The 115,343-nt window shown below is 34.2% G+C and carries 73 protein-coding genes, 3 tRNA genes and 6 pseudogenes (2 of these 82 cut by a window edge); 42 read left to right on the forward strand and 40 right to left on the reverse strand.

What is annotated here, in order from left to right; all coding sequences use genetic code 11:
- From RGRSB_RS06785 to RGRSB_RS09885, 3 genes are all read right to left on the reverse strand, one after another.
- Window positions 1-1,178 carry the 5' portion of a homocysteine biosynthesis protein gene (locus tag RGRSB_RS06785; protein ID WP_119260394.1) on the reverse strand. 37 nt of this gene lie to the left of the window's left edge, so the window shows 1,178 of its 1,215 coding nt (coding positions 1-1,178); the start codon lies at window positions 1,176-1,178; its stop codon lies off the left edge, out of view.
- Between the two features lie 919 nt (window positions 1,179-2,097).
- Window positions 2,098-2,805, reverse strand: coding sequence for a tRNA (guanosine(37)-N1)-methyltransferase TrmD (trmD, locus tag RGRSB_RS06790; RefSeq protein WP_119260395.1), 708 nt, complete (start codon window positions 2,803-2,805; stop codon window positions 2,098-2,100).
- A 183-nt stretch (window positions 2,806-2,988) separates the two neighbouring features.
- Complete coding sequence (locus RGRSB_RS09885; RefSeq protein ID WP_145961888.1) at window positions 2,989-3,189, reverse strand: hypothetical protein; 201 nt, start codon at window positions 3,187-3,189, stop codon at window positions 2,989-2,991.
- Window positions 3,190-3,497: 308 nt separating this feature from the next.
- On the opposite strand from RGRSB_RS09885, the gene ribBA reads away from it, so the two are divergent.
- Window positions 3,498-5,165 (forward strand): bifunctional 3,4-dihydroxy-2-butanone-4-phosphate synthase/GTP cyclohydrolase II, encoded by a 1,668-nt coding sequence (gene ribBA, locus RGRSB_RS06795; protein WP_119260396.1) that lies wholly within the window; start codon window positions 3,498-3,500, stop codon window positions 5,163-5,165.
- A 1,207-nt stretch (window positions 5,166-6,372) separates the two neighbouring features.
- On the opposite strand, the gene RGRSB_RS06800 is transcribed toward ribBA, so the two are convergent.
- Together RGRSB_RS06800 and RGRSB_RS06805 are read right to left on the reverse strand one after the other, a co-directional pair.
- Window positions 6,373-7,179 (reverse strand): TrmH family RNA methyltransferase, encoded by an 807-nt coding sequence (locus RGRSB_RS06800; RefSeq protein WP_119260397.1) that lies wholly within the window; start codon window positions 7,177-7,179, stop codon window positions 6,373-6,375.
- Between the two features lie 38 nt (window positions 7,180-7,217).
- A tRNA-Leu gene (locus tag RGRSB_RS06805) sits at window positions 7,218-7,301 on the reverse strand.
- Between the two features lie 239 nt (window positions 7,302-7,540).
- On the opposite strand from RGRSB_RS06805, the gene murA reads away from it, so the two are divergent.
- Window positions 7,541-8,872 (forward strand): UDP-N-acetylglucosamine 1-carboxyvinyltransferase, encoded by a 1,332-nt coding sequence (gene murA / locus RGRSB_RS06810; RefSeq protein WP_119260398.1) that lies wholly within the window; start codon window positions 7,541-7,543, stop codon window positions 8,870-8,872.
- A 1,063-nt stretch (window positions 8,873-9,935) separates the two neighbouring features.
- Here the strand turns inward: murA and RGRSB_RS06815 are convergent.
- Window positions 9,936-10,007, reverse strand: a tRNA-Cys gene (locus RGRSB_RS06815).
- A gap of 189 nt (window positions 10,008-10,196) precedes the next feature.
- Between RGRSB_RS06815 and RGRSB_RS06820 the strand changes: the two genes are divergently transcribed.
- The 4 genes from RGRSB_RS06820 to RGRSB_RS06835 all read left to right on the forward strand — a co-directional run bounded on the left by RGRSB_RS06820 (window position 10,197) and on the right by RGRSB_RS06835 (window position 16,582).
- The gene (locus RGRSB_RS06820; RefSeq protein WP_119260399.1) at window positions 10,197-10,544 is read left to right on the forward strand and encodes a hypothetical protein; all 348 of its coding nucleotides are present in this window, start codon (window positions 10,197-10,199) and stop codon (window positions 10,542-10,544) included.
- A 64-nt stretch (window positions 10,545-10,608) separates the two neighbouring features.
- On the forward strand, window positions 10,609-13,251 hold the full coding sequence (locus RGRSB_RS06825; protein ID WP_119260400.1) for an efflux RND transporter permease subunit: 2,643 nt from the start codon (window positions 10,609-10,611) through the stop codon (window positions 13,249-13,251).
- 447 nt (window positions 13,252-13,698) lie between these two features.
- Window positions 13,699-15,042 (forward strand): 30S ribosomal protein S12 methylthiotransferase RimO, encoded by a 1,344-nt coding sequence (gene rimO / locus RGRSB_RS06830; protein WP_119260401.1) that lies wholly within the window; start codon window positions 13,699-13,701, stop codon window positions 15,040-15,042.
- A gap of 97 nt (window positions 15,043-15,139) precedes the next feature.
- Complete coding sequence (locus tag RGRSB_RS06835) at window positions 15,140-16,582, forward strand: DEAD/DEAH box helicase (RefSeq protein ID WP_119260402.1); 1,443 nt, start codon at window positions 15,140-15,142, stop codon at window positions 16,580-16,582.
- A 1,972-nt stretch (window positions 16,583-18,554) separates the two neighbouring features.
- Here the strand turns inward: RGRSB_RS06835 and RGRSB_RS06840 are convergent.
- On the reverse strand, window positions 18,555-19,187 hold the full coding sequence (locus tag RGRSB_RS06840) for a response regulator (protein WP_119260997.1): 633 nt from the start codon (window positions 19,185-19,187) through the stop codon (window positions 18,555-18,557).
- Window positions 19,188-19,421: 234 nt separating this feature from the next.
- Here RGRSB_RS06840 and RGRSB_RS06845 point away from each other — a divergent pair, with 234 nt between their 5' ends.
- Window positions 19,422-21,662, forward strand: coding sequence for a sensor histidine kinase (locus RGRSB_RS06845; RefSeq protein WP_119260403.1), 2,241 nt, complete (start codon window positions 19,422-19,424; stop codon window positions 21,660-21,662).
- A gap of 1,561 nt (window positions 21,663-23,223) precedes the next feature.
- Here the strand turns inward: RGRSB_RS06845 and RGRSB_RS06850 are convergent.
- Window positions 23,224-23,640 carry a cytochrome gene (locus RGRSB_RS06850; protein WP_338063327.1) on the reverse strand — a complete coding sequence of 139 codons (417 nt, stop codon included), beginning with the start codon at window positions 23,638-23,640 and terminating at the stop codon, window positions 23,224-23,226.
- 936 nt (window positions 23,641-24,576) lie between these two features.
- Between RGRSB_RS06850 and RGRSB_RS06855 the strand changes: the two genes are divergently transcribed.
- The gene (locus tag RGRSB_RS06855; RefSeq protein WP_119260998.1) at window positions 24,577-25,503 is read left to right on the forward strand and encodes a bifunctional riboflavin kinase/FAD synthetase; all 927 of its coding nucleotides are present in this window, start codon (window positions 24,577-24,579) and stop codon (window positions 25,501-25,503) included.
- 1,851 nt (window positions 25,504-27,354) lie between these two features.
- On the opposite strand, the gene RGRSB_RS06860 is transcribed toward RGRSB_RS06855, so the two are convergent.
- The 6 genes from RGRSB_RS06860 to RGRSB_RS06890 form a co-directional block, all read right to left on the reverse strand.
- On the reverse strand, window positions 27,355-28,494 hold the full coding sequence (locus RGRSB_RS06860; RefSeq protein ID WP_119260405.1) for an AZOBR_p60025 family cell surface glycopolymer formation protein: 1,140 nt from the start codon (window positions 28,492-28,494) through the stop codon (window positions 27,355-27,357).
- Between the two features lie 1,393 nt (window positions 28,495-29,887).
- Window positions 29,888-30,193 carry a ssl2009 family thylakoid membrane protein gene (locus tag RGRSB_RS06870; RefSeq protein WP_119260407.1) on the reverse strand — a complete coding sequence of 102 codons (306 nt, stop codon included), beginning with the start codon at window positions 30,191-30,193 and terminating at the stop codon, window positions 29,888-29,890.
- A 63-nt stretch (window positions 30,194-30,256) separates the two neighbouring features.
- Window positions 30,257-30,907: a uracil phosphoribosyltransferase gene (gene upp, locus RGRSB_RS06875; RefSeq protein ID WP_119260408.1), complete on the reverse strand. Its 651-nt coding sequence runs from the start codon at window positions 30,905-30,907 to the stop codon at window positions 30,257-30,259.
- Between the two features lie 84 nt (window positions 30,908-30,991).
- The gene (locus RGRSB_RS06880; RefSeq protein WP_119260409.1) at window positions 30,992-32,149 is read right to left on the reverse strand and encodes a tetratricopeptide repeat protein; all 1,158 of its coding nucleotides are present in this window, start codon (window positions 32,147-32,149) and stop codon (window positions 30,992-30,994) included.
- 66 nt (window positions 32,150-32,215) lie between these two features.
- Window positions 32,216-32,989 (reverse strand): precorrin-4 C(11)-methyltransferase, encoded by a 774-nt coding sequence (gene cobM / locus RGRSB_RS06885; protein WP_119260410.1) that lies wholly within the window; start codon window positions 32,987-32,989, stop codon window positions 32,216-32,218.
- Between the two features lie 1,402 nt (window positions 32,990-34,391).
- Window positions 34,392-34,601 carry a histidine kinase dimerization/phospho-acceptor domain-containing protein gene (locus RGRSB_RS06890; RefSeq protein WP_119260411.1) on the reverse strand — a complete coding sequence of 70 codons (210 nt, stop codon included), beginning with the start codon at window positions 34,599-34,601 and terminating at the stop codon, window positions 34,392-34,394.
- Window positions 34,602-35,223: 622 nt separating this feature from the next.
- Between RGRSB_RS06890 and RGRSB_RS06895 the strand changes: the two genes are divergently transcribed.
- Entirely contained in the window at window positions 35,224-35,607 is a 384-nt protein-coding gene (locus RGRSB_RS06895; RefSeq protein WP_119260412.1) for a hypothetical protein, read from the forward strand.
- Window positions 35,608-36,690: 1,083 nt separating this feature from the next.
- Here RGRSB_RS06895 and RGRSB_RS06900 read toward each other — a convergent pair.
- Window positions 36,691-37,683 carry a ribonuclease III domain-containing protein gene (locus RGRSB_RS06900; RefSeq protein WP_119260413.1) on the reverse strand — a complete coding sequence of 331 codons (993 nt, stop codon included), beginning with the start codon at window positions 37,681-37,683 and terminating at the stop codon, window positions 36,691-36,693.
- A gap of 200 nt (window positions 37,684-37,883) precedes the next feature.
- Between RGRSB_RS06900 and RGRSB_RS06905 the strand changes: the two genes are divergently transcribed.
- Window positions 37,884-38,873, forward strand: coding sequence for a GntR family transcriptional regulator (locus tag RGRSB_RS06905; protein ID WP_119260414.1), 990 nt, complete (start codon window positions 37,884-37,886; stop codon window positions 38,871-38,873).
- Between the two features lie 703 nt (window positions 38,874-39,576).
- Here RGRSB_RS06905 and RGRSB_RS06910 read toward each other — a convergent pair.
- The 7 genes and pseudogenes from RGRSB_RS06910 to RGRSB_RS06940 form a co-directional block, all read right to left on the reverse strand.
- Window positions 39,577-40,149 (reverse strand): hypothetical protein, encoded by a 573-nt coding sequence (locus RGRSB_RS06910; RefSeq protein WP_119260415.1) that lies wholly within the window; start codon window positions 40,147-40,149, stop codon window positions 39,577-39,579.
- Between the two features lie 206 nt (window positions 40,150-40,355).
- Window positions 40,356-41,144, reverse strand: coding sequence for an ABC transporter permease (locus RGRSB_RS06915; RefSeq protein WP_119260416.1), 789 nt, complete (start codon window positions 41,142-41,144; stop codon window positions 40,356-40,358).
- A gap of 133 nt (window positions 41,145-41,277) precedes the next feature.
- A pseudogene (locus tag RGRSB_RS06920) lies at window positions 41,278-41,633 on the reverse strand (ribulose bisphosphate carboxylase small subunit).
- Window positions 41,634-42,163: 530 nt separating this feature from the next.
- Window positions 42,164-42,789: pseudogene (locus RGRSB_RS06925) on the reverse strand (RuBisCO large subunit C-terminal-like domain-containing protein); the annotation flags it as partial.
- Between the two features lie 19 nt (window positions 42,790-42,808).
- A pseudogene (locus RGRSB_RS10590) lies at window positions 42,809-43,280 on the reverse strand (LbetaH domain-containing protein); the annotation flags it as partial.
- Between the two features lie 111 nt (window positions 43,281-43,391).
- Window positions 43,392-43,694 (reverse strand): annotated as a pseudogene (locus RGRSB_RS06935) (EutN/CcmL family microcompartment protein).
- A gap of 12 nt (window positions 43,695-43,706) precedes the next feature.
- A pseudogene (locus tag RGRSB_RS06940) lies at window positions 43,707-44,054 on the reverse strand (BMC domain-containing protein).
- An 801-nt stretch (window positions 44,055-44,855) separates the two neighbouring features.
- On the opposite strand from RGRSB_RS06940, the gene RGRSB_RS06945 reads away from it, so the two are divergent.
- The 3 genes from RGRSB_RS06945 (at window position 44,856) to nadB (ending at window position 52,619) form a co-directional block, all read left to right on the forward strand.
- A complete protein-coding gene (locus tag RGRSB_RS06945; RefSeq protein ID WP_119260417.1) occupies window positions 44,856-46,748 on the forward strand; it encodes an NAD(P)H-quinone oxidoreductase subunit F in 1,893 nt (630 codons plus the stop codon).
- Between the two features lie 49 nt (window positions 46,749-46,797).
- Window positions 46,798-48,300: an NADH-quinone oxidoreductase subunit M gene (locus tag RGRSB_RS06950; protein WP_119260999.1), complete on the forward strand. Its 1,503-nt coding sequence runs from the start codon at window positions 46,798-46,800 to the stop codon at window positions 48,298-48,300.
- 2,624 nt (window positions 48,301-50,924) lie between these two features.
- Window positions 50,925-52,619, forward strand: coding sequence for an L-aspartate oxidase (gene nadB / locus RGRSB_RS06955; protein ID WP_119260418.1), 1,695 nt, complete (start codon window positions 50,925-50,927; stop codon window positions 52,617-52,619).
- 5 nt (window positions 52,620-52,624) lie between these two features.
- Here the strand turns inward: nadB and RGRSB_RS06960 are convergent, their stop codons facing one another.
- Window positions 52,625-53,083: a hypothetical protein gene (locus tag RGRSB_RS06960; RefSeq protein WP_119260419.1), complete on the reverse strand. Its 459-nt coding sequence runs from the start codon at window positions 53,081-53,083 to the stop codon at window positions 52,625-52,627.
- A gap of 1,236 nt (window positions 53,084-54,319) precedes the next feature.
- Between RGRSB_RS06960 and cobS the strand changes: the two genes are divergently transcribed.
- Complete coding sequence (gene cobS, locus RGRSB_RS06965) at window positions 54,320-55,105, forward strand: adenosylcobinamide-GDP ribazoletransferase (protein WP_119260420.1); 786 nt, start codon at window positions 54,320-54,322, stop codon at window positions 55,103-55,105.
- Here cobS and RGRSB_RS06970 read toward each other — a convergent pair.
- Window positions 55,082-55,561: a PPC domain-containing protein gene (locus RGRSB_RS06970; protein ID WP_119260421.1), complete on the reverse strand. Its 480-nt coding sequence runs from the start codon at window positions 55,559-55,561 to the stop codon at window positions 55,082-55,084. The genes cobS and RGRSB_RS06970 overlap by 24 nt on opposite strands.
- A 206-nt stretch (window positions 55,562-55,767) precedes the next feature.
- Here RGRSB_RS06970 and RGRSB_RS06975 point away from each other — a divergent pair, with 206 nt between their 5' ends.
- Both RGRSB_RS06975 and RGRSB_RS06980 read left to right on the forward strand, forming a co-directional pair.
- Window positions 55,768-56,259 carry a hypothetical protein gene (locus tag RGRSB_RS06975; protein ID WP_119260422.1) on the forward strand — a complete coding sequence of 164 codons (492 nt, stop codon included), beginning with the start codon at window positions 55,768-55,770 and terminating at the stop codon, window positions 56,257-56,259.
- 288 nt (window positions 56,260-56,547) lie between these two features.
- Window positions 56,548-58,380 carry a peptidoglycan D,D-transpeptidase FtsI family protein gene (locus RGRSB_RS06980; protein ID WP_119260423.1) on the forward strand — a complete coding sequence of 611 codons (1,833 nt, stop codon included), beginning with the start codon at window positions 56,548-56,550 and terminating at the stop codon, window positions 58,378-58,380.
- A 970-nt stretch (window positions 58,381-59,350) separates the two neighbouring features.
- Here the strand turns inward: RGRSB_RS06980 and RGRSB_RS11140 are convergent.
- Window positions 59,351-59,425, reverse strand: a complete 75-nt coding sequence (locus RGRSB_RS11140) for a hypothetical protein (RefSeq protein WP_119261000.1) — start codon at window positions 59,423-59,425, stop codon at window positions 59,351-59,353.
- Between the two features lie 550 nt (window positions 59,426-59,975).
- On the opposite strand from RGRSB_RS11140, the gene coxB reads away from it, so the two are divergent.
- The 3 genes from coxB (at window position 59,976) to RGRSB_RS07000 (ending at window position 63,432) form a co-directional block, all read left to right on the forward strand.
- On the forward strand, window positions 59,976-60,911 hold the full coding sequence (gene coxB, locus RGRSB_RS06990; RefSeq protein WP_119260424.1) for a cytochrome c oxidase subunit II: 936 nt from the start codon (window positions 59,976-59,978) through the stop codon (window positions 60,909-60,911).
- A 144-nt stretch (window positions 60,912-61,055) separates the two neighbouring features.
- On the forward strand, window positions 61,056-62,723 hold the full coding sequence (gene ctaD / locus RGRSB_RS06995) for a cytochrome c oxidase subunit I (RefSeq protein WP_119260425.1): 1,668 nt from the start codon (window positions 61,056-61,058) through the stop codon (window positions 62,721-62,723).
- 112 nt (window positions 62,724-62,835) lie between these two features.
- Window positions 62,836-63,432, forward strand: coding sequence for a cytochrome c oxidase subunit 3 (locus RGRSB_RS07000; RefSeq protein ID WP_119260426.1), 597 nt, complete (start codon window positions 62,836-62,838; stop codon window positions 63,430-63,432).
- 1,370 nt (window positions 63,433-64,802) lie between these two features.
- Here RGRSB_RS07000 and RGRSB_RS07005 read toward each other — a convergent pair.
- Window positions 64,803-65,978, reverse strand: coding sequence for a TRC40/GET3/ArsA family transport-energizing ATPase (locus tag RGRSB_RS07005; RefSeq protein WP_119260427.1), 1,176 nt, complete (start codon window positions 65,976-65,978; stop codon window positions 64,803-64,805).
- 491 nt (window positions 65,979-66,469) lie between these two features.
- On the opposite strand from RGRSB_RS07005, the gene RGRSB_RS07015 reads away from it, so the two are divergent.
- A complete protein-coding gene (locus RGRSB_RS07015) occupies window positions 66,470-66,724 on the forward strand; it encodes a winged helix-turn-helix domain-containing protein (RefSeq protein WP_119260428.1) in 255 nt (84 codons plus the stop codon).
- 669 nt (window positions 66,725-67,393) lie between these two features.
- Here the strand turns inward: RGRSB_RS07015 and ilvD are convergent.
- The 4 genes from ilvD to petM form a co-directional block, all read right to left on the reverse strand.
- Window positions 67,394-69,079 (reverse strand): dihydroxy-acid dehydratase, encoded by a 1,686-nt coding sequence (gene ilvD / locus RGRSB_RS07020; RefSeq protein WP_119260429.1) that lies wholly within the window; start codon window positions 69,077-69,079, stop codon window positions 67,394-67,396.
- Between the two features lie 1,498 nt (window positions 69,080-70,577).
- A complete protein-coding gene (locus RGRSB_RS07025) occupies window positions 70,578-71,372 on the reverse strand; it encodes a pantothenate kinase (protein ID WP_119260430.1) in 795 nt (264 codons plus the stop codon).
- A gap of 261 nt (window positions 71,373-71,633) precedes the next feature.
- Window positions 71,634-72,551, reverse strand: coding sequence for a thylakoid membrane protein ThyD (thyD, locus tag RGRSB_RS07030; RefSeq protein ID WP_119260431.1), 918 nt, complete (start codon window positions 72,549-72,551; stop codon window positions 71,634-71,636).
- 493 nt (window positions 72,552-73,044) lie between these two features.
- Window positions 73,045-73,158, reverse strand: a complete 114-nt coding sequence (gene petM / locus RGRSB_RS07035) for a cytochrome b6-f complex subunit PetM (RefSeq protein ID WP_119260432.1) — start codon at window positions 73,156-73,158, stop codon at window positions 73,045-73,047.
- A gap of 259 nt (window positions 73,159-73,417) precedes the next feature.
- Between petM and pdxA the strand changes: the two genes are divergently transcribed.
- Window positions 73,418-74,470 (forward strand): 4-hydroxythreonine-4-phosphate dehydrogenase PdxA, encoded by a 1,053-nt coding sequence (gene pdxA, locus RGRSB_RS07040; protein WP_232014612.1) that lies wholly within the window; start codon window positions 73,418-73,420, stop codon window positions 74,468-74,470.
- 955 nt (window positions 74,471-75,425) lie between these two features.
- On the opposite strand, the gene groL is transcribed toward pdxA, so the two are convergent.
- The 3 genes from groL to RGRSB_RS07055 all read right to left on the reverse strand — a co-directional run bounded on the left by groL (window position 75,426) and on the right by RGRSB_RS07055 (window position 79,888).
- Window positions 75,426-77,048: a chaperonin GroEL gene (gene groL / locus RGRSB_RS07045; RefSeq protein ID WP_119260434.1), complete on the reverse strand. Its 1,623-nt coding sequence runs from the start codon at window positions 77,046-77,048 to the stop codon at window positions 75,426-75,428.
- Between the two features lie 148 nt (window positions 77,049-77,196).
- On the reverse strand, window positions 77,197-77,508 hold the full coding sequence (groES, locus tag RGRSB_RS07050) for a co-chaperone GroES (RefSeq protein ID WP_119260435.1): 312 nt from the start codon (window positions 77,506-77,508) through the stop codon (window positions 77,197-77,199).
- Between the two features lie 1,762 nt (window positions 77,509-79,270).
- Window positions 79,271-79,888, reverse strand: coding sequence for an alpha/beta hydrolase (locus RGRSB_RS07055; RefSeq protein WP_119260436.1), 618 nt, complete (start codon window positions 79,886-79,888; stop codon window positions 79,271-79,273).
- 122 nt (window positions 79,889-80,010) lie between these two features.
- Between RGRSB_RS07055 and ndk the strand changes: the two genes are divergently transcribed.
- The 3 genes from ndk (at window position 80,011) to rpmA (ending at window position 82,149) form a co-directional block, all read left to right on the forward strand.
- Window positions 80,011-80,460 carry a nucleoside-diphosphate kinase gene (ndk, locus tag RGRSB_RS07060; RefSeq protein ID WP_119261001.1) on the forward strand — a complete coding sequence of 150 codons (450 nt, stop codon included), beginning with the start codon at window positions 80,011-80,013 and terminating at the stop codon, window positions 80,458-80,460.
- A 974-nt stretch (window positions 80,461-81,434) separates the two neighbouring features.
- Window positions 81,435-81,842, forward strand: coding sequence for a 50S ribosomal protein L21 (gene rplU, locus RGRSB_RS07065; protein WP_119261002.1), 408 nt, complete (start codon window positions 81,435-81,437; stop codon window positions 81,840-81,842).
- Between the two features lie 43 nt (window positions 81,843-81,885).
- A complete protein-coding gene (gene rpmA, locus RGRSB_RS07070; RefSeq protein WP_119260437.1) occupies window positions 81,886-82,149 on the forward strand; it encodes a 50S ribosomal protein L27 in 264 nt (87 codons plus the stop codon).
- Window positions 82,150-82,275: 126 nt separating this feature from the next.
- Here the strand turns inward: rpmA and aroA are convergent, their stop codons facing one another.
- From aroA to RGRSB_RS07085, 3 genes are all read right to left on the reverse strand, one after another.
- Window positions 82,276-83,622, reverse strand: a complete 1,347-nt coding sequence (aroA, locus tag RGRSB_RS07075) for a 3-phosphoshikimate 1-carboxyvinyltransferase (protein WP_119260438.1) — start codon at window positions 83,620-83,622, stop codon at window positions 82,276-82,278.
- Between the two features lie 103 nt (window positions 83,623-83,725).
- Window positions 83,726-85,525, reverse strand: coding sequence for an SLC13 family permease (locus RGRSB_RS07080; protein WP_119260439.1), 1,800 nt, complete (start codon window positions 85,523-85,525; stop codon window positions 83,726-83,728).
- A 2,657-nt stretch (window positions 85,526-88,182) separates the two neighbouring features.
- Complete coding sequence (locus RGRSB_RS07085; RefSeq protein WP_119260440.1) at window positions 88,183-89,982, reverse strand: aspartate kinase; 1,800 nt, start codon at window positions 89,980-89,982, stop codon at window positions 88,183-88,185.
- A gap of 463 nt (window positions 89,983-90,445) precedes the next feature.
- Between RGRSB_RS07085 and gpmI the strand changes: the two genes are divergently transcribed.
- The 3 genes from gpmI (at window position 90,446) to RGRSB_RS07100 (ending at window position 93,202) form a co-directional block, all read left to right on the forward strand.
- Complete coding sequence (gene gpmI / locus RGRSB_RS07090; RefSeq protein ID WP_119260441.1) at window positions 90,446-92,044, forward strand: 2,3-bisphosphoglycerate-independent phosphoglycerate mutase; 1,599 nt, start codon at window positions 90,446-90,448, stop codon at window positions 92,042-92,044.
- A gap of 24 nt (window positions 92,045-92,068) precedes the next feature.
- Window positions 92,069-92,308, forward strand: coding sequence for a preprotein translocase subunit SecG (gene secG / locus RGRSB_RS07095; protein ID WP_119260442.1), 240 nt, complete (start codon window positions 92,069-92,071; stop codon window positions 92,306-92,308).
- 90 nt (window positions 92,309-92,398) lie between these two features.
- Window positions 92,399-93,202: a peptidase gene (locus RGRSB_RS07100; RefSeq protein WP_119260443.1), complete on the forward strand. Its 804-nt coding sequence runs from the start codon at window positions 92,399-92,401 to the stop codon at window positions 93,200-93,202.
- A 438-nt stretch (window positions 93,203-93,640) separates the two neighbouring features.
- Here the strand turns inward: RGRSB_RS07100 and ndhM are convergent, their stop codons facing one another.
- Window positions 93,641-93,997 carry an NAD(P)H-quinone oxidoreductase subunit M gene (gene ndhM, locus RGRSB_RS07105; RefSeq protein WP_119260444.1) on the reverse strand — a complete coding sequence of 119 codons (357 nt, stop codon included), beginning with the start codon at window positions 93,995-93,997 and terminating at the stop codon, window positions 93,641-93,643.
- Between the two features lie 2,042 nt (window positions 93,998-96,039).
- On the reverse strand, window positions 96,040-96,552 hold the full coding sequence (locus tag RGRSB_RS07110) for an inorganic diphosphatase (RefSeq protein WP_119260445.1): 513 nt from the start codon (window positions 96,550-96,552) through the stop codon (window positions 96,040-96,042).
- Window positions 96,553-97,210: 658 nt separating this feature from the next.
- Between RGRSB_RS07110 and RGRSB_RS07115 the strand changes: the two genes are divergently transcribed.
- The 10 genes and pseudogenes from RGRSB_RS07115 (at window position 97,211) to RGRSB_RS07155 (ending at window position 107,498) form a co-directional block, all read left to right on the forward strand.
- Window positions 97,211-97,708 carry a 2TM domain-containing protein gene (locus tag RGRSB_RS07115; RefSeq protein ID WP_119260446.1) on the forward strand — a complete coding sequence of 166 codons (498 nt, stop codon included), beginning with the start codon at window positions 97,211-97,213 and terminating at the stop codon, window positions 97,706-97,708.
- 79 nt (window positions 97,709-97,787) lie between these two features.
- Window positions 97,788-99,182: a YcjF family protein gene (locus RGRSB_RS07120; RefSeq protein WP_119260447.1), complete on the forward strand. Its 1,395-nt coding sequence runs from the start codon at window positions 97,788-97,790 to the stop codon at window positions 99,180-99,182.
- Window positions 99,183-99,933: 751 nt separating this feature from the next.
- On the forward strand, window positions 99,934-100,077 hold the full coding sequence (locus RGRSB_RS10175) for a hypothetical protein (protein ID WP_172582066.1): 144 nt from the start codon (window positions 99,934-99,936) through the stop codon (window positions 100,075-100,077).
- Window positions 100,078-100,372: 295 nt separating this feature from the next.
- Window positions 100,373-101,146: a nickel pincer cofactor biosynthesis protein LarB gene (gene larB / locus RGRSB_RS07125; protein ID WP_119260448.1), complete on the forward strand. Its 774-nt coding sequence runs from the start codon at window positions 100,373-100,375 to the stop codon at window positions 101,144-101,146.
- A 167-nt stretch (window positions 101,147-101,313) separates the two neighbouring features.
- Window positions 101,314-101,967, forward strand: a complete 654-nt coding sequence (gene ruvA / locus RGRSB_RS07130; RefSeq protein ID WP_119260449.1) for a Holliday junction branch migration protein RuvA — start codon at window positions 101,314-101,316, stop codon at window positions 101,965-101,967.
- Window positions 101,968-103,085: 1,118 nt separating this feature from the next.
- Window positions 103,086-103,337, forward strand: a complete 252-nt coding sequence (locus RGRSB_RS09890) for a hypothetical protein (RefSeq protein ID WP_145961889.1) — start codon at window positions 103,086-103,088, stop codon at window positions 103,335-103,337.
- Window positions 103,338-104,483: 1,146 nt separating this feature from the next.
- Window positions 104,484-105,125 (forward strand): annotated as a pseudogene (locus RGRSB_RS07140) (hypothetical protein).
- Window positions 105,126-105,161: 36 nt separating this feature from the next.
- Window positions 105,162-105,839, forward strand: coding sequence for an ABC transporter ATP-binding protein (locus tag RGRSB_RS07145; RefSeq protein WP_119260451.1), 678 nt, complete (start codon window positions 105,162-105,164; stop codon window positions 105,837-105,839).
- A 780-nt stretch (window positions 105,840-106,619) separates the two neighbouring features.
- Window positions 106,620-107,297: a uracil-DNA glycosylase family protein gene (locus RGRSB_RS07150; RefSeq protein ID WP_119260452.1), complete on the forward strand. Its 678-nt coding sequence runs from the start codon at window positions 106,620-106,622 to the stop codon at window positions 107,295-107,297.
- A 128-nt stretch (window positions 107,298-107,425) separates the two neighbouring features.
- A tRNA-Arg gene (locus RGRSB_RS07155) sits at window positions 107,426-107,498 on the forward strand.
- Between the two features lie 796 nt (window positions 107,499-108,294).
- Here the strand turns inward: RGRSB_RS07155 and RGRSB_RS07160 are convergent.
- Complete coding sequence (locus RGRSB_RS07160) at window positions 108,295-109,134, reverse strand: mechanosensitive ion channel family protein (RefSeq protein ID WP_119260453.1); 840 nt, start codon at window positions 109,132-109,134, stop codon at window positions 108,295-108,297.
- A 425-nt stretch (window positions 109,135-109,559) separates the two neighbouring features.
- Here RGRSB_RS07160 and RGRSB_RS11145 point away from each other — a divergent pair, with 425 nt between their 5' ends.
- Both RGRSB_RS11145 and RGRSB_RS09895 read left to right on the forward strand, forming a co-directional pair.
- Window positions 109,560-109,712, forward strand: coding sequence for a hypothetical protein (locus RGRSB_RS11145; RefSeq protein ID WP_172582067.1), 153 nt, complete (start codon window positions 109,560-109,562; stop codon window positions 109,710-109,712).
- Window positions 109,713-111,184: 1,472 nt separating this feature from the next.
- On the forward strand, window positions 111,185-111,430 hold the full coding sequence (locus tag RGRSB_RS09895) for a hypothetical protein (RefSeq protein ID WP_145961890.1): 246 nt from the start codon (window positions 111,185-111,187) through the stop codon (window positions 111,428-111,430).
- A gap of 1,235 nt (window positions 111,431-112,665) precedes the next feature.
- On the opposite strand, the gene RGRSB_RS07170 is transcribed toward RGRSB_RS09895, so the two are convergent.
- Entirely contained in the window at window positions 112,666-113,112 is a 447-nt protein-coding gene (locus RGRSB_RS07170; RefSeq protein ID WP_119260455.1) for a pentapeptide repeat-containing protein, read from the reverse strand.
- A 263-nt stretch (window positions 113,113-113,375) separates the two neighbouring features.
- On the opposite strand from RGRSB_RS07170, the gene RGRSB_RS07175 reads away from it, so the two are divergent.
- The 3 genes from RGRSB_RS07175 to petD form a co-directional block, all read left to right on the forward strand.
- Window positions 113,376-113,636: a hypothetical protein gene (locus RGRSB_RS07175; RefSeq protein ID WP_119260456.1), complete on the forward strand. Its 261-nt coding sequence runs from the start codon at window positions 113,376-113,378 to the stop codon at window positions 113,634-113,636.
- A gap of 725 nt (window positions 113,637-114,361) precedes the next feature.
- Entirely contained in the window at window positions 114,362-115,030 is a 669-nt protein-coding gene (gene petB / locus RGRSB_RS07180) for a cytochrome b6 (RefSeq protein ID WP_119260457.1), read from the forward strand.
- 126 nt (window positions 115,031-115,156) lie between these two features.
- Window positions 115,157-115,343 carry the 5' end (the start) of a cytochrome b6-f complex subunit IV gene (gene petD / locus RGRSB_RS07185; RefSeq protein WP_119260458.1) on the forward strand. It continues 296 nt past the right edge of the window, so 187 of the gene's 483 nt are visible here — the first part of the coding sequence; it begins with the start codon at window positions 115,157-115,159; its stop codon lies off the right edge, out of view.

Here is a 115,343-nt window from a genome sequence, read left to right on the forward strand (position 1 = left end):
GGAATAAAGGCTCGGTTTTTGGGTAAAGAAACCACGGATTCGGTTAAGGTGAATTCTCCTGCTTTAATCCATTGCTTGAGTTCTTGGGCAACTTGTCGAGAACGAGAAATACTGGCCAAAGGAGCGACTCGGACTGTTTTCCCCTCAATGTTTATTTTTCCACTTTTGAGTTGAGCATAACTGACTAAGCCAAAAGTGGGACGAACCCGACGGGGAATAGCAAAATCTACCACAGGAGCGACAATGTCCTGATCGTTAACTGCACAATGTTTAATTACGTCGGGAGAAAGAACCGGTAAGGGAATTCCAACTCCCAACATTAAGGAAGGTCCATAATTGTGGAAATAGCACCCTCGAACCCATTTGGATGACATTTCTTTAGCATCTCCGATCAAAGCTAAAGTGGCTGCCGGTCCAATAGGAGTTTTGTTAGGTAAGCGTTTTTGTAAAGGAAAATGTTGAGTCCCTTCCCAAGCAATATAACCAACACCACCACCAAGGAAAATACGGGTTCCGATGCCAATCACTTCTAAGTTAGGATCATTAATTAGCGGTCCAATCGCTCCTGGATTAGAATAAACAGCGTTGCCTAATCCAGGTTGTAAAGGGCCAAGATAAGTATAGAGGGAATAATCACCTCCGTTAACTCCTACAATAAAGTTCTGATATAGGTTGCGCGGATTATACAAATAGAATTGATTGATAGTCTCACGGGTAATGGTGGTCTCAAAAGAAGTTCTAGGATAACAATCAGTCACCTGTCCAACTGCCCGTAAAGAAACAGGTTGACCGGCAATTAAATCTTCAATAACATGACCACCCCCTCGTTCTGATATAGCTGTTCCCTGACGATTATCTCCATCAGCTCCTTCTCCAGTAACAGGATAATCAATCATCGCCGTTGCGCCTAAGTATAAATCCACCGCTCCAAATCCTGCATAGGCTGGAATTCCCTCGATCCAACATTGACGAATTTTAATAGGAGGATCGGTATGTCCTAGATTAATAATTGCTCCGGAAGATTCCATCGGTTCAAAAGTCCCAGTACAAATAACATCTACTTCCTCAAATGCTTGTTCTACACTACTATTTTGTACTCGTGTTTTCAGTTCTTCGACAGTCCACACCACCACTTGTTGGCGAAGGATTTTGTCATTAATTTCTCGGATAGTACGCATGGCCAATTATCTATGGGAATGGGAGGTCTGTTGAAATATTTTAGCTTTGCTCCCAACAATCTCAACAAAATGACTCTAATTTATAACCTTAATAGTCAAGATATAAGCAACACTTGAGATTTTGCGCCACCTTATTAAATAAGGATGAAATAAAACGGTCATAGTACGAGTGAGAAAAGTTTTTTTTGTTGATCCAAAAAAATGAACAGAGATCGGCTTCTAACTTGATAGGTTATACTCTTGCCTAAGAACTGTATATACAAGGTTTTATTGAAAATTTATAACGGCTGGTTTTTGACTGTTAACTGAGCAGTTAGATAATAACCTGCACAACCGAGCAACTTGTTTAGATTCTTGAGCTCTTGATAATGAACTAAACGCTACTTAAAAAGAAGAAAGAATTCTATTATCTTTTGGTAATCACCTAGAAGATTGAGTAATCTTTAAAACTTTTAACTTGCAAAAACTTTACTGAATTTTTACTAGTTGAGGGTTTTGTGGACAAATACAAAACTCTCAATGAGAATACAGTGCTTTAGAATTAATTCTATTTGTTTGCTTTTATCGGAGTCATTTACTCTCCCATTCTGAACTCTAGAATAAATTAATTGTAGTTCCTGAGGATAAGCAGACAGTGATGACCGCTAAAGAACTAGTGTTAACTTTTTGATAGAAAATGACTTAGGGGACAAATTTCTGGTTATTTACCCACCACTCTTGTCATATTTTAACTGGTTCTATAGAAAAGTTTGTCCAGGAGGTAGAATTGGCTAAAAGTGATGCAGCGCGAACGGAACTTCTTTAGCCTTTTCTTAAGGAAATCTTCGAGAATATCAATATCAATAGGCTAACTCTGATTCAGATTGTTATCCTAATTAATAGGGCAGTTGATCAGCCAAATTCAATTAAAGTCTGAATCTTAGATTGACTTATTGTTTTGAGAAGACTTCAACCATTTTTTCCACAAATCAGATCGGCGTTCTTGAGTTCTTTTAAGTTGTTGTTGATACCGCCATTTTTCAATTGCTTGATGATTTCCTGACCTTAACACTTCAGGAACTTCCCAACCCCGAAAAATAGAAGGACGAGTGTATTGGGGATAATCGAGTAGCCCAGTTTCAAAACTTTCAGATTTAAGAGATTCAATCTTGCCAATTGTTCCAGGTAAAAGACGAACCACTCCATTAATTAAAGCTAATGCGGGAATTTCTCCACAGGTTAGAACAAAATCTCCCAAAGAAATTTCTTGATCAACTAAGTGGCGAATACGGTCATCTACTCCCTCATAATGGCCACAAATGAGAATCAATTGATCATACTCAGTGGCCAATTTTCGTAATAAAGGTTGGTTAAGAGGTTCTCCTTGAGGAGTCAGTAAAATAATATTGGGTTTAGACAATACCGATAAAGACTCTACTGCTGAAAAAATAGGTTCAGGTTTTAGAAGCATTCCCACTCCTCCCCCGTAGGGCTCATCATCTACGCGGTGGTGCTTATCAAAAGCAAATCTACGAGGATTAACGAGATTAACTCTGGCAATTTCTTTAATCAAAGCTCTTCCCAAGAGTCCCTCTTGAAGAGGAGAAGTAAAAAAATCAGGGAATAAGGTTATAACATCAATTTGCACAAGAATAATTCTGTATATTCAAAAAATGTTGTCTGATAGTCGTCTACTTACGTCGAGATAAAACCAGCAGAAGAAAATTCTATCATAAGATTACGTCGTAATTTAATGAGATTTTTATGAAAAATAGTGTACTAATAATACTAGTTGTTGTACGATGAACACAGTCTGGTTCAACATCTAACTTCAGGTTAGACTGTTTATCTGTAGCGTACAAAGAGCTGCCGTCTGCACGTTTTCCTCAATTGAGGGTTGTCCACTAACTAATGTTGCAGTGTCCATATTGGGTGTGTTGTTTCTCCCCGGAATCCCTAGGAGAAAATTGCTATTTAAGTGTTTGACCGCACTCTTCTTAGAGAAGATAATTGTGAGTGCGGATGTAATCACGGAAAAGTTGTCGATTTAATTATCAAAGAAATTTGACGTAAAAATTCTGAAACTCAAAATAAAGCGATTGTTGGATGAAGTTGTGGATGTTGAAATAGGATTGGGTCGCATGGATAAGAAGGAATTGGTGGTCATCTTCTCTGAGAGAATCACTCAGGTGATTTTTTCTGTTAAAAACCGTGAGCTAATTGCAGACGAAGATCTCTAAAGTTTTTAGAGCCTATCAAGCAACAAATTTAAATAGTTCACTGATGAAAATGTCAAAATAGAACTATTAACTAAAAACTCTATCAATACCTCAATTGCCTGTGGACGCTTCACCAAACTCAATTACCAAATTTGATTCTATCGATGCTGCTTTAGCCGATATTAAAGCTGGTCGCTCCGTTGTGGTAGTAGATGACGAAAATCGGGAAAATGAAGGAGATCTAATCTGTGCTGCCCAATTTGCCACTCCAAATATGATCAATTTTATGGCAGTAGAGGCGCGGGGGTTAATTTGTTTAGCCATGATGGGGGAACGCCTCGACTCCCTAGATTTACCTCTGATGGTTACAAAAAATACTGATAGTAATCAAACTGCTTTTACTGTCAGTATCGATGCTGCACCTCATTTAGGGGTAACGACGGGCATTTCTGCCGATGATCGCGCCCGCACTATCCAAGTAGCAATTAACCCCCATACTCACCCTGACGACTTAACCCGTCCAGGGCATATTTTTCCAATCCGAGCCAAAGAAGGAGGGGTTCTTAAACGTGCTGGACATACGGAATCAGCCGTTGATTTATCGAGGTTAGCAGGACTATATCCAGCTGGAGTAATTTGCGAAATCCAAAACTCTGATGGTTCTATGGCACGACTCCCTCAATTGTTCGAATATGCCCAAAAACACCATTTAAAACTAATTAACATTGCTGATTTAATCAGCTATCGCCTTCAACATGATCGCTTCGTCTATCGTGAAACAGTCTGTCAATTTCCCAGTCAATTTGGGACATTTCAGGTTTATGCCTATCGTAATGTTCTCGATGGAACTGAACACATAGCAATTGTTAAGGGAGATCCTGCACAGTTTATGGATCAACCGGTCATGGTGCGAATGCACTCAGAATGCTTAACAGGAGATGCTTTGGGATCACTGCGTTGTGACTGTCGTATGCAACTGCAAACCGCCTTGAAAATGATTGAGGAGGCTGGGTTAGGAGTCGTCGTTTATTTACGCCAAGAAGGGCGAGGTATTGGCTTAGTTAATAAATTAAAAGCTTATTCCCTACAAGATATGGGACTCGATACGGTGGAAGCTAATGAAAAATTGGGGTTTCCGGCTGATTTACGCGATTATGGTATGGGAGCACAAATGTTAAATGATTTGGGTATTAAACAAATTCGTTTGATTACTAACAATCCCCGAAAAATTGCTGGTTTAAAAGGATATGGTTTAGAAGTAGTAGATAGAGTTCCTTTATTAATTGAATCCAATAATTATAATTCCAGTTATTTGGCGACAAAAGCTGAAAAACTAGGGCATTTATTATTAAATACTTATTTAATTACAGTTGCTATTGATTGGGAAGTAAAGGAGATATCAGCTAAAGAACGTTATGCTAATTTAGAGAAATTACGAAAGTTAGGTCGTTCAGCTCAATTACTTTTACAGGAAGAAGTTAGACCCGTCGCAATCGCTTTGTTTGGTAGTCCTTCACTAATTTTTCATCTAGGGTTTGAACAAGGAAAAATGGTTAATCCCCACTGGTATCGAAACTCAAAACATCCTTATTTAAAGGCGATCGCTGAGATCCTTGATGAACTTTCTGGTTGGAAGAGTATTCAACGTCTAGAATTTCTCATTTCATCAGGGGATGATCCCATGTTAGGGTTGCAAGTTCAATTAGATCGTCATACTTTTCCTGTGACTCAAAAACCCTCTCAATATTTGACCAACCTAGAGATGCAAACTATATACAGTTTTTATTAGAAAAGGTATCCTTGAGAGGCTCTGTAAAAATCCTATTTAAAACTTTAACAGTCCTCTTATCTTCTAAGATGTGGGTAAATATGATTTTTGTTCAAGGATTTCTTCCAATATTTTTATTAAAAGTGAGGATTGAGACATGGACTAAAACAGCAGGAGCTGTTGGACATAAATTAGAACAGAGAAAAATTATTACAATTTTAGACAGTATTAGTCCATCTGTTAGTTCGACAGTTTATTAAAAGTTTATATAGAGTAGCCTTTATTCTCAACACCTCGATTAACTATTAATAAATCTTCTCCCATTCTTGCTTGACTACAGAGCAAACTCTTTAGATAAAAAATGTTGTTTCTTTCGATAGCTCTTTCTCGAATTTATCTCAATATATGGAATTTTTATAGTCTAAATTAGAAGAATAGCAAATCTTCTATTTGGTTATAAGAGACCAAAGCAGTATCAAAATCCAAAAAAGTAGGTTTGCAGTTTATTTACGGAAATATTTGGAAGAGAAGCGTATTATCACTGTTTTAAATGTAGATCATGCTGAGGATTTTGATAAAATCACCTTTACTGTGTAAATTATGAAGGCAATGAAGTAGCACATAACTATTAAGGTCATACCTTTGTGTCGTTATAAAAACTTTGCTTGTAATCTTAACAGATTATTAAAAAAATCTTCATCATTATGAAACCGGATTGACTAGAATCATCTTATAAGAGAGGGTTTAATGCTATTAAACCCATAAAAAAGCCAGTTTTATAGAAAATTTATCACAAATTTTCTATAAAAAGAAGATTTAAATTAACCAACTCAATGGTATGATAGCCAGTCCAGTTAGTTTTGATTAAACTACATCATTGATTAACCATAAATTTATATCAATTAAGTGAACTGGTATTTAGTATTTGTCCGTCCGAGTAAATACAATGTTTTCTTAAAGTATTTAAAGTTTAAAACTAACAACAATCAGCTAGAATAACCATTTGTAGATAAAATTTATCCTACTAATCTAGTATGTTGAGATATGGTGTTAGTTAAAATTAATAATTTTCAATATAATCCAATCTAAATGAGGAGCAATTAAAAATTTTTAATGTATAGAACCAAAGGCGTTAACTAAAAAGAAACTAGGAAAATTCTAAAGAAAAAATATTGAAATACACTCAGAATAAGAATTTTAATAGTTATTAGCTACTGACTTAGTAGACTTAGTTCAGCATAGAAGATCTTCTATTGTTAACTCGTTGTCGTTTTCTTTCGTACAAAAGTACGGCACAGGCTATAGCCACATTTAATGACTCGACTCTTTTTCCTAAAGGGATGCTAACAATTTCATCAGCTAAAGTCACCAATTTTTTGGATAACCCTGCCCCTTCATTTCCCAATAAAATTAAAGTAGGTTGAGTCAAATCTATCTCCCAATAAGGTTGGGTTGCGGTTGGTAAAGTTGCAATAACTTGTACACCTGTCTGTTGATACTGTTTAATAACAGTAGACAGATCAAAACTCACTATCATAGGAACTTGAAACCAAGCACCCGCAGAACTTCTTAATACTTTTGGATTATCAACTTCAACACTGTCATCGGTCAGCCAGATTCCATTAACTTCAGTAGCCACGGCAGTCCGAATAATTGTTCCTAAATTCCCTGGATCTTGTAGTTTTTCTAGGATTAAACCCAACTGGAAATCAGCGATCACTGATTCTGGCTGTTTAAGGGAAACCATTGTTGCAACCACGCCATCAGGCTTAACAGTAGTTGTCATTGACTGCAGCACTTCTGTTGTAACAAGTTCGATGCGTTGCGCCTTTTGCGATGCAATTGTCCATAATTGAGGATAGCGAACTTGCCATTGTTCCGTAAAACATAATGTCACCAGGGAACAATTAGACTCGCAAGCCGTCTGTAACAAGTGAGTCCCTTCCAAAAGCAATAGGTTCTGTTCACGCCGTCCCTTAGTACGATGTAACTTTCTAATCTGCTTAACAAGAGGGTTCTTAATACTAGTAATCATTGGGGATCTTTTAAGTACTCACCTTGATCCTAATCTGATGCGGAACTCGGGACTTGAACCCGAAAGTCCTTGCGGACACTAGAATCTGAGTCTAGCGCGTCTACCAATTCCGCCAGCCCCGCAATTTGACAAAGTCGCTTCCTGATGGTAGCTAATTTAGCTAATTAAGTCAAGAATTAAAATCCATAATCGTCGATACTCTTTTTTTGCCTCTTTTGCCAAGTTTAAGCGAATATATAAGAGTTAACCTAGACTTTTTTAGTTATTTAGGGTTAAATTGTAGACAAATTTTAATTAAAAACTATAATCTCTTATAGTTTTTGAAAAAACAATCATAAAGATTAACTATATCTTAATGTCTATGCCCTCTCATCTTGAAAAACAGCAACCGGTTTTAGAAATTCAGGGTCAAACTCCCCTTAAAGGAGAAGTCGTCATTAGTGGAGCTAAAAACTCTGCTCTTGCCCTGATGGCAGGTTCTCTTTTGTGTTCTGAAGACTGTCGCTTAAGGAATCTTCCCTCTCTAGTTGATGTCAACCGCATGACCCAAGTTTTGGCGTCTTTAGGAGTTAAGCTTCAAAGAAACGGTGACATTTTAGATATCAATGCTCAAAGTATTGGCAAATCCCAAGCTCCTTATGAATTGGTATCCCAACTGCGGGCAAGTTTCTTTGTTATAGGTCCATTGTTAGCCCGTTTAGGCATGACTCGTGTACCATTACCGGGGGGCTGTGCTATTGGAGCTAGACCGGTGGATCTTCACGTCCGAGGATTACAAGCCATGGGCGCTGACGTTCGTATCGAACATGGAGAAGTCCATGCTTCTGTTAAAGGGAGTCATAATCGCTTAACCGGAGCAAAAATTTATTTGGACTATCCGAGCGTTGGTGCTACAGAAACGATTATGATGGCAGCAACTCTAGCTGATGGGGAAACTATCATCGAAAATGCAGCCCAAGAACCAGAAATTATCGATTTAGCAAGTTTTTGCTGTTCCATGGGAGCTAAAATTCAAGGAGCAGGAACTAATAAGATTATTATTTCTGGGGTTGAGTGTTTACATAGTACAGACTACTGTGTTGTCCCTGATCGCATTGAAGCAGGAACCTTTTTGGTTGCTGGAGCTATTACCCAGTCAGAAATAAGTCTATTTCCTGTAATTCCTGAGCATATAGCTTCAGCTATTGCTAAATTGAGAGCTATCGGACCTCAGGTCATCATCGAGGAGCCTAATCGCTTACGTTTAATTCCTGCACCGTTACGAGCAACTGACATTGAAACCTTACCCTTTCCTGGGTTTCCTACTGATATGCAAGCCCAATTTATGGCCTTATTAACCCTAAGTGAAGGCAACAGTGTTGTCACCGAAACTGTATTTGAAAACCGTCTGCGCCACGTGGCAGAGTTCCAACGAATGGGAGCAGATATCCGCGTTAAAGGTAACATTGCTTTGGTACGGGGGGTTCCTTTCCTTTCAGGTGCACCAGTCATGGCAACAGATTTACGGGCTTCCGCTGCCTTAGTATTATTAGGCTTAGCAGCTCAAGGAAAGACGTTAGTACAGGGGTTACATCATTTAGATCGTGGCTATGATAATTTAGAGGGAAAATTACGCCAATTAGGGGCTAATCTCCGTAGAATTAATCTTGCTTCTGAAGAAGAATTAACCTCATACTCAACAGTAACTAATTAGTAGTCAAAAGTAGGAATATAACTAATGTAGGGTGAATAGTTTTCACCCTTAATTATTTTGTTTTGTTAAAAGTCATAAATTGGACTTTAAATTAATTTTATTTAAAATAGAAAAAAGTATACCAAGAATCCAAACTTAGATGCTGATTTTCCTATCAGCTAGATTTTTAAAAGTCGCTGTAAAAATTAAGTTTATAAAATCACTCAAGAGAACAAAATAATTTATTTTAAAGTGAAATACGAAATATCAATTTCAACTGAATTTTGGTGTGAAACTTAAAAAGTTTATATTAATTTGTAGTTAATACATCTATTTATAATTAATAAGTAGTTAAACTCAATCTAAAGAATAACCTAGCTAAAAAGCAGATAGGTTTACTTTTTGAAGATCGAGTGGCTTGTTTATGATTACTGTGTTGAAGTCATCTATCATTATCGCTTCACTTTTTTGTTATTTGCTTATATTATCTTGTGTTTAAAAAAGTGATAATTACCCTCTAAAGTTTCAAGATTGGAGTTTTCTATTTTGCTGGAGATTATCTAAAACAAAGTAAGTTAGTTAGCTTTTATTGACTGTAGCTATTAATAGCTCTATTGAATTTTACTTAAATACTATAAAACCCAGAATAGCACCGTACACTTTTTGGACCTGATGCTATTTAACTAACAAAGTCTTTTATCTATTGATAGAGTTTCATGGACTACATTGCATTAACAGCAACAATTTTATTGTTGCTGTTAATGCAATGTCAATATTTTGATAATTTGTTGATGTCATTCGGATTATTTTGTTTATGCTGCTTTATCTTTAATAGTGTGGAGGAATAAAAAACTTTAATAGTTTGTCTATAAGCAATCTTTGAGAGCTTTTTATTTTTAAATATTTTTGATTTTTAAGCTAAAATATCCAGAATTTTCTCGTATATGTCCACCATTCGTTAATTATAACATTCTTGTCCATAGCACGGAATAATTTCTCTAGTAAACCAGCAAAACGACTAGAGGTCACTCCACAAAAACATAATAGTTGGAGCAAAACTGACTGAACCAAGTTTGATCCTTAAAGGCGGCACCCAGATTCGAACTGGGGGATAAAGGTTTTGCAGACCTCTGCCTTACCACTTGGCTATGCCGCCATTTCTATAGACCCTGCCATTGTATCAAAGATCATGGAGTTTATGCAATTCTTAAAACTGTCATAGTGAAAGCTATTTTTTAACCTCAGGCAAGTGTACACTCAGGGCGGAGGGTAGGACTATTTGTTTGTTAGTTCACTTCTATTTGTTTGTTAGTTTACTTGCTCGTCTAGAGTCGACTCTAAATTTATGATTAAAAATACTCGTTATCTATTTGCCTTATTAACTTTATTGGTCGTAGGATCGGGGTCAGTTGTCCCTATTTCCAAAAACGTAAACGCTGCACCAGATCCCTTTACAGATTTCTATCAAAAAAATTGTGTCCCGGAAGCACAAGCATCCGGTCTGACCAAGGAGGAATCCAGAAAGTTATGTAACTGCACTGTTAATATACTGAAAAGTAAACACACATTCAATGACTTTCAAAATTTATTAACTAGATATCGTAATAGAGATCCTAAGGCTAAAGAAATTTTGACCTCTTATGGAACGGCTTGTTTTGATGAGGTTCTCGGAGATCTCTTATTTGAAGATTAAGAAATCGTCATTCAAAAAGACGACTTGGTATAACCAAAGGAAATGACAGTTAAGTAGTAACTTGATGAAACAAGCCCTTCGAAAGAGTCTAAACATTTCTCGTCTTGCTATTAAATATGCACGACTGACCCTATGTTTCTGGGTTATTGTAACAGTTTCTGGTATTTTTGCCTTTAGTTCTTTGAAATACGCCTTGTTTCCTGATGTTTCCTTTCCAATAGTCGTCATACAGGCTACTATGCCTTTTAATACTGCAGAGGAAACAGAATTAAGATTAACCAATCCTCTTGAAGAATCTTTGCAATCACTTAACAATGCTGAGTTATTTTCTTCTAGCTATCCTGGACAAAGTATTATTAATGTAGCATTTGATGCACGATTAAAATTAGATAAGTCTACTAAGATCGTGAAATCTGCTCTTAAACAAGCTAATTTGCCCTCTAATGCTAGTGTAAAGGTTAGGACTCTCAGTATTAATGAATCAGCAGCTATCAGCTATGCAATTCAAAGTGAGACTCAACCCCTGGAGACATTAGCAGATATTGCTCGACAGGAAATTATCCCCCCATTAGAAAAATTACCAGGGGTAAGTCGGGTGGAATTATTGGGAGATGGCAATTTTAGGGAAGTCAAGAACACTAAATCTGATGAGACAAATCCTCCAACACTGGTACGCTTTAATGGAAAAGATGTCTTGTCAGTACGAATAGTGAAGCATGCTGATGCTAACACCCTTAATGTAGTAAATCTCACAAAAAAAGCAATAGACGAGTTACAAACTACTTTACCTGATGTACAGTTAATTTTGGCAGAAACTCAAGCTGATTACATAGAAGAAGCTACTCAATCAACTATTCAGGGGCTAATTGGAGCAATTGTTTTAGCTATATTAGTTATCTTTCCATTTTTACAAAATTTTCAGGCAACTTTAATTACTGCTTTGACCATTCCTATCTCCTTATTAGGAACTGCTATTGTGATGATGATCGCAGGGTTTAATCTTGAAACCCTTACTTTATTAGCATTGGCGTTAGTTATTGGCATTATTGTTGACGATGCCATTGTGGATATAGAAAATATTACTCGTCACATTGACCGTGGAGAAAATCCTAAGAAAGCAGCTATCAAAGGAACTGATGAAATTGGACTGACAGTAACAGCTTCAACTATTACTATTGCAGCTGTTTTTATTCCTATTGCTTTTATTGGAGGTAATCTTGAGCACTTTTTTAAACCTTTTGGGCTAACGGTTTCTGCCGCAGTTTTTATTTCTTTAATGGTTGCTCGAACTTTATCTCCTGTTTTAGCTATGTATTGGATGAAACCCAGGACAAAAGAAGCCAAAAAAAAGAGAGTTTTTTTCTTAGTTCATCCTTATCGTAATTTATTAAATTGGTCTTTGGTAAATCGCAAGACTGTGATAAGTATTGCTCTAATCAGTTTAATTTTAGGGCTTTCTTTAATTCCATTAATTCCTAGAGGATTTGTCCCTAAATTAGACCGGGGAGAGTTCAACATTATTTATACTTTACCAGTTCCCAAAATTCCTCAACGATTACGTACCAGTTTTAATAGTGACGCTTCTTCATGGATTTCTGATTTAGCTCAATCACCCGAACAATTTTTATTACGAATCAATAGTCGTGTGGGAAAAAAGTTTGAACGGCTAATTTTAGATGATTTTAATGTGAAATCTGCCTATACTATTGCTGGAGTACACGGTGATCCCCTGAAGGGAAAAATATACATAAAATTAAACAGTGATCGCCAATTTAGTACTAGTGAAGTTCAAGAACGTATTAGAAATATTTTACCTAAATTGCGAGGAGTAACCACTAGCATTGAAGATATTTTATTTGTAGAAACAGGTGATGACAGTACTTTAAAAGTTGCTTTGTTAGGAAATAACTTTAAATCTCTACGACAAACAGCAGAGAAATTAAAATCTCACATTAAAGGAGTTCCTGGATTAGTTGACGTCAAAATGTCTGGGGAGGATGAACAAACTCTTGTAATTGAACATTTTCAAAGACAACGAGTTATTTACATAACAGCTAATTTAACAGAAAAAGTCGGATTAGGGGATGTTACTAATAAGGTAATTTCTATTACTCAGTCGAATTTGCCTCATGATATGAGTTTTGATATTCAAGGAGCATCGGCACAAGTTCGTAAGATTTTTAGTGAATTTGCCATTGCCTTAATCTTAGCAGTTGTCTGTATGATAGCCGTTTTGTATATTTCGTTTGGACGATGGTTAGAGCCATTAGTGGTGGTTTTGTCTTTACCATTGACCCTTATTGGCGCAATGTTAGCTTTATTAATTACCCAGAATGATTTCGGAATGATTTCTTTAATTGGGTTAATTTTCTTATTAGGATTGTTAGATAAAAATGCTGTCTTATTAATGGACTATATTAGTCAATTAAGACAACAGGGAATAAATCGTCATCAGGCTATTTTGGAGACAGGAGAAGTACGCCTCAGACCAATTATCATGACGACCACCTCTACAATTTTAGGAATGTTGCCTATTGCATTGGGACTGGGAGCAGGTTCAGAATTAAGACAACCTATGGCTGTGGCTATTATTGGAGGATTAATCACTTCGTCTTTATTAAGTTTAATTATAGTTCCAGTCCTTTATACTTTATTAGAAGATGGATGGATAAAAATAGTGGGTAAAATCTCTAATCCTTTAAAGTAATTTCATTACTTCATAAAAAAACTAGACTAAGTGATCTACATTTAAAATAAATATAAAAATACTTTTTTTATCCAATTATTAAGATATTACTTTTCACTTATAAAAGTGGATGGCTAACGATAAAAACTAGGTAAAACTCTAACGGTTTTGATGTAATTATCATTTATTCCTTAAAATTGAAGTTATTTTTAAATTTAAAGAAAAATCATACAATAAAACCAAATTATCTCTATTTATAAAAACTTTGAACAAATAAGAGTCAAGCGCTCCTCACAATTTTCTCCAAACTACTTTCTTTATTGGATAAAATCTGTTAAAATAACTTAACAGATAAATGGGGGCGAATCCACACCTGAACCCTAGACTATAGCCATCAGGCTACACGGAAGGATTAGCGTGGTTTATAGCCCAAGTGTACAACAATGGGATGTGACCGAACAGTAATTCATGGGCAGTAAGCCAACTATTGCGATTTCTCACCTAGGCTGCGAAAAGAACCGTATTGACTCTGAACATATGCTAGGCTTGCTGGCGCAGGCGGGCTATCAAATAGATAGTAGTGAAGAATTAGCAGACTACGTAATTGTTAATACTTGTAGTTTCATACAGGAGGCTCGCCAAGAGTCAGTTCGTACATTGGTAGAATTAGCCGAAGCCAAGAAAAAAATTATTATCTCTGGCTGTATGGCACAACACTTTCAAGTAGAACTTCTTGATGAGATTCCTGAGGCCGTCGCTGTGATAGGAACGGGAGACTATCAAAAAATTGTTGATGTTATCCGACAGGTGGAAACAGGAAAAAAAGTTAAAGAAGTCTCAGTTAATCCTACTTTTATCGCGGACGAAACAGTTCCTCGCTACCGTACAACCACTGAAGGGGTGGCTTATTTGCGGATAGCAGAAGGGTGTGATTACCGTTGCGCATTTTGTATCATTCCTCACTTGAGAGGAAATCAGCGATCACGTTCTATTGAATCGATTGTCGCCGAAGCACAACAATTAGCTGAGCAAAGAGTACAAGAATTAATATTGATTTCCCAAATCACCACAAATTATGGATTGGATTTGTATGGAGAACCCAGACTAGACCAATTATTGAGGGCTTTGGGAACAGTAGACATACCCTGGATTCGGATTTATTATGCTTATCCTACAGGACTCACCAATAAGGTGATTAACGCAATTAGAGACACCCAAAACGTTTTACCCTATTTCGATTTTCCTTTGCAACATTCCCACCCGGCTATCTTAAAAGCGATGAATCGTCCTTGGCAGGAACAGGTCAATAATGGCATCATTGAACAGCTCAGAAGGTCTATTCCTGAAGCCGTATTGAGAACAACTTTTATTGTGGGTTTTCCCGGAGAAACAGAGGAATATTTTAACCATTTAGTTAATTTTGTCGAATGTAATGAATTTGATCACGTTGGAGTATTTACTTTTTCTCCAGAAGAAAGAACTCCTGCTTATCAGATGCCCTATCAGGTTCCGTCAGAAATAGCCCAACAAAGACGAGAAATCTTGATGCAGGTGCAACAGCCAATTTCTCTCAAAAAAAATCAAGATTATGTTGGAGAAATCGTTGACGTTTTAATTGAACAAGAAAGGCCTCAAACTAGGGAGAAAATAGGGCGTTTTTGGCGATTTGCGCCGGAAGTAGACGGTCTTGTTTATATTCAAGGAGAAGCTCCCTTAAACGAAATTGTGTCTGTTAAAATCACCTATGCTGATACCTACGACTTATATGGAAAGATTGTGCAACAACACAATGTTCTAGAAATAGATTCTTGATCGAAAACACGCCATAAGTTTTCCCTCAGCAGGAAAAGCTTACTAACCGCTTTGTATTAAATTAATCTCGCAGTTAAGTTACTAACTAACATTTCTTATGACCATTTCTTTTAATAGCTTAGGACTCTCTGATGACCGTGTTAATAAACTAGAAACCCTAGGTTTTACGAGTCCAACAGAGATTCAATCTAAAGCAATTCCTTTAATTTTGGAAGGACATGACATTCTAGGACAATCTCAGACAGGAACAGGGAAGACGGCAGCTTACTCCTTGCCCATTATGGAGCAGATTGATACAAACGATTCCAACATACAGGCACTTGTTCTAACTCCAACCCGTGAACTTGCTCAACAGGTTGCCCTTGCCCTTAAGGACTTTTCCACTGAACGCCGACTGTACATTTTGACTGTTTATGGAGGTCAATCGATTGACAGGCAAATTCGGAGTTTACAACGAGGTGTCCAAATTGTTGTTGGAACTCCAGGAAGGGTTATCGACCTATTAGAGCGCAAAAAGTTGGTTCTAGATAATTTAAAATGGGCCGTTCTCGATGAAGCTGATGAAATGCTCAGTATGGGTTTTATCGACGATGTGAAGAAAATTCTAAAGCAAACCCCTGACCAACGCAACACTGCTTGTTTCTCAGCAACTATGCCCCGTGAAATCCGAGAATTAGTTAACCAGTTCCTCAAATCACCTGTTACAGTGACTATAGACCAGCCTCAAGCTGCACCTGATAAAATTGAACAACATCTTTATGGTGTTCCTCGCGGTTGGTCAAAACTCAAGGCGTTACAACCAATTTTAGAAATTGAAACCCCTGAAACAGCCATTGTTTTTGTTCGGACTAAACAGACGGCTTCTGAACTTACCAGCAAGTTACAAGAAGCCGGGCAAAGTGTTGATGAATACCATGGCAATCTAAGTCAGTCCCAACGAGAACGGTTAGTCCATCGATTTCGAGATGGTAAAATTAGGATTGTTGTGGCCACAGATATTGCGGCAAGAGGGTTAGACGTTGAGAACTTAAGCCACGTCATTAACTACGATTTGCCGGATAATGCAGAAACTTATATTCATCGGATCGGACGAACAGGCCGGGCAGGAAAAAAAGGGACAGCAATATCTTTAGTGGAACCAATTGACCGCCGCATGGTACGTCAGATTGAACGACGAATTCGACAGAGAATAGAATTGTGTAGTATTCCTAATCGCTCTCAAGTGGAAGCTAAGCGACTGGAAAAACTACAAAAGCAAATTCAAGATTCCTTGGCAGGAGAACGGATGGCTTCGTTTTTACCTATTGTGCGGGAACTTAGCGACGAATATGATCCCCAAGCAATAGCTGCTGCGGCTTTACAGATGGTTTATGATCAAGATTGCCCCAATTGGATGAAGACTGATTGGGAAGTCCCTGAAGCAGGAATATCTAAACCAATTATTCAGGGTAAAAATCGCAAAGATAATTCCAAACCCCGTCGTAATAACTCAGGAAAAAAATTAGATCGTAAGACAGTCAGTCATCATAGAGGGCGTTAGAATACGATAAAAACTGAAATAGAGCAGTGTCAAGGATATCTTATAAAAAGTAGGATTAGGATGAATTTGGCACTGTTTTATTTGTCTATTTTTTAAGGTTTGTAATGAAATACAATAACACAAAAATATTAAGGTAATTTTTTTTAAAAAAAAGAAGTAATTGAATGATTGAGTTAGCACTATTAATTATGCTGGTATATGATAGCTGTGACTTATGATAAAAATGATTGTGATAGTATAAAAGAGATATTAAAGTTTGGATTCTATTGTTTATTTTGAATTTATTCAAATACTTTATATTTGTGATTAAAAGAGCAAAATTAAGAGGTAATTTTAAACAAAAAATAAAATAGAATAAGCATTATTAGGAATAAGGCCGGAAGAGATGTCTAAAAACAGAGAACGCTTCATATGGTTATAGTCCTAGCATAGAAGAATGCTAGATTCTGAAATCTAAAAAAAAGGGAAGGGGCTAGTTGGATTAGTGCTTTAAAAGAGGAAAGAACTTTCTGCCCCTCTAACTGTTGGGAGGGGTTTCGATAGAGATTTACCTGAAGCTTAGTCATCCTAAAATTTAATTCTTTAAATCGGGACTAGGAGACATGATTAATTTTTGAGTACTATACTTTTCATCTGTAAAGAAATAATCAAGTAAATGGCAGAATAATTTGGATGTGAACTATGGTCCATTCCACCAGACTTTTCAGATTTAAACAAAATTGAGAATTAGCGGTTTGTCGTAAAAACGATAATGAGGGGGTCTTTGCCCAACCACTCATGCGAATTTATGATCAATTATCCCTCAATAAAGATAGCAACCCTAAGTTAATTTTAAATCCGTATCACAAATACCTACTTGAGGAACCTTAATTAATTTCTTTCCTGAAAATAGTTCAGGAGTAAGTAAATTTGTGTATATTACTGGTTGATCATTTTCCAGCTAGAGTCCTCTCATGATTTTAGAAGTTATTTGGATTGGTGTAGAGACTTATATATAAATAAAAATACGCTTTAAAGTTAAATTTTTGTTGAATTCTATCTAACCTTAAACCCATAGAAATATTATAGTGCTTAGTCAGTTTTCTAATGCACTATAATATTTTTTTGTGGTGGAGTTCTCTGGTCAGTATCTTACAATATCCCAATTTTGACTGGTACTGTAATTGAACTCGATAGAGATATCAAATTCATGTTATTGATTGATATATTCTTGTACTAATTCAATAGTCTCTTTGAACTCGAAATAGATAATAGCGCATTTAGTGTATTTAAAAATACAAGCTAATCTAGTATTTTTCTAGTATGTTTAAAGTAAAATTAAAACTCGTTAATAACGATATTTGCTAGTGTCTCCTTAACTAGGATATCCAATAGTGAAACCTATAATATCATTTATAGTAAAAAAAGGTAGAATTTAATTGTTTTTATAAACTAAATAAACTAAGGTTTAAATAATGAGTGGAGGTCTGTTAAGAGTTCCTTTTTTAAGAGTGTTAACAGAAGAATAGTCAGGTAAATCGGTATTACTAATGTTATAATACTCTTAAAAATTAATTTAACTTAATTATACTGAAACCAATTAATCGATTTGTATTGGAAAATAATTAGAGGTAATTAAGTAAAAGATTCATTTTTTATCTGATCTTTTTTTTGTTTAAATTCTACCCTATTTTTGATAACAAATTTTTATATCAACATTATCGATATAGTAATTGCTCTACATTAGTAGTATATAAAACTACTAAGTGAACAGTATCAAGTATGACAGAGTAGTATTTTGGGGTTCTTTAATTTCTTTGAGAAGAGGTAGGCATTTTTTTGCAGGCTTAAGTATCAAACAAGTTTGAGTATTAAAAATATTTTTAAGTGACTTTTATTTGATTTTTAACTTAACATTTAAATCAAGGTATAGGTTGTTATTTTATTGGCAAAAGTTTTTAGATTAATAAATTATAGAAATCTTTAAATAATTTTAAACTAATCCGGAACGTAAAGCAACGACAGCGGCCTGGACTCGATCATCAACTGCTAACTTATTCATAATTCCCCGTACATGGGTTTTAATTGTATTGGCACTAAGATAGAGGTCTTCAGCAATTTCATTATTACTTTTTCCTTCAACAATTAACTTTAAAACTTCTAATTCTCTCTCAGACAGTAAAGCAATATTTTGGTTTAATTCTGGAGTAGGTGGTTTTAAATTATCTAATACTAATCGAGCAATTTGGGGATCTAAATAAGTTGCACCATCCTTAGCTGCTTCAATAGCAGCTAATAATCGTTCTAAACTCGCCCCTTTAATACAATAGGCATCAGCTCCACTTGATAAAGCGGCAATAACTTCAGTTTGTAGTGTATGAGACGTAAGGATTACTACATGAATTTGCGGTGATTTCTCCTTAATTTGTTTCGTCGCAGCAATTCCATCCAAACGAGGCAGTCCAATGTCCATAACAACTAAATCAGGCTGTAGATCTAAAGCTTGTTGAACTCCAACATAACCATCATCAGCTTGCCCAATAATCTCAAAATCAGGATATTCACTGAGAGCTTGTTCTAAGCCCAATTGCATTAGAGGATCATCTTCTACAATTAAAATTCTCATTTTAGGTTCATACGACATGATATGTAAAATTGATGTAACTTGGTTTGTCAATCAAGATATAAATTATACTAAAAAAATTCAGAAGATACTTTAGGGTGCTTTTTCCCTGTTTTCTTGGTTTTACTGGGAGTTCACCCAGGTGGAGGAAGTAAAAAGAAGATTAAATTAGGCACCCTTTAGATAGCTTGTATTATAGACAGATTAAGCTGTTTTAACAAGGAAAATTAAGTCCCTATGACTTTATCCCAGACCGCTTTTCGCTCAAATTTAGTAAAACTTGCTTTAGTTGCGATCGCTTACTGGAGTGGGGGATGGATATGTTTACGATGGATGGGGATAGCAGCGGAAGCTTCTCCTCTATGGCTTCCAGCAGGAATTGCTATAACGGCACTGTTAGTTTATGGAGAGGGGGTGTGGTTTGGCATTTTTCTAGGAGATGCTATCTTAATGGTATTCTCTGGGGAAAATTATGGAGTGGCTTTGGGTTCAGCTCTCGGTAGTACCTTGTCGGGGGTTGTTGCCGTTAGATTGCTACGATGCGGAAAATTTTCTTCCAAACTCTCAAGGATTCAAGATGTAACGGAATTAATCTTTCTGGGGGCAATTATTTCTCCCTTGCTAAATACCTCAATTGATACCTTGGTTCAACTGGTCGCTGGAAACCTTTCGTCGGCTAACTTTAGTCAACGTTGGTGGTTGTTGTGGTTAGGAGATTGTAGTGGGATTTTGGTGACAACTCCCTTATTATTACGATTCAAATTTCATGGAAGTCGACTTTTAAATCGTCAAAAACACTTCCGTCTTATTGAATTGTTTATTTGTGGCGGATTGTTATTGGTGTTAAGTTGGCTAGTATTTATTTGTCAAGGTAGTTCTTCTAGTGTGCAAGGGGGAGGATTAACTACCGCTCAATATTTAGAGTATTTACCTTTTCCCGTAGTGGTCTGGGCTGCTCTTCGTTTTCAGACTTGGGGAGCGGTGTTGTCCAATATTTTTGTGGCTATTCTAGCGATTGCGGGGACTATTGAAGGAATTGGTCCGTTTGTAATTCAAACCCATAACTTGTCCCAAGCGGTTTTATCACTACAAATTTTTATTATCATTGTCAGTGCCACAGCGTTACTCTTATCAGTAGCTGTCACGGAACGCCAACGAGTTGAAAAACAATTACGAGATGCGGTAGAACGAGATCATCTGCTGGCAGAGGTTGCCTTGCGAATTCGTCGTTCTTTGGATATGGAACAGATTTTTAAGACAACTGTCGCTGAAATTCGCGGATTAATCCATGCTGATCGAGTATTTATTGCGACTCTATACAATGACGGACGACTTGATGTGGTCGCAGAGTCAGTTATACCTCGTTATTCAAGTATTTTAGGAGGGAGTGCGAAGGATGATTTACTGACGGATATTCAATCTCTGTTTGCCCGAGGTCAAACTTTCATAGTTTCTGATATCGACTCTGTTAATCTATCAGAATCTATGGCACAATACACCCAACGTTACGATATTAAAGCTGCTTTAGTGGTTCCCCTTCATGTAGATGGTCAACCTTTAGGGTTATTAGTAGCTCATCAATGTTCTCAAAGGCGTTACTGGCAAAAAGAAGAGGTTCGACTGTTAGAACAATTAGCCGATCAAATGATGATTGCGATGGGTCAAGCAAAACTATATCAGAAAGTACAAAAACTTAATAATAATTTAGAAAAACAAGTGCAAGAACATACTCACCAATTGCAAGATAAAATTCAGGAGGTGCAGCAGTTATATGATATGAAAGCAGTTTTTTTGCAAGCAGTCTCTCACGATTTAAGAACTTCAATTATGGGCATGTTGATGTTATTAAAAAATCTCCAAAATCGTCAAGGGGAAAATCTTAGTATTTCTCATGGGATTCTTGATCGAATGATTAAAAGTAGTGATCGCCAATTAACTTTGATTAACGCCCTCTCTAAGGATCATTTTTCTGAAGAATTTTCTTTAAATATGAATATGAATTTGCAAGCAATTTCTCTAAAAGAGATTGTTGTAAATTTAACTCAAAGTTGGCAATCTTGCTTAATTCAAAATAAAGCTACTTTAATTTTAGAAATTTCTGATAATTTACCTTTTGTATTTGCTGATTCTGATCAATTAAATCAAGTATTTGAACACCTTTTAAGTAATGCTCTCAAACATAATACTCCCGGAATTAATTTAGTTTTAAAAGCAGTATTTAATAACGGAATGATTCATTGTTGCTTAATAGATAATGGGGTAGGAATGGAAGAGAAACAATGTAACCAAATGTTTAGATTATACCTCCGTAGTTTACACGATAGACGTAGGACAGGAATTGGATTAGGTTCTTATCAATGTCGTCAAATTATTGAAGCTCACGGAGGAAAAATTGGCGTTAATAGTACCCCAGGAAAAGGATGTCAAGTTTGGTTTACTTTACCCATTGCTAAAAGTCAACCGTCTGCTGTTAGTTAACAAATCAGAAATAAACAGGATTAAGAGTAGTTTTAAGAAATTGCAATGGAATAGATGAAAGATATATAAATGATAGTTTCAAAATTGAGAGCAACCAAAATAAGTATGTAACCCCGAAGAAATGTCAAAAGAGCAAATTACTTTGTATCTCTATACTTTACATTGATTTTTTTATGAAAACTTCTTTGGGCAAGACTTTGTTTAACTGCTTAAACTAAATCATATTCATCCTCAAATATTCTTCTAGTCGTTTCACGAACTTTTATTCGATACCATTCTTATTTGATTATATTTATTGCTTCTTGTTATTTAAATTTGACTTTAACTAAATCACTTATATACACTAAGTCATTATTGAGAATAATTATCGTATCTATTCCTTTACAACTACAGTATATTTGAGTCCTGTCTGCCTTTTTATCTAAAAAATGTTAAACTTTACCTTTTAAAGTACTTTTTGATAAAGCATAATCAAAACTTATATTCAATTTGAATGTTTATCTTAAATTTAGTCGGTTTCTTTTTTTTTAACCATATGAAATCACTTTATATGGTTCTTTATTTTCTACTTCTCGGAGAAGCTCATAATTATTCTCTTTCTTGAAGAATATGTTTAGAAATTATTTCTAAATTGTATTTTTTTATAGTTTTACCTAATCCATATTCTCTTCAACTCTCTGTTCTCTTGTATTCAAACATAATATTTCTGTTCTTGGTTTAGTTCTGGAGAAAATTTCTGGGCTCAAGTCAACTTTGATAATCTTTGCTTTTCTAATTCAATCTCATCTACTTATTCAAAGATATACTATTATTTTTCAATAAATATTTCAAGCTTATTGAATTGACTATATGAGATAATCTCCATACAATCAAGACAATAAGCGTAGATTAATCTAACTAAAAATTATCGGTAGGTAAGTTATTTATTGAGTTCTAATTCTTGTTTAAAGATAGAAATGTTTTAGATAAGGAATCTTTTCAAAAGAACACTATTATTACCACATGGGTAGGGTGCTCACTAACGAGCTTTTAAATAACTACAAATTAGTATCTCTAGAATCAGACCTTAATGTTTATGAATATTCATGGTGTTTAGAAAATTCAACCAATTGTTGCAAAAACTCCTAGTCTATTAATTATTATTAATAATAAGCCTTAATACGAGAGAAATTTTTAAGCTAGGCAAGATATTTAAATAAACCTTAAAGTTTTTAATGCCTCTTGAACTATTTTAAAGATTATGGAGAGAAAAGTGTTTTGTAATGTAGATAATCTCTATCCAATATGTGGACAGTATAGTCTCTTGGTAGTCTTGAGTGTTTGCGACTACCATATTAAATAATTGTCAACTTCGTTTTATGTAGTTTAGATATCGAGAATAATAACAGTATCTTTAAATCTAATCAGACTCACGTTATTTTAACTTGGCATTATTTGAAAAATGTTTCATTAAATATTTCTTGTTTGTTTATAGTGAAAAATTTTTTAATGATCGTGTTATGGAAAATATTGTATTAGGTGTTACGGTTGAAGTATTGACAAAATCGAAGGGTCTTGCTGTCTAAGGTGAGTTTTCCCACTCTGGGGTTAATGTCCGAAAATCGAAATTTTCTACTCCTGGATGACAAATTATACAACTCCTATGGGTGACAGTTTCCTTAAACTTAACTCGAGGATGAAGGAGCTTAAAATAACGTGATTGCTCCACATAAAAAGGAATTGGTTCGTCCTTAGCGGATAGAGTACGAGAAAACGTTTGCAGATAGTCCCACATCAATAGTTGCCCCAGACGAATCAAATTGGGAACTGAAGTTCCATAATGGTTGTTAGGATTTTCTAATAATTTCTTCCAGGTTTCACTAGGTAAAACCTCTGGAGGTAAAGCAATATGACAAGCTGAACAGGTTTTAAGATAAAACTCCTGTCCTGCTTGGTATCGTGCATAAACACCATCATCAGGAGATGCAGCAATCGCCATAGGTGCATTTCTCGTAAATGTATGCAAAATGCAAGTAATTCCCCAACCAATACTAATAGACCAAAAGCAGATTGCCAATATAATGATGACGGAAAGCAGATTGAATCGAGAACAGATAGATGACCAGGAAGTCTTGAACATTAGTTACTCTAAGCTACAACAGATTAACCATAACTGATCTTAGCAATCTCTTTACAATTGTTTTTCTCTGAAGACCAATCTCAATAATTAGACAGTGAGATAATGTACAGGTTGCTTTAAATAAACGTTAAGAAAACTATTTTAATAGCTAGAGTCCAATATATATTATTTTAACTAATATTTTTTTGTTAGCTTTTGACAAAGATTTTGTTTAATTGCTCTAGCTCGATAATATTCATATTCAAACATCTCTTAAGTTATCTTCTTTTCTTAAAAAATTCTCAAATAGATTCTATAGTATTCCTCAGTTCACGTTTTTTTATTTCACTTCTCAGGTAATTCAAAAATTATTCTATATCCTTGAATAATTTATCTTAAAATTATTTTTCCAATTGTATTTTTTAAAAGTTTCGCCTGGACTGTAATTTATTTTGCTTTTTATACTCTTATATTTAAACACAATACTTCTCTGTTTGTTCTAGTCGCGGAGATGGTTTTTAGGTAGCGGGTCAATTTTAGTAGTTGTTACCATTTTAATTCTATTGGCTTAATTTTTAAAAAAGTTGATATCTAGCATGCTCTTTTTTAACTATTTTTATATTTTACACTTCTTTAAATTCACTTTTTAAAAGACGAGTTATAAAGAGAATCTAATTCTTAATGACTTGGGTAAGAGCTAATTAGTGAAACTGGGATAGACTATTTAGAAAGTGATCTAGACTGCGCTCCATATCGGTGCGTATTCAGAGTTCTCCTCTAGCTTAAATTTCAGCAACAATGTATACTCAATCAAGTGTGTGGGTAACTTCATCAACTGCTAATATCCTAACACCAACTGTGATCGCTCTTGGCAATTTTGATGGTCTCCACTTAGGGCACAGAAACGTTTTACAACCCATTTGTCTTTCCTCAATTGAAACAATCTCTTCTTACTCCACTGTTGTTACCTTTACCCCACATCCTCAAGAATTTTTCACTGGACAAACTCGACAACTTCTTACTCCTCTATCCGAAAAAATAAAACGGCTAGAATTTCTAGAAATACAACAATTAGTTAGATTACCCTTTGACCGAGAATTAGCTACCTTAAGTCCCCAGGAATTTGTGGCACAGATATTGGTCAAACACCTCCGAGTTCGACAGATAAGTGTTGGGGAAGACTTTCGCTTTGGACATAAACGAATGGGAACAGCTAAAGATTTAAGTAAAATTGCCGCTTCTTTTGGAATACCAGTTTATATTACTCCCTTAAAAACTTATTCAGGTTTAAAAAAGCGCATTAGCAGTTCTTTAATTCGTCGATGTCTTGCGGAAGGAGACGTAACACAAGCAAAACAAATGTTGGGCTATTCCTATTCTTTGATAGGAACAGTGGTTAAAGGACAGCAATTAGGAAGAACTATTGGCTTTCCAACAGCTAACCTCAAACTTCCCTTAGATAAGTTGTTGCCTCGACAGGGAGTATATGCAGTTCGGGTAAAAATAAACCAAAAAGAAACACTAAAAGGATTGATGAATTTTGGTTGTCGCCCCACTGTTGCAGGAGAAACTCCTATGGTAGAAGTTCATATATTAGATTGGTCAGGGGACTTATACCAACAATCTTTAACAGTCGAATTGGAGAAATTTTTACGTCCTGAACAACAATTTCTTTCCCTTGATAAACTGAAAGACCAAATAGTCCAAGACTGTTGTTTGGCCAGGGAAATTCTCTATCAATAAATGTTAAAATTACCAAAAATTTTAGGAAATCTACAAAGAAATCCTTAAGAAAATCTCTATGAGAGACACAATATACTGATGAATAACCGCAGCTTTACTTTTGTAGGGAAATATAAATCCATTAGTTTAATCATTCTCAAGTTCTTAAGTAAGGAGCACGCTTTTCTCAAAAATGTCTCTATAGTAGCTAAAAGTCTCTTGACTAAAATCTTTAGCCCGTTTGATTAAGTAGGTGAATTTAAAGAAGTGTAAAATATAAAAATAGTTAAAAAAGAGCATGCTAGATATCAACTTTTTTAAAAATTAAGCCAATAGAATTAAAATGGTAACAACTACTAAAATTGACCCGCTACCTAAAAACCATCTCCGCGACTAGAACAAACAGAGAAGTATTGTGTTTAAATATAAGAGTATAAAAAGCAAAATAAATTACAGTCCAGGCGAAACTTTTAAAAAATACAATTGGAAAAATAATTTTAAGATAAATTATTCAAGGATATAGAATAATTTTTGAATTACCTGAAAATTTTAAGTTTGAAAAAATATTATTTGCTATTAGATTTATTTTTTAATATAAAGTTTATTGTTGGCTAACAAAATAGACAAAAAAGTACTTTTTATTTATTGTTGGCAAAAAAGCTGTCTATCTCAAGATAGATCGTATTCAAATTAAACGTAGCCGATATTGAAACACATTTATGTAAGAGTTAATTCTTTCTCATAAAAGACATATACTAAAAAATTTTAAACAAGAATTATTGAAGAAGTCTTATACTTGTGATAATAATAGTATATATGGCTAAAAATAATGGAGTTAGTAGATAAGAAATAAAGATAATACTCAAATATTTAGGGCAAGTATTACAGATAAAGAATATAAGATATTGAATTTAAAGCTGTAGTTAAAAAATAAAAAAATCTTTTATTCAACAAAAGTAAATATTTTAAATTAAATCTTTTTTTAAGACAATTAAAATACTAGAAATTATAGAAATAAAACTTTTAAGTAAAGTTAAAAAAGTTTGTATATATCTTAAAAATTGCAGAAAAACATTTTAAGTAAATTAATATTATAAATCGTAGTATTGGCAGATAGATTTCTGTAATTAAATAAGTTAATACTCAATTTGATGATTAAATAAAACCTTTTAGATGAAAAGTAAAATTTCCTAAAATACTAATATAAAAAACAAGATATAATAAAATAATTAAGGTGAAGTAAAAAAGTTTAGAAATAAAAAATTAAATTGAGTATACAAGATATCATTTTTTTAAAAAAAGCCGACTTAAATAAAAATTTAGAATGTTTTTTTAAAAATTTTAATTTAAATCGCTAAAAACTGTAAAATAATTAGATATTTTTTCATAAAATTTATCATTTTTGTTAGTTTTTAACCTCAAAGTTTATTGATTTAACATTTTACTAGTCAATTATACATTGTAATTAAATACACCTTATAAATATTCCATTAATCATAAAAAACTATTTTTAAAATAAATAATTGTAATTTTAGTACCAGAAATTTTCTAGAAGTAAATAACAATAATAAGTAATTCTTTAGGAAATATTTATTAAGTAGATAAAGTTCAATAGTAAAAAAACTAAACTACTAAAAGATATATTATTAAGATAATTAAAAGTTATACAACCATGCAAAAAAATTACTGTATTTAGTTTATTGGCAGAAAAAATCTATATATTTTATATATAACTTAATAATAAATAATGATCAAAATCTATAAATTATCAATATTTATTTTTAAGTTTATTGTCTAAAATTTTTTTTAAATATTCAATAGATACTATTAAATAGTAAAAGTATAAATATATTTTTGTAAATAAATTTATAGTTAAGAATGTAAAGCTAAAAATATAAAACTTTCTAATCCTATAAATGCAAATAAAATTGATTTAATGGGAATTTTATTTGTATTAATACTCAACAATAAGAAAAAATAAATATCTATAAAAACCCGTAAATAATCTAAATAATAGCTCAATATTGTCGTGCTACTCATTACAAACATAGCACCATATAAGAGGGTGCTATATTGAATTAATTGATTATCTTTACGATGATATGAACTAATTATCAATATAGTTACAAAAACAATAAAAATCAGAACAAATGAATAAGCTTCAAATAAATTTTCTCCTTTAAATCCTCCCATTAATAGAGAAATAAATTTGTTGTAAATACCCATAAAAGGATAACCAAAGTTAGCTTTTACTCTAACCGCACCTGGTAATTCCAAAGAATTAATATAAATCGTCCATAAAAATGGAGGTATCCAAGCCCATAATAATTGTTTGCTTTGTTCTTTTTTATTTTGACTAAAACTAGTCAACAAAATAGCTAACCAAATTAATAGTAAAGTCTCTCTAGCTAAACAAGCTAAAGAAATAGCAAAAGCTGTCAAAACTGGTTTGTTATATCGATAGCAATAGAATGAAAATATTAATAATAAACTACTAAGTAAATCAGCAGTTCCTAAAGAAAGAACTATCCAAACGCCAGGAATACATAACGTTAACAACGGTTGCCATTTTTGCTCTTGATTAAATTGAAAATATAAGCTAATGATCCAAATAATACCTATAACCGATAGGTAATTGATGGCAACCATTATATGAGGAATCAAAATCCGATTACCGAAACTAAAGAGATAGCTAATTAGAGGATATAAAATTCGACGATAGCGATAAACTGGATGATCAAGAGTGGTGATAGTTTCAGGATTTTGCAAAAAAGGATCGAGAGCTAAACTGAGAAATTGCTGTCCATCATAGCCAATTTCTCCTTGATAAATTTTAGTAGTTTCAGGATTAAGAAAAGGAGAAAGTTCTAAGATTGAACCAATACGAAAAAATCCTGTTATATTCCCTTGAAATCTGATAAAATATAAATAAAGAATAACTACGGTTATAACAATAACAGTAATCAGTAAATTAATAACTTTAGGGGAAAATTTAGTTAGAAAATATTTCATGGGGAGTAAAGTTGAATTTATTGAATCAAACTTGGACTAAATTTTAGTAAAAAATTTAACATCTTCTCATTTATATTTATGGATAACATGCTGTTTATTATACAAATTTTGGGTTAGCTTATACACAATCTTTTAAAAAATTAAACATAATATCTTTATTAAAAATATAAAGTGAATAAAAAATACAAAAAATCAAAACTTAACTAATTATTAATAATGTTTAACTGATTTTTTTGATCTGGTATATAAAACTTTAACACTCATGACTCTTATTCATTGATCTGAAAAGATTAAAATTATTGATGTTGAGTACAAATCAAAATATATTCTTCCAAATTGTCTAGTATCCAATAATTAATAAGTTTATCTACTCAATCAAATACTTCTGTACACTCAGAGTTGATATCATGTAAATGATATCTTGATTTTTATCAAAACCCATTAACTAAAATAGTTTTTTTTAAAAAAATTGTTTTTCGAATACACTGATATAAACTTAAGGATATCAATGATATTCACCAAAATTATAAGAACGATTTATTAAACAAGTTTGTTTTTCTTCAGCTCTCTTTTGAGTCATACAATAATATTTTCTTCTAATCCCTGTAACTTGACTTGATCGTCGCAATCAAAACTAAAAGCAATTTTTATGTGAAGAATAACAATAGACTTTACGTAAAATTTCAGTAGCCCAAATAATAACTTCTTCTTTGAGTCGATCAACTTCTACTACATAACTAACCTCATTTCTAAAGTTTGTTAAGCAGTATATTGACAGCATAATGCTAAATTTTCTAGCTTTTTCCTGCTCTACGACGCTGGCTAAATAACTTGCTTCACTCCTCCCGTCAAAACTATGAACCTTAGATCTAGTTTTACCGAAAAGTATCATCAGCTACTCTAATTTAGAGCACAAATTAGATGTAAAACATGACCTCTACTAATGACATAATCAGCCACTAAAGCAATAACTACTTTAGACGTAGAATGAATTAAATTTTATAAGTCAAGAATATTCAAACTATAAATCCTAATATCATTGATATATCTCGCTTTTCTCCTAATACCTTGATCATTCTTTAAAGAGAATGTATATTTTCCATTTGTATAAGACTATGCTCCATATTAACAATACTGCTCTAATCTTAAGATTATCACGGGTATTACATAAAACATCATAGAGTTCAAAGACTGTTTCAAGACAAAAATGATTACACTTTTAGGGACAGTTCGGTGGCAATTCTAGCAATTTTTTAAGACTTATAGTATTAAGAAATTTTCGGGAGATACAGCCAACTCTCAGGTAATTTCCATAAGGTTTAGTGGGAGGAATTTTAGAGAATATGCAAATCATTAGTCTTAAATCCCAAAAAAGGCTCAACTTAGTTGATTATTAACCTCCTTCAGTCGATGTTTCTGATTCAAGAGTTTGTTGTTCAACTTGTCCAAATTGCTCTCGTACATCATCAATAGCTAAGTTAAGTTGAGCTATCTTATTTTCTAGGCGACGACGTGCCATTTCAATATTAGCCTCGGTGTCCAGTTTTTCATCTTTTGCTGATTTGAGTAAGGAAGAGTTGTCTTCCTTAGGGTTCTTTTCAATACGCGATCCTACTAGCGCTCCAATGATGCCACCGACCATACCACCGACAATTGTTCCTACCAAAAATCCGCCGGTAAATCCATCTCGTTGACTCATAATTTCTAACCTTGATGATGTTCAATCTCTGAAAAAACTGGGTCAAATAAACTCTTAATCACTCTAAGTTCCAAAAGCACGATTACCCGCATCTCCTAACCCTGGCACAATATATCCTTTGTCATTAATTCCTTTATCAATAATAGCGGTATAAATATTTAGATCGGGGTATTTTTGACTTAATTTTTGCAGTGCAGGTGGGGCTGCTACTACGGAAATAATCCGCATCAATTTTGGATTTGCTCCTCGTTTAGTTATTTCATCTATCGCAACGGTGATTGATCGCCCAGTAGCTAACATAGGTTCTAAGACGACGATTCGGGTTTCGGGGTGAAATTGTTGGGGTAATTTATTGAGATAACAACTAACGTCTAGGGCTTCTTCGTTTTGAACTAACCCTAGATGATAGGTTGAAGCTAGAGGCAGAAGCGCTTGTGCTCCATCCAATAAGGCTAATCCTGCCCGTAAAAGGGGAACAACAGCGATGGGTACCTGAGGATTAATCAAGGTGGCTTGAGAGTCAGTAATAGGAGTTTTTATAGTAGTTTCCAAGGTAGGCAGCCAATGGCGAGTCGCTTCGTAGGTCAACCAACGTCCTAGCTCTGTCATTGCTGTTTTGAAAAGGATATTTGGAGTATTAACATCACGAGCGACCCCTAACCAATGCTTAATCAAAGAATGATCGGGAACATAAACGCGTAGTTGGAAAGTCATGAAGGTAAACTAAACTGTTGAAATGTTCAACTTAGGTCATCATAACCTGTTCCGACAAACATTTATAGATTTAAATATCAACTATTAACTCTCTCTAGATAATTCATCAAGTCGAGACTGAGCTAACGTGAAACTGGGTTCAATTTCCAAGGCTTTACGGTAACTAGTGATCGCCTCTTCTATTTTGCCCAATTTACCCAAGGCACTGCCACGATTGTACCAACCTTGATAGCAGTTTGGCTGTAATTTTAACCCTTTATCCCAACAGGTGATTGCTTTTTCCCATTGTTCTAGTCCGTATAGGGCATTTCCCTTAGAATTCCAAGCTTCAAGATCGTCAGCATTGAGAAAAATTGCCCGATCAAAACTGTCAATCGCCTCATGTAATCGTCCTAAATTGCCCAAAGCACTGCCGCGATTATGCCATCCTTGAGAGAGTAAAGGATTAATTTCTAAAGCTTTATCCCAACTGGCAATAGCCCCTTCTAAATCCCCTTGATTAGCTTGCTGCAATCCTTTATTAAACCATTCTTGTTCTGTTTTAGGAGAGTTAATTTGTTTAGGTTGAGCAGCCTCGTTTTGAAACCGCTCAAGTAAAGTATCAACTAGTTGTTCAGGATTGCTCGATTTCATCCCCAGTTGAGGAGCGAGTTGTTGGGCTAAGGTTGTATCTTGCTGTAAACGCTCGCGCAATTCTTCTATGGTCAAGGTTTGAGTGACTTCGTCAGAGGAGTCAGTTTGGAAATGAGAACTATTATTCTGGGAACTATCTTTTGAGATAATTTGCTCATCGATATCAGGACCTTCATATTCCCAAATTCCACTTTCTGCTTCTTGGCTATAGATTTTCCGGCCAATCTCATAAGACTTTTTGCCAATCATTTCAGTTTCTCGAAAAGATTGGCCCAATTCTCCTAAACGCATCATCCTGGCAGCTAATTGTAGATTAGGGGCTGAAGATGCTATAGCTTTGTCTCCGAAGCGTTCTAACCAAGCCACCCAGAATTTCGATTTTCCTCGTATTCCTAAATCTTCAAAATATTTGAGAACCCGCCCTTCGTGCCAGCCGTGAGCAATACCTTCCAATAACTGGCTAAACAAAAACTCGTAATCCGTATCTGTCAGAGAACGATTGGACTCTTGTGAGTTGCTATCAATACTGATACTGGATGCTCGTTTTCCAAAAAGCTGCTCAAAAAATTCTTGAATCCACTGCCAGATGCGTTTGAGTAAACCCTGCATGGTAATCTTTGCTATCAACGATTATAGAGATCTTTGTTGCACCCTTCATTTTAATACTATTTTTCTCTAGATTCGTGGACGAAATAAGTGTGAATGTTGAGGATGATAAAGACGAGATCGACTTGAGAAACTAGGGTTTAATGCTGGACTGATTAAATAAAGGGTTGTTCGGATTAACTTTTCCTCCCGTGTAACTTGTGCCATTTTTTCTAGGGGAACCAACCAAATTTTCTCGTCTGGCCACCCAATACGAAAACACACTGCTATGGGGGTATTAGAGGGATAATGGTCTAGTAATTTTTCTTGGGCTGTTTCGACGTGACGAGCAGCTAAATACAAGCATAAACTGGCTTTATGGGAGGCTAAACTGGCTAATTCTTCAGCTTCAGGAACGACTGAGGCAAAACCATTAATACGGGTTAGGATAATAGTCTGTACTAAATTAGGGATAGTTAATTCTACCCCTAATTTAGCAGCTGCCGCTTGAAAGGCACTAATTCCGGGGATTAATTCGAAGGGAATGTTTTTCTCTGCTAAAATCCGCATTTGTTCATGGATAGTACTATAAATAGTTAAATCTCCAGAATGGAGACGAACGACAGCATGATTGTTCTTTACCTGTTCTTGAGTTAGGATCATAATTTCCTCTAGAGTTTTGCTGCCTGTAGAGATTAATAGAGTATCAGGGCGAACATCCTGTAGAATCTGCTTAGGGACTAGAGAATCTGCGTAAAAGATAACATCAGCTTGAGTAATGATTTTGTGTGCTTTGAGGGTTAATAAGTCTGGATCACCCGGTCCAGCGCCAATGAAGTAGACAGCAGGCTTGAGAAGGGTCATTGCAAATCAATTGTTATAGAATACTGGTTAATGGAGTCAGAACCTCAAGTCTATAGCATTACTGAATCTTTAAGAACAAGGCCAGACAACTTGGGATAAGGTATGTTATTATCGACAACATTATTTTTTAATGCAAATAAAAGCGTAACATCTCGTTTTCTTCTAGAATTATAATATCAAGTTCCTAAAAATTGTAGGGTTAATCCTGGTTGTAAAAAATAATGTTATCGATTCAAATAAATTTGATTTAGATAGTTGCTAACTCTGATCCATCTTCACTAGAGAGCGCCTCTGTTAGTGAAAGAAAATGATTGAATTTATTAAGCAACTTTCTAAAAAAAACTCTAACTGTGTCCAGACAAATGTTTAGTTCTAAATAATTATTGATCGTTAAGTAGTGAACTGTTTATCTATTATTTTTGTATTGCTATTAATATGTGAGTACTAACTAAAGTCTTAAATTAAGATGGCGAACAAGTCTTAGTCATTTCAGTCAAAAGGAGAAACAATACTTTTAAGCTTTATATAACCTCATTATCTAAAATTTTTCTGCGAGTTAATTTGACTTTTCTTTTTTTTTAAAAATCTTAGACGATTGTTAGCCATGAAAGATATATCTATAAATTGTATTGTCTGATAATTTTACCAGTCTATAATTTTCTTGAACTTCCACTTTTTTTTATTTAAACATAAATTTTATGTTTTTGTTTTTATCCCCGGAGTAATAATTTGTTCTTTAGTTAAAGTTAATAGTTCTTGATCTTATGATTGTGTTAGGTGAACTAATTATTTTAGCTTAATTTTTAAGCAGGCTGGTATCTAATGCTTGTTCTTTTTAAAACACTTTTCTCTCTTAGACTTATTAAAGTCTACTTAGTCAGAAATTTTATTTAATTGACTAATCCTAATTTTTGTTGTTCTAAGATAAACAAAATAATAGTAAAGGTGCTATTGCTACTAACTTGAGAAATTACTTCAATAGTTTATCCTATTCCTTAAACTAAAATTCTAATAATAAAGAGTCTTAGTCGAGTTCTTCTGGTGATTATACTTCTAGCTTCATCTCCCATATCAAATTGCTCAGAAATTCGAGCTTACTCTGATAGAGAAATTTTTTTACAGTGATCGCATATTTATGATTTTACATTTTTTTTAACTGATAGAGTCTAACACTAACAATATAGTTACCTCGGAGTATTTTAACAAATTATTGATTATATTGAAGATTATTTATTTAATACAATTACTGTTATTGTTAATAACAATGGAAATTGATAGAATATGAAAATAAATGGTATAGTTATTATATAAACGAGTTATTGCCACACCTCTTCAAGTTAATTATTAAAAACCATAGATTCTAAATAAAAGTACGTTTGTCCACCACCAGCTCGCGCCAAATCTAATAAATTCGGTATTGAGTCATGCGGTCAGCTTCAGAGGCGGCAGTTTCGAGAGTTTCTTTTTGGATACCGCTGAGATTATCGTGTCTTGTCACAGGTTTACTGTGTAAATACCCGGACATTACCGTTAGAGAAAATTGCAACTCATGGTAAATATTACTAACTAACCGATGTCGATGTTCCCACACATCAGGCGGACAAAGAAGCATTAGATTGAAAATATAATTTGACCATTAGTGGTATCCTAAACTACATATACTTTACCTAAGTTAGTTTCCTGAATAATTAACAATGTGATACACATAAATCAGTGACGTCTATTAGCTAATATTAAGTTTCAGTTGGAGAAGAACATTAGTTATGAAAACTAAATTAGTTTCTTTTATCCCCATTTTTAATGAGGTCAATTGGGCAATAATAATTCCTTGATGATTTTTGAACCGTAAGAGAATCTTACGGTTTTTTTATAGATCTATTTCTAGGGACACCATATAGCTGTAGATTTTCACTTCATTAGAAAAACACCCTATAATATGGGGAAATAGTGAATATTCCGTGTATGAATAATAATCGAAATCTTTTGTACTCGTAAACTAATTCGGAGGTTGGTTCAATCTTGGGTTTAAAGTAACGTATTACAGAACAAAAAAACTCGATTTATGAGGACAAAAAGATAATGTGATGGTGGGCTCGTTATTTTTTCTAAAACTAAGTTGAATACTTAATAATGGGATTATACTTTTTTGCTCAATCTGACTATAACTAATTTTCAGGAAAATCGTTAAGATTAGCAGTGAGATTTATCGCTTTCTTGGAAATTAGGAAAAAACAATGACAGAACCTTTTAGATTTAGTAATGGTCAACAGGCTAATAATGTGGAAGATTTAATTAAAATCTGTGAAGATAATCCCCAGGAGGGAATTAATTACTTAAACCGAGGAGACTTGGAAAACTGGCTAACTTATATTGGGGAAGTTAATTTTTCTCAAAAGGCTAAACAAGCTAGAGAAGCTTCTGTCTCTGATAAAGAGAAGTTAAGGCAGTTTTTAGTAACAGTTCAAAGAAAATCAGAACCGGTTCCCATCGAATCTCCCAAAAATACTTCAGTGCAGCCAACTCACGAACCTACCTCAACTTTAGAGCCGGAATCTACTTATTCCCTAGTTCAATGGTTTAAAAATCTATTTAAATGGTTTAAAAATCTATTTAAGTAGACTAGAAAAATATTAACAACCAGTTTGTAGCTGTTGAGACAAGGGAAAATGACATATTAATCCGTGCTTTTGATCCTTGTCTTTTTATTTTTGCTAAATATGACAAATATAGTTATTAATATTAACGTCTCGAAAGCACTATTTTAAAATTGTTCTTATTATAGTTTGCTTATCATTAATAATGATATTAAATTAGTCTATATTAGAGTTTGGCAGACTTTGATTATCCCGAGTTCGGTAGATTTATTTTTTTATCCTACTAAAACTTGAGTTCGACGAAAAGTTATCAAAAGAAAGGAAAGCAACAGCTATATGCTAAAATCAGTATTTGTTGAGATTTAGTGCTATGAATGTAAAATTGAGACGAGATTCTATCTAAGTATTTTGTGATTTTCATTATTTCTATCAAAGATTTCGATTTAAACAGTACTGTCATTCTGTTCATCAATTGACAGCATTTTTTCTTGAATCAACACTTTTTTATTTAATGATAAGTAAAACTATGACTAGTGTAATTTATTTTGGCGGTTCGTGATATCGAGCTTTTAAATAATTTTATACATTAAAAATTTTTCTCTATTGTAAAAAATATCTACCAACTTAGTAAATTAAGATCATTTTGTGGAGCTTGTATCCTGGACAAAGATATTTATGTACCATTTTTTACTAACTAACATAGAGTTTTTAATAATCCCGTTATTATAAGACCAAAATCCTGTTAGAGTAACTAGTTAATTAAACTAATTTAAGAATCTCTTGAATGTATTGACAACAAAGATTTTAGGTGATAATGTCCGACAAAATAGTTTAAAATAGTTCAAATAGTCCCAAATACCTAAGTTCTCGGAAAGAGGGAAATTACTAGCAAAATATTTTATTCTTTTAACGGTGGTTACTATTATTGTGTCTAATAAATGATCGCCATAAACATAAATTCATCTTGAAAGTAGGCTATTTATCCATAAATAACATTCAAATTCTAGTCATTTTTACAGTAATTTTATAACAAATGAGTATCCTATTTATATTTAGAACTTGACTTTATTTACGGCAACATAAGAGTAAAATTCTTTAGTTATTTTATTAGTAATGATCGCCGATCTTTATTTCATTATCGATTTTCGAAGATTTCATTAGTTCGTGAAAACGTTCACGTCCTTCGTTATAATCTTTACTTTCATATCCCATTACCTGACGAATAATCCATTTTTGAGAAACTCCATCTTTGATGAGCAAATTAATCAATTCACGCCAAATTTCATCTTCATCAATAGATTTATTAATCCACCAACTACCTGTTTCTCGAAAGCTTATTTTACTGTTTTGTTGATCAAAATGAATATATATAGCAGCTAACAAGCTGGTAAATGATTTTCTATTTATTTTTTCGTTTTCAGTATCAATAATTTTCCAATCTTCTGAAGTGAGTTGATTAATATATTTATTTTGCTGTTCTTTGACTACTAACTTTTTGGTAATTTTACTTAAAAAACAAGTATTGACATAAGGGAAAAGTCGATATAAATAGTCAGCAACTATTGCGTTAAATAGGGCTTCTCCTAAAAATTCAAGTTGTTTTTCGTGGTCTAATCTATCTTTAATATTCTTCAAGTGACGGGCTAATAATGGAGCGATTAATTGTTTTTTAACCCAATTAAAAGTTTGAGATGAACCTCGGTCAAGATGCATGGCTCCTACTAATGCTTTGAGAGCCTTTTCGAAAGGATTATTTCGTTTGATCCGGAGGTAATGTCGTTCATCTTTTACAGCCAAAAAAGGGAAACTTTCTCCTAACCCTAATTTAAACCAAAGGTCAGTCAACTTTTCCTTTTCTTCTAATTTATTTCGCAAAGTAGTCAGTTTGCTTACTGCTAAATAGGAACAATTTTGATAGAGATAATTTGTAATAATAAATTCTAGAATTTTCTCCCCTAAGTATTCTAGCCGCTCATTATTATTTTCGGATCGGTTGACTTGTTGAGCGTAAGACGGATGAATCAGAGATTCAAAGAGAAGAGCGCTATTTTTGAAGCGAACACCAATTTTATCTTGAAGGTAGGTAGGTTTCCATTCCATCTTTGATACTATCCAAACTCATTTTTCTTTTCTTAAATTCTAATATATATATCTAAATATACATATTAGATTAGCCTTTACATTCAGTTAAGTATATTTCCGCGGAACTGTTCACGATAAAATAACGTCTTAAGGTTGAAAGCCTTATATTTTTTTTTAAAGCTTTATGTCTTGTTGACTCTTTCCTCGACTTAGTTGACATGCTTCAATTTCAAATCCAGTCTGACAGCGATATTCCCTCTTCTAAGCAGTTATTTGACCAAATTCGTTTTTCTATTGCTTCTCGTCAATACCCTCCTGGCCATCGATTGCCAAGTACGCGACAATTAGCTACTATCACAGGACTTCATCGCAACACGATTAGTAAAGTCTATCAACAATTGGAGGAAGTTGGTCTAGTTGAATCTATTGCTGGATCAGGTATTTATGTTAAAGTTCAAGGAAATGAAGGGGGAACACTTCCTGCTTCTCCTCTATTTGCTCAATATCCTGAAGCTAGTCAGTTAGTCCAAAAAAGCCTTGATGAGTTGTTGTGGCAAGGATTAACAATTTCTCAGGTTAAGGAATTATTTCTAGCAGCTCTTGACTGGCGTTTGCGTTGTAGTGCGCAGGTATTGGTCACAGTTCCTACTAAGGATTTAGGAGCAGGGGAGTTGATATTACAAGAATTAGAGAAAGCTTTAGCGATTCCCGTACAATTAGTTCCTCTCGAAGAATTAGCTCAAGTTCTAGTTGAAACTAAATTAGGAACTGTAGTTACAAGTAGCTATTTTTTTGCTGAGGCTGAATCTATTGCGTCTCCGCTGTCCATCCGGGTTATTCCTTTAAACATTTACGATTACAGTAAAGAACTAGATATTATTAAATACTTACCTCTAGACACCCGTTTAGGTATTGTTAGTCTCAGTCCAGGAATATTAACTGTGGCAGAAATTCTTATTCATAGCTTGCGTGGAGATGATTTATTGTTAATTTCAGCTCAGGCAAGCGACCATGTTAAACTTAGGGGATTAGTTCGTTCAGCCCAAACAATTATTAGTGATCCCGCTAGTTATCCCATTGTTAAACAAGCTATCCGAGCTATTAGAGATGACATCATTCGTCCTCCTCATGTCATTTGTTCTGAAAATTACATTGGAGATAAATCAATTCAGCTACTCAAACTGGAATTGGGGTTAGGAGAAGAATAATTAGTCGTTACTGACTATGTTATGACACGCGGTGATTAAATCGGATTTATGTATATTGAGAATTATTAAACACTTTAAGGGGGTTATAAACATCACGGCATTTATGATGGTGATAATTGTTATTCAGTATCGTAAATCTAGTGAGACTATAGAACAAACATCATTGCTAACACTATATTAGGGAACATCAAGTTTATCCGAGAGAATATTCTTATGAGTTTTGTGTTAACCTTAATGTGATTATACGTCAATCATAAACTCGTTTAAGCGAGAAGATACGTTTTTTTGTTTAATGAGTCTAAATATTTTGCTACTTGGTGTTAAATAAGGATTAATTGTAGTGTTTAAATTAAAGACTTCGTCCTTTTTGAAAATATTAGTACTAATAATACTATTTGTTAGCTTGATACAAGTTTTAAAAAAGGCTAAGTCTAAAGATACTCAATAGCTACTATGAAAAGTTTGAGGTGATATTAAAATGTTTTTGGATAAAATCAAACCGCAATATAAAAAGGTAATCGCCGAAAAAAAGAGTTGGTATAAAATAACAAGAAAAGCTGTCAAAGAAATTGATGTTATTTAGCCTATACTACCCTGAAAAGAAGGTTTACTCATCAACAAAAAATTAATAGTTTGAAAATATAATTAAATTTGGTTAGCCATAATGATAGAAAAATTTTTAAAAAATCTTTTAACATAAAATTCAATGGAGACAATTAACCCATAGGGGTAAACTTCCTTTTGTGATCGCTTTAGCGTAAGCTGAATACCTATTAACAATTGAATAAGATTGACTTTCACTATTATTAATCCAGGTTTTAATCTTTTCAAAATTTGTTTGTTGGTAATCTTCCATTAACATAAGTTTAATAAAAGCATGATTTAGAAGTTTAAAACTGTTAAGATTTGACCAACCTATTATCAGTAAATAATCTTGATAATAGTGGTCCATTATTTGGTAAACTACAACTCCTTGATTTTTTTGAAGGGAATCTTTTCTGAAATCAAAGGTGACTAACTCTCCAGGATTTATATCCCGTGGTATTTGATAAATTCCTGTCTGTCCATTCCAGGATTTACTCTCTTTAAAAGAAAGTTTTTCTGAGCTACTATTTTCAATAATAATAGTTATTATATTGTGCTTGATTTTTTGAGTATTTTGACGATGAGTTATATCTATTTTTTTCTTTTTAAAGCGAAAAAAATCAGACAAAATAAATGAAGGATATAAATTTTTAATTTGAGGAAAACGTATGACTTCATTTTTGTTCCACATTTGTCTTAGATCTTCAATATTTTTTCTACTTCGAGAATATTAAAATTTGGAGGAGATGTTCAATCTCTTAAAACATAAAAAATATTTTATCTACTGATGATCAAACCTCAATTGTTAGAGTAAATTTAGATAAAAAAGTCTAAAAAAAGTAGATTATGCTAAATTTCTTGTATATAATTGAACTTATGATTTAGCAGCCTCTTCAATTAAGCTCCCATTCCAGAATATTGTTTTATTCCCCGTCGCCATAACCAACGATTAACAACAAAAAAGATAATACACCATCCCATCATAATCAATAAACCATGAATAATATTCACAGGTAATGCCATTAATAAGGCTGTTGGAAAATAAGCAATATAGGGAATAGGAGTCCACATAACTATCTCACGAACTCCATCAGGAAATAAATCTAAAGGAGCTGTCATTCCTGAAAGAAAAACACAGGCTAAATTCCAAAACTGTTGAATAGCACTGGCTCTTTCTGTCCAAAAAGCGAACATAGCGAAAGTATATTGAATTAAAAAATTCAGGGAAAATGCAGCAACTATGACTACAAAGGCTAACAGAAAATTGAATAAATCAGGTATCCAAAAAGCTTGAGGATATAACAAAAAAAATAAAATAGTAAAAAAGATAACTAAAGGCAATCGAGTAATTTTTTCCGTAACATGTCTTGCTACATGATGCCAACTTGGATCAAGGGGATGCAACAATTTAAAAGATAGTTTACCCTCTAAAACTTCTCTCTCAAAATCCCAAACCACCCAAACATTAGTAAATTGTCTTATTTGAAACATACAAAAAAAATAACGAGCAAATTCAATTGGACTCAATCTCAACTCACTTTGAGTAGCTGCTTCTATCCAAACCCCCATCAAGATAATAGGCAATGATCCTGACAAAATCCAAAAAAATATTTCAGCACGATACTCTATCATGTAAGCATAATAAACCGATAGAAAAGTAAATTTTTTTTTAATTATCCAGTACATTAGTTAGTCTCACTTAAAGTTGATTAAAAGTAAATTGTTTTTGACAGCTACTCTTCCTCCACAAAAAATAAAAAATTAGAACCAATCTACTATTTAAGGAAATAGGCTCTGAGATACTAACTGAAAAAATATCTCAAGTTAGTTTCAAAAAGTTAATATCAAACAATGTCAAATTATGAGCTTTGTTATTCATAGTTTGACATTGTTCGATATTGTCAAACTATGAATAACACAAATATAGGAATTTGGATACTCAGAGCAACATTCACGCACTTCTGCTAATATTTTCTGGACAGAAGAAGCACTAAACAAAGGTAACTTCCACATTGTCCAGAAATAGGTTGTGATATCAGGAATTTCTTCAGACTCAACCTTAGGAGTAACCCCTTGATCTAACACATTCGCAATTTGCTTGATAATTTGTTGATCAGTTAATGAAGGTAGGTAAGAAAGGGTTTCGTAACAACACTCTTTAGGTGAAATTTCCATGGGTTATCTATTTTTTTATTAACCAATTTAATGATTATTTGAGCCATCTATCTTCAAATTCATAGATTTCTTGATTAGAGTTAAAAATTACTGCTTGGAACTTAATTAGTCGTATTAATAACTGACTACAGTGTTACATATTTGCTTTACCAATTCCAGCTTTTACCAAAGATGGTAAAAATTTTAGTATTATTTTTGCTAGATGCTATCGTGCTAACATAATCCGCAATACTAATTCTATATTTTGAGCTATTAACTCCCCTAAATATACTTCTCACTTTTGGATATTATGAGATGAATTATATTGAGTCAGCTAAAGAACTTGATTCGGGTTAGTTTCGGATAACTGCTTGATAATGGTACAAACTGTTTAGTAAGTTAGGTTATTTTTAAAAACTAGAACTGTTTCTTTGACTACTTATTTATAATTCATAGATTACTCCTTATTCCAATTCGAATACAATTGTCAGTTATGAGTATTTTTACATGAGTACTTTTGATGTCTTCACAATTAATAACTATACTCCAAATTAGAGTGTATCCATTACCTCAAATTCGAACTCGACTTCTTTCCAGAATTCGCAAGCGGCAGCTAATTCAGGACTCCACTGACAAGCTTCACGGATCACCTGGTTTCTGGCTTCGCCAGACAAAGAGCGGCCTTCATTACGGGCTTGAATACAAGCTTCGAGAGCCACACGATTAGCAGTTGCATCTGGTGCATTGTATTGCCCTAAGAGTGTCCTAAGGTGCTACCACCAAACTGAAAACAAGAATCATCTCCAGAAATTTCCACTAAGGCGGGCACATGCCATACATGGATACGATTAGAAGCAACAGGCATAATTCCAGGCATAGATGCATAGTCTCGGGTAAAGAATATACTACGAGTACGGTTTTCCTCAATATAGTCTTCACGCATCAGATTAACAAACCTCATAGTGATATCTCGTTCCCCTTCTAATTTGCCAACAACAGTTCCAGAGTGAAGATGATCACTACCAGATAGACGTAAACACTCAGCTAAAATGTGGAAGTGAATACCATGGTTTTTATGACGATCAATTACTGCGTGCATTGCACGGTGAATGTGCAGTGATAATCGATTATTAGAACAATATCTCGCTAAGGTGGTGTTCGCTGTCAAACCACCGGTATGAAGTCGTCGTGCATTAGGGAATATACTTTCTAGGAGCAATTTCTTCATCTTGAATTAAGATGTGTATCATCACTGTACAATCTTGGTCAATCTTGGCATTAAACATAGTTGAGCGAAAGCCAATAAAGCATTTATTCCCAACATAGGCTGGACTGTGAATCAGTGCCATGTAGACAATACATACCTGTTTGCCTATCCAAACAGGATATTCTTGATGATTATCACCAACTACTCGCCCTCGTTTAATTCCGTTAAGTTTGTGAATGACTACCCCATCTTCTTGTAGATTAATGGATTCACCAATAGGAAAAAATGCGCCTTCATCGGCGCGAATTGAGATTCCTGGAGTAATAAGAATATTAGTGCTAATTTTTACGTCCCCAATTAGGTTAGAGAAGAAATGTAAATAATAGGCACTATTATCAATTTGTGGTTCGCCTAAGGTCTCCGACCAAGGCGTCGGGGTCCACTCTTCTGCGGACTACCATTGCTATTCCAGTCCTCCCAATTAATTGAACAAGCCATTATCACCTAATTAAGCCGACAGACCCCCTCGGCTTAATTAAGTGAGGTCGAGTTCCTTGAGTGAACAATAATAACTAGCTTCGATACTCGTCTTTTTTGCTGTATAGTTTTCGGTTTTCCAACGTTACGGTATCGATAATCCCCACTATTATCGCATCGAGTGGACGATATTCTTGTCCGTCTTCTATTTCGAGTAGCACTTTCTTTTGAAACTAAGACCCATTCGTCAAGTCCTGCACCCATCATGTCCCTGCTACTTCATATTGGGACAATGGTTCACCTTTGGCATCCATAAACTGTATTAACAGGAGCTTAAGTCCTTTTTTAGGGGTTTTATAGCTGCTGACGACGGTGCTTTTGACTTTAATGATTTGCAGTATGATTAATTACTAGTTGTCGCTTATACTCTCTCTTAGGGGAAGATTGACGCTTTTACGGAATTGTTTTACGAATTCGGTGTAGCGTATCGGCAATAAGTATTTTAGGTTTTTGTGAAGATGAGCAATCATATGGTTTGAGAGAACTTTTCCTCCATTAACTCGATTAGCCGCATCGACTTCTGCAGATACTAAAGCTTGTACTTCAGATCCATCACCTCGTACAATAACTGTGACACGTTCGCTTCCAATTTTATCGGACTCAACTAGGGTAACACCAGCAGTCTTGACCATAGTATCCACCTCTTCTACAACGGTGGGGAACCATTTGGGTTAAATTATTCCAACGGCAATTGGCATACTAGATGCCCTCGTGATCGCTAAACTAAACAACTGTATAAAATAAATCAATCATATAGCTATGAACTGTTTTCCCGTCGGTGAACAATTTCATTGCATTAATAATTGAGACAGGAATAGGAGAGTGAATTATCCTACCAATTTTCTATCGGTTATGATCTATCCTTCTGAACCTGTTATATTTTTAGTCCAAGGATGCAGATAAAAGAAACCCAACGGAAGTAGCTGACATATAAACCTATACATAAAGAATAGGCAACCATGGTACCTCTAACAATAGAAATCAACATTATATTTTCTAATCTTATGGTCAATTTAAATTTTTATTTAAAATAAAAATTCTAAAGATGTGCTTATACCAATAGCTTATTTTTTAGAAAAAATTAGACTATTTTGTTATTTATTTATACTAGATTTTTAATGAAGTAAATTAATAAATAATAATTAGTTTAGTCTCTATCTAATTTAGTTATGATGAGGATGTCTTTCACTAAGTTTAATAATAATTAAGCCATTAACTAATCCTCTAGAATTTATACCTTAGAAGGGGTATGGATAGCTAATTACACTCATCAATCAGTTTAATGAATTGGACAACTAAAAGTTCAAGAAAACTTATAAACAATGGCAATGTCCAAAAAACTTTTTAGAAACCTATTCAGTAATATATAATAATCAACGGGAATAAATTTGGCTTTATTTAACTTAAAAATCGCGACTTCGTGTTTATCTGAAGTAGAAACTAAGGATAAAAACTGATATGCTCTATAAGAGTAAAGACCCTTAAATAATCTACTTTAGATGAGCAGTTTTATTGTACACAGTAGTTGGTTGATCCCGATTTATAGTCTAATTGGTTCGGTGTTAACTCTACCCTGGTCTTTAGGAATTATTCGTCGCACAGGACCTAGGACAGCAGCTTACCTAAATTTGTTAATGATAGCATTTGCTTTTATTCACAGTTCATTAGCTTTTTCTATTATTTGGCGATGCCAACCTGAACAATTAATATTTCGATGGCTTCAGGTAGCTGATTTAGATTTGTCCTTGACCATAGAACTGTCTCCAATTAGTTTAGGGGCGTTGGGATTAGTCAACGGAATTAGCCTACTTGCCCAATTCTATGCTTTGGGCTATCTGGAAAAAGATTGGTCTTTAGCCAGATTTTTCGGATTGATGGGGATATTTGAAGCAGCTTTAGGCGGAATTGCTCTCAGTGATTCTTTGTTACTAAGTTATGGTCTTTTAGAAATTCTCACTCTGTCTACCTACCTTTTAGTCGGGTTCTGGTACGCTCAACCGTTAGTAGTAACCGCGGCCAGAGATGCGTTTTTAACCAAGCGTGTTGGGGATATCATCTTATTAATGGGATTAGTTACTCTTTCTAGTTATGGAGAAGGGTTAACCTTCTCTGAACTAGAAAAATGGGCAATTAGCTCAAACTTAGCCCCTTTAACCGCAGCATTGTTAGGAATATCGTTGATAGCTGGTCCTACAGGTAAATGTGCCCAATTTCCGCTTAATCTATGGCTTGATAAAGCGATGGAAGGACCGAACCCTGCCGGAATTATGCGAAATTCGATAGTAGTTTCTGCTGGAGCGTATGTGTTAATTAAATTACAACCCGTGTTTACCCTATCCCCAGTGTCTTCTGACGTACTGATTATATTAGGGTCAGTGACGGCGGTAGGAACTTCGTTGATGGCATTGGCACAAATTGATATCAAACGAACCCTATCCCATTCCACCAGTGCTTATTTGGGACTGGTCTTTATTGCTGTTGGATTAGGTCAAGTCGATATTGCTTTATTATTAGTTTTTACCCACGCGATCACCAAAGCCTTATTATTTATGAGTGCAGGAGCGGTTATTTCAACAACTTATAATCAGAATATAACAGAAATGGGAGGAATTTGGTCACGGATGCCCGCTACTACCACCAGTTTTATGACAGGTGCTGCTGGATTAGTTGCATTGCTACCATTAGGAATGTTTTGGACATTACAACGATGGTTTAATGGTGATTGGAATGTCCCTGGATGGTTATGTGCAATTGTCCTATTTGTAAATTTGTTATGTTCTTGGAATTTAACCCGCGTCTTCCGTTTAGTGTTTCTAGGAAATCCTCAACCTAAAACTCGTCGAACTCCTGAAGTTTCCTGGCCGATAGCTTTTCCGATGGTAACGTTAACCCTAACAACTCTAATTTCTTCTATTGCTCCAATTCGCTGGCCATTTTGGTTGTCAGCTGTATCACCTTTGACTGATAAAGATATCATCATTGTTCAATGGGCAATACCTCTTTCAATCGGGTCAGGAATCATTGGTTGTGTCCTTGGAATTGTTAGTCCTCTACGAAGGTCTTGGACTCGGCCGACTCAATTCTATCTGCGGTTTTTTCAAGATTTATTTGCTTACAATTTTTACCTCAACCGTGTTTATGAAATAACGGTGGTGGCAGCAATAGAAAAAATGTCTTATTTAGCTGTTTGGTTTGATCGCTATATAGTAGATGGAGCGGTTAATTTAGTAAGTTTAGCCACTATTTTTAGTGGCAATATTTTAAAATATAATGTATCTGGACAATCACAATTTTATATTTTAACCATTTTAACTGGAATGAGTTTACTGATGTGGTTTGCTCTTAGTGAAGAGTGGGGAATGATTATCAATTATTGGTCATCTCTAATTTAGAGAAGTCAGTTTAAGTTTTTAGTAAAAGTAAGGAGTCGATGTATTAATGATACTCAGCGCCTTGATTTGGATTCCATTAGTAGGGGCTATCCTAATCGCTTTTTGGCCAGGAAAGTTAAATTCAGTCCATTGTCGCTTATTGTCTATGGTAATCGCAGGTATACCTCTTATTATCAATATTATTCTCAGCTTTAATTTCGACCCTACTAATCCAAACGTCCAATTTACTGAGTATTTACCTTGGATTACGAGGATTGGATTAAATTATCATTTGGGGATTGATGGCCTATCATTTCCTCTTATTTTTCTCAACAGTTTGCTGACCTTAATCTCAATTTATGCCAGTAGTCAAAATATTAAGCGATCACGGTTTTATTATGTCTTGATTTTAATTCTTAATAGTGGAGTAATGGGGGCATTTATTGCCCGAGATGTTTTACTCTTTTTTCTCTTTTTTGAGTTAGATATTATCCCATTGTATTTTCTCATTGGAATTTGGGGAGGAACAAAGCGGGGTTATGCCTCGATGAAATTTCTTCTCTACACGACAGTTTCAGGAATTCTAATTTTGACTTCATTTTTAGGACTAGCATGGCTCTCAGAGTTATATAACTTCGATTATGAGACATTACGCACCCATACCTTACCTTTATCAACTCAGTTAATTTTACTTGCTCCCCTTATCCTTGGCTTAGGGATTAAAATACCTATTTTCCCTTTTCACACCTGGTTACCTGATGCCCACGTGCAAGCTTCGACTCCTATTTCAGTTTTGTTAGCAGGAATATTCCTAAAATTAGGAACTTACGGGTTATTGCGTTTTGGGATAGGATTATTTGTCGATGCTTGGGTATTTATTGCTCCCTGGTTAGCTACATTAGCCGCTATTAGTGTTTTGTATGGAGCATCATGCGCAATTCTTCAAAAAGACATGAAGAAAGTGGTCGCCTATTCTTCCATTGCTCATATGGGCTATATCTTGTTAGCTGCGGCAGCTGCCACTCACTTAAGTATTACTGCCGCTACCTTTCAAATGGTCAGTCACGGGTTAATTTCTGCTCTATTATTTCTGTTAGTTGGAGTGGTTTACAAAAAGACTGGAAGCCGTGATGTGGACTTTTTACAGGGGTTGCTTAACCCCCAACGAGGTTTACCGATTACAGGAAGTTTAATGATTTTAGGAGTAATGGCGAGCGTTGGAATTCCAGGGATGGCCGGCTTTATTGCAGAGTTTTTGGTATTTCGCGGAAGCTTTCCTATTTTCCCGATTCAAACTTTATTATGTTTAGTAGGAAGTGGTTTAACGGCAGTTTATTTTTTATTGATGGTTAACCGTGTCTTTTTTGGTCGGTTAACTCCTGAACTAGCTCAACTACCCCGTGTTTTATGGTCAGAAAGAATTCCTGCTTTTATCTTGTCTTTGTGCATTGTGGTTTTGGGACTTCAACCTTCTTGGATGGTACGTTGGAATGAAACCCAAGTAGGTGTTTTATTAACAGAAAAGCCAGACATCGCTGTTGTTATACAGCAGTGGCGAGCAGAGAGAAGATAGAAATAAGAAATATTGAGATATTTAACTTATATTGAGCAGTTTTATTGATCTGCATAGACCATGTATGACAAATTATTAACTGGAGACTTCATTTTCAGCTCTCGTTTATTATGATTTTGCCACATCTTACCACAGTCGGTTCAGCAAGGATATTTTATTTTCTTAAACCTATGAGTGGGTAACCCTGAAGAAATATTAAAGAAGTAAATTATTGTGTATCTCTATATTGTGAGCGATTAGAATTGAATTTATATTACTTTAATTGATTTTTTAAACTAACTCTTTTTAGCAAGACGTTGTCTAACTGTTTTAGCTAAATTGTATTTATCTTCAAATATCCTTCTGGCAGTTTTATGAACTTTTATTCTATACTATTCTCTTCCTATTATGTTTAATTCTGGATCTAACTAATTTGGTAGAATATATATACATAGCTCTTTTTATTCCTATAATTTTAGTTTTATTTTAACTAAACCACTTTTATATATTAACTAATATTTTCTACTAAAAATGATCATTGTATTTAGTCCTTTTCCTTTGCAATATATTGTTTATATTTGATTTACTTTTATATTTAAAATTTTATCAAACTTTACTCTTGAATGAGTTAATCTACTTAATTTTTAAACTTACCTATCTATAGGAGAAATATAAAATTTTTTGGGGATAAAGTGTAATAAATTAGTAAAAAAAATATTATTTGAATAAGATTTTATTTTTAATAGAATCAAGGTTAGTTCAGTTATAAGTTTATTTCTTAATAAATTTAATTTTTTAATTAAGCTCTTCTTCCACTCCTTAGAAAATTTGATCATCGAAATATTTTATATTTTTATCAATTCAGCTACTTATTATTTGGTAATTTTTTTTATTCTAGATATCTTTCCTAGGACTAGTAAAGTCTTTGTTATTTCTTCTATTTTAACTGTCTCTTCGTCTTTCCATAAGGTCATTTTTTTTGAATTACTTCAACATACTTATGTATTGTAACTAGATAAACTTTAGTTTTATAACTCAAAACTAGGTCTAAAAGTTAGAATTGTACCGGTTTTATCGAATGTTCTTGTCTTAGAGTTTGAAATATATCTGTATAAGCTTCCACGGCATGAAATATTTTTTTGTTTACTTAAGTTTTTGAACTAAATAACAAATAGTAAAAGTATTAACCGTTACACTTATTTTTCTGTGTAAGTGAGTCTTTAATCCTTACAAAAGATTTTTTTAGCTATAAAGCAATGGTTTTATACTTTTTAACGTTTAAGGAATTGACAAAACTATAATTTACTTGAAAACACTCTGCTAGTTGTCGAGTTAATTATGATTATGGCTAATTTATATGATTGTAATAGAAACGTCTATAGAGGACGGTTTTATTGTTGAGAGCTACTAATATTTTTTTTTACTTTAAATATATCCAGATTAAAAACACTATCAGCAACAAGTTGATTTTAAACATGTGCTCTAAAATTTTTTGATTTTTACCCAATTGACGGGATTGTCCTAGGTAAGAATGTCTTGATTCTCCTAAAACTTGATTAAAATGGCTTTCTATTTTTAAATTTACCAACAGAGTAATCCACTACCGTTTGTAAAATTAATTCTCTTATATCTTAAATTAGATTAGGTCTTTATATTAAGTTAGAGGAGTTCGCACTGTATGCTTAAGTCGGCGTCGGAAAAATTATAACTAATAGAAGTCAACGAACTAACTTTGATTAGAATTTACAGTTCTTTAATAAAGAAAATTACTCTCAAATATGAGAAAGAGTGAAAACAGGCTAATTTTAGATTAAGTTATTGCGGAATCGAATGAGCGTAATTGATCAGTCTTAGAATATACTTTATTTCAAGAAAACAACATTATATAAAACAACAATATACATAGAGAGAAAAATAGTTCGAGACCCCTTTTTACTTTTTCTTAAATCATTACGTCCTCAGAATTTATATTAGTTAGTCGGTGTTTTACCCTACACTCCTAATCTAGCAAAAATTCGAAGCTATCGGATTTATTACTAGCATGATACAAACTAAACTCATCTTAATCTGCTTTCATTGATAAACCGAATCTTTTGCGTATATTTCAAGAAAGTAAATTATCTTAGTTTCTTGAGAGGAATTAAATTAATGAAAACCTTAGTTTGTATTATTGTCTCAGTTGTAGTAATTAGTTGTTTAGGATTTGTGAAATAGGTATTAGCCATATCCACTCTCAACTTAGTATATACAAAGTTAACCCCATATGCTCAAAAGTTAAATTTAAACAACGGCAATATTTGTTAGTTTTAGGAATTAAGTGACTTCTATCCCGACCTAGCCAGTAATATTATTGTTAACTTCCCTTATTATAGAAGTAGAGTAGAATTTAGAAATATCTGGACCCAGTAAGAATCAGGAAAACGTTCAAATATGTTAGTGAATCTTCTTGCTAGTGAATCTACTGAAGGGGATAATCGCTTAGGCACAACTCTTTACTAAACTTTACTTAAAATAATCGTTTTTTCATAAATTCACTCTTAACTGAGTATTTTTTTAAGTTATTTAATTGACAAACCAAAATGGGAGAAAGCTGTGGTTAGGACAAAAAAGTTAGAATAGAAAAGATTTATAGACAACCATTTTTTATTACTTTGACATCATCAGCTAGTTTTATTTCTGCTGACCCTCTGACAACCCAATTTGATATTTTAGTGGTGGGTTCAGGGGCAGCTGGACTTTATGGTGCTTTGTGTTTGCCCCCAAAGTATCGAGTTGGATTAATTACTAAAGATACCTTAGAAACAGGAGCCAGCGATTGGGCACAGGGGGGAATTGCAGCAGCGATCGCTCCTAACGACTCTCCACAGTTTCATCTAGAAGATACCCTCAAAGCGGGTGTTCAATTGTGTGATTATGGTGCTGTCGAATTCCTTGTCAATGAAGCTCCTAGCGCGATTGATTCTTTAGTGAAAATGGGAGTAGCATTTGACCGAAAAAATAGTCAATTAGCCATGACTCTAGAAGCTGCCCATTCTCATCCTCGTGTGCTTCATGCAGCAGATACCACAGGACGAGCAATCGTTAGTACTCTCACAGAGAAGGTGTTAGAACGTCCCAACATTACAATTATTTCTCAAGCAGTTGCTTTAAAATTGTGGCTTGATTCTCTGCAAAAACAATGTCTAGGAGTCAGCGTTCTATATCAAAGACAAATTCACTGGATTCGTTCATCTGCGGTAATTTTAGCCACCGGTGGAGGTGGTCGAGTTTATGCTCAAACGACTAACCCCACTGTTAGTACAGGGGATGGTGTGGCTTTAGCTTGGCGAGGAGGAGCAATCCTAAAAGACTTAGAGTTTTTTCAGTTTCATCCAACAGCTTTAATTAAACATAATGCTCCTCATTTTCTTATTAGTGAAGCAGTGCGGGGAGAAGGAGCGCACCTAATTGATCACCAAGGACGACGCTTTGCTTTTGATTATCATCCAAATGGGGAGTTAGCGCCCAGAGATGTAGTTAGTCGTGCTATTTTTAGCCACTTACAAAGGACTGCAGTAGATCCTGCCCACGGCTATGTTTACCTTGATTTACGCCCTATCGAATCTGAACGAATTCGCCGTCGTTTTCCTAATATTATTCAAGTCTGTCGAAATTGGGGGATAGATGTATTTAAAGAGCCAATTCCTGTGGCTCCAGCTGCGCATTACTGGATGGGGGGCATTCGTGTAAATCTTAGGAATGAGACTTCTATTAAGAGACTCTATGCCATTGGAGAAACTGCTAGTACAGGGGTTCATGGAGCAAATCGTTTAGCCAGTAATTCTTTGTTAGAGTGCTTGGTGTTTGCGGCTCAGCTGTCCAAAATCGAAGTGAGTTCACCACAGACAATCAGTCCAAACAATATTTCGGTTGTAAGGAAGAAGGGAGAATGGACTGCAGAAATAGAATTAATTAAGAATATTAATCGAAATTTGCCAATTTTACTCTGGAAAAGTGCCGGAATTTGTCGAGAGCAAAGTCTATTAGAAACGGCTTTAGATCAAGTTAAAGACTGGCGCGAACAATTAACTCATATCGACAGTAGCCAATATGTGCTGAACTTAGAGCCTGGCCAGGAGATAATTTTTGACTCTCCTACAGCACACACTCATCTACGAACTTGTGCAGAAACCTTAAATTTATTAGATATTGCCTACTTGATTTTGAAAAGTGCTTTGTTTCGAACAGAAAGTCGTGGAGGACATTATCGAATTGATTATCCTAAATCCTCTCTTCAATGGCGGGTGCACACCATAATCTGCAGTCACCAATCTAGAACTAATCAGGTTGAATCGGTGTAATTTTTTCAAAAAGGATAATCATCATCTTTGTTGTCCGACTGAACATCCCATTTAGCAGCCAAAACTTGACTAACCATGGCCTCGAGAGTAGCAACATCCAGATTAGAATTTAATTCTGGAGTTTGAGAAGAGTGAGCAATGGGAATTAATCTTAGACAACGATGATCTTGCATTAGATCAAAGTAAGTTTTCTGAGTGGGCGAACGGCGTAATTGTAAATAGTCGAAGCTTTGGACATTAAGATAGAGGGAACGGTTAGCAATAATAGTGCCCTGCTGAGAATCGCTAAAAACTTCAACAACCCATCCCTCCCCTTCACTCTGTACTTCTTCATCAAAGGTATGAATATAATGAACATGGCCTAAATCATTAAGAACCCGTCGCATATCTTCGTTGTTGATAATAACACCAACGTCAACAATACAAGGAGCAGGTAATGGGTGTGAAGTGTGGTTATGACTCATGGGAAATTGCCTATAGGTGCGACCATTAATTCAACCTAACAGTATATAATCAATGGGCGGTGATATACGAGTAAGAGTAATCCCTTACCATAAAATCCTAACCCAAGATCTCATGATTATTGCTTAAAGTTTTGATGAGAGATAACTCAAGGCAGTCTTGTCTTCGAATTGTTACCTACTTTACACTTATGCTAAGTAAGTAGCTTTAAATAAACTTTAAAAAAGTGAATTATCTCGTGTTTTTATACTTAAGTAATTAGAGTTTGATTTATATCAATTTAATTGATATTATTTAGATTAACTCTCTTAAGCAAACAAGACTTTGTTATACAAACTTATAAACAATGTTTTTTTTGTAAATTTTTGTTAGCTTTATTAGCTTTTAGTTGGCTGTTTTTCTTTTATTAAACTTTACTTTTTGACTCTAATTCAGTAGATATAAATATAATTTTATATCGTTTTAATCAGGCTTTAATTCAGCTACTTATAGGCATTGAGTGATTATTTAAAATAATTGTTGTATTTATTCCTTAATTATTACATTATTTATGAGCTTTGCTTGTGTGGTTTTCTAAATATTTCTACTTTTTTACTTCTTTTTGTTTATGAAATAAATTGATTTTTATACTTACTTTTTTGCTCTCATCCCTAGCTATGTTTAAGAAAATTAAAAAATATCCCGAGATCTAGTTTAATTTTCCTCTACTTCTTAAAAAGAAGTAAATTATTAGCTATAATGAGCAATTATTTGATTCTTTTTTCAGATATATTCAATATATATTATCTCTTCTTTAATTCCAGGTTACTTTTCTTTTACTTTCTGGAGGATTTTACAATCTTTCTAATTTTTTAAAAATCTACCTATAAATTGTTTTTTTTAAACTTCTGATAGTTTCACTAAGTTTGCAATTTATTTAACTTTGTATCCTTTTGGATCTAAATATAAAATTCCTGCTCTTATTTTAATTCGGAAGAAACTTTTGGTTATAAGTTCACTTTAATAGTTCTAACTCTGCTAAATTACAGTAGCTGAACTCTTGAGTAAACTAACATCTAGTACTCTTTCTTTTTTAACTATTTTTACCATTTTAGATTTTTTTAAGTTTAGCTACTTACAGATTGATATAAATTTTAGGGGTCAGTCGATAGAATAGCTATGGTCTCTAAACCACCAATAATAAATAAATTGACTAACATTCAAAGAAATTATTTCGGTTAATGCTCAACAGGATATAAATGCTCAAAAAAATTGTTCAACATCTTAAATATAATCTGAAGACATTTTTAGGCGCAATTACATTTTACACAATTATTCCCCTTCCTTCCCAATGGCCACAGTTGTTTCAACAACTAGCTCGATGGTCTCCATTACTAGGGATATTAATCGGAGGATGGTTAGGACTAGCAGATGTGGGCTTAAATTTTTTGGGATTTCCTATAGCTATCCGTAGTGCTTTAATTGTCGCTGTTTGGCTCGTTTTAACGGGAGGATTACATCTAGACGGGGCCATCGATGCAGCTGACGGATTAGGGGCAACTGATTCTACTCGTCGGTTGAAAATTATGCAAGATAGTGTGGCTGGAGCTTTTGGCGTAATGGCCGCGGTAATTATATTAGGGTTAAAAACCATTGCTTTAAGTGAGATAACCAGTTATCGTTGGTTAGTGTTGATGATAGCCGCAGGATGGGGACGATGGGGACAGGTAGCTGCTATCACTTTTTATCCTTACCTAAAACCTACTGGTAAAGGCGCATTTCACAAACAGAGCATTCAGTTACCTCAAGATCTGTTTTTAGGATTAGGAGGTTTATTAACCATCAGTGGATTGCTAATTCTATTCAATGTTCGTCATTGGTGGTTGGGAGTTGAAGTAGCTGTGGTTGGGAGCACCATTGCTATTATCACAGGGTTCTGGTTTTATCAGCGTTTAGGTGGACATACAGGGGATACCTACGGTGCAGTGGTAGAATGGAGTGAAGCCTTAATCTTGAGTATCTTAACTCGCTGGTTTGTTACGTAGGTTTTTGACCGGACGTAGACGATCTAATTTAAGAGTAAATTTTCCTCCTCCTGTCTCTCCAAAGGCACGAATTCGGATGATATACTTTCCACTTTCAGTAATCCGAGCAAACAACAAGGAATTAGTAGAACCATCAGGTCCATCATCATTTTCCGCAATGGTAGACCCGTCAGCTGCTAATAGTAAAACAACACTATCAAATTCCTCAGACATCAGGTCAATTGCTACCTGATCTCCATGTTCAAGTTCCACTAAATAATCGCGTGCAAATCCACCTTCTCCGGTGGGAATATCTTGGGCAGAGAGAGTGTCCATAACTTTATTATTAGAAGCTAATGGAATGGGATTGTATAATTGCGGCTGTCCTTGAACAGGTAGGATGTAAAATCTGAAGTTAAGGGAGAGCGTTGTAAGCACCACGAAGCCAAACCAACATTTTTTCGAGAAATAGACCATAAAAAATCACAGAGATAATCATTAAACGGATTAGTATAGACTCTATATATAATAAGTCTTCTATTTCAGAACAGTTGGGTCATTATGCAACATAAAGAAGGTTATCCTCGTCTCTCATCCGAGACTCCATAAGGATTAATCACCGATATTGATTTATCAAAATTCTCTTAAGTCACTTCTTATCCAATTGAAATATTAACTAGATTATGATTGCTGCACGTGATTATCAGCCCATCCCTAAATCCTCACGTTTGAAGAAATCACGGAGAGCTTTGCCAACTTATTCATCGGTTAATTCCCGAAGAATTGCTAAAATATCGAGTAAAAAGAACAAATTACATTATTATTTACAATTTCTTTTACTTATTAACAAAGTTTCTGCTATCTTTGCTTTTTGTATAGTGACCTTAACTTTAGGTGTTTATGGATGGACAGTTCGGGTACCGTCCCTCTGGAGCCAAGAGTTTAGAAAATTAACTAAGCTACAACAGGAGGAACGCTATTTAGTTGGGGCTAATGAAGTCTTAAAACATCAATTAGCTCAACAAGCCCAAAAACCAGAAGTTGGCTTAACTCAACTTCATCCAAAAGACTTAATTTTTCTCCCGGATGTTAAGGTTATCCCCTTATCTGTTACTGATGCCACGATTTCCAATCAGGAAACCCTTTGGGTGGCTGAAGGTCCCATAGCTTATTAATTTAATTAACGTAGCTGCTTTGATACTTTAATGGATTAAGTTAAGCGTTGTAAATAATTATTGAACTGTCATGAGTATCATAAATACTTACTATTTACTGTAAATATAGTCAAACATGATTGTTTGTGGTAAACTAACCAACCAGATTGACTAGGTTTTTAGGGAGTCAATAACATATTGAAATGCTAAAACCCTATCCGTGAGACTGGGAAATTCTTATTTTAATAGATTAAAGTACGGAGAACATCAAAATTGCTTATTTTCTAATGCCAAACTTCCCACAACTCAATGAGTAGATCTAACTTCAAGCGGTTTTCATCTAGATCTAAGTATCCAGACAAAAAAAGTCGTTTCCATCGAAAATCGGACTCGTCTAACGGTAGACTCCGACGTTCTCTGCCAGCTTCTGGTTCTAAAAAAAGGACTGCCTTACCTCAGTTGAGACTCTTATTAGTGTGGGGAGTCTTAATAGGAGCAATGATTGGCTTGGGAGTGAAACTATATCAATTACAGATTGTTCAAGCACCAGAATTACAAAAAAAAGCGCGATCACAACAAACGGTTAATTTAAGACCTTATATTCCGCGACGATCTATTATTGACAGTCAAGGTACTGTTTTAGCAACTGATCGCCTCGCACATATTCTTTATGTCCATCCTATTCAATTTAAAATAACTAAAGAAGAAATAGCTGCTAAGCTTAGTCCTATCTTGGAAGATAAAACTCCTCAACAACTAATTGAGCGGTTTAAACAACGTGATACTGGTATTCCCATTGCTCGTGGTTTAACAGAAGGTCAGGCGGCCAGAATTGAAAAATTGCGTCTGGATGGGGTAGAGTTGAACGAGTCTTATATTCGATTTTATCCTCAAGAAAAGATGGTGTCTGAGGTGATTGGCTATGTCGATAGTGATCGCAATGGACAAGCAGGAATTGAACGCAGTCAGGAAAAGCTACTAGAACGGGATTTGCTAAGTTTATACGTGCGTCGTACTGCCTTAGGAGAGATTGTTCCTGCTTTTTTACCCCAAGATTTGCTGAAATCCAATGATCTGCGAGTGCAGTTAACTTTAGATATGCGGATACAGAGAGCGGCAAGGGTTGCTCTTCAACAGCAATTGAACAAATTTAATGCTAAACGGGGAGCGGTAATTATTATGGATAGCACTGATGGCTCGTTGATATCTTTAGTGTGTGAGCCAACTTTTGATCCTAATAAATACTATAAATCCAGGATAGAACTATTCAAGAATTGGACGGTCACTGATCTTTATGAACCAGGCTCTACTTTTAAACCAATTAATGTTGCTTTAGCCCTCACAGCAGGAGTGATCCAGCCAAATACAATAATTTACGATTCTGGAGCAGTTCAGGTGGATGGTTGGAATATCTACAATGCTACTAGAACTGGACATGGAGCGATTAACATTGCTCAAATTCTACAAACCTCCAGTAATGTAGCTATGGTTCATATGATGCGGAGATTAAGTCGTAAAGATTACTATCAAGGGTTACAGCAATTACAAGTTAATAAGAAAACAGGAATTGATTTACCAGGGGAAGTGAGCGGTTATCTCAAAAGTGAGGAAATCTTCACTAAAAGAGGAATCGAAGTAGCTACAGCCTCTTTTGGACAAGGTCTGTCCTTAACTCCTATCAAGTTAGTTCAATTACATGGGGCGTTGGCTAATGGAGGAAAGTTAGTGACTCCCCATATAGTTCGCGGATTAGTTGATGTTGATGGTCATCTGCACTGGAAACCCAAGCATAAAGTTACACAGATTATGTCGCCCCATGTAAGTCGGCAAGTAGCAGAGATGATGGAAACTGTAGTTACTGATGGGTCAGGAAAAGCATCTCAAATCTTAGGGTATCGGATTGGAGGTAAAACAGGGACAGCCCAAAAAGCTGGTCCTGGGGGAGGATATTTACCCAGTGCGAAGATAACGAGTTTTGTGGCGATTTTACCGGTAGATAATCCTCGTTATGTGGTTATGACAGTGGTAGATGAACCCCAAGGAGCAAATACTTATGGCTCAACGGTAGCCGCGCCTATTGCAAAAAAGGTAATTGAGGCGTTAATCTTTCTGAAAGGAATTCCTCCCTCTCAGCATAATTGAGCATTATGTTTGCATTTTATCAAGAAAAAGTGAATGGTTATCCTGAAATTATTTTAGTACTTTCTCTGTCAATTCTATGACATAACAGTTGATAATATAGAAAAAAAAAAGCTTATTTTGATCTATTTTAATTTTTTTAATAAAGCTTTTAAATAAATAAAAAAAGAGACATATATCATCAGTTATCTTGCCAGAAAGATATTATTAACATGGAGATGTTAACCTATTTGTAATTGCTATTAATAGTCATTTGACTATCAAGCTGACAACTCAATAAATCGAAAAAATACGGGGATGATGGATAAATACTAAGGCTTCTGACTTTAGCTTGATTTTCTATTATGAATTACACATAGTTATGAATTCTTAAACAGTGGGAGGACCTAATTGACTTTTATTGAAGCATTGAAAGTGGTAAACCATTAACAATGGATAAAGGGATAGTAATTAAATTACTTACATAATGACGTAAATCAAAAATTATATTTAAATAGCAACGATGTTGTTTAAGTAAGGCGATGGTATTTAAACACCGCTGTACTTATATCAATAGAGTTTTGTAATCTGATGAATCAACAGTCATAGCAGAATATATAAAAGACAAAACCAGTAATTTTATTAATTAATCTACAGTACCTCTTAGGTAGGTGTATCGAATGTTTTAAACATTAAAAACTACATATATATTATAATTATCCAGATCATTACTGCGATAAAATTTATTATCAATAGGTCAAGAAAACTTGTTCTAATTTTGATAGATTGCTAAACTTTGCTTTTAGTAATATCTGCTACTATCATCATTGCGTCAAATCACCTTATTTCTTCTTAAAGAAGAATTAGTTTGAATTGCTGATTGAGGAGAGACATAAACTCGTTGCAAAGCTACACTTTTAATAAAAAAACTACCTCTAAATATCAATGAAATTGTCTATACTAAACTGATGATATTCAATTAACTACTAAAATATCAAAGTTTTTTAAACTTTGATATTTTTTTGAATCCATAAGTTTTCCTTTTGATTAACTTTAGTTCATTATTGATACCTTCTAATTTTTATTGTCAAAATAGGTAATTTTTTTTTAAATACGATATTAATTTTCCTATAGTTTTCCAGATTCAATAGGTAAAAATTATTGTTGAGTTTTTTAAAAAAATAAGTAAAACTAGTTCTATCTCCATTAAAACTTAATAATCGGTAACAATGGATATCCATTTGATAATTTCATTTGTTTAACTGAGTTAAGCATTTGACGCTATGGGTATAAATCAAGTAAAAATATTAGATTTAACATGATTTTAATTAAATAAAAAATATGTCTCAGTAGTCTATGAATAGAATATTTGTAGCTTTTTTTTAGCTTTAATTAAAAGATTAAGTTTTGTCTCTATATTTTTAATTTTTACATAAGAGGTTCGACGATATCGTTTGATCTATGTTAAACCAAAATGTATAACTCACTAAAACCCTGAGCCTATCTGATTCTAAAGAAAAACAAAAGATTCGTTGAAGATCTCATAAAGATACCCGCTATTTTGAGAAGGATGTTTTACCGTTGATTAAGTAGCGAATTGTATATCCTTATCAACAACCGTGAAGATTCCCAGTAACATCATCACTCTGATTGTTGGTGTCGTAATCACTCTAATTAGCCTCTGGTATGGTCAAAATCACGGACTTATGCCAGTGGCTGCTTCTTACGATGCCACACAAGTAGACGGTATTTTCAATTTTATGATGAGCATTGCCATCGGACTCTTTTTACTAGTGGAAGGGACCCTTGTGTTTTGTCTGATTAAATTTCGCCGTCGTCCTAACGATCAAACTGACGGGCCGCCCATCGAAGGCAATGTTCCTTTAGAAATTTTTTGGACAGCCATTCCTACCGTTATCGTTTTCATCCTTGCTATCTATAGTTTCAAAGTCTATAGCAACATGGGAGGACTTGACCCCGTAATTTCTGTTAACACCCCACCTCAGCAAATTGCAATGGATGGTAATCAAAAGCAAGTTGCCTTAGGAATTGGAACCTCTGCCAATGAGAGCGGAGAAATTGCTCCCCTCATGGTAAAAGTTCAGGGAATGCAATATGCTTGGGTTTTTACCTATCCTGAGACGGGAATCATTTCAGGAGAACTTCATGTCCCGAAAAATCGCCCCGTTCAATTAACCATTGCTGCAGCTGATGTTCTCCATGCCTTTTGGGTTCCTCAATTACGTCTTAAACAAGATGCGATTCCTGGACGAAATGCGATTTTAGCATTTACCGCAAATCGCGAAGGAGACTATCCCATTGTCTGTGCTGAACTATGTGGGGCTTACCATGGTGGGATGAAATCTGTTCTCCACGTTGAAGATGAAGAAACTTATGCTCAATGGGAAGAAACTAATAAACCTATTCAAGAAGCGAGCTTGGATGAAACATTAGCAGTTAATCCTGAAAATCTCTCTGAGGGACAGTTCCTTCGCCCCTATACCCATAAAATGGGTATTCACAAGGAAATCCTAGCTCAGGTACCCCATCCCTAAAGGATCAGGCAGAAGACCGAAGGAAAAACGTTGAGTAAAACAACTTCTTGGCTTTAGTGCACATTGCCATATGCCTTACAACTCATCATCCTTAACTTGGGCTATTCCATCTCTAAGTCATTGTAAAGTATCATTCAATTTCCTATGACAACAGTAGTCGCATCAAATCATACGGCACATAAAGAAAGGAAGTGGACGGATTATTTTACCTTCAGCACCGACCATAAGGTAATTGGAATCCAATACCTCGTTACTTCTTTCGCTTTCTACTTCATCGGTGGGGCTTTTGCGGAAGTCATTCGTACGGAATTAGCCACCGCCGACCCCGATTTCGTTACCCCGGTCTTATACAATCAAATTATGACCATCCACGGAACCATTATGATCTTCTTGTGGATCGTTCCGGCTGGGGCCGCTTTTGCCAATTATCTCATTCCCCTCATGATTGGGGCTGAAGATATGGCCTTTCCCACTCTCAACGCGGTGGCGTTTTGGTTAACTCCTCCAGGGGGTATTCTCTTGCTAGCCAGCTTTTTTGTTCCTAATGGAGCTCCCCAGTCTGGTTGGACTTCTTATCCTCCCCTGAGTTTAGTTAGCGGAGTTTGGGGGGAGGAAATTTGGATTTTGAGCGTTTTATTGGTGGGAACCTCTTCAATTTTGGGGGCAATTAATTTTGTTACTACCATCTTTAGAATGCGGATTCCAGATATGGATCTCCACAGCATGCCTCTGTTTTGCTGGTCTATATTAGCGACCTCGGCTCTAATTCTACTTTCTACCCCTGTTTTAGCGGCGGCATTAGTACTTCTCTCTTTTGATCTTATTGCCGGAACTGCCTTCTTTAACCCCACAGGAGGAGGAGATCCAATTGTTTACCAGCATATGTTCTGGTTCTACTCCCATCCGGCGGTGTATATCATGATCTTACCTTTCTTTGGAGTTATTTCTGAAGTACTCCCCGTCCACTCCCGCAAACCGATTTTTGGCTATCGAGCAATCGCCTACTCCAGTTTAGCCATCAGCTTCCTAGGATTAATTGTTTGGGCTCACCACATGTTCACCAGTGGAACACCAGGATGGCTACGGATCTTCTTTATGGCGGCTACTATGCTGATCGCTGTTCCCACGGGGATTAAGATTTTTAGTTGGTGTGCAACCCTCTGGGGTGGAAAACTGAACCTCAATACCGCCATGTTGTTTGGAGTTGGGTTCATTGCAACCTTTGTCATGGGTGGCTTAACGGGAGTGATGCTATCTTCTGTTCCCTTTGATATCCACGTCCATGATACCTATTTTGTAGTAGGACATTTCCATTACGTCCTCTTTGGCGGGGCAGCAATGGGACTGTTTGCCGGATTTTATCATTGGTTCCCTAAGATGACGGGGCGGATGATTAATGAACCTCTGGGTAAATTGCACTTTATTCTCTTGTTCATTGGATTGAATATTACCTTTTTACCTATGCACAAATTGGGGTTAATGGGGATGAATCGTCGTGTTGCCCTTTATGACGTGCAGTTTGAACCTATCAATTTAATTTGCACTATTGGGGCTTACATTCTAGCTGTTTCTAGTCTTCCTTTTGTTATCAATATCCTTTGGAGTTTGAATCAAGGCGAAAAAGCTGCTCGTAATCCCTGGCGCGCCTATACCCTAGAATGGCAAACGTCTTCTCCTCCCATCATTGAAAACTTTGAAGAAGAACCCGTATTGTGGGCAGGTCCTTACGACTACGGTACAGATTCAGAAGTTCTCAATGGAGAAAAAACTGTCAACGACATGTTAGCAGAAGTCGGTTCTCAATCGAGATAATGCTCATGAACAAAAGCGATCACGGTTAATCTGTACAATACGTGATCGCTATTCTTTTCGTTCTTTTTGTCTTAGATTTACTCTGTCATTATTATTTCATCAAACAATAGTTATGCAAGGATCAGCAATTGAACAGTCACAAGGAACTGTTAATCTTCACAGTGGTCATCCAGACCATCGCTTTTTTGGGCTTGCCCTTTTTCTAATAGCAGAAAGTTCTATTTTTTTAGGACTATTTGCTGCCTTCATTATTTATCGCACGATCATTCCTGTTTGGCCTCCCGAGGGAACGCCGGAATTGGAATTACTATTGCCTGGGGTTAATACAATAATTCTGGTTGCTAGTAGTTTTGTGATGCATAAAGGTCAAGCTGCTATTAAGAAAAATAACATTTCTGGGTTAAAGTTCTGGTTTCGCATCACAGCCGTTATGGGTATTGTTTTCCTTATCGGTCAGATGTATGAATACTTCCATCTAGAGATGGGATTAACCACTAATTTATTTGCTAGTTGTTTCTATGCTTTAACTGGATTCCACGGACTTCATGTTACCTTTGGTCTGTTGTTAATCTTAGCAGTATTATGGCGTGCAAATGAAGAAGGACATTACTCTAGTGAATCCCATTTTGGGGTTGAAGCAGCAGAGCTTTACTGGCACTTTGTGGATGTAGTTTGGATTATCCTTTTTACCTTGGTTTATCTTTTGTAAAGTTCAAGATAATCTTAAATTTATTTAAATTAACTGGGTTCTGGAAATTTCTTAATGACCCAGTTTTTTAATTTATTACTTTAAAGTTTAATTAAAAAAAGAATGATAATAATTAAGTTGTTCCTCTTAATATAATTGTTTTTTAAATTATCATAATTAGTATTTTAGTTAAATTAATGAATTGAGGTACTTTTCTAAAATTTAGTAGTACTACTTACAGAGAGATATATATGTTTACATCTCATTTTAAGAGTTACAACAAGTTTATAGACAATGGTAGTCAAATAAAGAATTATAACTTATTGATTCGAATTAATAGTTAGGTTATTAGCCACGATGTTGATACAGAAAATATTCTTTAATTAAAATTAATGGTAGTGGATGGAATAGTGGTTAATATATATGAATAGCTAAAAATTCAGTATTTTTAGCTATTCATACACAAGACATGGGATTACAGTAGCTTTTCTCTTAAAAAGATTAGTCTTTTTAAGAGAAACAAGAATTTGTCTAATTTAGGATGTCTTGATTAGTTTATTTTACGATAAAAAATAATAATTGGAAAAATTTTACCGTAAGCTAATGCCCAATGTTATTAACCTAATATAAGAAATTATATCTATTTAAAATAGTCAAAGTTTAAATAGGAGGTGATATTTTCTCTTGTTTTAAATTAGATGGGACTCAACAGAAAATCTAAAAAAGGAAAAATTAATAAATTATGTTAGGCCTATTAAATAAGCAATCTTAAAAAAGAAAAGCGCGTACTTCTTCGTTTAATTACCGATTTTATGAATTTCAAAAAAGTCATTATATTAGTTTTAGTTAAAATACATCACAAGTGTTTGAAGATTGTCAATAATAAATAAGTGTAGATACTTTTTGAAAAATGGAGAAGATTGAAATAAAGAACAAAAAATGAATTAAACTAATTGTATTAAAAATTGCCATTGTAAGAGAAACTTAGAAGATTTTTGAGAAAAGTAATAATCATGTTCAGAACTATTTGAATCACCTGGCAGGTTTCAAAAATCCTATTGATAATAGACTGGAAAGCTATGAAATAATTAAGCGTTAGAGTTAAGAAACTATCATCTATTTTTACCTAAAAATAACTTAAGGAACAGTGAAGATACTAATAATGAGTTGAAGTTAACTAAAAGTATAGCTTCGTATTTTAAAATTAACGAAGTTTTTAAACTACAAAGTTTATTAATTTAGTATTCCATTAGTTAACCCTATATCATCAGTTCAGTATACTCTGAAGATTTTCAGATAAACAATAACCAAAGGAGAAGATTATACTCAATCTTTGGTTATTGTTTTATTTTTCTGGTAACTTAGTAAAAGTAGCTAAAGGTTGGTTTGTTTTAGGCAGAAAAGCAAATTTTTAGATAATCGTCTTCTATTTTTGCTCCTGAAGGTTTTAAAGTAGCTAAAGCTTGAGGTAAAACTAAATTTCGGCGATGATTGCCAATCCGAATATTTAACTCATCTCCTGTTTTATTTAGTTGAATTTGTTCTTTGGGAATTCCTGGTAAATACAACTCTAAACTGTAGTTTTCAGCATTTTGAACTACTTTAAGTGTATTTTCCTTGTAGTAGACCTGAGTAGGATTTTCGTCCTCATATAAGGTTAATTTTAACCTTTCTAAAGCTTCTAACCCACACATTTCTTCAAAATAAAGGGGAACTTCTTTTACAGGTAAAGGATGGAAATTGTCGTGAATTTCCTTTCTGTAAATCTGTTGATTTTCTTTCCATCTTTGAAAAAAACTGTCCGTCACCGTATCAGGAATAATGCGATTAGCTACCACTAAATCTGTGGACACATTATACAAACTTAGATAAGCATGGGCACGTAATGATTCCTTAATCACCATTTTTTCAGGGTTAGTGACTAAACGGACTGTAGTTTGACTATTATCGGTTAAAATCTTTTCTAATGCCTCAATTTGCTCATAAAATTCATAGGGTGCGTTCATTACTTCTTCATCAGGTAAAGAAAAACCTGCAATGGGTTTAAATAAAGGTTCTATCAACGGTCTTAAGACAACAGACATTCCTTGCAAAGGCTTGTAAAAGCGTCTCATATACCATCCTCCTACTTCAGGGATACTTAACAGCCTTAAAGCCGTTCCTGTAGGAGCTGAATCAATGATTAAAACATCATACTCCCCTTCATCATAGTGGCGTTTCATACGCACTAAACCAAAAATTTCATCCATTCCGGGTAAAATTGCTAATTCTTCAGCTTGAACACCATCAAGTCCTCTTGCTTGTAACACTTGGGTGATGTAGCGTTTAACTGCACCCCAATTACCTTCTAATTCCATGAGTGCATCTAATTCGGCTCCCCAAAGATTAGGACAGATTTTACGGGGATCGTGCCCTAATTCTAAATCAAAACTATCGGCAAGGGAATGGGCGGGATCAGTACTTAAAACTAAAGTTTTATAGCCTAATTCTGCACATCGCAGTCCAGTGGCGGCTGCAACGGAGGTTTTACCGACTCCTCCTTTACCAGTCATAAGGATTACACGCATGGCTTCTCTAAGAGAGTTTACATTACTTATTTTTATTATGAGGGATTAAGAGAAAAATGTTGTTTAATTGCATCCCAGCGAGAACAATTGCCAGTAATCGATGTGGGAGGTGATCAGTTTTTTCTTATTTATTATTGGCTCGCTTCTTCTTGAGATAGAAATTTACCGTTTCCAAGAAAGAGGAGTTATCCAATGAAAAGTCCATTTCGTATGGAAATTATCTTAGAAACGGTAAATTCTATGTAAATCAAAGTTAATTTATTTATATTATCTTTGTAAGAGATAAAACCGATATAAATTTGGCAAGTTTATCTACAGAAAATTTTTGATAGCCAGTTTTGATAATTTCAAGAACATCTATTAAAATAATTCACTAATTATCTCGCAAAAATAAAGTTAAAAAGATATCCCTTATTTTAGTAGTTGGGAACTATATTAAAATGAGGGATGTCTTTTCTGATGGAAAACCTATTGATTGAGTAAACCAAACGTTGCCATTTACTATTATTCGCCCTACCCCAGGACCAACAACCACCCAACAAATTAAAGAATTAATTCTGACCCATCCTCAAGGAATTACAGTAAAACAATTGAGTAATCGCTTAAATCGTCCTGTTTCAATGGTACAGTCCTGTCTCAAATCTCTCTTAGCTGTAAAAGTAATTAAAGCTAAGAGAGCATCTGATACCCAAAAGTGGATTTATTATCCTACTTCTGTTTCTTCCCTAAAATATAATTCAAATTAATCATAAACTAATTTTCCAGTTTTACTAAGTCAACCATTTGTTTTAAAACCCAGAGTTAAATCAATCTAATAATTTTCGTGAACAATTATATCAATAATAGCCTTGAAAATAGGAGTAATTTTTTTATGTTTCCAAGAATCAAAATTTGACTTTAACACTATCGCAGATGATTTTTAGCTTAAATCCAAAATACTCCTTCTGAATCTAGAAATAAACTAATTTTCTTTGATTAGCTTAGCCTTAACTGCGGGAATAATAACTAATTCATAATTATTATTTATAAACGTATTTTCATAAAGAAAATACATTTATTCTCTCTATGAAAACTTTAATTGTTTTTGACTCTTCTATTTGATTTTCAAAAGTTAAAACAGTTTGTTTATCTCCAGAGTAGAGGTAGATAATTCACCGCTCATTTTGAGCCTAACATTTAGAAACTATTTGTAAAGTCGATTTCAAAAATATCTAAGGATGTGTCATTATTTGATGACACATCCTTAGATATTTTTATATTATGCATCATAGCATAATGCAATCTCAGGGTTTCTCACACATTACATAATAAGAGTAATGTTATCTAGTTAATGTTTTGTTTACAAACAGTCTCTTCTCGACCAATCAGTCCAATATAAGGAAAAAAACCGTAAGTGGCATTACTTACCCTATAATTTAGAACAAATCCAAATCTGTGACTGCCCCCAAACTACTTGAAGAAACTAACCTAGCATATTTGCCTAAAACTCCTCGTTGGTAACGAAGTTGTGGCGCGGTCCAATTTTGACGACGTTGAGCCAGTTCCTCGTCGGAAACATTCAACTGCAATAACCGTTGTTCGGCATCAATCGTAATACTATCTCCTCCTTCTACTAAGGCAATAGTTCCACCAACAAAAGCTTCTGGGGCTACATGACCAACCACTAATCCATAGGTTCCTCCAGAAAAACGACCATCTGTAATTAAGCCCACACAATCCCCTAATCCCGCTCCAATAATTGCTGAGGTTGGGGCTAACATTTCCCTCATTCCAGGTCCTCCCTTAGGACCTTCATAGCGAATGATAATGATGTCTCCTGCCTTAATTTTTCCCGTTAAAATTGCATTCAAACAGTCCTCTTCCGATTCAAAAACTTTTGCCGGTCCAGTAATTTTAGGATTCTTGACTCCACTAATTTTAGCAACAGCTCCTTCCGGGGCTAAATTACCCTTGAGAATCGCTAAATGACCTTCTGTATAAACGGGCTTATTCCAAGGACGAATGACATCCTGATTAGCTGGTGGTTCATCAGGAATATTTTGTAACACTTCAGCAATAGTTTGTCCTGAAATTGTCAAAGCATCCCCATGCAAAAATCCGTGAATTAATAGCATCCTCATCACTTGAGGAATGCCCCCAGCTTGATGTAAATTCATGGTAACATAGCGTCCCGACGGTTTTAAATCGCACAATACGGGAACCTTTTTTCGAATAGTTTCAAAGTCATCCAAAGTCAATTCAACCCCAATCGTATTAGCAATGGCTAATATATGCAATACCGCATTAGTAGATCCCCCTACTGCCATGATTACAGTAATGGCATTTTCAAAAGCTTTACGGGTTAAGATTTGACTTGGCAGAATTTGATTACGGATAGCGTCTACTAGAAAAAAAGCCGATTTTTCTGTATTATCTGCCTTTTCTGTATCTTCAGCAGCCATTGTCGAAGAATAGGGTAAACTCATTCCCATCGCTTCAAACGCTGATGACATAGTATTGGCTGTAAACATTCCTCCACACGAACCTGCTCCAGGACAGGCATTACGCTCAATTGCTAATAATTTATCATCATCTATTTTACCTGCACTGTATTCTCCTACCGCTTCAAAAGCACTAACAACGGTTAAATCTTCTCCTTGATAGTGACCAGGTTTGATCGTTCCCCCATAAACAAAAATCCCCGGAATATTCATCCGGGCGATAGCAATCATTGCCCCGGGCATATTTTTATCACAACCCCCAATAGCAAGGATCCCATCCATACTTTGACCATTACAAGCGGTTTCAATGGAATCAGCAATTACTTCCCGTGAAACGAGAGAATATTTCATCCCTTCAGTTCCCATAGAGATACCGTCACTGACGGTGATTGTCCCAAACATTTGGGGCATTGCCCCAGCTATTTTTAGTCCAGCTTCGGCTCGTTTTGCTAGGTCATTAATGCCAATATTGCAGGGAGTGATGGTACTATAGCCGTTGGCCAACCCCACGATAGGCTTAGTAAAGTCATCATCTGTAAACCCTACCGCCCTTAACATAGCTCGATTTGGGGTTCGTTGACTTCCTTGAGTAACGACACGGCTTCTGAGATTATCTGACATTTATGAAGTTCTCCTAATGAGGATAGCACTTCTTCTATTTTCTATGGTGAGTTAAAGGTCGATTCGTTAAACTTTACAAAGATTTCATAGTTGTACAGATTTCTTACAATCGTACATTAAATTAAATTGTCTTTAATTTAATGTGAGTTCTATAAAATTCAAAAACACAATTGTTATTGTCAACAGATAAGTTAAAATTGAGACGAGGTTAGCGATTATATAAGATAGTAATCGTCAATGCTCAAGACTACAATGTTTGTTAAAAAACAATAGGGTATAAGAGCAATTTATCTTTTAAGTTTAAATCGAGAGAAAACTTTTTAAGTAAGGAAAAGTCATCAGTAAAGCAAAAAGCTTCTGAACACTTCGATTGCTCAAATATTTAAGTTAAGAAACTTTTTACAGTTGGTTGTTAACTATTTCAATCAAAAAACACCTACAAAGTAGGATTTTATAACCCAGTAGCTTTTACTTTGTTTTTATGATTTTATAATTAATTTAACCCTCACTTATGAGCAAATTTACTATTATTTACGTTACCTTAAATCAACTCAAAAGCTAGTAATTTACTGTACTAGATTACAATTAAGTTCTATTCAAATCTGCAATGCCATTTTACAAAATTTTATCTCATCTAACTAAGTCTTTCAAAACTAAGTATTTCCTACTAAAAGCCTAGTATAAAACTTTTAGAAGAAGGAAAATTAATGAAAATAATTTATATATTTTCTTTTTTACAGATATACAAAAAACAGTACAGTAACATCATTTTCTAGGGCATAAGCTCCACAATACGATTGTAGCCAAATCAATGGAAAATATTTTTGTATAATGGGAATACTCTACAATATATAAGATAATTTTATAATTCAATGTTATGAATTATAAAAAGCAATCCCAATCATTTTAAATTAACCAATTTTGTACAAAACTAGTACTTTTTTTAGAATAAATACTTTTAATTAAAAACTAATATAATAATGCTGTTCATCAATTAACAATTTCCAAAATTAGTCTGGCTCACAGGACAATTCTGTAAAATTAAGACTATGTTTTATATCCATAGTACGAGACCTCAATAAGTGCTGCTTTTAGCATAGAGTTGCTGCCTCCCTGTATTGCCCTAAGGTTTTGTATAATTAACATTTGCTTAATTTTTTTTCTGTAAAGATCGAAAATAAAGTAGCTCAATATTGTTTATATTTAATATATTTCGAATAGGATGATTACATTTTTTAAAAAACTAGTAATATTTTTAATATATAGCCACTTTTATAAAACCATTGCTAATTAGTTTTATAAACTTATTTTGCTAATCAAAATAGAAAAAATGCTTTTTAATTAATTTGATATTATTGTCAAATAACAAAATAAAGTTACACCTTAAATTACTGTCCTATTTTCGTATTTTAAAAAAATAAATTTATGGAAATTAGTCTATATATAGATCAACAATAAATAGGATTAACAATAAAAGATAAAAAATAATAATATAAAATTAGGTTTTAGCTTTTGCACAGTTGCTAATTATACATGAAAAAAGTACCTCTCTAGTTCCCCAAAAAATAAGATTGCTATCTTGCTTTAAGTCATCTAAAAAATCATCATTATCATCTTTTATATAAGTTATGATTTGTTGTGAATCTCCCCCTGTTAGAATCACTGAACTGTCGGAAAATTTTTTCAACCAATCTTTAATAAATGTTTTAATTCCCGCTAAGATAGCGTGGACAATACCACTTTGAATCGCCTCAGAAGTTGTCGTTCCCCAAAGGATAGGTAAACTTATCGGCAATACTTCTTCAGATAAAGCAGCCGTATTATTAGCTAGAGATTTAAACTGTAACCTTAATCCCGGTAAAATCGCTCCTCCAACTAAAGCTTGATCACCATCAACTCCTGTAAAAGTTAAGGCTGTTCCTGCATCAATTACCAGACAAGGAAATCCATAAGTTCTCCCAGCACCCAAGACCGCTAAAGCACGATCAATTCCTAGAGTCGGATAAAGTTTTTGTAGAGGTATATGTGCTTGAGTAATAATTTTTATCTTTGGATAAGTTTCCCATAATTGGGTTTGGGAAAGAACCACAGAAGTTAAATAAACTGGTAAATCATCTGGTAATTGGGGAAGTAATAAATGTTTAGGTAATTTATTAGTTGTAATAGGTTTAGATAAATGAGGAGTATCCCAAGTTGTTTGCAGTTTATCTTTTTTAAAATACCCCCAATGGAGACGAGAATTGCCTACAACTAGAGCAAAATATGGGGATGAATTTGAAATATCAATATTCATATCATCACTGAATACTAAATAATTGTACTTTTCAGTATTCCATCATTCAGTGATTTATGATTTTACTTGAACAATGGATTATACAATAAAACTATGTAATTCTCCTGACTAAAAAACAGCTAATACCTTTTTATTTTTATTGTCAAAGAAATTTTTTATTGGAACTTAAATAAGAATTCTAATATGAAAGACAGGCTACTCCTTTTATTTGTACTCTTAGAGTTACTTTGATTTTTTCAGAATAATTGACTTTAGTTAAACTCAATGCAGAATATCCATTAGGGCTTTTTTTAAATTTGGATATTGATACTTAAACCCTATAGATTTAGTTCTTTTGGGTAAAACTTGTTGGCCTTCTAACACTATTTTTGACGCGTCTCCTAATAAGAATTTTAAAACAAAATCTGGAACAGGTAGCCAAGAGGGGCGATTCATAATTTCCCCTAAAGTCTTACACAGTTTACTCATACGAACAGGATGAGGAGATGTAGCATTAAATGTCCCTTCAACATCATTTCGCTCAAGAGACTCAATGATTAAATTAACTAAATCATCTAGATGAATCCATGAAAACCATTGATTACCTTTTCCCAACGGTCCTCCTACAAACAATTTGAATGGAGGAATTATTTTTGCTAATACTCCTCCATCACCCAAAACAATACCAATGCGCAAGATAACTAATCGAACACCTGCCTGTTTCACCTCGTTAGCTTCTGTCTCCCATACTTGACAGACTTGAGATAAAAAATCATCCCCAGGGTCACTATCTTCATCGAAGATACTTATTTCACTTGTTCCATAATAACCAACGGCTGAGGCATTTACTAGAACCGATAATTTAGTCTCTGCTTGAGCAATAGCTTCGACAATTTTTCGGGTTCCTAACTGGCGACTTTCTAGAATAGCTTTTCTATTTTCTGAGGTCCACCGTTCCACGATGGGTTCCCCTGCCAAATTTACTACTGCCTCACAACCAGAAATAGCTTTTTGCCAATCTCCTGATTCCATTGGTTGATAAGAAATAATTTCCAAATTAGGAAATCGAGAAGCAGGATACAGTTGTTGGGCACGATTAGCATTACGAGTAAAAATTAACAATTGATGCCCGTCATTTTTTAATTTTTCAACTAATCGACTACCAACAAATCCAGTGGCTCCAGTAATAGCAATTTTCATAAAAAAAAAGGTAATAAAATAACTAAATTTTTAACTAATTTAGAGTATACTTGCAACCAATACTATTAACTATCCGCATAGAAATGTTCAACACTCCCAATGATTATCTTGTTCAATTCAAAATACACATTTCACTCGTTGTAACTCACCAGCACTATTTCCAGCCTAAACTATTTTTGAGTAAGAAAGGTTGAATTATAAATTCAATCTTCAGAATTAATCAAACGCAAATCTCCATAAACTTGTTCCTGAAAACTACTGAATTATTCTAGATATTTCAGACTTTATAATTGTCATTGAAATACTACTAATAACTTTCTCTACTCCATGGCATAGACTGACATCCTTGAATACCACTAAAAACCTTAGTAAATGGCTGATAATAGCAATTATATCTCATTAATTACAAACTATAAAATCTGTTTCTCAAAACTCATAGGGATAAGGAATAACAAAATTATCTGTTTTCTTACCCCTCAGTGAAAACTGAAAATTATTCAGCTCCTCCTCCCTGAATTTTAAGAATCAGGAACCCCCAAGCCAAACCAACCAACACGAGAACAATACATAGAATTGCTCCGTTGAACATCATACTTTCTGCACTCATCTTAATTGCTCCTTAACGAATCGATAAATATCAATTTTTGCTGTGATTCTAGCTGCCAATAAGTTCTCCGATCTTGGTCGAACATAATTAGCAGCTCAAAGGTGCTAACAAACGTTAAGCTAAAATTGACTTATCTATGCAATATTATTGTAGAACATCAAGGCGACATTGTCAGATGCAACCTCTTAACTTGACAACTCCATTAACAGCTAAAATTATCAACCAACCTAACTCCTACTGTCTTCATTTAGCCGTAACTATGGGTGACCCTGGAGGGATTGGGGCAGAAGTTATCCTGAAAGCGTTGGCCGATCCTTCAATTACTGAAAATTGTCGTTTAACAGTGTTTGGTACGCGGTCTATATTAAAAAATACTTATCAATTATTGCAGACTACTGGGGAGTCATTAGCTGATCCTGAGTCTTTGTCTGTGGTGGATATTCCTCTCGATAAGACAACCTTATCCAAGATAACCCTAGGAGAGGGAAATCAAGCCAGTGGTAGGGCAAGTTTTGCTTATTTAGAGACGGCTATTGACCGTACCCTAAAAGGTGAGTTCCAAGGCATTGTGACCGCACCTATTGCTAAGTCTTGTTGGAAGGCAGCAGGGCATAATTATCCTGGACAAACAGAGATATTAGCCCAAAAAGCAGGTGTAGAGAAGTTTGGAATGTTATTCATCGCACGATCGCCCTATACAGGATGGACATTACGAACTTTGTTAGCCACTACTCACATTCCTTTATGCCAAGTTTGTGCAACTTTAACTCCTGAATTAATGACCTTAAAATTAGAATTATTAATCAACTGTTTACAACAAGATTTTGCTATTAAAAACCCTAAGATTGTTATTTCCGGATTGAATCCTCATAACGGGGAACAAGGACAGTTAGGAACCGAAGAAAAAGACTGGTTATTCTCTTGGTTGGAGACTCAACAAAAGCAACATGAAGATGTTGAATTAGTAGGGTTAGTTCCTCCTGATACCATGTGGGTTAAACCTGGAAAAGCTTGGTATGGAAGTCGATTAGAGTTAATACAAACAAGTAGTAATTTACGTAATAGCTCAATTTTAACTAGGAAAGACCTAGGAGATGGTTATTTAGCGTTGTACCATGATCAAGGGTTAATCCCCGTAAAATTAATGGCTTTTGATCAGGCAATTAATACTACTATTGGGTTACCATTTATTCGAACTTCCCCTGATCATGGAACTGCTTTTGATATTGCAGGTAAAGGAATTGCTAGTGCTGCAAGTATGAAAACAGCCATTAAATTAGCTTCCAAGTTGGCTTATCATCGGTTTACTTAGTGATAGTTTTTTGCTTTGTTTCTATAAATATTTTCTTTAACAGAAGAGCAAACTAAAATTATTCCGTATTCTTGCATATTATTTATTATTTTGTTTTTATAACTTTTCTTTTAATAAAAAAGCAAAAAATTATTACGTTAGAAAAGTTAATTAAAGTGAGAGGCTCTATTAATGTTAGTTCGACACCAGAAGCAAAATTTTATTGATGTCTGGTGCTATGAATATGAAATTCTGTCTTGATCTCATTGAAGTAAGGTCTAATCTAGATAACTTCTACCAAAGATTTGAATAACATTGTTGTTCTGCTACTCAATTAAAAACATTTATTTTATAAAAAGATTCCATTCTCATTTGAAAACAGGTGTAATAATGATTCTTGTAATCGCTTTTTATGATCCAGTATCTTGAACTTTTAAATAATTAAATACATTATAGGTCATCCCTCATTGCAGAAAAATATTTCCTACCTAATCTAGTTGGCTATAATCGTTTTGTGGAGCTTATGCCCTGGATAATGATGTTAATGTATTGTTCTTTACAGACTTGCAAAGTATAGATTATAAAAATTAGTTTGATGACTCCACTCCGATAGAAGTCTATCCCGTTTTCTGGTGTTCTTTTAATAGCTAACTATTAAATTTCCAATTGTTTATAGTTACTATTTCAGATAATCTTCAATTTTTTCTAATTCTGACTTAGATATTAAAAATTACAACCACATTTTTAAGTTGCGTTGAACTTATCTTTACTTAGATTAGAAAAGTTAGTTGGTACAGGATAGAATCTCTAGGATAGAAGTACACTAATTAAAACTTGGGATGGAATCTCTATCATTGTTCCTGATTCTAAGTTTTTAGAAAAAGTCCCTAAATTTACAACAGCCCAATAAGTAAGTGGTATAAACAAAAAAGGTGGGAAACACCCACCCGACTGAAAATATAAGAAAAATCTGAACTTAGTAATCAAAGTCTCCGCCACCAGGAGCGGCGCCTTTGTCTTTCTCAGGTTTATCCACTACAATACACTCTGTAGTCAGGATCATTCCGGCAATAGAAGCTGCATTTTGCAGTCCAGAACGGGTAACTTTAGCAGGGTCAACTACGCCGACGGCGATCATATCAGAAAAATTACCCGTGGCTGCATCATAACCAACGTTAAATTCTTTCTCTTTCACTCGTTCGGCAATAACAGCACCATTCTGACCAGCGTTTTCAGCAATACGCTTGAGAGGAGCCGTCAAAGCACGGGATACAATCATTGCTCCGGTTAATTCCTCAGCTATTAGGTTGCTATCAGCCCACTTTTCCAGTTGAGGAGCCAAGTGAGCTAGAGTCGTACCACCCCCAGGAACAATTCCTTCTTCAACAGCCGCTTTAGTAGCGTTGATGGCATCTTCTAGGCGAAGCTTACGATCCTTCATTTCTGTCTCGGTAGCTGCTCCTACTTTGATCACAGCTACTCCACCAGACAACTTAGCTAAGCGTTCTTGAAGTTTTTCTTTGTCATAGGAAGAGTCACTATCTTCAATCTGACGACGAATTAAATCGCAACGGGACTTCACTGCCACTTCGTTTCCTTCGGCTATAATGGTGGTGTTATCTTTGGTTATAGTGATTCGACGGGCAGTACCGAGCATTTCTACTTTAGTGTTTTCTAACTTAAGCCCAGCATCTTCACTAATTACCTGACCGCCGGTGAGAACAGCGATGTCTTCCAGCATTTGCTTGCGGCGATCACCGAACCCAGGAGCCTTAACCGCAGCAACCGTTAGAACACCTCGTAAACGGTTAACCACTAGTGTAGCTAGGGCTTCTTTCTCGATGTCTTCAGAAATGATAATTAAGGGTTTTCCTTGGCGAGCAACTTGTTCTAAAACAGGAACTAAGTCTTGTACCAAGGTAATTTTTTTATCGGTGATTAGAATACAAGGATCATCCAAGACCGCTTCCATACGTTCGGTGTCGGTCACAAAGTAGGGAGAAATATACCCTTTATCGAAGCGCATCCCTTCGGTAATTTCTAATTCTGTAGTCATGGACTTTCCTTCTTCAAGGGAAATAACTCCCTCTCTGCCTACTTTATCCATGGCGTTAGCGATCATCTGACCTACTTCTTCATCATTCCCCGCAGAGATAGCCCCCACTTGGGCGATGGCCTTGGAGTCTTCAATGGGTTGAGCGTATTCAGCAATTTTTGCAACTAAGAATTCTGTAGCCTTATCTACACCCCTTTTGAGGGCAATAGGGTTGGCTCCAGCAGCTACATTGCGTAAGCCCTCTTTAACAATTGCGTGAGCAAGAACAGTGGCAGTGGTAGTTCCGTCCCCAGCTACGTCATTGGTTTTTGAGGCAGCTTGACGAATCAAAGATACCCCGGTATTTTCAATATGATCTTGCAGTTCAATTTCTTTAGCGATGGTAATTCCATCATTAATAATTTGGGGTGCACCAAATTTTTTCTCGAGAACAACGTTCCGTCCTTTAGGTCCTAAAGTAACAGCAACGGCTTCGGCAAGAATGTCCATGCCCCTTTCCAGGGCGCGGCGCGCATCTTCATTGTAAACAATAGATTTAGCCATAGAATAAATATGCCTCTTGTGAGTAACCTTTGAGTAAACAAACAATAGATGTCAATCTTTGCGTATAGGTGCAAGCAGCTTATATCTTGCTGACCTTGACTGACTTTTCAATGAATCAACGGGGATATAGATTACCCTTGCTTTAAGCTTAGGCAACTGCCGCTAAGATATCCTTCTCGGATAACAATACATAATCCTCTCCGCCAAGTTTGATGTCAGTTCCAGCATATTTGGAGTAAAGAACCTGGTCGCCTACTTTGACCTCAACTTCAGAACGGCTACCATCATCATTACGTTTACCAGGTCCAACGGCGACGATTTCACCAATTTGGGGCTTTTCTTTAGCGGTTTCGGGAAGCAAGATGCCTCCGGCTGTCTTTTCTTCGGACGCATTGACCTTGACAAATACGCGATCACCAAGGGGTTTAACTGTTGAAACGTTAATATTGATTGCTGCCATGTATAAATCCTCTAGGATTTGATTTAAGGTTAAATCTCAGAAGGTGATGTATCTTATAAAATTAGCACTCTCACCTCATGAGTGCTAATCTAGCGAAATAGAGGTGAGCGTGGCAACAGGTGGTTGTGTACGGGTTTCCGAACTGATATAAAAAGATGCTTGGTTGACTATCGTCTACAGTCGTAACAAATATTGTAGGAAGCTAAGTTTTTCTTAAGTTTTGTTACTTTTATTTAAATTATTATTTATTTTTGCCTGAAAACTTTCTGTTTTCACTATATTATCAGGACTCTTTTGAATTTTGAGTTTTTCTCTTGAGTGGAATAATTTTGTCTTATTGTCAAACTTTTTTATTAAAATTTAATAAAAAAAATACTCTAATCTAGATTGATTTCAGCAAAAAATATTTTTATAAAAAATAAAATTATCTTTTAATTTAGTAATATTTTTTAAAAAATTTATTTAGAATAAAAAAAAAGTATTAAGGTATAATTTTTAAAATTTTTTTTGTTAAAAGAGGAAAAATAATTATAGTAATTTGCTAAAAATAGAAGCAGTAACAGTTATGCATTATAACTGATTTAGTGTTATTTACTAAATAAAAAAATATAAAAAATATATTTTTAATTTTCATGATTTAATTTTTTATTTCTTTTTTAAGAAAAAACTTTATAGCAACCATGATTAAACGCACTTTTTAATTAAACTGTCATAGACAATAGAGATATAATTTCCAATATCAAAAAAATATTTTTTACTATATAATTCCTAAACAATTAAAGAAAAAATCTCCTAAATAAAATAATAACCAAAGGTCTAAATAGTGTATTTAAGTTAATTTTATCAATTTAAATATACTTTAAAAACAATCAAAAAACTAGTGACAGTTACTGAGCTAATCGTTTTATATGTCGGAAAAAATAAAAGCCTTATCTCTCTCTGTTAATAACAATACTTTATGTTGATAGCCTTAAAATAGATAATCAATTGTTGATACTAGAGAAATTAGCTGAAACTTTAGCTAATAGAATTACTAAAAATTTTATAAGCCTAAATTATGTCTAAAAGTTATTAACATTTTTGTTGATTGTCAATGACAATTTATTATTTCCAAGTAACTTAACTAAGTATTTACTTTTTTGCGTACTAATCATTTTGTTAAAATGATTAGTACGTTGGCATTAAATTTAATAACTCTTTTATTAGAAAAAAAAGTTTTAGTTTTAGTTAAAAGCGATCTTTAGCAGAGATAAGCACCGAAAAAACTAGCAATATTTATAAAGTTTTTAGAAATAACCTAATTAAAAAGTAAGATTTTAAAAGAAAAATATTATACCGTTACACAAATAATTATTAAAATTAATTAAAAATTAATCATATCTTTGTTGCTGAATAACTTATTGCCAACGATTTATAGATAGGATTAATCAACAGTATTAACGGCTAACTAGATCTTAGAGAAAGTGATTAGAAAGTAATTATTAATTATATCATTTTTATTGAGGAATAGATTGAAGCCAATAACAGTGGAGTATTGTAATCATAGCATATTTTATTGTTTGTGTCTGATCATCTGAACATATTAGGATCAATCAAGATAGAATACAATCTGAAAATGAATAGATAGTTTTTAACTCTGGGTTATAACTCTTATATCAAAAATAAGTTTAGTATTTATAAGATGGTTGTTTACGATTTGTTATTTACTTTTCTTGTTTATTTTGAATTAATTCTCTGAATAGATAGAGTTTTTTAAAAAAAATTATTTAACAAATTTTTTTAGAATGAATTGTTTAAGAATAGCTAGAGTAATAGAAGAAATTTCATGACCTCCATTAAATTCATGGTATTCAACCATTGCACCGATATCTATTAAAGTATCTTTAGCTTTACGGCCAGCTTGGATTGGAACTACTATATCTTGTATCCCATGGATAATTAGAATAGGAGAACAAGGAAATTGAGTAGCTTGAGGTCGAAAATGTAAATAACCACTTAAACTACAAATACCAGCAAGAGGTAATTTTAAACCAACATCAAGGGACATTGCACCTCCTTGAGAAAAGCCGGCAAGAACTGTCCGGGATAGGGGAACCCCCGTCTGATTTTCTAAAGAAAATAACCAATTTTGCAAAAGATTCTGACTTTGAGATAATCCCTGATAGTCTAGAGTTTCTAGGACGTACCAAGCTCGTCCTCCAGGAACTTCAGGGTGGGGGAAGGGTGCATTAGGAAAAATTAGCTGACAATCCTCCAAAGATAACATTGAAGCTAAGGGAGCTAAGTTTTTGGCATTAGCTCCCCAACCATGTAACATAATTAAAAGAAACTGGGGAATTTTTCCATCAGTAGGTGCAATAGAAATAGCGTTTAAAGACACTAAAGATAACTCCTCTTCAAAAAAATAGTTTTATCCATTATTGATCGTTGTTAACCCATGAAGGTAAACTAATTTAAGTGTTTTACAGACATTCTTATCAGGCAAGCAAAAAGGAGTTAGTCTTGGAACAGACATTTGTTATGGTCAAACCCGATGGAGTACAACGTGGCTTAATTGGCGAAGTCATCAGTCGTTTTGAAGCCAAAGGCTTTACCCTTGTAGGACTCAAACTTGTGCAAGTCTCTAAGGAATTAGCTGAAGAACATTATGATGTTCATAAAGAACGGCCTTTTTTTAGAAGTTTAGTCGAATTTATCTGTTCTTCGCCAGTAGTAGCCATGGTGTGGCAAGGAAACGGGGTGGTAGCTTCTGCTAGAATTGTTATTGGAGCAACAAATCCCCTAACGGCTGCGCCAGGAACCATCAGGGGTGATTATGGAATAAGTATTGAGCGTAATCTGATTCACGGTTCTGATGCTATTGAAACTGCTGAAAAAGAAATTAGTCTCTGGTTTAATAACAAGGAATTAGGCAGTTGGGAACCTACTATGACACCTTGGTTGCATGAGTAGTTTAAGAATCTGTTTACCTTTGTTTTCAATTGATTTATAGTGAACACGCTCACACGAGAAAAATTTGCTTCCCTTTTCGTGTGAGCGTGGTTGTACTTTTAGGTATTAATCTTATTTCATTGGGCCTTATGATAGCATTACTATTGATATGTTAAAAAAACATGTTTAGAATTGGAGTAAAGAAAAATTTCATCAATCCTCACTTTACTTTTATCATCATAGTACATTGACAAAATGACAGTTTCATAAAATTATTAAAAAATTATTAACTGCGCATACTAATGCTAAACTTTCTTAGTGGAATGTGCAAACTTGATAGAATACACAAAGACAATTATCAGAATTATTTGGATTAAAACTTAAAAGAGAATAAAGACTTTAAAGATAATTTTTGTATGTTGAATTTTTTAAAAAATTATCCTGATAAAAATTGCGTAATTTCTCAGTAACCGAAGAACATTATTAGTCTTCCTAGAAGATCGAAATACTTCGAAAACCCATTCTCTGATTCTTCAATGTGTAAGTATTTTTCAATACAGACTTACATCCATTAAGTTCGATGAATTTCTTATGGGGTTTCCTCAAATAGTTTTGAGCCTATCAAGTGATTCTAGCTATTCGCCAAAAATATTTACTAAAGAAACAGTAAATAATCTAAAGATTTTTTTAAATTCATATGAAGATTTAACATCTATAAAAAGCAGAAAAAATCGCTCACTGATAAGAAACTAGAAATCACTTATATTAATCCTGGTGAATACCAAGAATTTTAAATTATTGTTAGTTATTTTTCTTAATTTATGAGATTGACATAAATAGCTAAATCCTAGATGATGTTAGGCAGTGTGTCTAAATCATCCCTGCTCGGATCAGGTTAAGACATCGATGTAAAAGCAGAATAGATGAAAATCAACAGGCAAGACCTAAACTCTGCTACCTGTACGGCAACTAAAAAAAAGGACAGTTTATTGAGTATGAGTTACGCTATTATTGAAGCGGGTGGCCAACAGATTCGCGTTGAACCGGGTCGTTTTTACGACATCAATTATCTCGGAGTCGACCCTGACAGCTCTTATACTATTGACAAAGTTTTATTAGTCAATGATAAAGAAGAAATTAGGATAGGACAGCCTTTTGTTGAAGGTGCGATCGTTGAAGGAAAGATTCTAGAACATCGGCGAGGACGTAAAATTATTGTCTATAAGATGCGTCCTAAAAAGAAGACTAGGAAAAAAAGAGGACACCGCCAAGAACTGTCTCGCTTGATGATTACCGCTATCAAAATTGATGATAGAGTCATCGGAGAAAACTCAGAGGGTGTATCGATGGTTACAACAGAAATTATTACCCCTGAGGTGACAAGCACCATTGACGGAGAATAGACTTCTAAAATAGAAATAACTTCATATAAAAGGATAGGAAAAAATGGCTCACAAAAAGGGGACAGGTAGTACACGAAATGGTCGTGATTCAAGAGCGCAAAGACTTGGGGTTAAACGGTATGGTGGTCAAATTGTTAGAGCTGGAAACATTCTAATTCGTCAGCGGGGAACTAAAGTTCATCCAGGGAATAATGTTGGTCGTGGTAGTGATGATACTCTCTTTGCTTTAATTGATGGAATTGTCACTTTTGAGCATAAAACCCGTAGTCAAAAAAAGGTAAGCATTTACCCTGTAGCGACTGAATAAATTGCCACAGAGCGAAACAATGTCCTCGGTAAATCGACCTGAATATTACTTTGATTAGGTCTATGTTTGCGGCAGTAAACATTCTCATAATTGATTGTAGGACGGGTGTTACCCGTCCCGGAGTCCTCATCTTATCAATTGTTGTAGAGTAGTTACAAATTTGGGGTAAGAAACTGCCACCGCTTGTGCACGGTGAATGGTGGTTGGTCCCTTAGCCATGAGGGCGGCAATCGCTAAACTCATAGCAATACGATGATCTGTATAACTATCTAATTCACACCCTGTTAGGGGAGTTCCCCCAACAATTTCCAAACCATCGGGTAATTCCGTAATCTTAGCTCCCATACGGTTTAATTTGGAGGCCATGGCCTCCAAACGATCGCTTTCTTTAACCCGCAATTCTGCCGCATCTTTAATAACAGTTGTCCCTTGGGCAAAAACCGCCGCCACCGCCAAAATAGGGATTTCATCAATCAAACGAGGAATAATCTCTCCTTCAATGACACAAGCTTTCAAAGAACTCTGTTTCACCCGTAAATCCGCCACAGGCTCCCCTGTAACCACTCGTTGGTTTTCGAGGGTAATATTAGCTTCCATCATATCCAATACTTCCAAAATACCGGTTCGAGTTGGGTTAATCCCCACATTTTTAATAACTAATTCTGACCGTGGAACAATGGACCCAGCAACTAGCCAAAAGGCTGCGGAACTAATATCTCCGGGAACTACCACTTTCTGTCCAGTTAGGGGGGTTCCTCCTGTAATGGTTACGCTGTGGGTCGACGGATCAATATCTAAAGTTGCTCCAAAAGCCTGTAACATTCGTTCGCTGTGATCTCTAGATAAAGCAGGTTCAGTAACCGTAGTTTTCCCCTCAGTCATCAATCCTGCTAGGAGAATACAAGATTTAACTTGAGCTGATGCAATGGGAGAATGGTAATGGATGGGGGTTAGATTATGTCCTTGAATGGCAAGGGGAGCTAAGGAATTGTTGTTTCTCCCCCAAATTTTTGCTCCCATTTTCTGCAAGGGTTCAACCACACGAGACATAGGACGTGATTGCAAAGAATTATCTCCCGTGATGCAAAAAAAACGACCTTGATGAGATGCTAGTAACCCTAACATTAACCGCATAGTTGTTCCTGAATTGCCAGCATAAAGGACATCTAGGGGTTCTTGTAAGTTTGCTAGTCCTACCCCTTTGACAGTGATGCGGTCACTATTTAGGGGAGAAATTTCAGCACCCATTCTTCTAAAACAAGCGGCAGTGCTGCGGGGATCTTCTCCTAATGATAATCCTTCAATGATGGTTTCCCCTTGAGTGATCGCTCCTAATATTAAAGCGCGATGGGAAATCGATTTATCCCCAGGAATTTTAAGAGTTCCCTGTAGAGCTAATTCCGAAGACTGGAGATCAACAATTAAATCTTGGTGATTAGCAATTGTTTTGATAGTAATAAAAGGAGATGACATAAGCTGGATAATTGTTTACTGGTAAATATTTACTAGAGACGTTAGAGTCTAACAGACTATGTAATTTAGTACATAATTTAACAGTTTCATCCCGCTCCAGCGTTTATTGAATTTCAAGACCGTATAAACGCATAATTAAAATGGGAACGAAAATGACCATCATTAGATTTATTGGTCCACCAACCCTTACAAAATCTAAAAAGCGATACCCCCCTGGAGTGTACACCATGGTATTAGTTTGATAGCCAATAGGAGTTGTGAAACTATTAGAAGCAGCAAAAGTTACAGCAAACATAAAAGCATAAGGATTTAGGTTTAAGGTTTCGGCAACTTGAACTGCGATAGGAAACATAAGAACAACAGAAGCATTATTTGATAAAATTTCTGTAAGTATCGAGGTAATTAAAAAGAAGAATGTTAATATCCAATATCCTGATATATTTCCCCCTAAATTAACTAAATGATTGGCTAACCATTCGGTTGCCCCCGATTTATTCATAGCGGTTCCTAGAGGAAGTAATCCTGCCAAAAGAAAGATAACATCCCACCGTACGGAACCATAAATTTCTCCAGGTTTTAAACAACGTGTAAAAATCATCATTAAAACTCCTGATAGACTACTCACTAAAATTGGTAATAAATTGACAGCACTTAGGATAATTACACTACTTATGATTCCTAAAGCAGTCCAAGCTTTATCTTGTCTAATTGTTTCTAAATTTCGCTCTTCTAAGACTAACATTTCTCGAGTTGTTTGCAAACCAATAAAACTTTGTTTAGGACCTTGAACTAACAATAAATCTCCAAATTTTAAAGAAACTTTTCCTAATCTTTCTCTGACTAGTTCTTCTCCTCGCCGGACTGCTAGGACCGTAGCATTATAGCGCTGACGAAATTTTATATCTTTTAAGGTGGAACCAATTAAACTGGAGTTAGAAAGAATTAATATCTCAGCTACTTTCTCTTCGCCTGTGTTAATTTCTTCCTCAAGAGTTTCATTATTAAATTGAACATTTGGAAAGATTTCAATTCCTTTCTCATCCTTGATCTTTAGTAAGTCTCCCTTATTTACTCGGACTAGTAATATATCACCTACTGAAATTATTTTATCAGCTAACGGTTGAGGAAAACGGGTATTATTATGAATAATTTCAAGAACATCTAAATCAAACTTTCTCTGAATTTCACTTTGGCAAAGAGTTTGTCCAACTAAACTTGAACGAGGTGTAATAACAACTTCACTAACGTAATCTTTAAGGTTATAACTTTCCCCCAATGAACTACTATTAGGAGGTTTACGGTCAGGTAAAATTTTAGGAGCAATAATTACTAAATAACTTAAGCCAATTATAAAAGTTATTAACCCTAATTTACTAAATTCAAATAACCCAAATTCTTTGTATCCTAATTGTTTAGCCAATCCGCTAGCTAAAATATTGGTTGAGGTACCAACAAGGGTTAACATTCCTCCTAATATTGAACAATAAGACAAGGGAATCATTAATTTAGAAGAAGAAATATTTTGTTTTTTACTCCACTCTTCAATCATGGGTAAAAATATAGCAACTACAGCTGTGTTATTAATAACAGCTGTAATTGGGCCTACAATAATTCCTATAATAAAAATATTTTGGTTAGTGCTTTTTCCGCCCCACTTTATGAGCCAATCTTGTATTACTTGAAGTGCACCAGTGCGAGTGATTCCAGCACTTAGGATAAACATTGCCATGACAGTAATAGTTGCAGAATTTCCAAACCCAGCAATACCTTCTTCAGGAGTTATTATTCCTGAAAGCATCAGAATTACAACAATAGTAATAGCTGTTGTATCAGGAGGAAATCGTTCACCAATAAATAGAATTAATGCGAAGAGAACAACCCCTAATGTGAAAACAATTTCCATAGTATTTAATGGTTCAAGATAGAGATTAATCAAAAGTACTAAAAGTATTTATATTGATAGCTAATTATTCTCAAAAAGTTATCAATAGTTTAATAAATCGCACCATTTTAATCATATTTATGATGTTACATAACATTGATTTTGTTGATTTTTAAGTAAAACTTGTTAAGTTTACCGTCAAATCTTTAAATTTTTCAGAAAATTTTCCTCTTATAGAAAAAATTAAGATAAATCCTTTTTTTCAGAAAATGTGAAAAAGATGGTCAAATCTACTAGTTATCACCCAATCAAGATTAATTTTAATCAATCTTGATCTAAATTAACCTTGATCTAAATTAACCTTTATGTGATTATTTTTTTGTTGCTCCTCCAGTAATTGTCAGGAACAGAGACGCGCAAACACGATGAAAGCTATGATCTTGCCCCTAAACATATGAACATACAATTGGGGTGAGGTAATTATTTTGGTTTCATCTGTATCTCTTGCTATTACACCTATCAAAATATTAAGCGAAAAAAAGTATTGATTGTTAGTTTTCCATAAACCGCTTAGGTCGTCCTCACTAGTTTGACAGTATCCTCTAACTGCGAAAATCATATCTAACTAGTAGTTAACACTCCGTCAAAGTTTAAAGCAAGCTGTACGAATGAGACCTTATTAGAAATGGGTTTATCTTTTCCTTGAATGTTAATCAAAGCAAGTTATCGGTTGGTTTGGGGAAGATAGTCTAGTTCTTAGTGAAGATATTGCCGTCTAAGTCCTTAACACTGCCCCACAACGGTGCAATCGCGACGATTAAGATATTCTTCTAGGAGTTTTTCTATGAGTCTATCTTTTTCCAAAACGTTAAGCCATTATTAACCATAGTTAATTCTTTCTCTTTCGGATTTAATCAATAAAAGTGTGAGTGAAAATATTAACTCTAATTTAAAATTATGTCTTTTTCTCGATTAATTTATAACATTGCTCAATAAATATTGGACTATATTTACAGTCATTAGGGAGAGATAATTTAACTTTTTAAATAATTAGTCCTCGCAGATTCTTTTTCGATTTACTATCTAAGTCTTAGGAAAGACTGTCCATGCAGAGTAATAATTAAAACAAAGTATAAGTGTCATTTTAGAGTTATCTTTTGTTATTCAACAGTTATTTACTCTAATTTACCCTTAATAACCTTGATCAAAAGATCATTCTTAATTTAAGAATGTAGCAACCATTAATACGAGTATCATATTTTATGATATCGCCACTGAGAGTCAGTTCATTACTAGTTTACCTTATTCTAAGAATATATCCAGACTATCAAAAAGACGATTCTAACCTTAGAATTGACCGCTTCTAGCACTCAATAATATTAGTTTTTGACAACTTTAGTCTACAAAGTAAACTAAACATAACTTTCAATAACTTTAATTAATTTATTGTCACCAACAAAAAATTGTATTATTTTTTTATTGAAAAAGTTAACGATCAACTAATGATTTATACTTAGTTATTTAAAAAATATTCTCTCGGTTTAAAATAAAAAGTAAGTCCAGCTTACTTTATGCTCTTCTTAAAAAGACATAGTCTTGATTATTTGCAGTTATTATTTATAATAATCGTCAACTTCATTGTATTTCAACTTATATATTGATAATAAAAACTGTGTTTTTAAATCTTGTATAATTAATGTTGAACACTATTATTTAATTATTTTAGCTAAATTATATTCATCTTAAAATATTTTTCTGAAAATTTTATGAGCTTTTATTTGACGCTACTTTCTCTTTACTGAATTTAGGTCTGGACTATAAGTTAGTAAAAAAATAGATATTATTCTTTCTCTTCTTATTATTTGATTTTTGCTTTAACTAAAATACTTATATACACTGGGTTGTTATCAAGAACAATTACTGTGTTTATTTCTTTACTTTTGCAGTATTATTCAATTTTATATTTATGTTCTCTATAATTATCTGTTTTTCAGGTTATTTTTTTTATATAGTACTTCTTTTATTACTTTTGTAATGTTTTATATAACAGCTCTTTCTTATAAAATTACAGATTGTTCCTGAAGTTAATTTTATTTATTTCATGTTTTCAACAATTCTATATAATCGTTGACTATTATATTCTTTTTATCTTTTTATGATGACTCTTTCAAATATCTTATACCTTCATTTCTCACAAATTTTTTTCTTCTAATTATCAGATTATTTTATAATCTTTTTTATTCTAAAAATTTATATCTAAACATTATTTTTTTAAATTATATTTTCTGATAGATTTATATAATCTAGACTGTTTTAAGTTTTTTATTTTCTTATATTTAAGAATAAAATTTCTGCTCTTAATTCTTATTTTTTCGATTTTTTTGGGGTTTAAATTTAACTTTAATCGTGCTTGCTCTTCTAATTTTAAAACCATAATCGTTACGAAGTTTGGTATCTTACAATCGATCTTCTACTCTTTATTTAACTATTTTTCTATAAAATACTTAGTTAAATTCATCTATTTCAATTGCAGATAATTAGCTTTATATAAACTTGAATAAGTTAGTTTAATTGATTATGTAGTATTAATTTCTTTCTAAGAAGTGCTTTAAATAAAAGCCTAATAGTCAACTCAAAAATTTAGGTTTGCGCCGTTATTATTTTAATTATCTAAATTATTAGACAGAGACTCCTAAGATTCCTTGCCCTGCTAAGCCAAAAACCTTGTGCACTGCTTTTAATGCTTGAATACCCTCCGCTTCAGCCACCACACAACTGATTTTGATTTCTGAGGTAGCGATCATTTTAATATTAATTTTTTGTTTGGCTAAAGCTTCAAAATATTTAGCAGCTATTCCAGGTTGTCCAACCATACCTGCTCCAACAACACTCACCTTAGCAATATCCGTATCAATAATCATCTCAGTAAAGCTATCTGAAAGGATTTCTAGGGAAGTCTGGACAGCCTGTAAATCCTCCTGGGCAACCGTAAAGGCAATGTCACGAGTGGGCATTCCATTGACAATGCGACAACGTTGAGATTGGATGATCGTATCGACACTGATATTTTCGTCAGCTAAAGCCCCAAAAATTCTGGCCGCCATCCCCGGGCGATCCTGAACATGAAGTAAAGCAATTTGAACTTGTTTCGTGTCAAGGGCGACTCCCCGAACAGGGAGAGATCTCTTAACAGTTTTAGGGGCTACCGGAATTTTGGACAACTTGACATCGAATGCCTTACACAAAGCATTAATGGCACGATCGCCGTTGTTAGGGGCAATGACACAACTTACCTTTACCTCAGACGTAGCAATCATTTCAATGTTAACCTGAGCATCAGCCAGAGTTTTAAACATCTTAGCGGCGATTCCTGGCCGTCCAATCATTCCTGCCCCCACAATGGCAATTTTAGCTGTCCCTTTTTCTATCATAACTTCGGCTTCGTCACTGTTAGTTGGAGAATTTCTTAAGGTAGGAGCTATCGCTTCTACCACTGCTTCGGCTTTATTTAATACCTTTTTGACCACAGTAAAGGCAATATCATTACTATTGTTTTCATGAATGGACTGAATAATCAAGTCTACATCTACCCGTTGGTTAGCAATTTCCCCAAACAACCGCGCTGCCACTCCAGGACGGTCAGGAACCCGTAATAGAGCTACTTTAGCTTGATCAGGGTCAAATTCTATCCCGTCTACTGCTTTAGTTAACTCCAACCCATCAATGGATCTGGGTTTGGGAATGGGAGAAATAACACGAGTTCCTGGAGCAACACTCCAACTTGATCGGACCACTAACGGAATTCCATAGTTTCGTGCAATTTCCACCGCTCTTGGATGGAGAACCTTAGCTCCTAAACTGGCTAACTCCAACATCTCATCACAGGTAATTTCGTTCATTAATTGAGCATCAGAAACCAAACGTGGATCTGTTGTTAATATACCAGGGACATCAGTATAAATTTCGCAGCAATTTGCCTTTAATGAAGCTGCAATAGCTACTGCAGAAGTATCTGACCCACCTCGTCCCAAGGTAGTAATCTCTAAATCAGTTCCATTACTAATCCCTTGAAATCCTGCTACTACAACTACTTCACCTCGATCTAAATGGCGTTGAATACGATGAGGTTTAATTGATAAAATGCGGGCACGACTATATTCAGCTTCAGTAATAATTCCTACTTGCGCCCCAGTTAGAGAGATTGCTGATTGACCCAATTGTTGCAAAGCCATACTCATTAAAGCAATAGACACTTGTTCTCCTGTTGACAACAACATATCCATTTCTCGACGACAGGGAGCAGGGGTAATTTCCGAAGCTAATTTGACTAATGTATCAGTAGTTTTGCCCATAGCCGAAACCACAACTACTACTTGGTTGCCCTTTTGGGCTGTTCTGTGGATGCGTTGTGCTACTGCCTGAACTCGTTCCACAGAACCTATAGAAGTTCCACCGTATTTTTGGACAATTAAGTTCATAATTGTATTTAGAATTAGAAAAAAGGAATTAATTAAATTAATAGAGTATCCTTAGTCCTTAAGGGTAGCAAATTTAACAAAAGTGAGTTGGGAATAAACTTTAAGAAACTGTTGTTAAACGAAATATTAATTTAGACTACGTTAGGTAAAATACAGTTTTTTAGATAATTTTTCTTCTTTTTTTCTACCAAAATAGATAAAAGTATTTTTAGTATCAAAGATGATACACTCTACAGCTAACATAAAATATTTTTTATGAGAAAATCTATAAAGGTATGTTAATTAATTTAGAATATATCGCAGATTTGATAGACGACAAAATCGATTTTTTGGTAAAAATAGTTAAAATAAGTAAATTTATTTCCTAAAACTGTCCAGTAAAAATATTAAAGAATAGGCAGACTCTAAAAGTCGGTGGTATCATCGATGTGCATAAAATTAAAAATTAAGTAGGTAAACAATTATGGCAAAAGCACCTGTATCTCCAGTGGTACTGGTGGTCCTAGACGGCTGGGGTTATAGTACATTCATAGAGAACAACGCCATTGCTCTAGCAAAAACGCCAGTTATGGACTGCCTTTGGACTACTTATCCCCGCACTTTAATTCAAGCTTCTGGGAAAGATGTAGGTTTGCCCCAAGGTCAGATGGGTAACTCAGAAGTGGGACATCTGAACCTTGGAGCTGGTCGCATAGTTCCTCAAGAATTAGTTCGCATCTCCGATTCAGTAAAAGACGGCTCGTTATTGAAAAATCCTCAGTTAGTAAGAATTTGTCAAGAAGTTCGTTCTCGTCAAGGAAAACTACATTTAATAGGTTTATGTTCCGAGGGGGGAGTCCATTCTCATCTCAATCATCTGTTGGGATTATTAGATTTAGCGAAAGAGCAAACCCTAAAGCAGGTGTGTATTCACACCATTACTGATGGACGAGATACTAACCCTACTGAAGGGATAAATGCCATTCAAAAACTTGAGTCTTATATCAAGAAAATAGGATTGGGGCGTATTGTTACTCTTAGTGGTCGTTACTATGCGATGGATCGTGATTGCCGTTGGGATCGTGTAAAAAAAGCCTACGATATCATAACTCTAGATGGCATAGGGGATGGACGCTCAACCGTCGAGGTGATTAAAGATTTCTATAGTAGAAATATCACCGACGAGTTCATTCTACCGACCCGCATTGCCCCAGGCGCGGTGGAACCGGGAGATGGAATAATCTTTTTTAACTTCCGTCCCGACAGATCACGGCAAATGTGTTATGCTTTGACCTCGGCTGATTTCGATGGATTTGAACGGCAACGAATTCGTCCCCTGAGTTTTGTTACCTTTACTCAATATGATATTAATCTCCCTGTTAAAGTAGCTTTTGAGCCCCAAAATCTCAATAATGTTTTAGGGGAAATAGTTGCTCGTCAAGGATTAAAACAATTTCGCACTGCGGAGACTGAAAAATACCCCCACGTAACCTATTTTTTCAATGGAGGATCGGAAAAGCCCTTTGAAGGAGAAGATCGAGAGTTAGTACCAAGTCCTATGGTAACCACCTACGATAAATTTCCAGCTATGTCGGCAGAGACCGTTACGAACCGTGCCCGTACTGCTATTGAAAAGGGAATTTATACTTTGGTTGTAATTAACTATGCTAACCCTGATATGGTCGGTCATACAGGCAATATAGAGGCAGCAATTGAAGGGGTGGAAACCGTTGATAATTGTTTAGGACAGTTATTAACCAGTATTAGTAAAATGGGAGGAACCGCCTTAATCACCGCCGATCATGGTAACGCCGAATTAATGTGTGATGAGCAAAGAAATCCCTGGACCGCCCATACTACTAATCCTGTTCCTCTAATTATAGTTGAAGGAGAAAAGCGGAAAATTCTTGGACACGGAGGAGTTGTTGAACTCAGAGATAATGGACGACTCGCAGATGTTGCCCCGACCATCCTTGAAATCTTACAATTACCACAGCCAGAAGAAATGACAGGGCGATCATTGATTAAACCTATTGCGGTTGAGTTTGAGACTCATCGTACTCCTATTTGGCTTTCTCGTTAATTGTTTACTTAATAATTGAACTTTATGACTCTTCGACAACTGCTACAAGTTATTTGGGTGGTTTCTGCTGCTTTGTTGATTGTCTCTGTCCTTTTACATAGTCCCAAAGGGGACGGTATTGGGGGTATTGGAGGACAAGCGCAATTGTTCACTAGTGCTAAAAGTGCTGAAAAAACCCTCAATCAAATTACTTGGACTTTGAGTACGGTTTTTATTGCCCTAACTATTGTTTTGAGTGCAGGATGGTTAAATCCATCTCCTTAGATAACCAGACTGTTTCGATGTTGAAAGTCGGTTAACTAAGAAGATGTAAATCTGAAGTGGAAACTCTTTTCTTGTCTAGATTGTAAGCTGATGCAATGGATAACTAATATTTTCAAGCAAAGAAAAAGTTTTTTGTGGAAATATCGGAAATGTCCTTTTTTGTTGGGCATAACCTGGATGGCTATGTTAGTCGTATTTTGGGTTCATCCCTTGAATGCTCAAAAGAATGACTTAGAAAGGTCCTTGCCCCCTTTACAACCACATCCCCTACCCTTAACCCTAGTTGAGTGGCAAGATCCAAAAGATTCAGGGGATTATTTCGACCAAATATCATTGAGTCCTGCTGGCTATTTAATTTGGTCGCAATTTCCTGTCAAATTCTATTTAGATCGTCCTACGAATCTAAATGATCCTGCCGCCGCAAGTACCCGTCGTTTTCGACAGTGGGTAGACGCTGTTATGGAGGCAATTACAGAGTGGCAAGATTTTTTTCCTCTGGTAGAAGTAAAAGATCCACAACTAGCAGATATTGTTATTGAAAGAACTGAACCTCCCCTAGATGCCAGGTTTGACCCCAAAACTGGACAACTAGAAATTCCTAGGGCGCGATCAGCTCAAACTAGTTATAATTTTTATCTGACTCAGGATAATTCTCCTATTCTGCGCCATCGTATGACTATTAAGATTAGTCCCGGTTTAAGTCAATCATCGACCTTATCAGCTTCCCGTCATGAACTCGGCCACGGGTTGGGAATTTGGGGACACAGCAATCAAGAAACGGATGCTTTATATTTTTCCCAAGTCCGCCGTCTTTCTCCTATTTCTGTAAGGGATATTAATACACTAAAGAAAATCTATCAGCAACCTACTAGACTAGGATGGAAATTACCCTAACGGGTAAACTTCCAACTTGTCGTATTCACTTTCATGCCCGCTTTATGGACTGCACTAAGAGATTTAACTGTCCACTTCTGATGGCACTAGCTTCTGGCGTCGTGACTAAATGTTTAGTTTTGACGAGAAATGCTTAAAGGGACATCATCCACATCTTAGATACTGATTCTAATTTCGAGATACAGCTAATAGCAGTATCAATTAAGATGAGACTGTCACCAAGCAGTTACCAAGTTACTCTCATGCTATGGTTAGTATTCTCTACGGTTAAAAAAAGTACTTTGGATCATGCCTAGTTTGAGAACGCGTGGCATAGTTTGTTTGGCGGTTACCAACCATGCTGTCCTCTCCTCCCCACCTGTCAGCTCGTTGGGGAAGAGAAGAAACTATTGCGTAGGATCTGTCTAGAATCTAGATTAGCTTGAGCCGAAAAAAGAATTAATTATAATTCCCCTCAGTCTCTGGACTTTCTATTTTAGGGAGTCCCATACTGTAGTTAAGAACACGACTCCCAAGATTATAACTAATATCCCCTTTTTGCAGCAGAGAACGAATAAAATGTTCCAAGTTTGAGCCGATGTGACGGAGATTATAGTCAGTTAAATCTTCTCCACTATAGGATTCCACCAAGACATCAAATTTTCGATAAACTTTCTGCAGTGAATCTTCACTCCAATTGAACTCATTATCGGGATCGATATCAAGAGTTAAGACATTAACACTAGGAACCAGTTCGCTGTTTTTAACTTCAGCTGTATAAAGACGAATATGACGAGTAGTAGACTTTAAGAGCATAGCCTTGAATGCTAGTAGAACGTTGACAATACTTTAGATCAATATTAGTCCACTTTTACCTTTAAGGATAACAGAAAATTATAGGCAAGAAGCTCAGTCGAGTATGATTGCCCAGTTTGACTTCTTATAGAGATTACTAATAGCTGAACCGCTTGGATGATAGTAATTGTGGTATTGACTTAGAGTTTCGCTTGGATCTTGACAACTAAGGCACACTGTCATTGGCGAGCTTAAATTAATGGTGCTTCTAGACTAGGTATGACAATATTTTAATAAATAAAGGCTGAAAGTATGACTTTTTTATATTAAAAACCATTAAGGAAACAGTAAACCTGTCAACTTACACTGAAAAGGTAGGAATATTACTTAGTCTAGAAAATTCAAATAAGGCTCAAAATTAATATCTCTATTAGTTGGTTTATATTTGATACTAATTTTTAGATTATTGAATAGTATTTAAACTTTTTTTTTTAGTTTGTATTTCATTAATTTACTTGATTTTTAGATTTTCAAGACTAAATGCTTTGGAAGTAAAAATATTTAGTCTTGAGTAAAAATTAATGTTTTGTCAATTCTATAATTAATTTATTTAAAATAAAAGAAAATCGGTTAATTTATCTTTTGTTATTTTTTATGATCAGCTCTTAATTATTTTTGTTTTTAAGTAATTAAATAGGTGATATTAAATATACATAAACTGCATTTATGTTATTGGAAATAATACAGTTATTTACGAATGAACTCTTGATTTTTTCAAATTTTGTTAGGATTTTAATATAAAACTTACTATCTATATAGTTTTATATATTATTTAAAGTTAGTGTGTAATTAAATACATTTCTTATTTATCAAAAACTATATATATTTAATTTTCTATTTTTTCTGGGGCTATTCAATACTTTTATTTTTTTTTAGAAAAATAAAAGATAGTTTATCATAAATTAAAATCTAACTTATTTAGATAATTTATCCTACTGCATCTGTTATGTAAAAAATTTACTTACAGAGAAGAGATTTAATTATCAACAATGAACTTTAAAAAGTAATAGCTACTATTTACATAGTAGCTATTACAGGTTTTGTTTTTAAATTAGTTTATATCAAACTAAATATTTTTACTTTATTTATACCTAATACTAAAACTTAAATCAGTTTGATAAATAATATTCTATATCTTAAAATACTGGCTGCTCTCCATTATTAAATTTAAAATCAAACAAGAATAATTTAATCTTTTGAAGAGATATACTTAATAGGTACCTGTATTGATTGAAGTTCAACTCCTAGAAAACTTTATGACAAAAATAAATACAATATTGAAGATTTATTCTAAAAAGAGAAAACTATCTATTTCAAAATTAATCGTCTAATCGTCATGGAATGAGATGTAATTAATATGAAAATAAATTTAGAAAAGAGGTCAGTTAACTTTTCTTAAAAAGAATATCAATTTTAATATATTAAATATGATTATAAATCTTTTAAAGAGTACTACTAAGATAGTTATTATATAACTTTAATATTTTTAGATAAAAGAGTAAGTGTAGAAATTATATAAACAAGAAAAATTAGAAGGTAAGACAATTAAGATATACAATGATTTTTACATAGTTTGAAGATTATTACTTAATCGAACTTAAGACACACTATTGTAGTGATTAATACACCTCTGGTTAATGATTTAAAGCGACTTGAAGTTCAGTCTTAGTTATTGGTAGAATGTATTGTTGATTATCTTAGTAAACTTAAAGACTTAAAAATAGAAAATATCGAGAATATACCTCCAATAAAAAGAGTGAAAATACAAGTTCTTAATAAATCTTAGGTTTTTTGTGAAATTGTTTTTTTTTAGGAAAATTGAATTATGTTAGAACCTTAAAAATTTGCCATACTTTTCTTAAAAAACTAGGAATTTATTGGAGCAATATAACAAATAAATTAAATATTATGGTCTTTAAGAGTTTGCAGTTAAATACTTCCCACACCTTCTATGGGCGGGGAGTATCGATAAATCACCAAGTTTTAGATAAAGTGTTTAGAAGTTATTTACTTCCAGCTTTTACACATTCTTCAACAAGAGGAAGTACAGCTTCAACATCTTTCCATCCAAGAATTTCTGTTACTTTCTTTTCCAAATTCTTGTAGGTACGGAAAAATTCAGCAATTTCATCTAAGCGATGAGGAGCAACATCTTTGAGAGATTTGACCTGAATGTAGCGGGGATCTTTATCGGGAACGCAAAGAATTTTTTCATCACGATCACCTCCATCAATCATTTCTAATAAACCAATAGGACGGGCAGTAATGATACACCCGGGGAAAGTCGGTTGATCCATTAACACCATTCCGTCTAGAGGATCACCATCATCAGCTAAAGTGTTAGGGATAAATCCATAATCACAAGGATACTGGACCGACGCATAAAGGACGCGATCCAGTGCAAAAGCATTAAAATCCTTGTCAAACTCATATTTATTTTTACTGCCTGCAGGAATTTCAATCAAAATGTTGATTGAACCAGGCTTAGGTTGGGCTGGAATGAGGGATAAGTCCACTAACTCTCTCCAAATGCTATACAAAATTACAATTCTTCTTAGAAGCCCCGAAAAAGTATTCTAAAGGCTTGAGCGTTCCCTAGTTCACTATTCTACAATGAAGATGGAACATACCAGAAAATAATTTGGCTCTTCTAAACTGAGAATGATAGACTAGCAGCTAATAAATCCCAAAATTTTTATTTCGGGAATATTTCGTAATTCTAAAGACTTAATTTTTGTGCAAGTCAAGTGTTTGGAATCCTGGAAATCCTTTAAAAAGAAACTTTTGGGGTTTTCCTCTTGCGACTTTTCACAGTTATACTAGAAAAATTAACAATTTTTGTGGGCATGACAAGCATCATAGTTGAGAAGTAATTTTAACTACTGAGCAACAAATATTCAAAAACTATAAATCTTTATTAAGATGCAAAAAGTTGGTACACAGTACAATACATTGTCAGTTTATGATTAAAATCATAAACTGACCTTATTTTTTTTAGTAAAATTTGTTTATTGTCCATTAAAAATTCGGTTTGAGAATAGATTATTAACAGTTAGTAACTCTCTGTTTTCAGATTCAAGATAGAATCTAAAGAGGTTTGGACTGGCTAATTTTCTGGTGACAATCATAGTCAAACAAGCTGGTTCACTGAGTTGAGTCTAAAGTAAGTAAATTATGTCAACTTCTAACGTGCAACCCCCTGAGTCCTACAGTCAAAATGATGTCCAAGAAATTCTTCACCTAGCGATCACTCGTACAGCCGATGGTTCAGAATTGTCAAGAACACAACTGTGGGAAATTGCCACTGAATTAGACATTGATCCTGACTCCCTTAGGTCTGCTGAGCGCGATTGGCTTAATAGTAAAATAGTCGAACGTAAACGGCAGGAATTTGATTGTTATAGGCGGGAACAATTGAAACAAAAGGCTGTTCGCTATGCTATTATCAACGGATTTTTTTTGATTATAAATTTCCTTAGTTCAGGAACTTTATCTTGGTCGTTGTATGCTCTCTTACTCTTAGGCTTGCCACTATCTCTAGATACCTGGAAAACCTTTCAAACAGAGGGAGAAGCTTATGAACAAGCCTTTCAACGTTGGAGTCTTAAAAAACAGATGAAAGAATCTCTTTCGGGTCTTTGGGATAAGTTAAAAAAGACATGGCAATCTTAAGAAAGTAAAAAACATCGAAAGAGGAAATAGATTATAAAAAGTACAATTCTTAAGAAAGGTTTGCTTGACGGAGTTAATAATGGGAAAAAAAGTTAACAAGCCAATTCTAGTGGCAGGTGTCGGTATTTCATTTATATTGTGGTTTTATAATAGCTTGAGTCAACACATTCTAGAAGTAGGAGAATGGGGACTACTCAGCGCAATCTCCTTGGGGTTGGGTTTTTGGTGGCGAAAAGGACAAAAAGAAATGACAAATAAGCCATTGCCAGTAACACGTTTAACTGAACAATCAGTCAGAGATGTAATTACCCAAGGAGAGTTAATTCTTAATACCTTAGCTACTGAAGCGCCAGATTGTGATATTTCTGTCTTTAAACAAAAATTAATTCAATTATCTTTAGGCTTTGATCGTCAAGAACTAACTATTGCCTTAGCAGGAGGTAAAAAAGTTGGAAAAACAACTTTAAAAAAAATATTATTGGCTCAAAATATCTCTAATAATATCTCTTTAATAGAGATAGAATCTTTATTTAAAGAAACAAAAATACCTAAAATCAAAGCGGATTTGATATTATTATTAATTACTGGAGATTTAACCAATTCTCATTGGAAATTTTTACAAAAGTGTAATCAAGACCATCAACGATTCATTTTGGTTTTTAATAAAAAGGATCAGTACATTCCAGAAGAAAGATCCCTGATTTTAGAACAAGTACGGCAACAACTCAACTCGATGATTGCCCCTTCCGATGTTATTGCCATCAGTGCTGCCCCTCAAGTTTTGAAGGTTCGCCAGCATGAGGAGAATGGGATAATTCGGGAGTGGACTGAATCCCAACCTCCTGAAATTAACTCTTTGAGTGATCGCTTAAAACTTGTGTTAGAACTCGAAACGAAAATGTTAGTTTTGGGAAGTCTATGGCGTGAAGCAGTATCTCTTAAACAACAGGCTAAAGCAAATCTTAATGGCATAAGACGTGATTGTGCTCTACCTATTATTGAAAAATATCAGTGGATTGCAGCAGCCAGTGCTTTTGCTAATCCTGTAGCTGCTTTAGATTTGTTAGCTACTGCCGCTATTAGTTCTCAACTAGTTATAGATTTGGGGGTGATTTATCAACAAAAATTATCTTTTTCTCAAGGACAAGCTCTGTCAGGAATAATTGGTAAATTAATAGTTAAATTGGGATTAGTTGAACTATCAACTCAAACTATTGGCAGTTTTCTCAAAAATAATGCTATCACCTATATTGCTGGAGGAACAGTTCAAGCAATAAGCGCCGCTTATTTAACTCGTTTAGCTGGATTAAGTTTAGTAGAACATTTCCAAGATCAAGACCTTGATTCATCGACAATAGAGGAAATAGATTTAACTAAATTACCTCAAAAAATAAGACGAGTCTTCGAAAAAAATAAACGCACTGCTCTGGTCCAAAATCTTATTCAGCAAACCTTACCCCATTTATCAAATTAACCTTAACGTTTGTCATGAGGTCATAAATTGTGCATGAGTCATCATCTCAAAGATTTCTAAGTCAGATATTTAATAATTAAAAACAATCATCTTTTCTTAGGAGAAATTAAATACATAGTTTTTCTTATGGTCAGAAGATATACTCCGAATTATTGCTTTTGCCTTCTGGCTACTACTAAAATTTAGTGTATTTCACAAACATAATAATTGCTGTAAGTATTTATTTCAATCTTCAAAATTGATAAAGATCCTTGATTATTTAATTGTAAAACTTATATATATTTTTCTTATACATTGAACAGCTTTATCAAAAAGATATTCGTACGGGCAATTATATTTCTAGGAAATAAAGGGATTTCAATATCGATGGTTTTATAAAATATTTTTGTGGTAGATGGGGATACAGTCAAGGGCTAAATACATTAGTCCCTCGACTGTATTATTTACTAAGTCAATATTCTTGAGGTTTATTTCTCACTAAAGGTACAAATTTCGGGAATATTTTTCCGTAAACAAAAAAATATTTGGTTTGCTGTATTTTTGTTCCGAATTTTACCCAGTTATATTTTACCTTTAATGAAAAAAAATCAATCATAAAATTACTATTATTGACGTCTAACCTTTTATTACTAAAGTCGGATTAAATGTTTACCCACACGATGATAAGTTTAGTTTTTTTTGCTAGCCTTATTAAGGCTAATTTACTACAATGGACTAATCCAAATTTGATAAATTTATTTTTGGTAAATTGATGCAATCTACCTTACGGGTTAGGTTATTTTTCGTAAGTAATACCCCTAACTATGTTCCTAATTGTGGAAATATTGTTATTTTTACCAAATTAGAAACTATTAAAGCTAGTGATTCTGAATTGGCTGATTGTTACATTAAGTGAAAGCTAGTGGTCAATAAGTTTAGAAAGACTATTCATGTGGTTAATTAAAAAGTTTACCCCAAAAATTATCTTTTAAATGAACCTTACATTGCTGAACTGCTTCAATATCAATTTAGCCCCCAATTAACTAATGCTAAACTTAGTACTGAAATTTTATTTAAATAAGGGGATAAAATATATGTTTTTGTGATTTTTGTTTAAGGAGGTGATTGTAGAAAAAGTTTATAAAGTTGGTTGTACTATGAATTGTATTCAATCGTTAAAATAGTTAATAATTCAAGAAAAATTTAAGACCATGAATCCAGATACACTTCAATCTCTTTTGCAAGCGATCGCCATAGGAGAAGTAAGCCCCGAACAAGGGTTAGAAAAGCTCAAATATTTCAGTTTTGAATCAGTTGATGAGTTTGCAAAAATTGATCATCATCGTTATTTAAGAACAGGATTTCCTGAAGTTATTTGGGGTCCAGGAAAAACCCCTGAACAAATTGCTCAAATCATGCTCACGATGGCATGTCATTCTTCTCTGGTTATGGCAACTCGTATTGAGCCAACTGTGGCTAAACAACTTAAAAACCAAGTGCCTAATTTAATTTACTATCCAGTGGCTCGTATTTGTGCCTTAAAAACTTCCGAAATACCTTCGACTGCATTAGGAGTAATTGGGGTTCTTACGGCGGGAACAGCGGATTTACCCGTAGCTGAAGAGACTGCCATTACTGCACAACTTTGCGGGTTTGAGGTACGACGGTTGTGGGATGTGGGAGTAGCAGGTATTCATCGTCTATTAAGTCACCGTAAGTTAATTAATCAGGCAGATGTGTTGATCGTAGTGGCAGGGATGGAAGGAGCTTTACCTAGTGTGGTAGCAGGAATGGTTGACTGTCCAGTAATTGGAGTTCCAACTAGTGTGGGTTATGGGGCAAGTTTTGGGGGTGTTTCCCCATTATTGACAATGCTTAATTCTTGTGCAGCAGGGATTGGGGTGGTGAATATTGATAATGGCTTTGGCGCTGCGATTTTAGCTGGACAAATTTTACGAACCGCTAATCGTTTAATTCACAAATAAAAAATTTTATCAATTAAAAAATTAGTATGATATGCAGCTTCTATAAGTCACAGATTGCCTAGATAAACTTATCAAATATAGACTATCTGAAAATGTAAACTTTTCAATAAAAATAAAAAGTCAATCATAAAATCATTTATTAACACCTAAATCATTAATAATAAACTGTGTTAAGTTATCTTAAAGGCAATCCGGTTAAAGTACTCAATAATATCCCGAATAGGACTATTCTTATTTTAGAAGTTAATCATATGGGCTATGAAATACAAATTTCATCACGATTTGCCCGACAATTAGTTCAGAATCAACTAGAAAACATTCAAGTTTTTACTCATCTACAAATCAGGGATGATTATCCCATTTTATATGGTTTTACTACTGTGGCTGAACGAGAGTTATTCCGCCAACTAATCAGTGTCAATGGAATTGGTGCGCAATTAGCAATCACGCTAATTGATACATTAGGATTAGAAGAATTAGTACAAGCAATTATTAATGGTAACATTCGGACTCTATCCAAAACACCGGGAGTTGGGAAAAAAACTGCCGAACGTATTATTTTGGAACTCAAAACTAAACTCTCTCAATTGCAAAAACTATTAGGGATAACTTTATCTTCCACTTCTACTGTTACAATTCCGTCCTTGGAGGTACTAGAAGATTTGGAAATGACTTTATTAGCATTAGATTATACCAATGAAGAAATTAATCAAGCTATTTCTATTCTTAGTAAAGATAATCAAATGTTAAAAAATAATAATAGCGAGGAGTGGATTAGAGAAGCAATTATTTGGTTAAGTCAAAACGAAAACCTTACATAGAATTGATATATAAGGTTCTCTATGTAAGTCTGGTTATGTACATAAAACTTAAATATGAGCTGTCTAAAATAGAAAATTGTCAAAATAGGAGCTAGATACCAAAATTTTTGACTAAAAATCAATAATTAAGTATGATTCGTTTATCATCCATTATTTTTTAGCATTTCATAACTAAACTCTTATATTAAGAGTACAATTTTTTTTATAAAATTTACGATTTATATCATACAAAGAAAGTATATTTAATGCTCAAACTAGCTTATCTATAGATCTACTTCAATTAGATAAGATAATATTAGTTGATTTAAAACTTATAAATAGATCGTTAGATTTGATATTTTATCTTGGTAAGACAACTAAGACTCAGACGACGTTTGTAAAAGTTTATTTCTTCGAATGAAAACAATTCATTGGGTTATTGACTGTTACCACCGGACACTAAAGTAGTTAGATGGAATGAACTTTGAGTCTGTCTAACGTCATAGTGAACACTTGATCTATTCCGAGTGTGTATATTCTACATAATGCGTCAATGACTAACTCACGGAAAAGTTAATATATCTCAATAAAAAGATAGATAATAGAGAACGACATACCTGATAGAATCGAGCAGGAGTCCTAAAAAATAACTCTTCCAGACTAGCTGTGACAACACTATAACAAACAAAAGCTAGAATTATTACTCTGCAATATTCTCAAAATTCTAAAAACTTGGTCTTTGAAAAAATCAAGTTCTTGGACTTACAGAATGTAGTTGGAATAATGGTTTTGGGGGTTATTGGCTACTGATTGGTCATTCTTAGTCTAAAAGGGCTCAGGAAAACAAACTATAAAGTTATATGATCCATTCTCAGTTACATCAAAATACTCTTGAGTTGCTTCTGTCTTTTGTTCTCCCTTATGGCTGTTCTTTTTCCGTGATCTCTGATTCCACGTATCGCATTAGTTGCCCTGATTACGAAATTGCCAATAAAGTCTGGGAAAACCGATTTAACTGTATTTTTCCCTTATTTAAATCAGGGCAAGTGCTTGAGGTAGTAGCATCAAATTATTACGCGAGAAGCCATCCTAAGATCTAAATACTCAAAAATTAGGAAAATTAACCGAGATTTGATCAGATGATGGGTTTAAAGTACTGCCGTTGTTGTCGCTTTTACACTTATCGTGTAGCAAATGTTGCTTCAGTTAATGATATGACTATGAAAAATATCTATCAAACTTTTTTTGGAAGAGATCTTGACTTTTGCTACGGGTTATGCGTTTTCGAGATGGGGATTGGTTTATCTGGGTTTAATTGGTTGTGCTATCTATCAAGTTTTACCCATTATATAGAGAACATTTCTGTCTACGTAGGATGGTTTACTGTTTAGCCATTAGTAGTTTAGCTCAAACTGCATGAGGACTTCTGTTCCAATGCAGTTTATTTTTATTGTCAGCAGTAGCAAGGTTTGCCATTTTAATTCCTCTAATTTTGCTTTATCTTGGGTTGAAGATTATACTGAAATTTATTCCCTTAAAATTTTTTAAAAAAAATAATAGTTGGTGATTTTTTTTGTTATTGTTTATTTTAGCTGAATGAGTGTTACTACGATTCTTAAATATTGCATTTATATTTAATGCTTTTTAATGAAATGGATGGGGAATAAGTACTTAGTTTTAAAAAATTTTTATTATGCCAATTACTACTATGTAAGTTATAACTATTCAATTAAGACGGAAAGATTTAGTTTCTTGTGGAGTTTCTATTTACACTTTAATTATTATTGCTATTTGCTATTTTGATACAGTTAGCATCGCAGCTACAACCTAAATATTACTAAGCTTGCTAACTTTATATGTTGATTATACTTAAGTTATATAAACTTAACAAAATCATGAATAACTATAAAGATAATTTTTTGAAAATAAATTTAAGTTTAATAAACAGCCTCTAGTTAGTGGACTAAGATAAATTGTTTGATCAGTTATTAATTGTCTCCTAACCAACCTGATATATAAGTCTAATATTTTTTTATAAAAAAAGTCTAATTATTAATAATTAACTATTCTCTCAAATTTTTTTTGAAAAAACTTGATTATTTGATAAAGTCTTCTGAAAAGCTTTAGCATTATACCGCTCACCATCTTGCTCAACAAAGACGTACATAACATTTTTGAAATTTATATTGATGCTGAATCTATTGAGAAAATAAAGAACCAATTTACAAGTGGTAATATCAGTTTGTAAAATATAGCTATTTTACAAATTGATTCTTTGATCTATAGTTAGTTGATTAACAAAAAAACAAAGGAAATTCTAGAAATTATTAACAAAAAAAATCCAAAATTTATCTAGATATTTTACCTATAATTAATATCAAATTATGATTTAACTTAGAGGATTATAACTACTTTTATCTAGAAAAGTAAACTAATTTATTATGCAAAATCTATAATCTCCTTATTTCACTAGTCTTATACTAATTTGCTTGAGGTGTCTTTATAAAGATTAAAGGAAAACATTGGAGAATCCCATTTTGAGAGTTGAATTACGCAGCTATGTTTATTTAGACCGATTATAATCTCAACACGCCGCCTACATTATGATAGCGTTAGGATTTTTACCTTTACCTGAAGATGCTGTACTATGGGTTCAAATTTCTCTAGGAATTAAAATTAACTACATTACAGATGTCGATTTAAAGTCTGCTGTAGTTTATTCTGGAGTGTGATTTATCGAATGTCTTGATGGACTTCTAAAAATTCATTCCACTAATCAAAAAGAGGTAAAAACTGCAGGAGGAGCAATTTTAGAGCCTTGAGCTGTTAATCGACAAGATTGTTTAAAACTTAAGGTGGTTTCTAGTCAAATTATTATTCGTGATATCGATTCATATCAAGCGCAATTAGTCAATCGTAACCAATGGGGACAAGTGTTATTAGTTAGACAAAATCTTTATGTTTTGGAAGTTCAATCAGCTGCTTCTGCAGCGTTAGCGGCTAATGAAGCAGAAAAAGCTGCTTTAATTAATATTCTTCAGATTTCGGCTATTGGGAGTGTTGGTCAGTTATATTTAGGAAGAGAAGAACGAGATACTATTACAGGTTCCCAAGCAATGTTAGCTTCTATGAAAAGTGTTCCTGGAAGGGTTCAAGATAGACAAGAAAAAAATGAATGATTACCCCCATTAAATAACTTCTACATTTAATAAGTCATGAACTCTGAATCAACTCCATTATTAAAATTATCCGAAGTTAGTTTAACTGATTTTAGGGAAGAAAATAAGTTATTAACTAATATTTCTTTTCAAGTGAATCAGAGTGATCGCTTAGCAATTGTCGGTCCTTCTGGCGCTGGAAAAACTACTTTATTACGGCTAATTAACCGTTTACAAGAACCCACATCAGGGTTAATTGAATGGGACTCTCAGCCTCTTTGCAATCTTTCTATTGTTAAACTACGTCAACAAATTGTTCTAGTTCCTCAAGAGCCAAAATTATTAGGTATGACTGTAGAAGAAGCCCTTGCTTACCCTTTAGTATTGCAACAGTTATCTAAACTAGAGATTGAACAGGCAATTGATACATGGCAATCACAACTTTCGATCCCTGATGATTGGTTAACTCGAAATGAATTGCAATTATCTTTAGGACAGCGACAGTTAGTAAGTATTATGCGGGGGTTAATGATGAAACCTAAACTTCTATTGTTAGATGAGCCAACCTCAGCTTTAGATAGCGAGCGTGCTCAGCAATTAATAGAAACTTTAATTAATTCGAATCAAACAGAACAAACTACTATAATCATGGTAAATCATCAAAAGAAACTTGTTAAACAGTTCGCCCAAGGTATTTTAACATTAAAAGAAGGACAAGTTCAGTCAATTTCCTAGTTAAATTTTCTAGAAAAATATTAAGTAGAGTTTAGCTTTACCGGACCTGTTATGTAAAAATCAATAATATAAAGTACAGAGTCTGATCATAAATCATAAGTCTATTAAGGGCTATATCTGTTCTATGGATAGAACTGTAGCTAGTTTTCTCTTTAAAATGAATTATGCTATGCTCAGAATTTTAACTTGATTAATACTAATGGAATCAAATGCTCAACTCAGTTTAATGAATAAGATTCTAAATTTGGAAGCACTCACTATAGCGGATTATCAGACTTTAAATGATATAGAGATAATTTAATTTATAGAAAAAATAGATCCGACAACAACTTGTATTTATCATGGTTAAACTACCAAAAAAATTATTATGATACCTAACATTATTATTGATAATAATTCAGTTGGTACAAATAGTTTAGTTATAGACAAGCTAAATTAATGGAAATAAAAAAAGTCATACTTATATTTGTTACAATATTTTTGTTTCTACCTAAAAAATAGAAGTAAAATAGCATCAAATTGTTGGAACAAGATTTAAACATAAATACAACTTATTTCAAATAATTAAATAAGATATTTATTTAAAAAATATCAACAGTTTTAAAATATATATTATACTTATCTTAATTAGATAAGAACATTGTAATTACTTAAATATAAAAACTTAAAATGAGTTGTTTTTTTAAGGTTTATTTAGATATATCTACTTTAGTAGCAAAGTTTACTGGTCACAAATAATGCTATCGTACTGATTGCTGTGACCACAGATTAAATGAATTAATGTCAGATATTGAAACCTTGATCGTTCAAATTCATCAAGAAGCTAAACGAAAACCATTTCCCATTGATACCACCGTTTATAAAGCAGCTGATAAAGATCCCACTCAACCTATTTTGTATGCGGGAAACCTCAAAAGTCAGATCTGCTTTTTTGGACGAGATCTTGGACGAGATGAAGTCCAAACGGGACAACCTTTAATTGGTGCTGCAGGCACTTTAGTTCGTAAAGGGTTTTACTGGGCGATGCATCATCAACAGGCGAAAACTCGACAAGAGTTGCAAAGCATCTGTGCTCGAGTTCTTCTTACTAATACTGTCCCCTATAAACCCCCTGACAATAAAGCTTATATTACTGAAGTTAAAAATCGTTTCCGTCCCTTTATCGAAAAATTATTAGTTATTCATTGGCAAGGAAATCAAATTATTACATTAGGAACCGAGGCGTTTAAGTGGTTCATTCCCTATGGAGATAAAGGGGAAGTCAATGAATTTTTCCAACGGAGTGATCGCTATGAAAGTAAATTACCTGTCACTCTCCACGCGACTGATACTTTAGGTATGCAACACCGACGACAAGTAACTTTACTTCCTTTACCCCATCCATCTCCTCTCAATCGGAAATATTACGTCAAATTTCCCCAAATGTTACAGAAGAGGCTGAATGAATTTGACTTTTAATCCTAAACTAAAGGATTTTGTGGGGGACTGTATCATAAAACTCTGAGTTTTAAAATTAATGACTTTTAGAATTGGCGTTATCAGTAACAGAGGGTATACAATTATGAGGCGGTCATGATGAACTTCATGGGTGTGTAGCTCAATGGATAGAGCACCGACCTTCTAAGTCGTAGGTTACAGGTTCGAGTCCTGTCACACCCGTTATAATTATTTTTTGGTCAAAAAAGTTAAATCAATGATGGTACTACGTAGTTTATTGATTGATCGAGACTTTATCCCAATCTAAAGAATGTGAGTGCTTGCGATAGTATTCTGAGACAGGATCTTCACCCGATATTTATGATGAACTATTAACCAGCTTCATAAAAGTCAACTAATTTAGTAATAACAACAGATGGAAAGGTCTGCCAAAAAGCTTTTTTTAGTTCTGTAAGAGAGTTTAATACTATAAGTTGCAGTGTTCATCTTCTCTTAGGAAATTTAATAATCGAAGTTAGTAGAGACAAACAGCCTTATTATGTATGTCTTACTTTCAGATTAACAGGATATTTGGGGCATGTGTTGAGGCATGTGACATAAGTATGCATCAACTATTTATGACTCATTTACGCTACGATGTTCTTGATTAAACTTTTGTTTTTTTAAACCCTCATTGAGAAGCTAAAAATAGCTCCTTTGTAAAGTTCAAAAGTTAATTTAGGATTTTGAACAGAGGGTCCGCTCACTGTGGATAGACAAATAAAAATGAATACAATAATTTTCATTATTGTATTCATTTTTATTTGACGAGAAACTTCTACAGTATTAGAGTGTATGCAGGTTTAAAATGAATTATTTAGTATTTTTGACTTTTAAATTTAATTAATTTGCTAATTTATTTTTAATTTTAAATTAATTTAGAATAGTTTTAATGTAAATTAAATAATCTAAAAATAGAGAAAATCAAAATATAACTAAATAGTTAAGTTAAATTTTTAACAAGTTTTTGATCAAATTACTATTGATTATAGTAATGTATACTGCGTATGGGATACGGAATATTAATGTTAGCTTGATCAAAAGCTTGTTTAATAGCAATAATCGCTTTCGTTTGTACTTTTCTAACTGTAGGCTCTCTTGGTGTTGTCCAATAACGTACAATCAAATCGATAGAACTATCTCCAAATGCAATTAAGTCTACTTCTGGACAAGGATATTCTAATACTCCCTCAACTTGAGTAATTGTATCTTGTAAGATTTCTTTTACATTCGGCAAAGATGTATTATAGTCAATTCCTACATTTAAATCAGTACGACGATTATTATAAGCAGTTCTAACTCTAACAGCATCGGTAAAAATTTTAGAATTAGGTACTAAAATTTTTTCACCTGTATAAGTCTTAATTTTTGTCGTACGAATATCAATTAATTCTACTGTACCTTCATGTCCATCAACGATGATTTGATCATTAATACGAAATGGCTCTTGTATTAAAATTAATACTCCTGATAAAAAATTCTTAAAAATATCTTGAAATGCAAAACCAATAGCAACGGAACTCAATCCTAAAGCAGCAACAATATCTCCTAAAGTTAAACCTGGAAAAATAAAAACACAAACCAATAAACTTCCTATAATCCAAGTACCTACGTAAGTAATTTTTATAACTAACAGTTGCAAGGATTGACTTTTCAAAGTTTTCTTAGATAATTTTTCTGAAAAACCTTTTAAAAAGTTAGCAGTATAGCGAGTTAATAAGATAGTAATTAAAGCTACTAAAAAAGTTGGTAGAACTTTAATTGTTATTTTTAATAGTTCTTGTAAACCAATTATTATAGTATCAAATATATTTTCCATATATAGATTTTATAATGAAAGTGGGTCAATATTATTATATTTTGTGTTGTATTTAAGCTTTTTCCTGCTAAATTAGCTACTAGGGAACTAACTATAACTAATGTTATTGATATTGTCGATGGATAAAATTCTGACACTGGCGTAGGAAGAATTGAACAACAACATCCACAAAGGCAATAATTTACAATTGTAGCAGAAACCAAAGATATGATATTGAAAGTGAGAGAAAAAAAAATTATAATCCGCATTTCGAAATTACTTTAAGAAAAACAAGAGGCTAAAGATATGAGATGAGCTGAACTAGAAATAAAAAACTACGATACATTAGCTAATGTGGATAATAACCCTGGAGTCGCTTGGTTTATCAGTTACCTGGAACTAACATTCTAGGAATTATATAGGCTGCTAGGATAACAATTTGGGAATTGAAACCGAGTTTCCTCCCTAGGTTAAAAGTTATTGTTGGTCTTGATAATACGTTATTTGTTAATGCTTCGATTAAGGATTTAGTCATTACTTTTTCACAAGCAATGATCCTATTGGTCCTGATTATATTGATTTTCTTACAAGATTGTTAGACTACTGTCATTTCCGGAACTACCATTTGGGTGGTGTTAATATGGGCGATGATCGTTTTAAATACTTTTGTCCATACTCTTCACCAGTTAAATTTATTTGTCTGTGTTTTAGAAAAAAGATTGGTGGTGGACGACGAGATTGTAAATGTAGAAACAGTTCCTAATAAACTGTCCCCAAAAAGGCGTCCGATGTAAGCAGTGATAGACTTCTATAGATTAATTATTTGAGGAGACTATTTCCGCCTTGGTAGTATTGATGGTAGTTTTTATACCTGTGACTTTTTATCCTGAAACAACAGAAGTAGTTTACAGTTGATCTACCATGACAATTATTTTTTCAGTGGCTTTTTCGACGTTTAACGTTTCGACTTTTTCCCTATTATGTTAAGTTGTATTACCGAAAGTTTCCAAAGATAAATATGGTCATTAGCAGTATTTTTGTTAAAAAACCTAATTATTTGATCTAATTAGAAAAATAATCAGAAAAAGCTATTGTGATTTTATCAAATTTCTAATCTATATTCGTGTTGTGGTTATGAACTTGTTTATTACAGAGTCAATTGCCACGGCATAGATTTACCGAACCATGTTATCAGGATTTATTCGGATTGAAGAATAGGAGTATTTCTTTTGAATTATAAAGGCTTTCCCGGGAATCTCTCTCAACTATAGTAATCAACTTGATTAACAAACAACAAAAATAATTCATAATTATTACTAATACTGATTATAAAGATTTTATTTTGAAGGGAAAAATGTCAACAAATCTAATTACTATGTTAAGTCGCAGTCTTAGGAAAGCTGTCTTATTCCAAAAGTTAAAGTTTTTAGTATTACGAAATATATCAATCAAATCTATACCTAAAAGATGATAAATACACATACGTTAGTAGCTAATACCATCTTGGTAGATGGGTTAATTAAATCTAATAGCTCAGAAATCTCTATTTAAGATAGTTAGGGAAAAAGACTGTTAGCCTTAATTAATACTATTAAACTAGTAATATCGACAGCTAATAAACAACTAAAAAATCGAGGTTTATTTTACTCTATTTACCCTTAATAGTCGTTTGATTACCATAAAAATTAAAGAGATTAATCAAAAAAAAATCAAGGTGTATAATACAATTATTAAATAAATTTTGCGAACTATTCAAATATTTATTTAGCCAAATTTTATCAATCAATTTGTGTATGAAGATCGTCTTTATTGGATTTATGCCCAAGCTTAAGCAGATGTACGGACAAACCCTCAAGAGATTGGACATTTTGTAATCGTGTGACGGGCAAACGGTTCAATAAAGCTATATTATCACCCCAACTTTAAATACCGATCTCCCAATTATTAACTAACACAAGATTTATTCTGCCATCAAATTTATTTTGAATCTTGCTCTTGGGTATAGTTATTGGTCAGGTTATCCAAGCAATGAAAACAGTAGTCAACGAAACTCTACAACTTGGTTTTGGTTATGAGTGGACGAATCACCTACATCGAGGAGAAAACCTCTGGAGGAGTGGCTACTATTGTCTTTAACCTTACTTTTACGACGGTATTCTTGGTGTTAGTTGCTCAGTATGAAAGTAACTTTGAGTCTACTATTATCTATCATCGTACTTTTGCTTATTTTAGGCGCGTTAGGAATGATTTGGTTGCGGACAGCGTGTGTTTAAAAAACTTCTTTCAAAGAAAGAAAATGATATCTGTCCAGTTTTAAATAAAAATTATGTTCACCCAGGTAGCTTTGATTACATCGATTGGATTGATGTCTAATTGACAAAGACCCGTTATTTAGGAACAAATATTGCTAAAACGACATTTTAGGCAGCTTTCTGTAGAGTAACTTTAGCAAGAATATTGAGTTTATTATTAGTTCTAATCTTTTAGATTTTGATTGAAAACTTTAAAAAATATATTTTTTAGGAAAGTACAAAATTATTCGCCCTCTAGTTCTGGCTAATGGTAGTCAACTAACCCTCTCTCTACAACTTCAACCATCAGAGGAGTAAGCAACTCTCATGTTTGAAGCAACTCCTCAGAACTGATAGATTAATGAAAGAAAAACTATCAACTGAATTAGTTTACTTTTTTGTCTTTGTTTAATTGAGTTGAATCCAAAGAATTTTTGAGATAAAGTTAAGTAACTAATCTGTGCACTAAATTAACAATTAACTCTAGGAAAAATAAGAGCAAATATTTGAGTAATTATTCTTTGATTTTTCTGGAATTATAGTTACACTAGTCAGTGTAATGTTCTGGCTAGCTATAACGAAAATTTCACAACTGGATTGACGCAAACCAACTTTTATTGTTGGCAACAAAGCAACTGTTAAATTTTTTATTAAAGCCCCCTAAGCGTCAATTCGAAAACAAAAATTATTCAGACACAACATGTATTAAGAATCCGGTAAACAGCAATCAGCAACAAATAATTTATCATTAATAATGGAACATAAAAACAAGAAAAGCTTATAATTTTAGAATGCACTCACAAAGACCCATAACTTATCCAATCTAGTCTAGATAAATAACAGTGCAATGGACAAATAATAGACCCTGAATTCATTGTATAAGTAAATCGAAGTAGTATTAGTCTCAATCCCAATGATTAACTCTTAAGCATAAGAGTTGCCGTGTTTACCTATTCTTAAGTGCAATCCTGATATAAACGACTACCTCAGCATTAATACCTCGTTTTTCAGTTGTGATATCTTTTTACGACGTTTTTTAAATTCAGCATAGATACAGCAATTTTTTATGGGGTAATTAATTAGGCTAACCTAACCAAGCTTGGGGTCATAATTATTGACCTTGGAATTTACGATGTCTTTTCAATCTAAACGCAGTTTAGATTGAAAAGATAATACGAGACACACAAATGTCCACATTGTTAGCTAATATTGTCTCTGACATAAACAACTATAACAGCTGAGTTTTCCTGGCTTGCCGTTTCTAATCAAAAGCGGGGTCTTGCCCACCAATTCCAATACCTGTGTCAAAGATTTGAGCGCTAGTCAAATCTAGGTTGTTCATGGACGCACCCGTAACATCAGCATCGTAAATCATTGCTCGGGTAAAGTTCACATTATCTAAATTCGAATCGTTCAAACTTGCATTAGTAACCATTGCCCCGGTTAGATTAGACCCCTCGAGGTTGGCCCCTGTCATATCCGCTCCCTCTAGATTAGCTTCGATTAGAGCTGACCCTGACAGATTAGCATCCCTTAAATCTGCTCCTATTAAATGAGCATATCTTAAGTCCTCATTCGAAAGATCGCACCTCATACATTCGTTAGTTGTTAGCAACCGTTGAATATGAGCTGGATTTCCGGCTAATACCGGACTCGTGAACATAAGGGGAACAGCGATGGACAGCGTCAAGAAAATGTTCTGTCTCATAAATAAATTTATACTCCTTTATTGAACGTTTCTTCCTTGCTATTAAGATAGAAAGTACGATTACAAAAAACTTCACCTAATTGGATTATTTTTCCTCATCGTTTTTTCTTTGATCGTTCTGGTGATCATTCTTAATAGAGAATAGACTAATATTTCAGAATATACAAGAAAAAATCAAAATATTTTATTATCAGCTTCAATAATATCTTTTCAGAAGTAGGCTTTATTATAGTGATAGCTATAGGAATTGGGGCATTAACTTTGTGGTTACGTCAGCCTTGAATTATAGCGTTTATTATTTACGCACAAAGTCAAAATTATTGGGAAAATTGGGAATTACTTCATTGTTATTTGTTATCTGGTTAAAACCTGTCCTTCACGAAATTTGTGCGGTGGAACCAACAGCAGGGATGGAACAAATCTTATTTAGCCATTACCTTAACTGTTTCAAACACCATCATTCATTGTTAAATTGTTTCCTAAGTAAACGGGAAATTAATTTCCTGCATGGACAAATTGCATAGAAATATTAACCGTTTAGGATATTGAAGTTGTGATAGTCGGTTCAAATCACAACCACCCTATTCTAGGGTTGATTGTCTTAGTGGAATTTAGTTACTATGGAGGTGTGTAATTATATGATCATCGACTTCCATATCATCATAAATAAATGGCTAGATTTAGCTTTATCCAATTTAGAGAGAGCAACTCGTCACTCTAATACGGAAATTGTAAAAATTTAGACGGAGTAGATACCCCTCTAGTGAATGTCATTTTATTTGGTTTAAGACAGTATGGTAAAAAATCTAAAATTTACCTCCACTTTGTCATTGCATGAGCCGAAATGGATAGTTAGTGCCTTGCCTAGACAACGTGCCGGATTGAATGTAGTCCCCATCTTAACAATAGCGATAATGTCAAGGATAAATTGCTTCAACTATACCATCTCCATAGTTTGAGATAGAAATTTTCAGAGAAACTGTACTGACCTAGTTTTGTTATCTTTGTCAGGCTGCAGTTTATATAATCATCAAAAACACTAGTTAAAGAGTTTTGATGTGATGTGTCAATCCATCCTCTTAGATAGTGATCGCGGTGAACACAATGGAAAGTAGTATGTTAGATTTTCTAATGAGGTGTTTTGTTTTCTCCATGTCGCCAACATTGATTCCCTCCATGGGGTATCTCACTCAAGGAGTCAAGCAAATCAACCCTTAATCATTTATTACGATAGCGAATTATAGCTTCAATGTTCTCCAAACAAGTTACAGATTCTCCCATTTATAAGTGGTTTGATGATCGCCTTGAAATTCAGGCAATTTCCGACGACATAACCACTAAATACGTTCCTCCCCATGTAAATATTTTCTACTGTTTGGGTGGAATTACCTTAGTTTGCTTCTTGGTCCAGTTTGCTACTGGATTTGCCATGACGTTTTACTACAAACCAACGGTTGTTGAAGCCTTTTCTTCAGTCAAATATATTATGGACGAGGTTAACTTCGGTTGGCTGATACGTTCAGTCCATCGCTGGTCTGCCAGTATGATGGTATTGATGATGATCCTCCATGTCTTCCGTGTTTACTTGACTGGTGGCTTTAAAAAGCCCCGTGAGTTAACTTGGATTACTGGAGTTGTCTTAGCTGTCATCACCGTTTCTTTCGGTGTAACAGGCTACTCTCTTCCTTGGGATCAAGTTGGTTATTGGGCGGTTAAGATAGTTTCTGGTGTTCCTGCAGCTATTCCCGTGGTGGGCGATCAATTGGTTGAACTACTCCGGGGTGGTCAAAGTGTAGGACAAGCCACCTTAACACGTTTTTACAGCTTACATACCTTTGTTTTCCCCTGGCTAATCGCAGTCTTCATGCTGCTGCATTTTTTAATGATCCGCAAACAAGGGATTTCTGGTCCTTTGTAAAGTGTTTAAGGGTGGCCAGTGAACAGTTAATTAATCAACTATAAATCTTTGGTTATTAAAGACTGGTCACTAATGTTAGACAAATATCCTGCTGATCCTCAGTTTTTATAAGGAGAAATCTATCCAATGGCAACTGAAAAAAAGCCAGATCTTAGCGACCCTAAATTGAGAGCAAAACTAGCCCAAGGCATGGGTCACAACTACTACGGTGAACCGGCTTGGCCTAATGACTTGCTTTATATTTTTCCTGTGGTGATTCTTGGGACCATAGGACTGCTAGTGGCATTAGCGGTTCTTGACCCCGCTATGGTTG

Origin of the sequence: cyanobacterium endosymbiont of Rhopalodia gibberula (assembly GCF_003574135.1) — a bacterium.
GTDB lineage: Bacteria > Cyanobacteriota > Cyanobacteriia > Cyanobacteriales > Microcystaceae > Rippkaea.

Bases quoted from the DNA above. Each gene is read 5' to 3' on its own strand.
- RGRSB_RS06800 (WP_119260397.1), bottom strand. From the start codon at position 7,179: ATGATTACTAGTATTAAGAACCCTCTTGTTAAGCAGATTAGAAAGTTA.
- murA (WP_119260398.1), top strand. From the start codon at position 7,541: ATGCCCTCTCATCTTGAAAAACAGCAACCGGTTTTAGAAATTCAGGGT.
- RGRSB_RS06820 (WP_119260399.1), top strand. From the start codon at position 10,197: ATGATTAAAAATACTCGTTATCTATTTGCCTTATTAACTTTATTGGTC.
- RGRSB_RS06825 (WP_119260400.1), top strand. From the start codon at position 10,609: ATGAAACAAGCCCTTCGAAAGAGTCTAAACATTTCTCGTCTTGCTATT.
- rimO (WP_119260401.1), top strand. From the start codon at position 13,699: ATGGGCAGTAAGCCAACTATTGCGATTTCTCACCTAGGCTGCGAAAAG.
- RGRSB_RS06835 (WP_119260402.1), top strand. From the start codon at position 15,140: ATGACCATTTCTTTTAATAGCTTAGGACTCTCTGATGACCGTGTTAAT.
- RGRSB_RS06840 (WP_119260997.1), bottom strand. From the start codon at position 19,187: ATGAGAATTTTAATTGTAGAAGATGATCCTCTAATGCAATTGGGCTTA.
- RGRSB_RS06845 (WP_119260403.1), top strand. From the start codon at position 19,422: ATGACTTTATCCCAGACCGCTTTTCGCTCAAATTTAGTAAAACTTGCT.
- RGRSB_RS06850 (WP_338063327.1), bottom strand. From the start codon at position 23,640: ATGGCGATTGCTGCATCTCCTGATGATGGTGTTTATGCACGATACCAA.
- RGRSB_RS06860 (WP_119260405.1), bottom strand. From the start codon at position 28,494: ATGAAATATTTTCTAACTAAATTTTCCCCTAAAGTTATTAATTTACTG.
- RGRSB_RS06870 (WP_119260407.1), bottom strand. From the start codon at position 30,193: ATGAGTCAACGAGATGGATTTACCGGCGGATTTTTGGTAGGAACAATT.
- upp (WP_119260408.1), bottom strand. From the start codon at position 30,907: ATGACTTTCCAACTACGCGTTTATGTTCCCGATCATTCTTTGATTAAG.
- RGRSB_RS06880 (WP_119260409.1), bottom strand. From the start codon at position 32,149: ATGCAGGGTTTACTCAAACGCATCTGGCAGTGGATTCAAGAATTTTTT.
- cobM (WP_119260410.1), bottom strand. From the start codon at position 32,989: ATGACCCTTCTCAAGCCTGCTGTCTACTTCATTGGCGCTGGACCGGGT.
- RGRSB_RS06890 (WP_119260411.1), bottom strand. From the start codon at position 34,601: ATGCTTCTTTGTCCGCCTGATGTGTGGGAACATCGACATCGGTTAGTT.
- RGRSB_RS06895 (WP_119260412.1), top strand. From the start codon at position 35,224: ATGACAGAACCTTTTAGATTTAGTAATGGTCAACAGGCTAATAATGTG.
- RGRSB_RS06900 (WP_119260413.1), bottom strand. From the start codon at position 37,683: ATGGAATGGAAACCTACCTACCTTCAAGATAAAATTGGTGTTCGCTTC.
- RGRSB_RS06905 (WP_119260414.1), top strand. From the start codon at position 37,884: ATGCTTCAATTTCAAATCCAGTCTGACAGCGATATTCCCTCTTCTAAG.
- RGRSB_RS06910 (WP_119260415.1), bottom strand. From the start codon at position 40,149: ATGTGGAACAAAAATGAAGTCATACGTTTTCCTCAAATTAAAAATTTA.
- RGRSB_RS06915 (WP_119260416.1), bottom strand. From the start codon at position 41,144: ATGTACTGGATAATTAAAAAAAAATTTACTTTTCTATCGGTTTATTAT.
- RGRSB_RS06945 (WP_119260417.1), top strand. From the start codon at position 44,856: ATGAGCAGTTTTATTGTACACAGTAGTTGGTTGATCCCGATTTATAGT.
- RGRSB_RS06960 (WP_119260419.1), bottom strand. From the start codon at position 53,083: ATGAGTCATAACCACACTTCACACCCATTACCTGCTCCTTGTATTGTT.
- cobS (WP_119260420.1), top strand. From the start codon at position 54,320: ATGCTCAAAAAAATTGTTCAACATCTTAAATATAATCTGAAGACATTT.
- RGRSB_RS06970 (WP_119260421.1), bottom strand. From the start codon at position 55,561: ATGGTCTATTTCTCGAAAAAATGTTGGTTTGGCTTCGTGGTGCTTACA.
- RGRSB_RS06975 (WP_119260422.1), top strand. From the start codon at position 55,768: ATGATTGCTGCACGTGATTATCAGCCCATCCCTAAATCCTCACGTTTG.
- RGRSB_RS06980 (WP_119260423.1), top strand. From the start codon at position 56,548: ATGAGTAGATCTAACTTCAAGCGGTTTTCATCTAGATCTAAGTATCCA.
- ctaD (WP_119260425.1), top strand. From the start codon at position 61,056: ATGACAACAGTAGTCGCATCAAATCATACGGCACATAAAGAAAGGAAG.
- RGRSB_RS07000 (WP_119260426.1), top strand. From the start codon at position 62,836: ATGCAAGGATCAGCAATTGAACAGTCACAAGGAACTGTTAATCTTCAC.
- RGRSB_RS07005 (WP_119260427.1), bottom strand. From the start codon at position 65,978: ATGCGTGTAATCCTTATGACTGGTAAAGGAGGAGTCGGTAAAACCTCC.
- ilvD (WP_119260429.1), bottom strand. From the start codon at position 69,079: ATGTCAGATAATCTCAGAAGCCGTGTCGTTACTCAAGGAAGTCAACGA.
- RGRSB_RS07025 (WP_119260430.1), bottom strand. From the start codon at position 71,372: ATGAATATTGATATTTCAAATTCATCCCCATATTTTGCTCTAGTTGTA.
- thyD (WP_119260431.1), bottom strand. From the start codon at position 72,551: ATGAAAATTGCTATTACTGGAGCCACTGGATTTGTTGGTAGTCGATTA.
- petM (WP_119260432.1), bottom strand. From the start codon at position 73,158: ATGAGTGCAGAAAGTATGATGTTCAACGGAGCAATTCTATGTATTGTT.
- pdxA (WP_232014612.1), top strand. From the start codon at position 73,418: ATGGGTGACCCTGGAGGGATTGGGGCAGAAGTTATCCTGAAAGCGTTG.
- groL (WP_119260434.1), bottom strand. From the start codon at position 77,048: ATGGCTAAATCTATTGTTTACAATGAAGATGCGCGCCGCGCCCTGGAA.
- groES (WP_119260435.1), bottom strand. From the start codon at position 77,508: ATGGCAGCAATCAATATTAACGTTTCAACAGTTAAACCCCTTGGTGAT.
- rplU (WP_119261002.1), top strand. From the start codon at position 81,435: ATGAGTTACGCTATTATTGAAGCGGGTGGCCAACAGATTCGCGTTGAA.
- rpmA (WP_119260437.1), top strand. From the start codon at position 81,886: ATGGCTCACAAAAAGGGGACAGGTAGTACACGAAATGGTCGTGATTCA.
- aroA (WP_119260438.1), bottom strand. From the start codon at position 83,622: ATGTCATCTCCTTTTATTACTATCAAAACAATTGCTAATCACCAAGAT.
- RGRSB_RS07080 (WP_119260439.1), bottom strand. From the start codon at position 85,525: ATGGAAATTGTTTTCACATTAGGGGTTGTTCTCTTCGCATTAATTCTA.
- RGRSB_RS07085 (WP_119260440.1), bottom strand. From the start codon at position 89,982: ATGAACTTAATTGTCCAAAAATACGGTGGAACTTCTATAGGTTCTGTG.
- gpmI (WP_119260441.1), top strand. From the start codon at position 90,446: ATGGCAAAAGCACCTGTATCTCCAGTGGTACTGGTGGTCCTAGACGGC.
- secG (WP_119260442.1), top strand. From the start codon at position 92,069: ATGACTCTTCGACAACTGCTACAAGTTATTTGGGTGGTTTCTGCTGCT.
- RGRSB_RS07100 (WP_119260443.1), top strand. From the start codon at position 92,399: ATGCAATGGATAACTAATATTTTCAAGCAAAGAAAAAGTTTTTTGTGG.
- ndhM (WP_119260444.1), bottom strand. From the start codon at position 93,997: ATGCTCTTAAAGTCTACTACTCGTCATATTCGTCTTTATACAGCTGAA.
- RGRSB_RS07115 (WP_119260446.1), top strand. From the start codon at position 97,211: ATGTCAACTTCTAACGTGCAACCCCCTGAGTCCTACAGTCAAAATGAT.
- RGRSB_RS07120 (WP_119260447.1), top strand. From the start codon at position 97,788: ATGGGAAAAAAAGTTAACAAGCCAATTCTAGTGGCAGGTGTCGGTATT.
- RGRSB_RS10175 (WP_172582066.1), top strand. From the start codon at position 99,934: ATGCAATCTACCTTACGGGTTAGGTTATTTTTCGTAAGTAATACCCCT.
- larB (WP_119260448.1), top strand. From the start codon at position 100,373: ATGAATCCAGATACACTTCAATCTCTTTTGCAAGCGATCGCCATAGGA.
- RGRSB_RS09890 (WP_145961889.1), top strand. From the start codon at position 103,086: ATGATGGGTTTAAAGTACTGCCGTTGTTGTCGCTTTTACACTTATCGT.
- RGRSB_RS07145 (WP_119260451.1), top strand. From the start codon at position 105,162: ATGAACTCTGAATCAACTCCATTATTAAAATTATCCGAAGTTAGTTTA.
- RGRSB_RS07150 (WP_119260452.1), top strand. From the start codon at position 106,620: ATGTCAGATATTGAAACCTTGATCGTTCAAATTCATCAAGAAGCTAAA.
- RGRSB_RS07160 (WP_119260453.1), bottom strand. From the start codon at position 109,134: ATGGAAAATATATTTGATACTATAATAATTGGTTTACAAGAACTATTA.
- RGRSB_RS09895 (WP_145961890.1), top strand. From the start codon at position 111,185: ATGAGTGGACGAATCACCTACATCGAGGAGAAAACCTCTGGAGGAGTG.
- RGRSB_RS07170 (WP_119260455.1), bottom strand. From the start codon at position 113,112: ATGAGACAGAACATTTTCTTGACGCTGTCCATCGCTGTTCCCCTTATG.
- petB (WP_119260457.1), top strand. From the start codon at position 114,362: ATGTTCTCCAAACAAGTTACAGATTCTCCCATTTATAAGTGGTTTGAT.